General features: G+C 54.5%; 106 protein-coding genes, 1 other RNA gene, 1 pseudogene and 1 riboswitch (1 of these 109 running past the window's edge). Of the genes and pseudogenes, 43 read left to right on the top strand and 65 right to left on the bottom strand.

Going from position 1 to position 115,343, the window contains the following annotated elements; all coding sequences use genetic code 11:
- Positions 1-458, bottom strand: the 5' portion of a protein-coding gene (gene nadE, locus WC370_00540) for an NAD(+) synthase (protein ID MFA5307957.1). Its footprint begins 271 nt before the window's first position; 458 of the gene's 729 nt are visible here — the first part of the coding sequence; it begins with the start codon at positions 456-458; the stop codon falls past the left edge of the window.
- Between the two features lie 66 nt (positions 459-524).
- Here nadE and WC370_00535 point away from each other — a divergent pair, with 66 nt between their 5' ends.
- The gene (locus WC370_00535) at positions 525-2,054 is read left to right on the top strand and encodes an amidohydrolase (protein ID MFA5307956.1); all 1,530 of its coding nucleotides are present in this window, start codon (positions 525-527) and stop codon (positions 2,052-2,054) included.
- Between the two features lie 70 nt (positions 2,055-2,124).
- Here the strand turns inward: WC370_00535 and acpS are convergent, their stop codons facing one another.
- Both acpS and surE read right to left on the bottom strand, forming a co-directional pair.
- The gene (gene acpS / locus WC370_00530) at positions 2,125-2,490 is read right to left on the bottom strand and encodes a holo-ACP synthase (GenBank protein MFA5307955.1); all 366 of its coding nucleotides are present in this window, start codon (positions 2,488-2,490) and stop codon (positions 2,125-2,127) included.
- Complete coding sequence (surE, locus tag WC370_00525) at positions 2,491-3,267, bottom strand: 5'/3'-nucleotidase SurE (protein MFA5307954.1); 777 nt, start codon at positions 3,265-3,267, stop codon at positions 2,491-2,493. It abuts the gene before it with no gap.
- 144 nt (positions 3,268-3,411) lie between these two features.
- Between surE and WC370_00520 the strand changes: the two genes are divergently transcribed.
- From WC370_00520 to WC370_00490, 7 genes are all read left to right on the top strand, one after another.
- A complete protein-coding gene (locus tag WC370_00520; protein MFA5307953.1) occupies positions 3,412-4,224 on the top strand; it encodes an electron transfer flavoprotein subunit beta/FixA family protein in 813 nt (270 codons plus the stop codon).
- A gap of 161 nt (positions 4,225-4,385) precedes the next feature.
- On the top strand, positions 4,386-5,726 hold the full coding sequence (locus WC370_00515) for an electron transfer flavoprotein subunit alpha (protein ID MFA5307952.1): 1,341 nt from the start codon (positions 4,386-4,388) through the stop codon (positions 5,724-5,726).
- Between the two features lie 12 nt (positions 5,727-5,738).
- On the top strand, positions 5,739-7,697 hold the full coding sequence (locus WC370_00510; protein ID MFA5307951.1) for a (Fe-S)-binding protein: 1,959 nt from the start codon (positions 5,739-5,741) through the stop codon (positions 7,695-7,697).
- Positions 7,698-8,085: 388 nt separating this feature from the next.
- Positions 8,086-8,976: a hydrogenase small subunit gene (locus tag WC370_00505; GenBank protein ID MFA5307950.1), complete on the top strand. Its 891-nt coding sequence runs from the start codon at positions 8,086-8,088 to the stop codon at positions 8,974-8,976.
- Positions 8,976-10,535 (top strand): nickel-dependent hydrogenase large subunit, encoded by a 1,560-nt coding sequence (locus WC370_00500; GenBank protein ID MFA5307949.1) that lies wholly within the window; start codon positions 8,976-8,978, stop codon positions 10,533-10,535. Before WC370_00505 ends, WC370_00500 begins: the two co-directional genes overlap by 1 nt.
- Positions 10,536-10,549: 14 nt before the next feature.
- Positions 10,550-11,338 (top strand): methylenetetrahydrofolate reductase C-terminal domain-containing protein, encoded by a 789-nt coding sequence (locus WC370_00495; GenBank protein ID MFA5307948.1) that lies wholly within the window; start codon positions 10,550-10,552, stop codon positions 11,336-11,338.
- Positions 11,338-12,219 (top strand): methylenetetrahydrofolate reductase, encoded by an 882-nt coding sequence (locus WC370_00490; GenBank protein MFA5307947.1) that lies wholly within the window; start codon positions 11,338-11,340, stop codon positions 12,217-12,219. The genes WC370_00495 and WC370_00490 overlap by 1 nt, the downstream gene beginning before the upstream one ends.
- Before the next feature lie 53 nt (positions 12,220-12,272).
- On the opposite strand, the gene WC370_00485 is transcribed toward WC370_00490, so the two are convergent.
- The 4 genes from WC370_00485 to WC370_00470 are packed head-to-tail and all read right to left on the bottom strand — an operon-like array spanning position 12,273 to position 14,400.
- Entirely contained in the window at positions 12,273-12,671 is a 399-nt protein-coding gene (locus tag WC370_00485; protein MFA5307946.1) for a hypothetical protein, read from the bottom strand.
- Positions 12,672-12,676: 5 nt separating this feature from the next.
- Entirely contained in the window at positions 12,677-13,204 is a 528-nt protein-coding gene (locus WC370_00480) for a flavodoxin domain-containing protein (protein MFA5307945.1), read from the bottom strand.
- 57 nt (positions 13,205-13,261) lie between these two features.
- Positions 13,262-13,471 carry a hypothetical protein gene (locus tag WC370_00475; GenBank protein MFA5307944.1) on the bottom strand — a complete coding sequence of 70 codons (210 nt, stop codon included), beginning with the start codon at positions 13,469-13,471 and terminating at the stop codon, positions 13,262-13,264.
- A 32-nt stretch (positions 13,472-13,503) separates the two neighbouring features.
- A complete protein-coding gene (locus tag WC370_00470; protein ID MFA5307943.1) occupies positions 13,504-14,400 on the bottom strand; it encodes a hypothetical protein in 897 nt (298 codons plus the stop codon).
- A 126-nt stretch (positions 14,401-14,526) separates the two neighbouring features.
- On the opposite strand from WC370_00470, the gene queA reads away from it, so the two are divergent.
- Together queA and WC370_00460 are read left to right on the top strand one after the other, a co-directional pair.
- Positions 14,527-15,552 carry a tRNA preQ1(34) S-adenosylmethionine ribosyltransferase-isomerase QueA gene (gene queA / locus WC370_00465; GenBank protein MFA5307942.1) on the top strand — a complete coding sequence of 342 codons (1,026 nt, stop codon included), beginning with the start codon at positions 14,527-14,529 and terminating at the stop codon, positions 15,550-15,552.
- Between the two features lie 52 nt (positions 15,553-15,604).
- Positions 15,605-16,753, top strand: a complete 1,149-nt coding sequence (locus WC370_00460) for a DUF362 domain-containing protein (GenBank protein MFA5307941.1) — start codon at positions 15,605-15,607, stop codon at positions 16,751-16,753.
- On the opposite strand, the gene WC370_00455 is transcribed toward WC370_00460, so the two are convergent.
- The 17 genes from WC370_00455 to WC370_00375 all read right to left on the bottom strand — a co-directional run bounded on the left by WC370_00455 (position 16,739) and on the right by WC370_00375 (position 36,968).
- Positions 16,739-18,649 (bottom strand): aldehyde ferredoxin oxidoreductase N-terminal domain-containing protein, encoded by a 1,911-nt coding sequence (locus WC370_00455; GenBank protein MFA5307940.1) that lies wholly within the window; start codon positions 18,647-18,649, stop codon positions 16,739-16,741. The two genes, WC370_00460 and WC370_00455, sit on opposite strands and share 15 nt — an antisense overlap.
- Positions 18,650-18,735: 86 nt before the next feature.
- Positions 18,736-19,095, bottom strand: a complete 360-nt coding sequence (locus WC370_00450) for a cupin domain-containing protein (GenBank protein MFA5307939.1) — start codon at positions 19,093-19,095, stop codon at positions 18,736-18,738.
- A 191-nt stretch (positions 19,096-19,286) separates the two neighbouring features.
- Positions 19,287-20,570: a serine hydrolase domain-containing protein gene (locus tag WC370_00445; GenBank protein ID MFA5307938.1), complete on the bottom strand. Its 1,284-nt coding sequence runs from the start codon at positions 20,568-20,570 to the stop codon at positions 19,287-19,289.
- Between the two features lie 31 nt (positions 20,571-20,601).
- Complete coding sequence (gene nuoF, locus WC370_00440; protein ID MFA5307937.1) at positions 20,602-22,488, bottom strand: NADH-quinone oxidoreductase subunit NuoF; 1,887 nt, start codon at positions 22,486-22,488, stop codon at positions 20,602-20,604.
- On the bottom strand, positions 22,466-22,924 hold the full coding sequence (gene nuoE / locus WC370_00435; protein ID MFA5307936.1) for an NADH-quinone oxidoreductase subunit NuoE: 459 nt from the start codon (positions 22,922-22,924) through the stop codon (positions 22,466-22,468). Before nuoE ends, nuoF begins: the two co-directional genes overlap by 23 nt.
- Positions 22,925-22,940: 16 nt before the next feature.
- Positions 22,941-23,618 carry a DUF3786 domain-containing protein gene (locus tag WC370_00430; protein ID MFA5307935.1) on the bottom strand — a complete coding sequence of 226 codons (678 nt, stop codon included), beginning with the start codon at positions 23,616-23,618 and terminating at the stop codon, positions 22,941-22,943.
- A gap of 28 nt (positions 23,619-23,646) precedes the next feature.
- Positions 23,647-24,525, bottom strand: a complete 879-nt coding sequence (locus WC370_00425) for a dihydropteroate synthase (GenBank protein MFA5307934.1) — start codon at positions 24,523-24,525, stop codon at positions 23,647-23,649.
- A gap of 12 nt (positions 24,526-24,537) precedes the next feature.
- On the bottom strand, positions 24,538-25,884 hold the full coding sequence (acsC, locus tag WC370_00420; protein ID MFA5307933.1) for an acetyl-CoA decarbonylase/synthase complex subunit gamma: 1,347 nt from the start codon (positions 25,882-25,884) through the stop codon (positions 24,538-24,540).
- Positions 25,885-25,987: 103 nt separating this feature from the next.
- Positions 25,988-28,195 carry an acetyl-CoA decarbonylase/synthase complex subunit alpha/beta gene (acsB, locus tag WC370_00415; GenBank protein ID MFA5307932.1) on the bottom strand — a complete coding sequence of 736 codons (2,208 nt, stop codon included), beginning with the start codon at positions 28,193-28,195 and terminating at the stop codon, positions 25,988-25,990.
- Between the two features lie 33 nt (positions 28,196-28,228).
- Positions 28,229-30,196, bottom strand: a complete 1,968-nt coding sequence (cooS, locus tag WC370_00410) for an anaerobic carbon-monoxide dehydrogenase catalytic subunit (GenBank protein ID MFA5307931.1) — start codon at positions 30,194-30,196, stop codon at positions 28,229-28,231.
- Between the two features lie 13 nt (positions 30,197-30,209).
- On the bottom strand, positions 30,210-31,157 hold the full coding sequence (locus WC370_00405) for an acetyl-CoA decarbonylase/synthase complex subunit delta (protein ID MFA5307930.1): 948 nt from the start codon (positions 31,155-31,157) through the stop codon (positions 30,210-30,212).
- 41 nt (positions 31,158-31,198) lie between these two features.
- Complete coding sequence (locus WC370_00400) at positions 31,199-31,417, bottom strand: hypothetical protein (GenBank protein MFA5307929.1); 219 nt, start codon at positions 31,415-31,417, stop codon at positions 31,199-31,201.
- Between the two features lie 46 nt (positions 31,418-31,463).
- Positions 31,464-32,351, bottom strand: coding sequence for a tetrahydrofolate dehydrogenase/cyclohydrolase catalytic domain-containing protein (locus WC370_00395; GenBank protein MFA5307928.1), 888 nt, complete (start codon positions 32,349-32,351; stop codon positions 31,464-31,466).
- 35 nt (positions 32,352-32,386) lie between these two features.
- A complete protein-coding gene (locus WC370_00390) occupies positions 32,387-33,346 on the bottom strand; it encodes a hypothetical protein (protein ID MFA5307927.1) in 960 nt (319 codons plus the stop codon).
- Positions 33,347-33,413: 67 nt separating this feature from the next.
- On the bottom strand, positions 33,414-34,187 hold the full coding sequence (locus WC370_00385) for an AAA family ATPase (GenBank protein ID MFA5307926.1): 774 nt from the start codon (positions 34,185-34,187) through the stop codon (positions 33,414-33,416).
- Positions 34,188-34,324: 137 nt separating this feature from the next.
- Entirely contained in the window at positions 34,325-36,100 is a 1,776-nt protein-coding gene (locus WC370_00380; GenBank protein MFA5307925.1) for a formate--tetrahydrofolate ligase, read from the bottom strand.
- A gap of 76 nt (positions 36,101-36,176) precedes the next feature.
- The gene (locus WC370_00375) at positions 36,177-36,968 is read right to left on the bottom strand and encodes a carbon monoxide dehydrogenase accessory protein CooC (protein ID MFA5307924.1); all 792 of its coding nucleotides are present in this window, start codon (positions 36,966-36,968) and stop codon (positions 36,177-36,179) included.
- Positions 36,969-37,575: 607 nt separating this feature from the next.
- Between WC370_00375 and WC370_00370 the strand changes: the two genes are divergently transcribed.
- From WC370_00370 to WC370_00355, 4 genes are all read left to right on the top strand, one after another.
- Entirely contained in the window at positions 37,576-38,274 is a 699-nt protein-coding gene (locus WC370_00370; GenBank protein ID MFA5307923.1) for a DUF1847 domain-containing protein, read from the top strand.
- Between the two features lie 88 nt (positions 38,275-38,362).
- A complete protein-coding gene (locus WC370_00365) occupies positions 38,363-38,668 on the top strand; it encodes an MTH1187 family thiamine-binding protein (protein ID MFA5307922.1) in 306 nt (101 codons plus the stop codon).
- Positions 38,669-38,857: 189 nt separating this feature from the next.
- Positions 38,858-39,655 carry a sulfite exporter TauE/SafE family protein gene (locus WC370_00360; protein MFA5307921.1) on the top strand — a complete coding sequence of 266 codons (798 nt, stop codon included), beginning with the start codon at positions 38,858-38,860 and terminating at the stop codon, positions 39,653-39,655.
- Positions 39,656-39,681: 26 nt separating this feature from the next.
- Positions 39,682-40,521 (top strand): MBL fold metallo-hydrolase, encoded by an 840-nt coding sequence (locus tag WC370_00355; protein ID MFA5307920.1) that lies wholly within the window; start codon positions 39,682-39,684, stop codon positions 40,519-40,521.
- A gap of 357 nt (positions 40,522-40,878) precedes the next feature.
- Here WC370_00355 and WC370_00350 read toward each other — a convergent pair whose 3' ends face one another.
- Positions 40,879-42,273 carry an MFS transporter gene (locus WC370_00350; protein MFA5307919.1) on the bottom strand — a complete coding sequence of 465 codons (1,395 nt, stop codon included), beginning with the start codon at positions 42,271-42,273 and terminating at the stop codon, positions 40,879-40,881.
- Between the two features lie 516 nt (positions 42,274-42,789).
- Positions 42,790-42,901: riboswitch (TPP riboswitch) on the top strand.
- 62 nt (positions 42,902-42,963) lie between these two features.
- Here WC370_00350 and thiC point away from each other — a divergent pair.
- Positions 42,964-44,259, top strand: coding sequence for a phosphomethylpyrimidine synthase ThiC (gene thiC / locus WC370_00345; protein MFA5307918.1), 1,296 nt, complete (start codon positions 42,964-42,966; stop codon positions 44,257-44,259).
- A 159-nt stretch (positions 44,260-44,418) separates the two neighbouring features.
- On the opposite strand, the gene WC370_00340 is transcribed toward thiC, so the two are convergent.
- The 3 genes from WC370_00340 to WC370_00330 form a co-directional block, all read right to left on the bottom strand.
- The gene (locus WC370_00340) at positions 44,419-45,309 is read right to left on the bottom strand and encodes a formate transporter FocA (protein ID MFA5307917.1); all 891 of its coding nucleotides are present in this window, start codon (positions 45,307-45,309) and stop codon (positions 44,419-44,421) included.
- A 183-nt stretch (positions 45,310-45,492) separates the two neighbouring features.
- Complete coding sequence (locus WC370_00335; GenBank protein ID MFA5307916.1) at positions 45,493-45,816, bottom strand: hypothetical protein; 324 nt, start codon at positions 45,814-45,816, stop codon at positions 45,493-45,495.
- The gene (locus WC370_00330; GenBank protein ID MFA5307915.1) at positions 45,806-46,105 is read right to left on the bottom strand and encodes a hypothetical protein; all 300 of its coding nucleotides are present in this window, start codon (positions 46,103-46,105) and stop codon (positions 45,806-45,808) included. The genes WC370_00335 and WC370_00330 overlap by 11 nt, the downstream gene beginning before the upstream one ends.
- 200 nt (positions 46,106-46,305) lie before the next feature.
- On the opposite strand from WC370_00330, the gene glmM reads away from it, so the two are divergent.
- The 4 genes from glmM to glmS all read left to right on the top strand — a co-directional run bounded on the left by glmM (position 46,306) and on the right by glmS (position 52,012).
- Positions 46,306-47,607: a phosphoglucosamine mutase gene (gene glmM / locus WC370_00325; protein ID MFA5307914.1), complete on the top strand. Its 1,302-nt coding sequence runs from the start codon at positions 46,306-46,308 to the stop codon at positions 47,605-47,607.
- Entirely contained in the window at positions 47,604-48,806 is a 1,203-nt protein-coding gene (gene glmU / locus WC370_00320) for a bifunctional sugar-1-phosphate nucleotidylyltransferase/acetyltransferase (protein ID MFA5307913.1), read from the top strand. Before glmM ends, glmU (WC370_00320) begins: the two co-directional genes overlap by 4 nt.
- Positions 48,807-48,816: 10 nt before the next feature.
- Entirely contained in the window at positions 48,817-49,992 is a 1,176-nt protein-coding gene (glmU, locus tag WC370_00315) for a bifunctional sugar-1-phosphate nucleotidylyltransferase/acetyltransferase (GenBank protein ID MFA5307912.1), read from the top strand.
- Between the two features lie 238 nt (positions 49,993-50,230).
- Complete coding sequence (gene glmS / locus WC370_00310; protein ID MFA5307911.1) at positions 50,231-52,012, top strand: glutamine--fructose-6-phosphate transaminase (isomerizing); 1,782 nt, start codon at positions 50,231-50,233, stop codon at positions 52,010-52,012.
- Positions 52,013-52,015: 3 nt separating this feature from the next.
- Here glmS and WC370_00305 read toward each other — a convergent pair whose 3' ends face one another.
- The 7 genes from WC370_00305 to WC370_00275 form a co-directional block, all read right to left on the bottom strand.
- On the bottom strand, positions 52,016-53,596 hold the full coding sequence (locus WC370_00305; protein MFA5307910.1) for a DUF58 domain-containing protein: 1,581 nt from the start codon (positions 53,594-53,596) through the stop codon (positions 52,016-52,018).
- A complete protein-coding gene (locus tag WC370_00300; GenBank protein ID MFA5307909.1) occupies positions 53,589-54,542 on the bottom strand; it encodes a MoxR family ATPase in 954 nt (317 codons plus the stop codon). The genes WC370_00305 and WC370_00300 overlap by 8 nt, the downstream gene beginning before the upstream one ends.
- Positions 54,543-54,561: 19 nt before the next feature.
- Positions 54,562-55,449 (bottom strand): DUF4350 domain-containing protein, encoded by an 888-nt coding sequence (locus WC370_00295; protein MFA5307908.1) that lies wholly within the window; start codon positions 55,447-55,449, stop codon positions 54,562-54,564.
- Complete coding sequence (locus WC370_00290; protein MFA5307907.1) at positions 55,436-57,073, bottom strand: DUF4129 domain-containing protein; 1,638 nt, start codon at positions 57,071-57,073, stop codon at positions 55,436-55,438. Before WC370_00290 ends, WC370_00295 begins: the two co-directional genes overlap by 14 nt.
- Positions 57,074-57,097: 24 nt before the next feature.
- A complete protein-coding gene (locus WC370_00285; protein ID MFA5307906.1) occupies positions 57,098-57,349 on the bottom strand; it encodes a hypothetical protein in 252 nt (83 codons plus the stop codon).
- Complete coding sequence (locus WC370_00280; GenBank protein ID MFA5307905.1) at positions 57,346-58,083, bottom strand: hypothetical protein; 738 nt, start codon at positions 58,081-58,083, stop codon at positions 57,346-57,348. The genes WC370_00285 and WC370_00280 overlap by 4 nt, the downstream gene beginning before the upstream one ends.
- 340 nt (positions 58,084-58,423) lie before the next feature.
- Positions 58,424-60,334, bottom strand: coding sequence for a helix-turn-helix domain-containing protein (locus tag WC370_00275; GenBank protein MFA5307904.1), 1,911 nt, complete (start codon positions 60,332-60,334; stop codon positions 58,424-58,426).
- Positions 60,335-60,656: 322 nt separating this feature from the next.
- Between WC370_00275 and smpB the strand changes: the two genes are divergently transcribed.
- Both smpB and ssrA read left to right on the top strand, forming a co-directional pair.
- Positions 60,657-61,106 carry an SsrA-binding protein SmpB gene (gene smpB / locus WC370_00270; GenBank protein MFA5307903.1) on the top strand — a complete coding sequence of 150 codons (450 nt, stop codon included), beginning with the start codon at positions 60,657-60,659 and terminating at the stop codon, positions 61,104-61,106.
- 25 nt (positions 61,107-61,131) lie between these two features.
- Positions 61,132-61,481: a transfer-messenger RNA gene (gene ssrA, locus WC370_00265) on the top strand.
- Between the two features lie 297 nt (positions 61,482-61,778).
- Here ssrA and WC370_00260 read toward each other — a convergent pair.
- The 4 genes from WC370_00260 to WC370_00245 form a co-directional block, all read right to left on the bottom strand.
- Positions 61,779-62,318, bottom strand: coding sequence for a hypothetical protein (locus WC370_00260; GenBank protein MFA5307902.1), 540 nt, complete (start codon positions 62,316-62,318; stop codon positions 61,779-61,781).
- Between the two features lie 33 nt (positions 62,319-62,351).
- The gene (locus WC370_00255) at positions 62,352-62,549 is read right to left on the bottom strand and encodes a helix-turn-helix transcriptional regulator (GenBank protein ID MFA5307901.1); all 198 of its coding nucleotides are present in this window, start codon (positions 62,547-62,549) and stop codon (positions 62,352-62,354) included.
- The gene (locus WC370_00250) at positions 62,546-63,166 is read right to left on the bottom strand and encodes a hypothetical protein (GenBank protein MFA5307900.1); all 621 of its coding nucleotides are present in this window, start codon (positions 63,164-63,166) and stop codon (positions 62,546-62,548) included. The genes WC370_00255 and WC370_00250 overlap by 4 nt, the downstream gene beginning before the upstream one ends.
- Positions 63,167-63,612: 446 nt before the next feature.
- A complete protein-coding gene (locus tag WC370_00245) occupies positions 63,613-64,086 on the bottom strand; it encodes a hypothetical protein (GenBank protein ID MFA5307899.1) in 474 nt (157 codons plus the stop codon).
- A gap of 191 nt (positions 64,087-64,277) precedes the next feature.
- On the opposite strand from WC370_00245, the gene WC370_00240 reads away from it, so the two are divergent.
- Genes WC370_00240 through WC370_00230 form a run of 3 tightly spaced genes read left to right on the top strand, consistent with a single transcriptional unit; the run spans position 64,278 to position 67,508 of the window.
- Positions 64,278-67,070, top strand: coding sequence for a cbb3-type cytochrome c oxidase subunit I (locus tag WC370_00240; GenBank protein ID MFA5307898.1), 2,793 nt, complete (start codon positions 64,278-64,280; stop codon positions 67,068-67,070).
- A gap of 1 nt (position 67,071) precedes the next feature.
- Positions 67,072-67,260, top strand: a complete 189-nt coding sequence (locus WC370_00235; protein MFA5307897.1) for a cbb3-type cytochrome oxidase assembly protein — start codon at positions 67,072-67,074, stop codon at positions 67,258-67,260.
- 35 nt (positions 67,261-67,295) lie between these two features.
- On the top strand, positions 67,296-67,508 hold the full coding sequence (locus tag WC370_00230) for a hypothetical protein (protein ID MFA5307896.1): 213 nt from the start codon (positions 67,296-67,298) through the stop codon (positions 67,506-67,508).
- Here WC370_00230 and ccsB read toward each other — a convergent pair whose 3' ends face one another.
- From ccsB to WC370_00190, 8 genes and pseudogenes are all read right to left on the bottom strand, one after another.
- Positions 67,509-68,303 carry a c-type cytochrome biogenesis protein CcsB gene (ccsB, locus tag WC370_00225; GenBank protein ID MFA5307895.1) on the bottom strand — a complete coding sequence of 265 codons (795 nt, stop codon included), beginning with the start codon at positions 68,301-68,303 and terminating at the stop codon, positions 67,509-67,511.
- Positions 68,304-68,329: 26 nt separating this feature from the next.
- Positions 68,330-69,718 carry a cytochrome c biogenesis protein ResB gene (locus tag WC370_00220; GenBank protein ID MFA5307894.1) on the bottom strand — a complete coding sequence of 463 codons (1,389 nt, stop codon included), beginning with the start codon at positions 69,716-69,718 and terminating at the stop codon, positions 68,330-68,332.
- Positions 69,719-70,065: 347 nt separating this feature from the next.
- On the bottom strand, positions 70,066-70,395 hold the full coding sequence (locus WC370_00215; protein MFA5307893.1) for a NifB/NifX family molybdenum-iron cluster-binding protein: 330 nt from the start codon (positions 70,393-70,395) through the stop codon (positions 70,066-70,068).
- A gap of 102 nt (positions 70,396-70,497) precedes the next feature.
- Positions 70,498-70,785: pseudogene (locus WC370_00210) on the bottom strand (DUF134 domain-containing protein).
- Between the two features lie 279 nt (positions 70,786-71,064).
- Positions 71,065-71,868 (bottom strand): sulfite exporter TauE/SafE family protein, encoded by an 804-nt coding sequence (locus WC370_00205; protein MFA5307892.1) that lies wholly within the window; start codon positions 71,866-71,868, stop codon positions 71,065-71,067.
- 55 nt (positions 71,869-71,923) lie between these two features.
- Positions 71,924-72,511, bottom strand: a complete 588-nt coding sequence (locus tag WC370_00200) for an FmdE family protein (protein MFA5307891.1) — start codon at positions 72,509-72,511, stop codon at positions 71,924-71,926.
- A gap of 15 nt (positions 72,512-72,526) precedes the next feature.
- On the bottom strand, positions 72,527-72,763 hold the full coding sequence (locus WC370_00195; GenBank protein ID MFA5307890.1) for a hypothetical protein: 237 nt from the start codon (positions 72,761-72,763) through the stop codon (positions 72,527-72,529).
- Positions 72,764-72,920: 157 nt separating this feature from the next.
- On the bottom strand, positions 72,921-73,355 hold the full coding sequence (locus WC370_00190; protein MFA5307889.1) for a metalloregulator ArsR/SmtB family transcription factor: 435 nt from the start codon (positions 73,353-73,355) through the stop codon (positions 72,921-72,923).
- A 156-nt stretch (positions 73,356-73,511) separates the two neighbouring features.
- On the opposite strand from WC370_00190, the gene WC370_00185 reads away from it, so the two are divergent.
- Positions 73,512-73,859, top strand: a complete 348-nt coding sequence (locus tag WC370_00185) for a DsrE family protein (GenBank protein MFA5307888.1) — start codon at positions 73,512-73,514, stop codon at positions 73,857-73,859.
- A gap of 53 nt (positions 73,860-73,912) precedes the next feature.
- Here the strand turns inward: WC370_00185 and WC370_00180 are convergent, their stop codons facing one another.
- The 6 genes from WC370_00180 to WC370_00155 form a co-directional block, all read right to left on the bottom strand.
- On the bottom strand, positions 73,913-76,339 hold the full coding sequence (locus WC370_00180) for a plasma-membrane proton-efflux P-type ATPase (GenBank protein MFA5307887.1): 2,427 nt from the start codon (positions 76,337-76,339) through the stop codon (positions 73,913-73,915).
- 29 nt (positions 76,340-76,368) lie between these two features.
- On the bottom strand, positions 76,369-77,778 hold the full coding sequence (locus WC370_00175) for an ATP-binding protein (GenBank protein MFA5307886.1): 1,410 nt from the start codon (positions 77,776-77,778) through the stop codon (positions 76,369-76,371).
- Positions 77,771-78,466, bottom strand: coding sequence for a response regulator transcription factor (locus WC370_00170; protein ID MFA5307885.1), 696 nt, complete (start codon positions 78,464-78,466; stop codon positions 77,771-77,773). The genes WC370_00175 and WC370_00170 overlap by 8 nt, the downstream gene beginning before the upstream one ends.
- Before the next feature lie 121 nt (positions 78,467-78,587).
- Entirely contained in the window at positions 78,588-79,166 is a 579-nt protein-coding gene (locus tag WC370_00165) for a hypothetical protein (protein ID MFA5307884.1), read from the bottom strand.
- 318 nt (positions 79,167-79,484) lie between these two features.
- Complete coding sequence (locus WC370_00160) at positions 79,485-80,069, bottom strand: VTT domain-containing protein (GenBank protein ID MFA5307883.1); 585 nt, start codon at positions 80,067-80,069, stop codon at positions 79,485-79,487.
- Between the two features lie 125 nt (positions 80,070-80,194).
- Positions 80,195-82,876: an HAD-IC family P-type ATPase gene (locus WC370_00155; protein MFA5307882.1), complete on the bottom strand. Its 2,682-nt coding sequence runs from the start codon at positions 82,874-82,876 to the stop codon at positions 80,195-80,197.
- A 412-nt stretch (positions 82,877-83,288) separates the two neighbouring features.
- Here WC370_00155 and WC370_00150 point away from each other — a divergent pair, with 412 nt between their 5' ends.
- The 3 genes from WC370_00150 (at position 83,289) to WC370_00140 (ending at position 85,313) form a co-directional block, all read left to right on the top strand.
- Positions 83,289-83,648, top strand: a complete 360-nt coding sequence (locus tag WC370_00150; GenBank protein MFA5307881.1) for a metalloregulator ArsR/SmtB family transcription factor — start codon at positions 83,289-83,291, stop codon at positions 83,646-83,648.
- Between the two features lie 120 nt (positions 83,649-83,768).
- Positions 83,769-84,080 (top strand): hypothetical protein, encoded by a 312-nt coding sequence (locus WC370_00145; protein MFA5307880.1) that lies wholly within the window; start codon positions 83,769-83,771, stop codon positions 84,078-84,080.
- 93 nt (positions 84,081-84,173) lie between these two features.
- Positions 84,174-85,313 carry an ABC transporter ATP-binding protein gene (locus WC370_00140; protein ID MFA5307879.1) on the top strand — a complete coding sequence of 380 codons (1,140 nt, stop codon included), beginning with the start codon at positions 84,174-84,176 and terminating at the stop codon, positions 85,311-85,313.
- A 63-nt stretch (positions 85,314-85,376) separates the two neighbouring features.
- On the opposite strand, the gene WC370_00135 is transcribed toward WC370_00140, so the two are convergent.
- Positions 85,377-85,778, bottom strand: coding sequence for a hypothetical protein (locus WC370_00135; protein ID MFA5307878.1), 402 nt, complete (start codon positions 85,776-85,778; stop codon positions 85,377-85,379).
- 704 nt (positions 85,779-86,482) lie between these two features.
- Here WC370_00135 and WC370_00130 point away from each other — a divergent pair.
- From WC370_00130 to WC370_00120, 3 genes are all read left to right on the top strand, one after another.
- The gene (locus WC370_00130) at positions 86,483-86,836 is read left to right on the top strand and encodes a hypothetical protein (GenBank protein ID MFA5307877.1); all 354 of its coding nucleotides are present in this window, start codon (positions 86,483-86,485) and stop codon (positions 86,834-86,836) included.
- Between the two features lie 143 nt (positions 86,837-86,979).
- Positions 86,980-88,200, top strand: a complete 1,221-nt coding sequence (locus tag WC370_00125; protein ID MFA5307876.1) for a DNA polymerase III subunit beta — start codon at positions 86,980-86,982, stop codon at positions 88,198-88,200.
- 317 nt (positions 88,201-88,517) lie between these two features.
- Positions 88,518-88,841, top strand: a complete 324-nt coding sequence (locus WC370_00120; protein MFA5307875.1) for a hypothetical protein — start codon at positions 88,518-88,520, stop codon at positions 88,839-88,841.
- Between the two features lie 139 nt (positions 88,842-88,980).
- Here WC370_00120 and WC370_00115 read toward each other — a convergent pair whose 3' ends face one another.
- The 10 genes from WC370_00115 to WC370_00070 all read right to left on the bottom strand — a co-directional run bounded on the left by WC370_00115 (position 88,981) and on the right by WC370_00070 (position 100,203).
- Positions 88,981-90,681: a hypothetical protein gene (locus WC370_00115; protein ID MFA5307874.1), complete on the bottom strand. Its 1,701-nt coding sequence runs from the start codon at positions 90,679-90,681 to the stop codon at positions 88,981-88,983.
- Positions 90,682-91,257 carry an HNH endonuclease signature motif containing protein gene (locus WC370_00110; GenBank protein MFA5307873.1) on the bottom strand — a complete coding sequence of 192 codons (576 nt, stop codon included), beginning with the start codon at positions 91,255-91,257 and terminating at the stop codon, positions 90,682-90,684.
- A 117-nt stretch (positions 91,258-91,374) separates the two neighbouring features.
- Complete coding sequence (locus WC370_00105) at positions 91,375-91,782, bottom strand: very short patch repair endonuclease (protein ID MFA5307872.1); 408 nt, start codon at positions 91,780-91,782, stop codon at positions 91,375-91,377.
- Positions 91,783-91,816: 34 nt separating this feature from the next.
- Positions 91,817-94,936 (bottom strand): ATP-dependent DNA helicase, encoded by a 3,120-nt coding sequence (locus tag WC370_00100; protein ID MFA5307871.1) that lies wholly within the window; start codon positions 94,934-94,936, stop codon positions 91,817-91,819.
- 44 nt (positions 94,937-94,980) lie between these two features.
- On the bottom strand, positions 94,981-96,945 hold the full coding sequence (locus tag WC370_00095) for an ATP-binding protein (protein ID MFA5307870.1): 1,965 nt from the start codon (positions 96,943-96,945) through the stop codon (positions 94,981-94,983).
- A gap of 17 nt (positions 96,946-96,962) precedes the next feature.
- Positions 96,963-97,985: a DNA cytosine methyltransferase gene (locus tag WC370_00090; protein MFA5307869.1), complete on the bottom strand. Its 1,023-nt coding sequence runs from the start codon at positions 97,983-97,985 to the stop codon at positions 96,963-96,965.
- Between the two features lie 69 nt (positions 97,986-98,054).
- Positions 98,055-98,288 (bottom strand): helix-turn-helix transcriptional regulator, encoded by a 234-nt coding sequence (locus WC370_00085; GenBank protein ID MFA5307868.1) that lies wholly within the window; start codon positions 98,286-98,288, stop codon positions 98,055-98,057.
- Positions 98,289-98,465: 177 nt separating this feature from the next.
- Positions 98,466-98,810: an endoribonuclease MazF gene (mazF, locus tag WC370_00080; GenBank protein MFA5307867.1), complete on the bottom strand. Its 345-nt coding sequence runs from the start codon at positions 98,808-98,810 to the stop codon at positions 98,466-98,468.
- Positions 98,804-99,046: an AbrB/MazE/SpoVT family DNA-binding domain-containing protein gene (locus WC370_00075; GenBank protein ID MFA5307866.1), complete on the bottom strand. Its 243-nt coding sequence runs from the start codon at positions 99,044-99,046 to the stop codon at positions 98,804-98,806. The genes mazF and WC370_00075 overlap by 7 nt, the downstream gene beginning before the upstream one ends.
- A 722-nt stretch (positions 99,047-99,768) precedes the next feature.
- Complete coding sequence (locus tag WC370_00070) at positions 99,769-100,203, bottom strand: hypothetical protein (protein MFA5307865.1); 435 nt, start codon at positions 100,201-100,203, stop codon at positions 99,769-99,771.
- A 484-nt stretch (positions 100,204-100,687) separates the two neighbouring features.
- On the opposite strand from WC370_00070, the gene WC370_00065 reads away from it, so the two are divergent.
- From WC370_00065 to WC370_00010, 12 genes are all read left to right on the top strand, one after another.
- On the top strand, positions 100,688-102,277 hold the full coding sequence (locus tag WC370_00065) for a recombinase family protein (protein ID MFA5307864.1): 1,590 nt from the start codon (positions 100,688-100,690) through the stop codon (positions 102,275-102,277).
- A 453-nt stretch (positions 102,278-102,730) separates the two neighbouring features.
- Complete coding sequence (locus WC370_00060) at positions 102,731-103,198, top strand: hypothetical protein (GenBank protein MFA5307863.1); 468 nt, start codon at positions 102,731-102,733, stop codon at positions 103,196-103,198.
- Between the two features lie 27 nt (positions 103,199-103,225).
- A complete protein-coding gene (gene modA / locus WC370_00055) occupies positions 103,226-104,038 on the top strand; it encodes a molybdate ABC transporter substrate-binding protein (GenBank protein ID MFA5307862.1) in 813 nt (270 codons plus the stop codon).
- Between the two features lie 28 nt (positions 104,039-104,066).
- Entirely contained in the window at positions 104,067-104,756 is a 690-nt protein-coding gene (modB, locus tag WC370_00050) for a molybdate ABC transporter permease subunit (protein ID MFA5307861.1), read from the top strand.
- Between the two features lie 41 nt (positions 104,757-104,797).
- Positions 104,798-105,877: an ABC transporter ATP-binding protein gene (locus WC370_00045; GenBank protein MFA5307860.1), complete on the top strand. Its 1,080-nt coding sequence runs from the start codon at positions 104,798-104,800 to the stop codon at positions 105,875-105,877.
- 42 nt (positions 105,878-105,919) lie between these two features.
- On the top strand, positions 105,920-106,384 hold the full coding sequence (gene tsaA, locus WC370_00040; protein ID MFA5307859.1) for a tRNA (N6-threonylcarbamoyladenosine(37)-N6)-methyltransferase TrmO: 465 nt from the start codon (positions 105,920-105,922) through the stop codon (positions 106,382-106,384).
- Positions 106,385-106,531: 147 nt separating this feature from the next.
- Positions 106,532-107,641 carry a histone deacetylase gene (locus WC370_00035; protein ID MFA5307858.1) on the top strand — a complete coding sequence of 370 codons (1,110 nt, stop codon included), beginning with the start codon at positions 106,532-106,534 and terminating at the stop codon, positions 107,639-107,641.
- 144 nt (positions 107,642-107,785) lie between these two features.
- Positions 107,786-109,702, top strand: coding sequence for a GNAT family N-acetyltransferase (locus WC370_00030; protein MFA5307857.1), 1,917 nt, complete (start codon positions 107,786-107,788; stop codon positions 109,700-109,702).
- Positions 109,686-111,809, top strand: a complete 2,124-nt coding sequence (locus WC370_00025; protein ID MFA5307856.1) for an acetate--CoA ligase family protein — start codon at positions 109,686-109,688, stop codon at positions 111,807-111,809. The genes WC370_00030 and WC370_00025 overlap by 17 nt, the downstream gene beginning before the upstream one ends.
- The gene (locus WC370_00020; GenBank protein ID MFA5307855.1) at positions 111,809-112,843 is read left to right on the top strand and encodes a DRTGG domain-containing protein; all 1,035 of its coding nucleotides are present in this window, start codon (positions 111,809-111,811) and stop codon (positions 112,841-112,843) included. Before WC370_00025 ends, WC370_00020 begins: the two co-directional genes overlap by 1 nt.
- Before the next feature lie 154 nt (positions 112,844-112,997).
- Positions 112,998-113,393 (top strand): hypothetical protein, encoded by a 396-nt coding sequence (locus WC370_00015; protein ID MFA5307854.1) that lies wholly within the window; start codon positions 112,998-113,000, stop codon positions 113,391-113,393.
- Positions 113,393-113,980, top strand: a complete 588-nt coding sequence (locus WC370_00010) for a phosphatase PAP2 family protein (protein ID MFA5307853.1) — start codon at positions 113,393-113,395, stop codon at positions 113,978-113,980. Before WC370_00015 ends, WC370_00010 begins: the two co-directional genes overlap by 1 nt.
- Positions 113,981-113,990: 10 nt before the next feature.
- On the opposite strand, the gene WC370_00005 is transcribed toward WC370_00010, so the two are convergent.
- The gene (locus WC370_00005; protein ID MFA5307852.1) at positions 113,991-114,740 is read right to left on the bottom strand and encodes a class I SAM-dependent methyltransferase; all 750 of its coding nucleotides are present in this window, start codon (positions 114,738-114,740) and stop codon (positions 113,991-113,993) included.
- Positions 114,741-115,343 lie beyond the last annotated feature (603 nt).

Genomic DNA, 115,343 nt, shown 5'->3' with positions numbered 1-115,343 from the left:
CCGCTATCGCCGTGCTTGGTGAAATAGCCTACCGTCAGCTCGCTGCGGTTGCCGGAGCCTACCACCAGGTATTGCCGCCGGTTGGCGGTAAAGTACAGGGCGGTCATCCGCAGCCTGGCTTTAAGGTTAGCCTGTGCCAGCCGGGTAAGTGACGGGTCGGACGTAAAATCAGGCAATATTTTCAAATAAGCGTCGAATATACCGTCCAGGGCAACCGTCTCGGTGGGAACGGCAAACTTTTGCGCCGCCAGCCCGGCGTGTTTTTCGTCCTCGTCCAGGCTGTGGCAGGGCATGATTACCCCCAGGCTGTTTTTCGGGAAAGCCCGGACGCATAGCGCCGCCACCACCGCGGAATCGATGCCGCCGCTCAGCCCGAAAACCACCCCCTTGCCGCCGGCGGCGTCAACCCTGGCTTTAATCCAGTCCGCCAGCTTCCCCGCCAGTTCTGCTTTATCCATCTTCTTTGTCGCCCGTGTTTACAGGTAGTATACTGGTAATTAGCCGGCACCGTCAAAGAGTCTGTTATGCCTACCGACCTTATTCTGAAAAACGCCAACGTTATCACGATGGACCCCGCCCGACCCCGCGCGGAGCTGGCGGCGGTCTCCGGCGACGCTATTTTCTTTACCGGCGGCAATGATGAAGCGGCGCGGCTGACCGGCCGCGGCACCAGGGTTATCGACTGCGGCGGCCGGACGCTTGTCCCCGGCTTTAACGATGCCCACCTTCACCTCTTTTCCCTGGCGCGAAAGCTCTTGAGCATCGACCTTTCTCCGGCGGCGGTGCGTTCAGTAGAAGATATTAAAGAAACGGTACGCCGTAAAGCGGAAAAGACACCCCCCGGCGCCTGGATTAGCGGCACGGACTATAACGAGTTTTACCTGGAAGGCCGGCGCTGCCCCACCCGCGCCGACCTGGACGAGGTCGCCCCGGACCACCCGGTAGTGTTGAGTCACCGCTCCCTCCATGCCTGCGTGCTTAACTCCAAAGCTTTAGAGCTGGCGGGCATTGGCCGGGACACGCCGGAGCCGGAAGGCGGGCGCATCGAGCGTGACCTGGCCACCGGCGAGCCCAACGGCGCGCTTATCGATATGCTGGGCTACGTCCGCTCCAAAATTGTCTCCCCCATCACCCCCCGGGAAATGGACCGGGCGGTAGGGGAGGCCGATAAAGTATTCCTTTCTTACGGCATCACCTCTTTTACCGAGGCCACCGTCAGTAATGATACCGGCCGCTGGGAGACGGTCTGCGGCTTTGTCCTCGACCGCAAACTGCGCAGTCGCGTCACCATGATGGCCGGCGCGCCGTACCGTGAGGAGTTCCGGGAGAGGGGACTCAAGACCGGTTCCGGGGATAGCCTGATGCAGCTGGGGGCGGTGAAAATCATGCCGGAAGTCACGCCGGAGCCGGCGGAGCTGAACGAGCTGGTGCTGGATTGCCACCGCCGGGGGTGGCAGATAGCCGTCCACGCTATCGCGGAAAGCACGGTAGAGGCCGCTGTTGCCGCGCTGGAAAATGCCGCTAAATACTCTCCGGCTTCAGGGCAGCGGCACCGTATCGAACACTGCGCTGAATGTCCCCCCGCTCTTTTGGAGCGGATGAAAAAATTAGGGGCGGTTATCGTTACCCAGCCGCCGTTTATCTACTACAGCGGCGAGCGCTACCTGGCCACGGTGCCGGAATCCCAGCTTCCCTGGCTTTACCGCCTTAAAACACCGCTGGAAAAGGGTGTGATGGTGGCCGGCAGCTCGGACGCGCCGGTGGTGCCGAATAACCCCCTCACCGGTATTTACGCCGCGGTAACCCGCCGGGCGGAGTCCGGCCAGGCTTTGCTGCCGGAGGAAAAAATCACGCCGGAGCAGTCCCTGGCGCTTTACACGGTCAACGCCGCCTACGCCTCTTTCGAGGAGAATATCAAAGGCTCGCTGGCGCCGGGCAAACTGGCGGATATGATTATCTTAAGCGCCGACCCCACCCGCGTCCCCCCGGAAGAGATAAAAGACATTAAAGTGGAAATGACCATCATCGGCGGGGAAGTGGTGTGGGAAAAATGAAAGCCGTTAAGCTTCATTTTGGGGCATTGACGTCCCCCTTCAGCAAAGGGGGATAAGAGGGGGTTTTTGTTCAGCAAGAACCAATCGCCGTGGCGATGGCGTTATCTTTTGAGTGTGACAGGCTCACGTCTATCTCTTTTATCCCCAGTTTTTCCGCCGCCTGTTGCGCCCGGCCGTTGAGTCTGATGAGCGGTTTGCCGGTGGGGTGGTAAAGCGTTTCTATTTCCCGCCAGGCCACGCCGCGGTTGCCGGTGCCCAGCACTTTCATCACCGCTTCTTTGCTGGCGAAACTGGCCGCCAGCGAGTGGGCGTGGTGCCCGTAAATCTCAAGCTCGTCCCGGGTGTAAACGCGGTTGAGGAAACGCTCCCCGTAGCGCTCGATGGCCCGCCGGATGCGCTCGATTTCTATGATGTCCGTGCCGATGTGGTGCTGCATCTATTCTTTCCCCAGTTCGTGGGCGAGCTCGCTGCGTAGCTTTTTCAGCAGGCGCAGCGGCGGTTTGTCCAGCAGGTTGGTGTAGAGCGCGGTAATGGAGATGTCCCCCTTCTCGATGGCGTGGATGTCCGTCCCCTCGATGGCGGAGGCCATCAGCCTTTCCCGCACCAGCCGGTACTGCTTCACATCACCCCGGTTGTCCTCGGCCACGGAGTTGATGTGGCTGGCGCGGGCCAGGCGCGTTATTGCCACCCCCCGCACCTCCTCCAGGGGCCGGTCCGGCACGTTCAGGTTGAGGAATATTTTGGCCGGACTGGCGGCGACCATCTTCTGCGCCAGCATGGCGGCTACTTTTGCGCCCGCTTTCAGCCCGGTTCTGCTTCCCAGCGGCGCGGATACCGCCAGGGCGGGCAGGCCGCGGAAATAGCCCTGCATGGCGGCGCCCACCGTCCCGGAGATATAGACATCCTCCCCCAGGTTCACGTTGGGATTGATGCCGGAAACCACGATGTCCACCTCGTCCGCAATCAGCTTGCCTAAAGCGAGGATAACGCAGTCGGACGGTGATCCGTCGATGGCGTAGGCTTTTACCCCGTCCTCCGGGGCGCATACCTCATGGACGTGCAGCGCGTGGAACAGCGTCACCGCCGTGCCGATGGCGCTTCTTTCGCCGTCCGGGGCCGCTACCGTTACCCGGGCAATCTTTTTCAGCTCCCGTACCAGCGCCCAGATGCTTTCCGCCTGGATGCCGTCATCATTGGTGACGAGTATGTTCACACTTAATAGTGTATCACGGCATTAAACGGTTCGGCAAAGTACAAACTGCATAAAAACCATCTGCCGGGCAGCCGGATTTGCTCAACGCCGCGATATATGCTATTATTTTTTTGTATCTAATTAACCCATCATATAGTTAATTTCATGCTGATAGTCACCTGCGTCAAACAAGTACCTGATACCACTCAGGTTAAAGTAGACCCCGTAACTGGCACCCTCATCAGAGAAGGCGTGCCTTTTATCATGAACCCCTATGATACCCACGCCCTGGAGGAGAGCCTGCGTCTCAAGGACAAGTACGGCTTCCGCGTGGCGGTCATTTCCATGGGCCCGCCCAGCGCCGAGGTAACGCTGCGCAAGACGATAGCCCAGGGCGCCGATGAAGCCATTTTACTCTCCGACCGTGTTTTCGGCGGGGCGGATACGCTGGCCACCAGCATGGTCCTGACCGGCGCCATCAAGAAACTGGCGGAAAAAGAAGAGCTGGCCATCATCATGTGCGGCCGCCAGACCATTGACGGCGATACCGCCCAGGTAGGCCCCGGCATCGCCACCCGCCTCGGCTGCTCCCAGTTAACACTGGTCGACCGCGTGGAAGAGGTGGACTTAAAGTCGAAGATAATCAAGGTGCGGCGCAAGCTGGAAGGCCGCCATGAAATCGTTACCTCCCCCCTCCCCGTCATGATTGCCGTGCTGCGGGAAATCAACACCCCCCGCTATCCCAACGTCCCCATGCGCCTGATGGCCGCGGACGCCCCGGTGGTGCTCTGGGACAACAAGGCCATGAAAATGGACGAGACCACCATCGGCCTCAAGGGTTCGGCCACCCAGGTGCGCAAGATATTCTCGCCGGAAAGAGTCAAAGGCGAGATTCTCGGCCAAGAGACGGATAAGCCGGAAGACACCGCTAAATTATTGATCAGCCGGATGATAGAAAAGGACTTGCTGTCCCTGTAAACCGGGGAATTATGATGTCATTCTGAGGGAACATAGTGACCGAAGAATCCCGGGGAGGGGTGGAAACCCCAAACCGCCCTGATATTCTTCGCTTTCGCTCAGAATGACAAAATAACGAAATTAAACAAGGTCGCTAAAAAACCGGGAATACTGAATAAAAAATGCCAGAAGAACCGAAGAAAATAAAACGCCCCCGCGGCAAAGCCCGGCTCATCCCCGGCAAGTGCATCGCCTGCGGCGCCCGCTGCCAGGCGGAATGCCCATTTGACGCCGTTACCATGAACGATAAGGGCGAGCCGGTTATCGACGTTGTAAAGTGCACCGGCTGCCAGCGCTGCGTTAAGATTTGCCCCGCCCAGGCGCTGGAAATCATCTATACCCCGGAAGAGCAGAAAATCCTGGACGAGCTGGCCAAGCAAAAAGCCGCCGCGCCCGCCCCGGAACCGGAAATTGTTCCCGTCGACCCCCGCCTGGAGAAACTCAAGGAATACAAGGGGGTCTGGGTCTTTACCGAGCATACCGAGGGCAAGCCCGCCGAGGTCTCCTGGGAGCTTTTAGGGGTGGGGGCGGAGCTGGCTAAAGCCCGGCACGCCGAGCTTTGTTCCGTCGTCCTCGGGGATAAGGTGGAGAACCTCTGTACGGAGGCCTTTGCCTACGGCGCGGCCAGGGCCTACCTGGTGGACGACCCCGTTCTCCACTATTACCGGACGGAATCATATTATAAAACGCTTTGCTATTTGATTGAAAAGTACAAGCCGGAAATCGTGCTGGTGGGCGCTACCGGGCTGGGCCGGGACCTGGCCGGGGCGGTAGCCACCAGGCTGCATACCGGCCTTACCGCCGACTGCACCGGGCTTTCCATCGACGATAAGGGATTTTTATTGCAGACGCGTCCCGCTTTCGGCGGCAATATCATGGCCACCATTTTAACGGAGTTCACCCGGCCGCAGATGTCCACGGTGCGGCCTCACGTTATGCCCATGCCGGCTAAAGACGCCTCCCGCCGCGGCGCTATCGTCCGGGAGACCACGCCGGTCAAGGAAGCGGACATCGCCGCCAAGGTGCTGGAAATCATCAGCGATGAAAATCTGGACAGCGTGGACGTGGCCGCCGCGGAAATTATCGTTTCCGGCGGGCGCGGCATGTGCAACGCGGATAATTATAAAATTCTCCAGGCGCTGGCGGACGAACTGCACGGCGTGGTAGCCTGTTCCCGCGCCGCCGTGGAAGCTGGCTGGATGCCCCTGGAAAGACAGGTAGGGCAGACCGGCAAGACCGTCCGGCCCAAGATTTACATCGCCTGCGGCATCAGCGGCGCCATCCAGCACCTGGTGGGCATGCAGGACTCGGACACCATTATCGCCATCAACCGGGATAAAAACGCCCCTATCTTCGAGGTTGCCACTTTCGGCATCGTCGGCGACCTTTTCCAGGTGATACCGGCTATCACCGCTTATGTCCGGGAGGCCCGGCAGCGTAAAGCCGCCGGAAAAACAGCTTAAGAGGGATAAATAATGTCCGGAACCGTAATAGCGTTTATTATCGTTTTCGTCCTGGCGGTGGCTTTCTTCGTTTATAGCTGCTACCGGCGCTTCGGGCTGGTCCTGAAAGGCCGGCCGGACAACCGCTTCAACGCTATCCCGCGGCGTTTCTGGAACATGCTCTATTACGCCTTCGGCCAGCGGCGCGTGGTGAAAAAGCCTTTCGGCATCAACCACTTCGTGCTGTTCTGGGCTTTCATGATTCTTTTGGTCTCCAATACGGAGTTTTTGCTTAACGGACTGTTTCCCAGCCTGAGCTTCTCCAACCTGCCGGACGGCGCCTATTTCACCCTGGCTTTAATCTTCGATATCATGTCCCTGCTGGCGCTGCTGGCGGTAGTCCTGGCCGTTATCCGCCGCCTCTTTTTCCCGCCCCCTTACGTGGAGGCGCGCAGCCGGGACGCCTTTATTATCCTTGGCCTGGTGGCGGGGCTGATGATTGCCTTCTTCGGCCTGAACGCCTGTGAAATCGCCGGCGGCGTGGACCGCGCCGGTGCCTATATGCCCGTCGCCAACCTGGTCGCCGGCTGGCTGCCGGCGGGGGCCGCCGGCCTGGACACGGCGGCAAATGTCTTGTGGTGGATTCATGCCGTTATCCTGCTTTCCTTCCTCAACTACCTGCCTTACAGCAAGCACATGCACGTGCTTACCTCCATCCCCAACTGCTTCTTCAAGAGCCTGGACAAAATCAATACCCAGGGTCGTGAGGAGTTCAAGAAGGGCAATACCTTCGGGGTGGGGCAGGTCGCGCAATTCCCCTGGAAAGGGCTGTTCGACTCCTATTCCTGCACCGAGTGTGGCCGCTGTTCGGACAACTGCCCGGCCACCTTTACCGGCAAGTCCCTCCAGCCGCGGCTGGTGATACATGATATCAAGATGAACCTGCTGGAGACCGGCAAGAAAGACGCTAAAGAGCTGCCGCTCATCGGGGGAGAAGGGGAGGGGAGCGTTTCCGAGGATGTTATCTGGCAGTGCACCACCTGCGGCGCCTGCATGGAGGTCTGCCCGGTCTTTATCGAGCACGTGCCGCGGATAGTGGACATGCGGCGTAACCTGGTGGAAATGAAGTCCAAGTTCCCGGACGAGCTGCTCACCCTTTTCGAGAACATGGAGCAGCGCAGCAACCCCTGGGGCATCGCGCCGGCGGAGCGCACCAAGTGGGCGGCGGATATTACCGTGCCGTCTTACGAGGCCGGCAAGACGGACTACCTGTTTTACGTGGGCTGCGCCGGGGCGTTCGACGCCCGCAACCGCAAGACGACGCTCTCCCTGGCGAAAATATTCGATAAGTCCGGTATTTCCTGGGGCACCCTTGGCCGCGACGAAATGTGCTGCGGCGATAGCGTGCGCCGCCTCGGCAACGAGTATGTTTTCGATACGATGGCCCAGGCCAACGTTAAAATGTTCAAGGAAAAAGGCGTTAAAAAAATTATCACCCAGTGCCCGCACTGTTTCAGCACGCTGAAGAACGACTATAAGCAATATGGCGTGGAGCTGGAAGTCGTTCACCACACCGAGCTGATTAACCAGCTTATCCATGACGGTAAAATCAAGCTGAACCCGGCGGCGGAGCTGGGCAATGTCGTCTATCATGACTCCTGCTACCTGGGCCGGTATAACGGTATCTTTGACGCCCCCCGCGAGGTTATCAGCGCGGCCACCGGTCAGGCGCCGGCGGAAATGGCACGCAACCGGGACAAGGGCTTTTGCTGCGGCGCCGGCGGCGGCCGCATGTGGATGGAAGAAAAAGAAGGCTCGCTGATCAACGTGGCGCGGGTGGAAGAAGCTTTAAAGCAAAACCCGGATACCGTCTGCGTGGCCTGCCCCTACTGCATGACCATGTTCGATGACGGCCTGAAAGACAAAGAAGCCTCGGAAAAGGTGCAGGTGCTGGACCTGGCGGAAATCGTCGCCAAAGCGCTGGGGGATTAACCTGATTCCTCCCTTTCTTAAAGGGGGATTGAGGGGGTTTTTAGTCAACAGTTTCCCCGGTATGCTTCTTGCGCCGTGTCTCGGGTTTCCCTCTTCCAATTCCCGTCACTTGACCATCCCGACGCAAATCGGTATCCAGTGAGATTAATATACTGGATTTCCAGGTAAAACCACCTGGATTCCGGCGGTTCCCTTTATTCCCTACCTCCCTCCCCTAACTGTAAACTGTTAACTAATAAAATATCCGTTTAGAATTTAGTGCTTAGGATTTAGAGTTTATTTTTTAGGTATTTCCCCTGATTCCCTTATCCCCTCTTTTTCTAGTATAATTAAATATTACATCCTACCCCCCTGAATTTACTCAGCAACGAGAAAGGAGTTGGACTTGATGGTTAAAGAACTGCCGGTAATTTACCTGCAAACGGCCGCCTGCAGCGGCTGCGCCGTCACCATGCTCAATTCGGCTAGCCCCACGATCAAGAATGTGCTTATCGACCAGATAGTGCCGGGCGTGCACATCAACCTCAAGTTCCATCCGGTCGTCATGGCGGCGGCCGGGGAACTGGCTATCGGCGTCATGGAGGACACCGCCAAAAAGCAGAAGGGCGAATATGTCCTGGTGGTGGACGGCGCGGTGCCCACCGCGGACGGCGGCGTTTACGGGGCTGTCGGCGAAAGGGACGGCAAACCGGTCACCATGCAGCAAAGAGTCATCGAGCTGTCCCGGGACGCGCTGGCGGTTATCGCCATGGGCACCTGTGCTTCCTTCGGCGGCATTCCGGCGGCGCCTCCCAATCCCACCGGCTGCGTTTCGGTGCAAAAGGCCCTCGAGTCCGCCGGCATCAAGAAACCCCTCATCAATATTCCCGGCTGCCCGCCCCACCCGGACTGGTTCGTGGGGACGGTGGCCGGCATTATCCTGAACGGCCTCCCCAAACCGGAAGAGCTGGACGACTTCCTCCGCCCCAGGGCGTTCTACGGCAAGCTCATCCATGAAAACTGCCCCCGCCGCGCCTATTTCGATGAAGGCAAGTTCGCCAAGAAATTCGGCGATGACGGCTGCCTCTACGAGCTCGGCTGCAAGGGGCCCATCACCCACGCGGACTGCCCGCTGCGCAAATGGAACGGCGGCACCAACTGGGTTATCGGCGCCGGGGCGCCGTGCAACGGCTGTACCCAGCCGGAGTTCCCCAACGAGACGGCCCCGTTCTATGAGAAACTGGTGGACGTTGACCTGCCCGTGGTCGGCGCTTACTGGGCTAACAAGGAGGTGAAATAATGGGTAAAATCGTTATTGACCCCGTCACCAGGATTGAGGGACACCTCAAGATTGAGTGCGTTATTGAAAACGGCGCGGTCAAGGATGCCCGGGCTACCGGCAATCTTTTCCGCGGCCTGGAACTTATTTTAAGAGGACGGGACCCGCGCGACGCCCAGGTAATCGCCCAGCGCATTTGCGGCGTCTGCCCGCAGTCGCACGGCATCGCCGCCACCCTGAACCTGGACAGCGCCTTCGGCATCGCGGACAAGATACCGGACAACGGCCGCATCATCCGCAACCTGATTCACGGCGCGCACGTTATCCAGGACCATATCCTCCACTTTTACCATTTAGCCGCACTCGACTACGTGAACGTGGCGGATGTGGCTGCTTACTCCGGCAATGATTCCCAGCTAAACTCCGTCAAGGACTTTATCCAGCGCGGCGCTTTGGAGCCGTTTATGCCCCGCTATGAGGGCGATTACCGCCTCCCCCCGGAGGCCAACCAGCAGTGCGTCGCCCACTACGTGAAGGCGCTGGAGATGCGGCGCATCGGCCACGAGGCCGTCAGCATTTTCTCCGGCAAGGTCCCGCACAGCGTGGGCGTGGTGCCCGGCGGTGTTACCAGCGTCCCCACGGTGGATAATATCATGGCTTATATCTGGAAGATTAAAATCCTCCAGGACTTTGTGAATAATGTTTATATCCCGGATGTGCTGGCCGTGGCCAAAGCTTACGGCGACTACGCCGGTATCGGCGTCGGCTGCAAGAACCTGCTTTCCTACGGCATGTATGACCTGGACGGCAAGAGCCCGGACTACGCCACCCGCGAGCGACTCTTCAAGCAGGGCACCATCGGCGCGGATTTGCGGCCCGGCGCCCTGGATACCTCTAAAATCACCGAGCAGGTCAAGCACTCCTGGTACGAGGACGCCACCTCCGGCCTGCACCCCTCCAGCGGGGACACCAGGCCGCAGGCCGGCAAAAGCGGCGCTTACTCCTGGTCCAAAGCCCCCCGCTATGACGGCAAGGTCTATGAGGTGGGGCCGCTGGCCAGGGTGGCCGTTACCTACGCCAAAGGCGACCCCAGGATGAAGGAAATGGTGGACGGCGCTTTGAAAGCGCTTAACGCCACCCCGGCGGCGCTTTTCTCCGTGCTCGGCCGGCACCTGGCGCGGGCGCTTTCCGCCAAGTATATTGTTGATAACCTGGAAGGCTGGGCGCTTTCGCTCAAGCCCGGCCAGCCCGCTTATGTTGAATACGAGCTCCCGGAAGAAGCGTCCGGCATGGGCATTATCGAAGGCTCGCGCGGCGCCCTGGGACACTGGATTGAGATTAAGAACAAGAAAATCGCCAACTACCAGGCGGTCGTTCCCACCACCTGGAACGTCTCCCCGATGGACGATAAAGGTCAGCACGGGCCTATCGAGCAGGCGCTCATCGGCGCTAAAGTCAAGGACGAGAAGAACCCCTTTGAAGTGGTGCGGATTATCCGCTCGTTCGACCCCTGTATCGCCTGCGCCGTCCATTGTGTTACCCCTAAAGGTCGAGACCTCGGTCAGTACCGGGTAGTGTAGGTAAAGGAGGAGCGATGTTATATTCCGAACAAAAGCATTTTGATGAAATAATAGCCTACCTGGAAAAGGATAAGAATGTCTTTATCATGGGCTGTGAAGGCTGCGCCCAGTCGTCCGGCAGCGGCGGCCCCGAGCAGGTAGCCGAGATGAAGCAGAAGCTGACGGAAGCCGGCAAGAACGTTACCGGCACCAGGAACTGTGATTTTCTCTGCAGCAAGGCGCTGGTAAAGTCCGAGCTGCGGGGCAGGGTGGAACAGCTTAAAGCCGCGGACGCGGTGCTGGTGCTGACCTGCGGCGTCGGCATACAGGCGGTGGCGGCTTCTATCAACAAGCCGGTGTACCCCGGCTGCAATACCGTCAACCTGGGCGGCTCCCGCGGCGAGTGGGAAGGCACCGAGCGCTGTTTTGAATGCGGCCAGTGCCTCCTCTACCATACCGGCGGCATTTGCCCCCTCACCGCCTGCACCAAGAGCCTGGTCAGCGGCGCCTGTGGCGGGGCCAACAAAGGCAAGTGTGAAATCTCCAAAGACCGCGATTGCGGCTGGGAACTGATTTATAACCGACTCAAGGAGCGGGGTTTACTGTCACGTCTCGATGATATGATGAAACCCCTCGACCATAAGAAAATCATGCCCCGCCCGGAGATGATGTCCCTGGCGCGCTATGGATTGGAAAATCCCGGCAAGGTAACCGATAAGCCTGCGCCTCCTCCCGCCCCTGCGCCCGCCGCCACTCCTAAAGCCGGGGCGGCACCCGCCGGAGCTCCCAAGCCGGCAGCCAATCCTCCCAAGGAGGTGAAATAATGAGCCTTCAATCTAAACTGGAATCAGGTCAGTTCGCCATATCCTGCGAGTTCGGCCCGCTCAAGGGCACCGATACTCATGAAATAAAAGAGAACATCGAGGTCTTGAAAGGCAAGGTGGACGCCGCCAACGTTACCGACCAGCAGAGCTCGGTGATGCGCCTTTCCGGCCTGGTCACCGCCGCGCTGTGCGTGCAGGGCGGCCTGGAGCCTATCTTCCAGGTGACCTGCCGCGACCGCAACCGCATCGCCCTGCAGTCCGACCTGCTCGGGGCGTGGGTGATGGGCATCAAGAACGTCCTGGCGCTTACCGGCGACCTCCCCGCTCTGGGCGACCACCCGCAGGCCAAGGGCGTCTTCGATCTGGATTCCGTGACGCTACTCCAGGCTATCACCAGCCTCAATGAGGGGTTCGACCTTTCCATGAACGAGCTTAAGGGCAAGCCGGATTTCTTCCCCGGCGCTGTAGTGAAAGTGGAGTCCAACACCGAGGCCTCGGAAGAGCTGCAAATAGCCAAGATGCGGAAGAAAATAGCCGCCGGCGCCAGGTTCTTCCAGACCCAGGCCGTGTACGACCCCGTATCGTTCGGGAAGTTCATGAAGCGGGTGGAAAAATTCAAGACGCCGGTGATGGTGGGCATTATCCCGCTGAAAAACGCCGGTTTCGCCAGGTTTATGAACGCCAACGTGGCCGGCATCCGCGTCCCGGACGACCTTATCCAGCAGATGGCCGCCGCGGCTAAAGAAGACCGGGAAAAGGTTGGTCTCCAGATGGCCGCCGACCTTATCAAGAAGATGAAGCCGATGTGCCAGGGCGTGCACATCATGGCGATAGGCTGGGAAAAGAAAGTGCCGGAAATCATGGCCATGGCCGGGCTCTAGATTCACTCTTTAAAGCTGTTTAAATCCCCGACCCCTCAAAAGGCCGGGGATTTTTATTCCTTCCGTATGTCCTTGCCGTAAATATTGAACCCGGCGGCCACCAGTATCACTCCCGCTATAATGATGATACCCGGGATGACCTTATTGATATGCGTAAACAGCATCAGCATAATGCCGAGCAGTATCAGTACCCACCCCGCCCCCATTGCCACCATCCATTTGTCCCAGATTTTAAAGGGTTCGGACGGCATTACCCGGGCTTCCTTGAGAATTTCCCGCGCCCTCTTGGCGTCGCGTTTTCTTACCTGTAGATTGATTAGTCCGGCGTAAATCGGGTCTTCGGTTTCTTCTGCCACCAGGGACTCGATATCAGCCGCTTCCAGTATCGATTTGGAAAGGTACGCCTCTTCCTCGGTCTGAAACATGATTACGGTGACCAGCTTGTCCGCCAATTAGTTTACTCCTGTATCTGGCCGCTGCTCTTTATCGCCGCCGCTACCTTTTTGGCCCACTGGTTTATCATATCCCAGTCGCGGAAGTCTCCCGTTCCCCCGCCTACCCGCTTGACTATCCATCTTTCCATGCCGCTCATTTTAGCGGGGTCGAGGTGGCCGTGGAAAACGGCGATATCCCGCGGCTTGATGCGGTCGAGAAGCGGCTTGACGCCGCGCGGCACGATAATGCCTTTCAGCAGCTCCGCGGGGTCGCCTTTGCCGGAGGGGCCGGAGGAAAAGACCCAGACCGGCTTGCCCGCCAGCGCCGTTTCGTACTTCTTCACGAAGTTGGTGGCCTCTTTGCGCCACATGCCCATGTACATGGCGCTGCCGATGATAATAGCCTGGTAGTCCGCCGGATTCTTGATACCCTTGACCGGCAGGATATCGGCCGGCAGACCGTCCAGCTTCAATATCTCCCCGATTTTCTCCGCGATTTCTTTGGTCGAACCGTACTTGGAAGCATACGCTATCAGCACACTGTTGCCCATAAATCGTTCCCTCCCTTGGAAAAATTTTACCGGCCAACGGCCCGTGTTACCGGTTTATCAGCCTCCGGGCGGGCAGGATTCTGACTTGACCAAATCTGTTCTTTTAATATTCTTGCCGTGGCACTCCGGGCAAACGCGACTCTTCTCCTCGGCGGGGCCTTTAGGGGCGGGGAGCGTAAATTCGTTACCGCATTCCTCGCACTTGTACACCCAGTCCGGCGGGCCGAGGGAGCAGGCGGCGCATTTCTTTTCATTGAGTTCTGCCATTATCTGATAGGTCCCCCGATATTAGTTATACATTAATGCTCATTGCCAAACGGGTGAATATCGCACATGATAATCGGCCGGTCCAGCTTTACCACCCCGCCCGGCCAGTGCGGCAGGAAAGGCGGCGTCAGGATGGCGGTGGACTTAGTAAAAGTGTGCTTTTCCAGCTCCTTGCCCAGGCAAATCTCGAACTCCGCCCCCAGGTCGCCCATGTCATAGGGGTCGGTGCCCAGGAACATCATTATCTGGGTGGTGGGGTGGGCGTGGGGTTTTTCCGGCTCCGGGCAGATGCGGTAAGGGCCGCGCTTCATGCTCTCGTACAGCATCACGAAGTCGAACCCCGCCGCTTCCTTCGTCCGCACGAAGGCGAGGTGCCCGCCGCCGTCATCGCGGTTGGTGGGGCCGTAATGCCAGGCGCCCTTGCGCACAAAAGCCAGCGGCATCACGTACTTGCGCGTGGCTGACCTGAATCCGGCGATGGGCCCGGGGGCTTTCCCCTTGAGCGCGGGGGTCTCTTTATAAGCGGGCGCCAGGGATATCTCGTAATAGAAGAACGGCTTGTTCAGGATATTGACCGTGGCCGGGAAATGCGGCGTGCCCCTGGGAATCGCCACCGCCGTGGTGGTGGTAATCATGTGCGTCTCCAGGTCGTCCCCCAGGCAGAACTCCACCTCCGCCCCCAGGTCGCCGATGTCGTTCATGTCCGACCCCGCGAAGAGCAGCACCTGGTCGAAGTCGTGCACGTGGGGTGTATAAGGCGCTTTGCCCATCCGCCCGGCCAGCCAGTAGCTCCCGTATTTGATATGCACATCGAACCCGAGCCATTTTTTATCCAGCACCGCTCCCCGGCGGTAACCGTTTTCATCGTAGTCCCGGAACGGCACGGCTTTGGCGTGGTTAGCGTATTTCATGGCGGCGGCTTTAGGCATCTTCCCTCCTCAATAATTATAGGATACTTTTGCAGGCATTGTAACTGAAAGGCCTGAAAATTGCCAGTATCTTCTCACTAAGCGGAACAATTGCCTTTCTCAAGGCTAAAGGGTATAGTGAAAAGTATGAAAACCTCTGATTTTGACTACGTTTTGCCGCCGGAGCTTATCGCCCAGACCCCCATCGAGCCCCGGGACGGCTCCAGGCTGCTGGTGCTGGATAGAAAGAGCGGCGCTATCTCCCACCGCCGCTTTTATGAGATTACGGATTACCTGCATGACGGCGATGTCATGGTGTTCAATAACAGTCGCGTCCTCCCCGCCCGGCTCAAGGGGAAAAGGGCGGGCAGCGGGGGCGCCGTGGAAATCCTGCTGCTGCGGCGGCTGGGGGAAAATAGCTGGGAGGGTCTGGTCAAGCCCGCCAAGCGGCTGGCGGCAGGGGCGCGCATCGAGATTGCGTCCGGCGCGGATATTATCACCGCGGAAATAACCGGCATCGGCGCGGAAGGCATCCGGCAGGTACGCTTTTCCGATGAAACACGTTTGATGACCGCCGGCGAGATGCCGCTGCCGCCCTATATCCACGAGCCCCTGAAAAACCCGGAAAGGTACCAGACGGTCTATGCCAAAGTGGTGGGCAGCGCCGCCGCCCCCACCGCCGGACTCCACTTTACGCCGGAGCTGCTGGACAGGATACAGTCGGCGGGCGTGCGCTGTCTCTTTACCACCCTGCACGTGGGGCTGGACACCTTCCGCCCGGTCACCGAGGAAGACCCGCAAAAGCACGCCATCTACCGGGAATACGGCGTTTTAAGCGAGTCGGTTGCCGCCGAACTTACCGCGGCCAAAAAGGAGGGGCGGCGCATTATCTGTGTGGGCACCACCTCCGTGAGGCTGACGGAGCAGGCCGCTTTAAGCAGCCCGCCCGGGGAAATCCGGCCGTTTGCAGACTGGGTCGGCCTTTTTATCCTGCCGGGGCACCGTTTCCGCGTGGTCGATGCGCTGGTGACTAATTTCCATTTACCGAAGTCCAGTCTACTGATGCTGGTCACCGCTTTCGCGGGCCGGGAAAATATCACCAAAGCCTACGCGGAGGCAATCAAAGAGCGCTACCGCTTCTACAGCTTCGGGGACGCCATGCTGATTATCTGATTGGCACTTGGATTGTTCAAGAGAATATCCCGGCTGTTGGAGGGTGAAAAACATGAACGGAAAATCTAGGGTAGCCCTGGTTGCCTGTGATACTTACGACGAGGAAAAAGTGTACCGGGCGGTGGCAAGGGGTGTCGGGCTTATCGGGGGGATAGAGCAGTTTGTCACAGCCGGGGAGAAAATCGTCCTCAAGCCGAACGTGCTTATCGGCTCAGCCCCGGAAAAATGCGTTTGCACCCACCCCGCCGTTTTCAAAGCGGCGGCTAAAATATTCCTGGAAAGCGGGGCGGTCCTTTCCTGCGGGGATTCGCCGGGCTTTGGCGGCACCGCCGCGGGCATGAGAACGGCCGGCTTAAAGCAGGTCGCCGACGAGCTTAACATAACTGTCGCCGATTTTTCCAAAGGTACCTCTGTCTCCCACCGGGAAGGCCGGCTGGTCAAGCGCTTTACTATCGCGGACGCCGTGCTGGCGGCGGACGGCCTGGTCAGCCTGTCCAAGCTGAAAACGCATGGGCTGATGCGCATGACCGGGGCCATAAAAAACCAGTTCGGCTGTATCCCGGGGCTGATAAAAGGCCAGCACCATGCCCGCATGGCCGACCCCTTTGAGTTCGCCGCCATGCTGGCGGACCTCAATACGCTGCTCAAGCCGCGCCTTTACATCATGGATGCCGTCATGGCCATGGAGGGCAACGGCCCGCGCAACGGCAGCCCGCGGAAAATCGGCGCGATACTGGTCTCTAAAGACCCGGTGGCGCTGGATGCCGTCGCCTGTAAAATCATTAACCTCGACCCCGCTTTCGTGCCCACCCTCGCCTCCGGTGAAAAAACCGGGCTCGGCACTTACCATGAGGAAAATATCGAGGTGGCAGGGGAGAAGGCGGCGGACTTTATCTGCCCGGACTTCGACGTGGTGCGTAAGCCGGTGGAGCACGCCGTCAGCGGGCGTTTCCGCATATTCTTCAAGAACCGTATGAGCCCGCGGCCGCTGATTGATAAAGATAAATGCACCGAATGCGGCACCTGTATCCGGCACTGCCCGGTCACCCCTAAAGCGGTGGACTGGGTGGGCGGGGATGAAAAGCGCCCGCCGGTGCATAACTATGACCGCTGTATCCGCTGTTTCTGCTGCCAGGAGCTGTGCCCGGAAGGCGCCATCCTGATTAAGGAGTCCTGGCTGGGCCGGCTATTGAACCGCTAACGCCTTAGCCATATCCCCCAGCCCCAGCGCCGCCAGCGTCTCCGCCCTGGGCAGCCCCGTCTCTTCGTCCCAGCCGCGCAGGGTGTAGTACTCCTTGAGCATGGCGGTAAACTTGTCCCGGTCGAGCTTGTTGCCCACCATGTCCACGGCGCTGTCGCCGGGGCCGGGCACCATGATGCCGGCGCCGGGCATGCCCCGCTGCGGTTCGGTGAAAATGAAGTCCATGGGGTAATCGGCGGCGGGGGTCTGTCGTCCCTCGCGCAGCAGGATGAGCCGCTGTAGATTGTAAACGCGCTCGGCGTAGATGTCCAGCTCTTCGCCGGGGATGCCGGTCACCGCGGTGCAGATTTTAGCCTCGATATCGGGGTCGCCCATGTGGTCGGGGGTATTGAAGGAATAGGAAATCGGGTAGCCCCAGTCGCACAGACCGAGCATTTCTTTGAGGTAAGTACGGTGCTGGATTATTTTGGCCGCCAGGGCTTTGCCTTCGTAGCTGGAAAAATCGCCGGCGGTATCGCTGCCCCAGAACTCCCTGGCTATGCGGTGCACCAGCGGCCCGGTCACTCCGGTTACGCCCGGCTGCTGCTGTTCGATGCTCCAGGCGATGTGGACGAAGGCGATATCGTGGTAGTTGACGTGGTGTACCCGGGGCTCCGGGGGATAAAGCAGCGCCATGATGGGGAAGGTCCGCGGCGAAAAGGCGTAGTTCGCTCCGATGGGTGCCAGGGTAGGAGGGAAAAGCGCCCTGGCTTTGGGCGATATCTTTTCTCCCGCCCGCACCAGCCCCTCCGCCAGTATGTCCCCGAACCCCTCCCGGTAGGCGATGGCGCGCATCAGCTTCTCCAGGAACTCGGCGGTGCCTATTCGGGAAAGCGGCAGGCCGGTCTCCGCCTCGGTAAGGGCGCCGGTACGGTAGCCTGCGTACAGCCATTCTATGATGTTGGTCATTTCCCAGGAATCGAAGCCGTAGTCGTTGGCCATTACCGGGGCGTTGAAAAAGGTCTCGATAGGCTCGTCCTCCTGGCCGTAGACCCAGGGTAAATAGTATTCCACGGACTGGCACTTGCGGTGCCCGATGAGCTTCTTGCCGTAGCGGTAGACCCCGGCCACGCATTCCAGCCCGCACAGGTAGCAGTTGCCCTTGCCGATTACCTCCAGCAGTTCGGCGTACTTGGTGTGTTCGATGCGCGGCGGAATGGAGAGCCGCACGCGTTTGCTGATTTTGATGGTGTAGCGGTTGAGCTCGTGGAGCTTTTCGAGGTCGGCCACCTCTACCTTGCCGCTGCCGCGGATGGCGATGGCCTTGAGGTTTTTCGACCCCATTACCGCCCCGAAGCCGGCGGAGACGGTGCAGTCGTGGCTGGCTAAAGCCACCGCCGTTCTCACCAGGTGCTCGCCCGCCGCCCCGATGGCGATAAAGCGCGTCTTGGCGCCGTGGATTTGCTCCAGAAGCTCGCCGGTGCGGTAGCCGTTTTGCCCCCACAGCCCGGCGGCGTCCCTGAGCTCCGCCCTGCCGTCCTCGATAAAGATATAGGTCGGGCGGGACGCCTTCCCCTCCACCACCAGCCCGTCATACCCCGCCTTTTTCAGCTCCGCCCCCACGAAGCCGGTCAGGTTGCCGTAGCAGAACCCTTCCGGTATGGTGGCCGGGGACTTGCCCACCACGGAGGTCAAGGTGGCGCCCTGGGCGCTGCTCCCCACGATGGGCCCCGTCGTAAAGATGAGGCAGTTCTCCGGGTCGAAAGCCCCGGTTTCCGGTTTTACTTTCTCCCAGTACAGCCCCACCCCGATACCCCTCCCCCCGAGGTATTTATCCGCGTAGGGCCTGGTATCGATTTCACTTATGGTACCGGTGCTGAGGTTTACCTGGAGTATCTTGCCCATCCAGCCGTTCATAGATGCGTCTCCTGCTTTTAGTCACAGTTTATCAGGAGACGGCGTGTGATGTAAAATGGCGCGGGGAGTGAGCTGTAACCGGCTATTCAGTCCTGCGCCGGCATGCCGGGCATCTTGCCGTTCACCAGCGGCACCACGCAGATAATGCGCAGCATTTCTTTCCCCGCATTCATGAAGCTGTGCTGCTCGCCGGGGAGGACGGTAACGGCGTCGCCTTCCCGGAGCGGGGTATCTTTGCCGTCGCTTTTCACCGCCCCTTTTCCCCCCAGCACGTAGACCTCATGCTCCCAGGGGTGGGCGTGATAAGGCGTGGCGCTGCCTGGCTCTATCTCGAATACCCTCATGACGAAGGTAGGCGCTTTTTCCGCCGGGCCGGATACCACGCGCATCGTCACCCCCGGCGCCGCCGTCATGCCGGTTACGTTGCGGTAGTTCTGTATTTTCATAAATCACTCCTGAAAAAATGATTACAGCCAATTATCAGTGAGAATAGGGGTGATGTCAAGAGTATCGGAAAATCAAACCATACCGATGGAAATCGGTATCCGGGCAGAACGGCCTGTAAAAAATATCAGCGGTATTTATTCGCTGAATCCCGGCCTTGCTTGTTGCTTGTCCCTTGCTACTTGTTGCTTAGCTACACCAGCGCCTGGTACACCAGCCGCTCGAACTCTTCCTGGTAGTCGTTGCCCGGCATGGCCAGCGCGCCGATTACCTGGGTAAAGCAGATGCCCAGCAGCTTTTCCTTGGGGTCGGCGAAAAAGAGTGTCCCCGCCGCCCCGTCCCACCCGTAAGTCCCCACCGACCTCATTACCGGCCGCGGCGCGCCCCCAACATAAACCCCCACCCCCATCCCGAAGCCGAACCCCCGCCCCCGCATGGGTAAAAATATGTCCCCGGTGTGGCTGGCGGTCATGATTTCCACGGACTTGCGCCCCAGGATTCTCACACCGTCCAGTTCCCCGCCGTTGAGCAGCATCTGGCAGAAGCGCGCGTAGTCGCCCGCGGTAGAGAGGACGCCCCCCATATCTCCCCCCGCCCCGAAGTTCACCGCCGGTCCCCTGGCTTTCTCGCTGGCGGCGGCTTTATCGTAAGGCGCGATGCCCCATCGCCCGTTCTTTTGCTTCGGCCGGTAGCAGTCGGCAAACCTGTCCCGGTTATGCTCCGCCAGGTAGAAAGAGGTGTCTTTCATGCCCAGCGGCTGGAAAATGCGTTCCCGGTAAAACTCTTCCAGCGTCTGCCCGGTGATTATCTCGATGACCGCGCCGATGACCGGATATCCCACGTGGTACACGAAGTCCGTGCCCGGCTGAAAGTTCAGCGGCAGCCTGGCGTGGTTTTCCACCCGGTGCCGGTAGCTCTGGGTGGGGGGATTATCCAGGTTGGCCGTCAGGTCCCAGCCCGTTTCCGGGATGATGTCCTTATAGCGTACCGCGTACCAGTAGGGGGAGCGCTCCGGCGTGGCTAGCCCCGTGGTGTTCCGCAGACAGTCGCGCAGCGTTATCTCGCGTTGGGCGGGCACAGTGGGAAACATTACCGGCGGCCAGCCTCTTCCCGTCTCCCCGTAAGCCGCCGCCACCAGCGGGTCTTTAAAGGCGGGGATGTACCGGGAAACCGGGTCGTCCAGGGTCAGCCGCCCTTCTTCATAAAGAATCATCGCCGCCGCGCCGGTTATGGCTTTGCTGTTGGAATAAAGGCGGAAGATGGTGTCCCTTGTCGCCGGGATTTTGCTCTCGCAGTCCTGGTAGCCCTGCGCCGCGAAGTGGACGATTTTGCCCTCCCGCGCCACCAGCGTGACGATATGGGGCAGGAGCTGGAGGTCGATATATTTCCGCATGGCCGGCTTGAGGCGCGCCAGCCTTTCTTTAGAAAATCCGGCGGATTCCGGGTCGACTTCCGGCAGAGGCGTTTTATTGTTCATACCGCCAGCCCTTTTCGCGCTCGCCATTTGCTTACTTGCCTTCCGGCGCGGCCTTGGGCTTCTCCTTGACCGGTATCGGCTTGTCCGGCACGTCCACCTTTTCCCCGGACACCTTGACGATGGCCTTGAACTTGGCCGGGCAGGCGTCCAGGCAGGTGCCGCACTTGACGCACTTATCCTGGTCGATGACATGCACCATCCGCTTGCCGCCGGCTATAGCCTCGGTGGGGCATTCGCGGGCGCAGATGCCGCAGCCCTGGCACTTGTCCGGCAGGATGTAGAAAGATATCAATTTGGTGCAGGCGCCGGCCGGGCACCTTTTCTCTTCTATGTGAGCTTTATATTCGTCACGGAAATACTTCATGGTGGTGAGTACGGGATTGGGCGCGGTCTGCCCCAGCGCGCACAGCGAGCCGGCTTTGATGTCGTTCCCGAGCTTTTCCAGCAGGGCCAGGTCCTCCGGCACGCCCTCGCCGCGGCAGATTCTTTCCAGGATATCCAGCATCTGCTTGGTGCCCACGCGGCAGGGGACGCATTTGCCGCAGGACTCCGCCTGGGTGAAGGAGAGGAAATAGCGCGCCACGTCCACCATGCAGGTCTCCTCGTCCATGACCACCATGCCGCCGGAGCCCATCATGGAGCCGGCCGCGGTGAGCGACTCGTAGTCGACGGATTTGTCCAGGTAACTTTCCGGCAGGCAGCCGCCGGAAGGCCCGCCGGTCTGTACGGCTTTAAATTTCTTGTCGCCGGGAATGCCGCCGCCTATTTCGTAAATGATGGTGCGCAGCGGCGTGCCCATCGGCACCTCTATCAGCCCGCTGTTGGCGATTTTACCGGTCAGGGCGAAGACGCAGGTGCCCTTGCTTTTTTCCGTCCCGATGCTGTTGTACCAGTCCGCCCCTTTGGCGATGATGACCGGCACCGTGGCCAGCGACTTTACATTGTTGATGGTGGTGGGTTTGCCCCAGAGCCCGGACGTAGCCGGGAAGGGAGGGCGGGGGCGGGGCATGCCGCGTTTGCCCTCGATGGACGCCATCAGCGCGGTCTCTTCCCCGCACACGAAGGCGCCGGCGCCCTCTTTGACGTGTATTTTAAGTTTGAATTTAGTGCCGAAGATATTTTCGCCGAGGAACCCCTTTTCCTCCGCCTGCCGGATGGCCAGGCGCACGCGCTTTACCGCCAGCGGGTACTCCGCCCGGATGTAAATGTACCCTTCCGTGGCGCCGATGGCGTGAGCGGCGATAGCCATGCCTTCCAGGACGGTATGGGGGTCGCCTTCCATCGTGCTGCGGTCCATGAACGCGCCGGGGTCGCCTTCATCGGCGTTGCATATCATATACTTCTGTTCGGCGTTGACGTCGTGGCAGAACTGCCATTTCTGGCCGGTGGGAAAACCGGCGCCGCCGCGCCCGCGCAGGCCGGAGCGCTTTATCTCGTCGATAACCTGCTCCGGGGTCAGGTGCAGCAGCACCCTTTTCAGCGCTTCGTAGCCGCCGGTGGCTATGTAGTCCTCGATTCTTTCCGGGTTGATGCCGCCGCAATTGCGCAGAATGATGCGCTGCTGCATGCTGTAAAACTTGATGTCTTTATGGTAGGGGATAGCCGCGCCGGTCACCGGGTCTTTATAGAAAAGGCGCTCCACCGGCTTGCCGTCGCGCAGGTGAGAGGTGACGATTTCCGGCACATCCGCCGGCGTAACGCGGGCGTAAAAAATTCCTTCCGGCTCAACGATGACCACCGGCCCCTGCTCGCAGAACCCGTGGCAGCCGGTGAAATCCACTGCTACGCCCTCCAGCCCCGCTTCGGCTATCGCCCGGGACAGGGCTTCGGTAATTTCCAGTGATTTTCCTGATACGCAGCCGGTCCCCTGGCACACCAGTATGGTTTGCCGGGTATTAGCTGGTTTTGCTTCTGTCACCTAAAACCTCCACGACTTTTTTGGGGGTCATCTTGCCGTAAGTCTCTTTGTCTATGGTCATCGTGGGCGACAGGGCGCAGGCTCCGATGCAGGCCACTGTCTCCAGGGTGTATTCCATGTCGTCCGTGGTTTCCCCGGCCTTGATGCCCAGCTGTTTTTCCACTTCCGCCAGCACCTTGCCGGCGCCGCGCACGTGGCAGGCGGTGCCGCGGCAGATGCGTATTATCTTTTTGCCTAGGGGCGTTAGTTTGAACTGGGAGTAGAAGGTGCTGACGCCGTAAACGGCATTCAGGGACATATTCAGGTATCTGGCTATTTCCCGCATCGCCGCCGCCGGCAGATAGCGGAAATGCTCCTGTGTCTCCTGTAAAATCGGTATCAGCTCCTGCCTTTCGCGGTGGTGGCGGGAGAAAATTTCCTGTAGTTTTTCCCGCACATCTGTCTCGGTAAGGTTATCTTTTACCAGGGGCGTCACCTCCGGTCTTTATCAGCCTGACGAGTTTCCAGGCCAGTATTTCACACAGTATCGTGATGTCTTCCGTGGGCAGGTATTCCGGGATGGTGCTGTCGAACATGATATTCCCGTTGGGCGGGAACTCTTTATCCCCCCGCCAGATGACGACGGTCACCGGCACCAGGGGAAAAGCGTCTATGGCCACGGCCATATCGCCGTAGTCGGTCTTGTGCCCCCCCAGCGTGGCCGACGCTTCCAGCAGCAATCGCGGGTCGTCTTTAAAGCTGTTGATAATCGGCTCTATCGCCCGCTTGAAGAACGTGGGATAGTAGTTGATGCCTTCCGCCAGCTCTTTGTAGGTGATGTTCCGGCCGGACAGGGGCGTGCCGGAGGCGCGGTTGAAATAGTGGAGTATCAAAATCTTGTCGCGCAGCGGCACCGGCTCGTTATTGATGATGGAAGAGACCTCGCCGCCGGGTAAGCTTATCCGGTAAAAGCGGTTCAGGTAGTCGATGATGACGGACTTTTCCGCCGGCAGGTAGCGGGCGCCGCTCTTGCGGCACTGCCCCTCGATGTCGGCGATGGCGGCCAGCTTTTCCCTGGCTAGTTTGAAAGCCAGTTCATGGGCAAACTCGCGCGCTGGCTGTGTTGGCAGCGGGGGATTCTTCTCTATCATGGACAGTGATATTGTATAGCATTTGGCTCTAGACTTCCAGCCAGGAGTGGGAATAGAGTGATGCTCCCGTGAGCACCCTCACCGTCCGCGCGTAATATTGCATCTCTTTGGGCAGGGAGGGGATATCCGGCTTGTCCCCGTCCATCATCTGGTGGATAAGCGCCACGATATCCGGCCGCTGCCCGCGCGCTATGGCCGCCAGGTCTTTATCGAACGCGTCCACGATGGCGGAGTACAGCCCGTAGCGCATCAGCATCACCAGGTAGGTGCGGTTGAGCCAGCCGCGCAGCTCGGCGGGGGCGCCGTTGGAGATATTGGAAAGCCCCACCGTGGACTTGCACCCCGGCGCTATTTCCGCCAGCATGGTCATGAACTCCACGCAGGCCTTGACCTGGTTGATTTCCACCGAGACCGGGCTGGCGATGGGGTCGATCCATATCTTTTCATTGGGGATGCCCGCCTCGTTGGCTTTATAGACGAAGTTGACGGTATGCATCGCCCGCTCGTTAACGTCCCGCGGCATGCCCTCGTTGCTCCAGAGCAGCCCTATCAGGTCGGCGTCATGCTCTTTGGCCATGGCCAGCCCGCGGTCGATACGGCTGGTCTGCAGGGATACCGAGTTTATCAGCACCCGGCCTTTACGGGCTTTCAGCCCGGCCTGCATGGCGTCCAGGTTGGTGGTGTCCAGGGAAAGCATTTTATCCGTGACGGACTGTACGGTGTCCACCACCCAGGCCATCAGCGCGTCGCCGCCTTTACGGGCGGGGCCTATATTAAGGTCGATGATATCGATGCCGGCCTCGGTCTCCGCTTTAGCCATTTCCTGTAGCGGCGCGGCGTTTCTCTCCGCCAGGGCCGGCCCCAGGGTCTGGGAAATAACGTTTAAATTCTCCCCGATGAGAATCATCTCGCCTCCTCTTTACGGTTTCCAGGTCTTGAGGAACGGCGTAAGGTTGGCCGCGTCCCTGGGACCTACCAGGATTTTCCAGCCGGGCATTTCTTCTTCCAGCCCGCCGCTCTCGGCGGCTACGTAGCCGGGGATGATCAGGCTGCGGTGCTTTATCCTGTCCGTGATGCCGCTTTTCAGGATGGACGGGCCGATGATGTCCGCGGAAAACTTTCCCGCCGCCCAGGAGGTCATGACGGAAAGCCCCTCGGTATCTTTAACGTAAAGCCAGCTGGGTATTTTGCTGTTCTCGATTTCCCCGGAGACGATGAAGTAGGTGAGGGAGAAGTTGGAGGTCACCATCAGCGGGGAGTTCTCGTTGGGGTTGTTGATTTCATAGATGCCCTGCTTGGTGGCCAGCGGCCGCTGCGGGTCCGTGTAAATGTTCAGGCGCGCCACCAGCAGCGGGAAAAGGCTTTCGCCCCGGAAATCGGACAGGACGATGATGCCCGCGTACTTGGCCACAAACATCACGGCGATGGCCGCCTCTTTCATCGGGTCGCCGGTCATTTCACACGGGAAAACGATGGTGGGGAAGCCCAGCGGGCGGAACTTTTTATTGAGGGCGGCGCTGCGGATGATTACCTGGTCTTCCAGCGCCTTCTGCGTGCTCCGCGCTCCGGAGTCCAGCACGATGTTCTTGATACCGGCGGCGGTCAGCTTGCCGGTAAGCGCCGCCAGGTCATCCAGGCTGTCCGCTCTGGCGACTACGGCGCAGCCGGTCTCCTTGGCCAGGGCGGCCACGGCGTCCGCGTTATCCCTGGTGGCGGCGTAAAGCAGCGGCTTGCGGTCGGCGCAGGCTTTGGCCGCGGCGGCCAGAGCTTCCACTTTATCGCTCATTAAAATAATATTGATATCGCCGGCGGCTTTGACTTTACCCGCCAGGGCGGCGAATTTGGCGGCGTCCCCGCTCTCGCACTTCAGGGCGGCCAGGTTGGCGCGCAGGGTCAGTCCCACCCTTTCATACACCAGTTCTTTTATCTTTTTCAGCCGGGCGTCCACCTCGGCGTCCGGCATGGCGTCCGTAATCAGTATGGCGATGCCGGGCGGGTTCTCGAATCTTTTTTCATGGCGGAACATGACCGTTTCCCCGCCGATTTTCAGCGCGCTTTCCCCCGCCCCGATGGTGACGGGTAAAATGGGGGGGGCCGCGGCCTCCGTCAGCTTGCTCTTGGCTTCCTCGGAGACATGCGGGCACTTGCTCAGCTCGGCCTTGCCGGCGGCCAGGCTCATGGCGAAGGCCAGGCAGGTAGGCACGCCGCAGTCGCCGCAGTTGGTCTTGGGCAGCAGTTTGAATATCTCTATTCCGGTTAAGGCCATCTTATAAACTCCTCTCGGATTTTAAATGACAAGTCTCAAGTGTCAAGTAGTAAATCTTACCGGATTATCACTTAGCCTTTCCTTGTCACTTGCCCCTTGCTACTTATCCTAAAATAGGGTCCATGGTCAGAGCGGGGTGCCCCTTTTCCTGGAGGAAGGGGAGTATCGTCTCCTCGGTGACGCCCACCGTTTCATCGGCCACCTTGTCCAGGAGGTCGGGTATGCCCAGTTCCTGGGCCCGCGCCTTGAACCGCTCCCCGATTTCCTCCTTGAGTCCCCTGGGCATCCACACCATGCGCAGGATGCCGCCTTCAGCGGCGGCGAATTTCCTTTGGGTGGTATTGTATTTGCCGTGCCCCACGAACCCCGGCGTGCTCAAACCGCCGCCGATGGTCCCCGCCAGCGTGGTGAACTTCATGCCGCAGGGCGTTTCCCCGGTATAGTCCCGGTTGACCGTCATGATGCCGTTGCACAGGGGCAGCACGGCGGCGATGGCCTCGCAGCAGCCGCAGGTGGTCGGCGGGTCCTGGACGATGCTGTAGAAATTATAGTGGTCTATCTTGCCGCGGGAGGCTTTCACCAGGAAGTCGTTGACCCCCTGCCACTGCCCCAGTTTGGCGTCGATGCATTCGCTCTTGAGCACCGGCTGGTTGGGGCCGGTGGGGTTGATTTCAAAAGCCGCCTTGCAGTCCATCCAGTTATAGGAGCCGCAAAGCCCCGTTCTCTCCGGGCTGATGACGCACACGTGGCTCGGCGCGAAGGACTGGCACAGCGTGCAGGAGTAGTAGGTGTCCACGCTTTCGTCGGTCATGCCCTCGATGCGCTCGTCCCTGGTCTTGTACACCGCCCGGGCTTTTTCCATGATTTTATTGACGTCCGCTTCATTGCTGTAAATTTTTACCTGTAATTTATCGAATATGCGTCCGAAGTCCTGGTGCAGCTTGGCGTGCAGAATAATGCCGATGTCCTTCAGCTTGAAGCCCTTTTCCACCGCCTGCTTGGAGATGCGCAGCCAGGCTATGTCCCGCTGCCCTATATGCATTATGCCCTGGGCGTAGTTGATGAGGTGGTGAATCTGGCGCTCCAGTATCGGCTCGTAGTCGTCCTGCATCTGCCGCCCCGCCACCTCCACGTTGATGGCGATGGGCGCTCGTGAGCCCTCTTTCATGTCAACCAGTTCCGGCCCGATTACTTCCACCCGGCCGTCCTCCACCTCCTCCATGCGTTTGGTGGTGACCCACTCTACCATGTGGGTGCGCCCGCCGCCGGCTTCCAGGTAAATATCGTCGCCGCGTACTCTCTCGCCCTCGAAGGCCGGCCCGAAGGCCACCGGTATGGGTATCTCGGTCACGTTGACCTTAAGGCCTCTGACCTCGATGGCGCGGTTCACGATTTCATCGTGCGGTACGTTGCCGACCACGTGCTCGTAGGTGCAGACGCCGGTGGGGAGGATTTCCGGTATGGGCGTATCGGCTATCACCGGGAAGCCCCAGTTGATGGCGCCGGCGCCGTTGGCGTACCACTCGTCGGTGACGTCGCCCATGGTCATGGCGAAGGCGAAAACGCGGTCTTTGTTGTAAATCAATATCTTTCTATAATCGCCCGGGTCGATGCCGCCGAAGGATATGGCCGCCCGGGTGGCGAAGCCGATGGGGAATACCGTGGCGCTGGTGTCCGGCCCGAAGGAGACCAGCCGCGTCCCCCACCCTATCTGCACCCCCGCTTTAACCAGCTGCCGGGAGAAGCTTTCCCCGTTGTGCTGTCCGGCCATGAATACATACAGGTTCTTCTTTTGCAGCTCTTCCGCTATATTTTTGGCAATTTCCGGGGTTGGGGCGGCGCCCAGTATCGCCGCGAAGCCGGGGGCGGTGCCGTCCACGAACTCCACCCCCCTTTTCCTCATAATAACATCATCGGCGGCGCCCAGCCAGATATTGCCGTCCGTCACGTCCTCGCCGCGCAGGTAATAATCGGGCGTTTCCAGGTATCTGATAGCCTCTAGCAGCTCTTCCGCCCAGAAGGTAATCATGCCGGCATCCAGGGTGGGGCCCAAATAGGGGAGGTGGTGCGTCTCCCTGACCGGCGGCGGCAGCAGGGCTTTGCATTTCTTCAAAACGGCTTCCATATCGCCCAGTTTAGCCACTTTCATGCCGGAGATGCCGTAGATGATGGGCAGGTAGTAAGCGGTGTTGGGAAAGCCCACCGGCTCGTTGGCGCCCCACTTGTCCATGGCGTCCTGCCACTTTTTCTCCGCTTTGGTCACGATGGCATGCGCGCCTCTGATGGCCGCCGATGCTATAATCTTGGACATGCTGCAATCCCCCCTTCTTACCGCTACGCCGTTTTAACCTTCCAGTTCACGCCGCATCGCCATATCGTAAAGCACCCTCTCCCGCGCCTTGTCGATGCCCAGCGCCTTGCGCTTCTTGTCGATATGCGCAATCATCAGCTGGGCGGCCCTGACGGGGTCGGGCTGGAAGTCCCACTTGCCGCCGTACATTTCTTCCATGTCCTTGAAGAGGTGGTTGGTAAACTCCTTGCTTCCCATAGTGGGGAAGGTTGTCCCGAAAACGGTATATACGCCGGAAGCCACGAAGTACTGCCCGATGGCGATGGCTTTTTCGCTCATCCATTCCGGGGCGGCGCCCGCCGCGGGCAGGTCGCTGATGTCATCGCCCAGGCCGCCGTCTTTCACTACCGCCGTCGCCGCGATGAGGATGCGGCTGTTGTCCACACATGAGCCCAGGTGCAGCACCGGCGGGATGCCTACCGTCTCGCAGACCTCCGCCAGGCCGGGGCCGCAGAACTTGGCCGCGGACTCCGGCACCATCAGCCCGGCTTTGGCGGCCGCCATGGCGGCGCAGCCGGTGGAGAGCACCAGCACGTCGTTTTTCAGCAGCTCTTTAATCATGGTAACGTGGGCGCTGTCATGGGTGGTGCGGGCGTTATTGCAGCCTACCACCCCGGCCAGGCCGCGGATGCGCCCGTTGATAATATTGTCGTTAAGGGGACGGTAGGAAGCGCGGAAAAGCCCTCCGAGCAGGTAGTTGATGGTCTCGTGGGAGAACCCGGCAATCAGCGATTGTTTGATGTGCGGTATTCTCACGTTGTCCCGGCGGTTGGGGAAATTATCGATAGCCGCTTTGATGATAGCCCGGGCTGAATCCTTCGGGTGGAGCTCGTCGAAGGGCATGTATTCCGCCCCGGTAATTTTGGCGCGGTTGTCCGTATTGATTAACCTGGTGTGGAAACACCGGGATACTTCCAGCAGCCCCTGCATGATGCACTGCACGTCCACCACCATGGCGTCCACGGCGCCGGTGATAATGGCCAGCTCCTGCTGGAGGTAGTTCCCCGCGATGGGCACGCCGTGCCGCATCAGTATCTCGTTGGCGGTGCAGCACATGCCCGCCAGGTTGATGCCCGCGGCGCCTTTGGACCTGGCATAGGCCACCATCTCCGGATTCTCGCTTTCCACCGCCAGCATCTCGGCCAGGGCGGGCTCGTGCCCGTGGATGATAACGTTGACCATGTCCTCTTTGAGCACGCCCAGGTTAATCTCGCTCAGGGTGGGTGTGGGGGTGCCGAACATCACGTCCTGTATTTCCGTGGCTATCATGCTGCCGCCCCACCCGTCCGCCAGCGCGGCGCGGACGCCCTGGAGCATCAGGTTGCGGTAGTCCTGGTCCACGCCGGTGTGGGTGCGGTGCATCAGCTCTACCACCTCGCGGTCTATGCCGCGCGGCACTACCCCGAGCTTGCGCCAGATTTCCTGGCGTTTCAGCGGGGCGTTTTTAATAAAATAGAGCTCGCCTTCCTGCCTGCCGAACTCGGCCTCACAGATTTTGGCGATGTCCAGCGCTATTTCCATATTGCTGCGTTCGCCTATCGGTACGCCCATGTCCAGGGCCAGCTTCAGCAGCTTTTGCTCGTCTTTGATTTCAAAATCTTTGGTCTTGCCTTCCGCCATCAGCTTGAAGGCTTCCACCACCCTCCGGCCGTGGTCGCTGTGGGAGGCGGAGCCGGCGGCTATCATGCGGCAGAAGTTGCGGGCGCTAATGGTCTCCGCGGTGGCGCCGCAAACCCCCACCCTGGCCGCCTTCTCTTTGGGCGTTTCCTCTTTACCCTTGGGCGGCGGCACGCGGCAGGGCCCCATGGCGCAGTTCTTGCAGCACGAGCCGTCCGCGCCGATAGGGCAGGCCTTCAATTTATCAGCCCGGTCGAAGACCGTGCTGATATTCTCCTCGCTGGCTTTGGCCAGCATTTCCAGCGTCGCCGGGTCTATGCTTTTTGCCTGTTTTTCATCGGGCATGGAGGTACCCCCCTTATTTTGTGGTAAGGTCTGCGACCATTTCTTTGACCAGCTTGATGGCGGCCGGGTGTCTCATAATCAGCACGTCCGCCCCGGCCATGAGCAGCATGGTGGCGGTCATCGCCTCCAGCAGGATGCCCCGCCTGGCGGCGTCCCCCATCTTGGGGTCGTCTTTTTCTGAAATCTTGGCTTCCTTGTTCTTCCAGGTCTCCTTGGCCAGGTTGCAGATGATGGGGAATTGCAGTTTGGTGTCCTGCTGCGTCAGCGCCGCCATGCGCGTTCTTTCCATGACGGAGTAGCAGTATTCGATGCCGTAGCCGATGCTGCTGCAGGACGTGTCCATGAGCATCATGTTGTCCGGTACGCCCAGGTTGCCCAGCAGGATATTGAGCTGTTTGGCCAGGTTGATATCGATGGGGGTTGAGGCGGCCACCACGTGTTTGTAGCCGATGGCGGCGGCGCCTATTTTCTTGTGGTCGGCTTCTTCCACCGGGCCCAGGATGAGGCTTTTATCCTGGCAGATTTCCGCGGCCGCGCGCAGCACTTCCGTGTCTTTATCATGGTTGGCGGTGCCCCAGACAATCAGCGGCACGTCTATGGCGTCCGCTACTTTTTTAACGGTTTGGGCGGCTTCCGCCGCCGGGCGGTCCTGGCCGTTGGGGTCGGTGCTGGCCAGCTGCAGGCATATCATTTCCGCCCCGTAGTCTTTAATGCACTTCTGCGCCCAGGCTACGGGGTCGTTAATTACATCGGCGAAGGGTTCCAGGGCGGCTTCCGGCCATTCTTCCGGGGGCAGGTCATATACTTCCATGGCGATGCGGGGCAAATGGGGCATCTGGCCTTCATAGAGGTAGAAAGGGTAGGCCGTTTCCCCGCCCACGGTTAGGGCTTTATCGCCTTTTCCCAGCTTGATTTCCTTGATTTTCCCGCTGTAGGCCGTCTTAGGAATTTCTATCGCCATTGTAGCTCCTTATCGGGCCTGCTTGCCGGATTCCGGTACGGTCAGGCCGGATTTTTCCTCTTCTCACTCCCGAACCAATCGTCACTATACCAGTAACGCTCGCCGTTTTTCAAGTACTTCAGCTTTTCATCGCGATTTTCCAGTTTTTGGCGCCACCGGCCGGCGGCTTCGGCCTCCGGTTCACCCGGCTCGTAAGTCTCCGCGAGGACCTCTACTTCGCCGCGGCCGGGCGCCTCTTTTTTAACTGTCTTGTATTCCATTTTTCCTCCCTATTATCGCCGGGAAATATTTAAGGAGTAATGTAGCCTATTTCAGGCCTGCCGCCATTTTAGCGGCCTTGACCGTGTTCATCATCAGCATGGTGATGGTCATGGGGCCCACGCCGCCCGGGACGGGAGTGATGGCTTTGGCTTTGGGGCTGACCGTCTCGAAGTCCACGTCGCCGACGAGGATTCTCTTGCCCTCGGCAGTCTTACCGATTTCGTTCACGCCCACGTCGATAACGACCACGCCGTCCTTGACCATGTCACCGGTGACCGTCTTGGGTTTGCCGGCGGCGGCGATGATGATATCCGCGTGTTTGGTGTAGAAAGCCAGGTCTTTGGTCTTGGTGTGGCACAGGGTGACGGTGGCGTTGGCGCCCGGCGCTTTCTGGAGCAGGATGTTGAGGATGGGCTTGCCGACCAGGTTGCTGCGGCCGATGACCACTACGTCCGCGCCCTCGATCTGGGTGTTGGAGCGGATGAGCAGCTGCTGGATGCCCCGCGGCGTGCAGGGAATGAAGTCCGCTTCGCCACTCATCAGCTTGCCCTGGTTGACCGGGTGGAGACCGTCCACGTCTTTATTGGGATCGATGGCGTAGACCACCTGCTCCTCGTTGAGGTGCTTGGGGAGAGGCAGCTGGCACAGGATGCCATTGATTTTGGGATTCTTGTTTAGTTTTTCCACCAGCGCGATAAGGTCTTTCTGGCTGGTGTTTTCCGGCAGGTCGTACCGCTCGGAATAGATACCCAGCTCTTTGGCGGTCTTTTCTTTCTGACCGACATATACCTGGGAGGCCGGGTCGGAACCCACGAGTATAGTAACCAGGCCGGGCACTACATTGTGCTTGGCCTTGAGGTCGGCGACTTCTTTCGCCAGTTCCTCGCGGATTTGCTTGGCTACTTCAGCGCCTTTGATTAATGTGGCTGTCATTTTTTAGTTTTCCCCCTTTTGTCTAGTTTTTGTTGTTATTCCAGGAAACCCGGGTCGGAAAAGGTGTCTTGAGCATTGGCCGCCTCATCCGGCAGGTCGATGGCAAAGGGAATGTTCTGGTCGAACATTTCTATATCCATGTTGATGTACATGGTCAGCTCGTCGTAAGCGTCGGTGTCATCGCCCGTCTGTTCCGGCGTAAAGGCAAACAGGATGTTAAACACCACTTTTTCCAGCTGTACGGACTCTTTGCTGATATAGCAGGTATAGGAAAAACTCCGGATGGTGTCGGCGAAGTCCATCATGTTGGACATGTCTACTATCTCGGAATCCGTGTTTTGTTCCGTGAACCATTCCTCCAGGGCTTCGATACTCGGCTTGATGGCTACCACGTAGCAATCTATTCCGTTTATACTTGCGTCTCCGACGTATTCGATATCGGATGGCGAATCCAGCAGCCCCATCTGCTGGTCGACAGGGTTCAGCTTGAACGATGTTTCAATCTCATCGGTGACCGGCGCCCGCACCCATTGCTCCGGCTCTCCCGTTATTTCCATCCTGGCGTACACCCAGTCATCCAGCATATAAACGTCCATCACCGTTTCCATGTTATAATTCTCTGCTTCTCCCGGTATCTCGGTCTTCATGTTCACGGCAAGACTCATTTGTAACTGTTCGGATGGGAGGTCGATCGCACCGCTGTACTGGTAATTCATGGTCACTTTGCCTTGTTCTGTACCGCCGGTGGCTTCCACGTCCATGTCCATGACCAGGCTGTATTTATAGCTGGTCAGGGTTTCCTGTTTTTCCACGGCGTCCACCAGGATTTGCTGTATTTGCTGGCCCATGTCCGCCGGGGTGGTGGTAGGGGCCGCTATCGTTGTCTCGTTCGTCGTGTCGGTGGTACAGCCGAAAGCGGGGAGCATCAGCAGTACCTGCACCAGCAGCAAAGGCAGAAAAAGTGCTTTTTTACCCGGCTTCATCCCTGTTTTCATCACCTGTCCCTTTATTTTTTTATCCCCGGTTGTCCCAGCTCCAGGCATCTGCATTTTAACCATTATATTACGGTGTCGCGGTGGTATTTAGCAATAGCCTGTCCATTAATATTTTTACGGCCGTTACCGCCGGGGATGTGTCCGGCAGCTGGAATAGCGGTTTTTGCTCCAGGTCGTACTTCTTCACCTCTTCGTCAACCGGTATGATGGCGGCCGGCGCCATTTGCAGCCGGTCCATCTCCTGTTTGAGCAGCGGGTCTATCCCGCCGGGGACCAGGTTGATGATGATGGACTGTCGTTTGACTACGAGTTTTAGCTCTTTTATCAGGTCGCGGATGCGGGCCAAAGCACGCAGGCCTTTTACCGAGTGGTCGGTCACCAGCAGCATCTCGTCGATGTTCTGGGTGGTGCGGCGGCTCAGGTGCTCCATGCCCGCCTCGTTATCTAAAACTACGTAGGCATAGTTCTTCGCCCAGTCGTCGATGAGCTTGCGGATAACCACGTTGGGGTAGCAGTAGCATTCCGGCCCTTCCCCCCGCCCCATGGTGATGAGGTCCAGGTTCCTGCCTTCGGCTATCGCCCCGTTGAGCTGGTATTCCAGGTAGCCTTCCTTGGTCATCCCCGCCGGGATATTCAGCTTGGCTCCCTGGAACTCGTTGAGTATCCGGCCTACCGTTTGCCGCACTTCCAGTCCCAGCCCTTCCGCCAGGTTGGAGTTGGGGTCGGCGTCCACCGCCAGGACAGTGCCCAGGTTATTTTGCAAAAGGTAGCGGACCACCAGGCTCGTCACCGATGTCTTGCCCGTACCGCCCTTGCCGGCTACCGCGATGTTGATGGTCAATATTTATTCCTCACTAATATCATTGCGAGATTTTTATACTTTCCCCCGTCCGGGAGAATTTTTGGGGTGGCCCTCCTCCCCGCTGCCGGGGAGGAGGGATAAAGAGTGAGTACCTCGCAATAATATGGTTTCCGTTACTAGCTTACGTCGTGCAGGCCGTGGATTTTACCGGTCTTCACGTCCACGTCCACCTTCTTGAAAGCCGGGTCCGAGCCGGTGGCGGGCATCAGGCTGATATCGCCGGCCATCGGGCAGAGGAACTTGGCGCCGGAGTAGATTAGGACGTCGCGGATGGGCAGCGTCCAGCCCTTGGGCACGCCTTTGAGGTTCGGGTCGTGGGAAAGGGAAAGATGGGTCTTCACCATCATCGTCCCGTAATCATTATATTTCGGGTCGGCCTCGAACGCCTTGGCTTTATCCGCGGCGGTAGCGGACCAGGACACGCCGTCGGCGCCGTAAACTACCTTGGCTATCTGCGCCACGCGGTCGCGCAGCTTCATCTCGTTGGGATAGAGGAAGTGGAAGTTGTTCTTCTCTTTGCAGGCGTCTTTCACGGCGTTGGCCAGCTCCTGGGCGCCGGCGCCGCCGTTGGCGTAATGGGTGGATACGGCGCAGCGGGCTCCGGCGGCTTCCGCCGCTTTGCGGATAATGGCTATTTCTTCCTTGGTGTCCGTCGGGAAGCTGTTGATGCAGACCACCGGGTTGATGCCGGAGGCGCGGATGATATTGATGTGGTGGATTAAGTTATTGCAGCCCTTCTCTACCAGTTCCGGGGCGGATTTCTTGTAGGCATCGGGCAGAGGCACGCCGGGGGTGACTTTAGGCCCGCCGCCGTGCATTTTCAGGGAGCGTACGGTGGCCACCAGCACGGATACGTTGGGCTTGAGGCCGCTGTAGCGGCACTTGACGTTCCAGAATTTCTCGAAGCCGATGTCGGAGGCGAAGCCGCTTTCCGTCACGTGGTAGTCGAACATCTTGAGGCCGATGCGGTCGGCGATGATGGAAGACTGGCCGATGGCGATGTTGGCGAAAGGCCCGGCGTGTACGAAGCAGGGCTGGTATTCCGCGGTGGAGCACAGGGTGGGGTTGATGGTGTTCTTCATCCAGGCGGTCATGGCGCCGGCCACCATCAGGTCTTCGGTGGTGATGGGCTTGCCCTTCTTATCGTAAGCGACGGTGATTTCACCGAGCCGCTTGCGCAGGTCGGCCAAATCGGTAACGATGGACAGGATGGCCATGAGCTCGGAGCTGACGGCGATGCCGAACTTGCTCTGCATCATGTAGCCGTCGGTCTTCTGCGTGCCCATGCCGATGATGATGTTGCGCAGGGCCTGGGCGCAGTAGTCCATGATCCAGCCCATTTCCACGCGTAGCGGGTCGATGTCCAGGCGGCGCATGTGGGAAAGCCGCGCCAGCTGCTCGTCATCGTAGTTGCGCTCGTGCTGCATCCTGGCGGTCAGGGCCACCATCGCCAGGTTGTGCGCGTTCATGATATCGTTGATGTCCCCGGTCAGGCCGAGTGAGAACTCGGTATGGGGAATCAGCAGGGCGTTGCCGCCGCCGGCCGCGGTGCCTTTGACGTTCATGGTAGGGCCGCCGGAGGGCTGCCGGATGGCGCCGCCCACGTTCTCTTTCTGGTAGCCGAGGCCTTCGATAAGCCCCATGGTGGTGGTGGTCTTGCCCTCGCCCAGCGGGGTGGGGGTGACGGCGGTTACTTCAATGTATTTGCCGTCCGGTCTGTCCTTTAGCCGTTCCATTACTTTCAGGAAGTCCACTTTGCCGACCTTCCCGTAAGCCAGGATTTCATCTTTCTTAAGTCCCAGTTTTTCCTGCCACTCGGCAGGGGTGGGCATCTTTTCGCAGGCGGCTTCGGCTATTTGCCAGTCCGCCATTTTGGATACATCGTAAGCCACTAATTAATCCTCCTTGACTTTATTTTCCAGTGCTTTACGTGCCGTTAGTATCGTAAGCCCTGATGCTTCAGGGCAGCTAACGCTTTTTAGCGGCCGTCTCACGGCCGGCGGCTGCCAGTTTATCATAAATGCTCTTGACCTCCCGCGCCGTTTGCGGGCTGGCGGTAAAGAGCGAGACATTCGCATGGTCGGCCTCGCTGATGGCCGGATTGTAATTGATGAACCCCAGTACCGGGATGTCCGGCAGGTTGTCCCGGATAAACTCCTCGTCCGCCTTGCTCCTTATCTTGTTGCCCACGGCGGCGATGTTTTCCAGGCCGAGGTCCTGCGCCAGCTTTTTGATGGTGGCCGCCGTCTCCAGGCTGCGCCGCCCCGGTTCCACCACGATGATGAGCTTGTCCACCGCTTTTACCGTGCCGCGGGACAGGTGCTCGATGCCCGCTTCCATGTCCAGGATAACCACCTCGTCCCGGTGCAGCAGCAGGTGGCTGACCAGCGCCTGTAACAAAGCGCCCTCGGAGCAGTAGCAGCCGGTGCCGCCCCGCTTTATCCGCCCCATGGACATCAGCTTGATGCCGTCCATTTTCACGGAGTACTTTTCCGGCAGGTCGTCCACTCTGGGATTAAGTTTGAAAAAGGAGCCGGAAGTGCCGGGGCGTACCCCCACGCGCTCTTCGATAAGGTCGTTGAGTTCGGAGATGGGGGTGATGGTCTCGGGGTGGGGGAAACCCAGCGTGGCCGCCAGGTTGGCATCGGGGTCGGCGTCAATGGCGATGACGGAATACCCGGAGGAGGCGAATGTCTGCGCCAGAAAAGCGGCCAGCAGGGTCTTGCCTACGCCGCCTTTGCCGCTAACCGCTATCTTCATGACACTTCACTCGAATTGTACCTATCTCTCAGGCTCTCGGGAGAAGGGCGTAAAGGACGAGGACAGCCCAGACCGCCTAAGAGTATAGTGTACAGGTATGCCGTACAAAAAGTCAAAGTAAGGTAGCACTTACGGCATAGGACTTATGGCACAATTATTGATGTTCAACGCACTTTTGACGAATTTTCCGTGATAGACTTTTATCAGGAAAAGGCGGGGTGGTTTTCGCCGCGAAACATCGCCGGTGCTCGGGTGCGCCTCCTTTTGATAGTGTTGCCTATTTTAGTATTTTAGCCCACTTGACAATAAAAGGACAATAAGGGAAAGTACTAAGATTTCAAGGGAAAGTACTATGTCCTTAGGGCTAAACGGAGGCTTACGTTGCATCGGGTGAACACGTTCAGGATTTACAGGATGACCGATATTCTATTGTTAAGGTACGGATTTTAATACGCGTATTTTAAGGTACCTTGATTATAGTTGAAGCGCTGCCGGCGGGAATCAGGTGATATGCTAATTGTGCATCAGCCTTTCTGCTTATTTGTGTTTGTCTTTTGGATGATGAGAAACTAGAATATAGATTAGTATCGGTAAAGGAGCTTTCTTTATGGCCAGGAATACTTACCCTGAGTGCGCCCGTTGTCTCACCAAGGTATGTGAAAACCCGGGAGGCAAAGCCGGTGAAGCGCCTTCCCTGGAGAAAGCGCCGGCGTTTTGTCCCATGAAGCTGCTGCCGGACGTGTATGCCGCGGCGCTTTCGGAGTACGATAAGCCGGAGGTGAAGGAGTTCGCCCGGCTGGCGGGCTTGCAGGAGTTCCAGTGCTACGAGCATACGCCGGACGGTCTGCGCACCCGGCTGCCGCGTATTGAGGAGACGATACAGTTCGCCCGGAAATGCGGCTATAAAAGGCTGGGCCTGGCTCACTGCGCCGGACTGGCCCATGAAGCCGGCCTGCTGACGCAGGTGTTGGCCAACAACGGCTTTGAGGTGGTTTCCGTGCAGTGCAAGACCGGGGCGGTGCCCAAGGAAAGAATCGGGCTGAAGCCGGAGGAGAAAATCGCCGGGCCGGAAGCCTGGGAGACCATGTGCAATCCCATCGTCCAGGCCATGATTATCAATAAATCCAGAGTGGACCTGGCTATTATGCTGGGGTTGTGTGTAGGTCACGATTCACTCTTTATAAAATATTGCGATGTGCCGCTGACGGTGCTGGCGGTCAAGGACCGGGTGCTGGCGCACAATCCGCTGGCAGCGCTCTATACCTCCGGCTCTTATTACCGCCGACTCAACAACAAAATTGAGTGATGATGTCTGATACGTATAAAAACAGGGACGCCGCGGCGCATTACGATTCCGCCCGCGCCGCCAAATAAAAATCCGGAGGTGGATGCTAATGGCGATGCTGGATATCAGCGTGGTGCCGGTAGGGACGGGCAGCCCATCGGTAAGCGCGTACGTGGCCGGGGCGGTAAAAATACTAAAAAAAGAGCCGGGCATCAAGTATGAACTGACCGCCATGAGCACCATCATTGAGGGTGATTTGCCCGTGCTGCTGGCATTGGCGCGGAAAATGCACAATTCCGCCTTTGACGCCGGCGCGCCAAGGGTGGTGACCACCATCCGCATCGATGAACGGCGGGATAAACCCCTGACCATCGAGGGCAAGATTAAAGCGGTCAAAGACAAGCTGGTGGGTTGAAAAACCCTCTCGATCCCCTTCTGATTCACAGCGTTCATACGGAATATGTGACTTTACAAAGGGGAGATGATTGATCAACCAAAAGTATTGTCCCTCTTTGGTAAAGAGGGAGTAAGGGAGTTTTTAGAACCCCTTTCTTTTACATAACGCACTAAAGACTAACTGGAGGCAAATCAAATTATCTGGGTATTGCTGGCGGCTATCGGCCTGTTCATCGGCGCTTTCGGCACCCTCATCGGCGTGGCCGGCGGCTTTCTCTTGATTCCCATTCTCCTCTTTATGTACCCCGATTATTCCCCGACGGTTATTACCAGCATCACCCTGACCGTGGCTTTTTTTAACGCCGTGTCCGGCTCGATTGCCTACTATCGCCTCAAACGCATCGACTTCAAGTCCGGGCTGCTTTTCGCTTTGACGGCGGTGCCGGGGGCGATATTGGGCGCTTACCTGGTCAATTACCTGAGCCGGAGCGTTTTCCAGTACATCTTCGGGGGCATTTTACTGGCGATATCCGTTTTCCTGATGCTGCGCCCCACCCGGAAAGCCGGCGGCGGTTTCCTGCGCCGGTGGCCTACATCACGGCAAATTACCGACCGGCAGAATACGGTGCACCGCTACACCTATAATTTGCCCCTCGGAATGACGATTGCCTTCTTCGTCGGCGTGATATCGGGGCTGTTGGGCATCGGTGGGGGTATCGTCCACGTGCCGGCGCTGACACAGATTCTTAATTTCCCCGCCCATATCGCCACGGCTACCTCGCATTTCATGGTAGCCATCACCACCTTTTCCGCTATCGATACCCACCTCATCGCCCGCACTTTTACGGGTGATTTCGGCGTGGCGGCGGTGCTTTCGGGCGGGGCGGTGGTGGGGGCGCAGTTCGGCGCCCGTCTGTCCCAGAAGGTATCCGGCGTGCTTATCGTCCGGCTGCTGGCGGGGGGGCTGGCTATCGTGGCTTTAAGGCTTCTCATATCGCCGCTCTAGTGGTATCATGGGCAAAGGGGGAAAATATGGAGATTAAAATCACTACGCTGGCGGAAAATACCGCCGAGATGGGCTTTCTGGCGGAGTGGGGCCTGAGCATGTTCGTGGAGGCGGACGGCGCTAAAGTGCTGTTCGATACCGGCATGGGCATCGCCGCCGTGCATAATGCCCATCTTTTGGGACTTGACCTGGGCACGGCCGATAAAATCGTTTTGAGCCACGGCCATTACGACCATACCGGCGGGCTGCGGGAAGTGCTGATGCTGATGAAAAAAGAGGTGGAGGTTATTGCCCACCCGGATATCTGGGCGTCCAAATACGGTGGCCGGCGCAAAGGGGCGGAACGCTATAGCGGCCTGCCCTTCCGGCGCGAGCTGCTGGAAAACCTGGGGGCGCGCTTTAACCTTACGGATAAGCCGGTGCATATCACCGACCGCTTTATGACTACCGGCGAAGTCCCAATGCTGACCGACTACGAACAAATAGACAGCGGCCTCTTTGATAAAGAGACCGGCGAGATGCTCCCGGACGAGCTTAAGGACGACCTCGCCCTGGTTATCGACGCCGATTTCGGCCTGGTGGTGATCCTGGGCTGTGCCCACCACGGCATCGTCAACACCTTAAAACAGGCACAGAAAATCACCGGCAAGGAGCTGATTTACGCCGCCATCGGCGGGACGCACCTGCTCAACGCCGACCTGGAGCGTTGGGCGATGACCGCCGCCGACCTTAAGGAGATGGGGGTGCAGTACCTGGGCGTCTCCCACTGCACCGGCTTCGAGGCTTCGGCCTACCTGGCCCAGGAGTTCGGCGACCGGTTTTTCCTGAACAACTCCGGTTCCCGCTGGACGCTGCCCTTCGCCTGACGCCGGCCTGTTAACCGACTATCGCCATATCCCCGCTCCCCCTGAGTGAGCGACTTTGTCGCCATCCCGCACCGATTCGTACCTCACCCGGTGTCCCGCATGACCATAGGGAATCGGGACATGACGCAGGAATCGGGACCTGTCGAAGGGTGAAAACGATAGGCGCTCCGCCTTGATTGAATCAGGGTGTGAATAACACCTTTTTTATCTCCGCTCACCCTGAGCCTGTCGAAGGGTGAGAATAATCCAGGTACTGCGCCCTACCTTAATTGCAGGGGAAAAACAAATTTATCTCCATCTCGTAATCTATCGTCTCTCACCCTGCCGGCGGTGAGAGGGAAAAGGGTAAGCCCCCCTTTACAGCGTCCGCTTCATCGGCTCCTGCGGCGGGCACGGCGCCGCCGACCGCGGCATGGCGAAGATGAAAGGCGCGGCAACCACCAGCACCGCCGCCAGCGCGAAAAATACCACCCGGAAACCCTGCCCAATGTGCGTGAAGTTCTCCAGCACCAGGGAGGTGACCGCGATGCTCACCGCCGACCCGCTCTGGCGGAACATCCCCCTCACCCCCGTAATCGTCGCCACCCGGTGCGGCATCAGCTCGATGCAGGCGTTATTCGCCGCCGGGGCTATAATGCCCATCCCCACCCCGGAAACGAACATGATTACCCCCAGCAGCCACACCCCGTTCAGGTGTATCCCCCAGAAACTGGCGCTGGCAAACTCCAGCCCGAGCAGGATATTCGTTAAAAACATGATGCCGGTGCCGAACAGCATCGGCTTGCGGTAGCCCCACTTCGGCAGCATCATGCTGGTTACCAGTGAGGCCAGCATCGTCCCCACCGAGCGGGGCGTCAGGATAAGGCCGCTGGCCAGCGTGGACACTTCGTACACGGCAATGGCGTAAAGGGGGATGAAAGACATTACGCCCAGCACCGCCATGCCGTAGAGGAAATTGAAGTAGTTGGCGGCCTGGAACGGCTTGTCCTTGAGCACCTGCAAATCTATGATGGGCTCCTTTATTTTGCCTTCGTGCCGGATGAACAGGTAGAGCAGCAATCCGCCCAGCGCCAGCAGTACCCCGAAGACCGTCCAGGTGGTGCTGTCGGGGCTGGAGCCTATTTCGCTCAGGGCGATGAGGAAGGCGGAGAGCATGCCGGTGAAAAGCCCGGCGCCGGTCAGGTCCAGCTTGCCCCCGGTCGTTTTTCCCGGTTTGATGATAATCAGCGCGAAGATGAAGACCAGCACCCCCAGCGGCAGGTTGAGCCAGAACACCGAGCGCCACCCGTAGGCTTCCACCAGCCAGCCGCCGATGTTGGGCCCGATAATCATGCCGATGGGAAAGATGCTGCTGAAAAACCCGATGGCCTGCTGCCGGGAGTGGGGAAACTGGTCGCTGACGATGGCCGTGGCCAGGGGTAAAAAGCTGCCGGCGCCGATGGCCTGGACGAAGCGGGCGGCGATAAGCAGCTCGATGTTCGGGGCCAGCGCGGAAAACAGCGAGCCGATGGTGAATACGGCGATGGATACCAGGAAGGTCCGCTTTCCCCCGAAGATGTCCCCCGCCTTGCCGGCCAGCGGCATCACGGCGGTGCTGGCCAGCTGGTTGACGGTCAGCACCCAGGCCGCCAGTATCAGCGGCGCGTTAAAATAAGCGGTTATCTCCGGAAAAGCCACGGATACGGAGGTGCCGCTGATGGACACGATGAGCAGGGACAGACTGCTCACAATGAAGATAACATAGCGGGTCATCTGGATTAGTCTAGCACAGAAGCTATGTTAGGGAAAAATAAGGAAATTGTTATGGTTTTGTGAGGTGGGAGGATTAATTCTCCTCCCGGTTAACCATCCCGATGAAAGCTTGCTCCGTATGAGCGACTTTGTCGCCATCCCGTATGAAGAAATGAATCGGGGCTGCGATACGGGGTCGGGAACCAGGTACATTGTCTTGCTTTAGTTATTAGAAATAATAGCCACGAGCCCAAAACACGCCGTCCCCTCAAACAGCGGCCATCCAGACCCCCGTTTATTCCTTTCCCCCTGTGGGAGGGTTCAGGCGATTGGCATCAAACATTTAGGGGTATTGACGTCTCCCTTTGAAAAAGGGAGATAAGAGAGGGATTTTAGTACCCTCCGCCTCAAAAACCTCCCCCTCTCTGCCAGCGGAGAGGGGGACTAGAGGGGGAGAGGTAAGCCAAAAGGGATAGAGGTAACTAAAAATGATGCGCTATTTGCTTTCAAGTTCCCTCTTTACTATAATTAAATCACGGTATCCGCTAGGGGTGCTCAAGGCTGAGATGTTCCCCCGGTAAAGTCGGGGGGAAGACCCTTGGAACCTGACCTCGTTAATACGAGCGTAGGGAAGCGGTCGTTAGCAAGAGACCAGGGGTCCGTACTTTAGCGTATGACCGCTGGTTTTATTATTTTATGGGGGTGGCTGCGATGACACAGTTGGAAATAGCGCGCCGGGGCGATATCTCACCTCAAATGGAAAAGGTCGCGGCAATTGAAGAACTGGACGTTGAGTTAATCAGGCAGGGACTGGCCCAGGGGACTATCGTTATCCCCGCCAACCCCGGCCATGCCGGTCTGGTGCCGGGCGGCGTGGGCAAGGGGCTTGCCACCAAGGTCAACGCCAACATCGGCACCTCATCGGACTTCGGTGATGAGCGCACGGAGCTGGCCAAGCTGAAGGCGGCTATAGATGCCGGGGCGGACGCGGTCATGGACTTGAGCACCGGCGGGGACATCCCTTCCATCCGCCGCGCCGTCGTCGCCGCCAGTGCAAAGCCCATCGGCACGGTGCCGGTCTACCAGGCGGGCATCGGGGCTATTGAAAGGTGCGGCGCCATTGTCAAGATGACCGCCGACGATATTTTTGAAGCTATCGAGGACAACGCCCGTGACGGCGTGGACTTTGTTACCGTGCACTGCGGCGTCACCCGGGGCGCCATCGCCCGACTCAAACAGCAGGGACGGGTGACGGACGTGGTCTCCCGCGGCGGCGCTTTCATGGTGGGGTGGATGCTGCATAACGACTGCGAGAACCCGCTTTATGAGCAGTACGACCGCCTGCTGGATATCGCCCGGGAACACGATGTTACCCTTTCCCTCGGCGACGGTATGCGGCCCGGCAGCCTGGCGGACGCCACGGACAGGACCCAGATTGAAGAGCTTTTAACCCTCGGCGAGCTGGTGCAAAGGGCCTGGGACGCCGGGGTGCAGGTGATGGTGGAGGGCCCGGGGCACATTCCGCTCGACCAGATAGAAACCAACGTCAAGCTGCAAAAGGCCATCTGCAAGGGCGCGCCTTTCTACGTGCTGGGGCCGCTGGTCACGGATATCGCCGCCGGGTACGACCATATTACCGGCGCCATCGGCGGGGCCATCGCCGCCATGGCCGGGGCGGACTTTCTCTGCTACGTGACGCCCTCGGAGCACCTGGCTATCCCGGATATCGATGATGTCCGGGAGGGGGTTATGGCTTCCCGCATCGCCGCCCACGCCGCGGATATCGTTAAGGGGATAAAAGGGGCGGCGGAAAGGGACCGGCAGATGTCCCTGGCCCGCAAACGTCTTGACTGGCCGGAGCAGGCCAGGCTCGCCCTTGACCCCGAGAAAGTGGCGCGGGTGCATCAGCAGCGTTCCACCACCGGGTCGGCCTGCAGCATGTGCGGCCAGTACTGTGCCATGGAGCTGGTAGGCAAGTACCTGGGTGTTAATGCCGCCAAATGCTAAACGGGTTCCTCCCGCGGTATGCCCCAACCGCCTCAATCCCGCTTGTTAGCTAATCATTCTCTCCCTTTGAAAAAGGGAGAGCTGGAGAGGGATTTCCCCCAAACAAAAATCCCCCCGCCGCAGGACAGGGGGATTTAAAGTTCACTGCTTTTCTGTATCTTAGGCCGTCTTGGCGGTCTTGCCGCGCAGGTAGATTACCCAGTAGACGAGAGCGACGAAGAACACGCCGCCGATGATGTTGCCGATGGTCACCGGTATCAGGTTCTTCACGAAGAAGTTGCCCCAGGTGAGGCGGTCGTAGCTGGAGGCGCTCACTCCGGCGGTCGTCCAGAAAGAGTCCGCCGCCCCGGCTTTAATCAGGATGGAATAGGGTATGAAATACATGTTCGCCACACAGTGCTCGAACCCGGCCGCCACGAAGCCGGCGATGGGGAAGATGATGGCGGAGATGCGTCCCAGCACGGTGCGGGCGCTGTAGGTCAGCCATACCGCCATGCAGACCATGGCGTTACAAAGGATGCCCAGGATAAGCGCCTGCGCGAATCCCATGTTGACCTTGCCCAGGCCGATGTTCAGCGCGGTTACGCCCACCGCTCCTTTGTCCATGTTGTAGTGCATTCCCCAGAAAACGAAAAGCGCGGTAGCCACTGCCCCGCACAGGTTGCCCAGGTACACGATGCCCCAGTTGCGCAGCACGCGCCAGGTGGAAAGTTTGCGGCTGGCCCAGGCCATCACAATCAGGTTGTTGCCGGTAAACAGCTCGGCGCCCCCCACGATTACCAGAATCAGGCCGAGACTGAAGGCGACGCCCCCGATAACCCGGCTGACGCCCCAGGGCATGGCAACGCCGCCGCTGGTCTGGGAGATGGTGAAGAAGATACAGCCGAGGGCGATGAAGGCGCCGGCCAGAACGGCCAGGGCGAAGGTGCTGAGGAAATCCAGATTGGCTTTTTTAATACCGATTGATTGCGCTTTGGCAGCCATTTCCGCCGGTAGCAGCTCGTCGAAGGTAGTGGTTGGTCCGTTGTTATTATCTACTGGTTCTACCATGGATACCCCCTTATAACCAGGATTAATTATATTACTTTTAAAGATAAGCGACAATATACCATAAGGTCTAGCACTATATGCGGAAAGCATGGGAAAGTCTGTAGGTAGAATTAATTATTTGGAAAGCGGGTGGGGATATTGGGGGTGGAGCGATGAAATCCCGACTGCGTGAGAGAAAAATCTCTATCCGGGGTGTGGTACTATCGCCACGACGGTGATTATGGGCACGCGTCGGCCGCTCTTGTCTGTCTCGTCGGGCCCGTAATGCCAGAAGACCCGGTAAGCGCCGGGGGTATTTTGCTGGACGTAAGCCTCGAATATTTCCAGCCCGTAACGCCTGGTCAGCGATTCGTATTTGTGGGTTTGCACCGACTTTGCCCTCGGGTTTGTTTCCAGGTAGCCCGGTGTTTTCCTGACCTGTTTGAGGACGTCTTTGAGGTCGGGAGTGTTCTCCATCCTATCGAGTTGCCCGTTGGCGGTCGGTGTAAAACGTAGCTCACGGCGCATTTTTCACGTATTTCCCGAATGTACCGCGTCCGGTTGTTTGCCCGCTCTTTGATTCGGCCATGCCCCGGTCTATCGCGGCTAAAGCTTCCTTGTCCTGGAACAGCCATAGCTCTGAGGCGGGTATGGTCACCTGCGGGTCCAGCACGATTTGCCCGGCGCTGTTGGCATATATGTGATAGGTTACGTCTTCCCGGACCAGGGCCTTGGGCAGTACCACGCGCTTTTTGGCATCCGGCTTTACGCTTTTGGCTATGCCGGTGAAATCCATGTCTTGAATTATCCCTGTCATAATCAGCTTTCCGCCTGTCTCTCTTTTTCTCGATGGAATATACCATATGGTGGGATACAATGTCAAGTGGGATAATCCCACCTGAGCTATTTACCCGGCGGCGTTCACCACTCTTTTTCATATAACGCTGCCTCATAATTGCGCCAATAAGGGTTATCTTTTATTGACATTTATACCCGTAGTAGTAGAATTAAGGTATTATGAAGCTTTTCGGCTCATCCGGCATACGTACCCTTTATGATAGGAACCTGCTGGATACGGCGTTCCGGGTAGGGCTGGCGGTAGGGAAAATCCACCAGAACGTCATCGTCGGCCGGGACACCCGCACTTCTGGGGATGCCATGAAACACGCCGTGATGGCCGGATTGCTGGCCGCCGGCGCGCAATGCAGTGACGCCGGCATTACCCCTACCCCCACCCTCGCCTTCGCCACCCGCGGCTTCAACGCCGGCGTGATGATTACCGCCTCCCACAACCCCCCGGAATACAATGGCCTCAAGCTCTTGAACCCGGACGGCTCGTCTTTTGATACCCCGCAGCAGGCGGAGATAGAAAATATTATGGCGGCGGAGTCTTTTACGCTGGCGGGATGGGAAGAGGTAAAGCCGGGGGAAGCGTACGCCGGCGCCGTTGAAAATCATATCGAGGCTATACTGGCGGACTTCCCGTCCGCGTTGCATATCAAAGTGGTAGTGGACGCCGGCTGCGGCGCCGCGGCCGGGGTAACGCCCCGCCTGCTGGAACGCCTTGGCTGTGAGGTCGTGGCGCTGAACTGCTATAACAGCGGCTTTTTCCCCCGGGGCATCGAGCCGAATGAGGAAAACCTGCCAGAGCTTTGCCTGAAAGTCAAGGAGAACGGGGCGGCGGTGGGTATCGCCCATGACGGCGACGCCGACCGCATGATGGCGGTGGATGAGCGCGGCAGGTTTATCTCCGGGGACAAGCTTTTGGCGATATTGATTAAAGCGGCCGGCGCTAAAGACGTGGTCACCACGCTGGACGCTTCCATGGCTGTGGATGAAATGGGCGTGAAGATACGCCGGACGAAGATAGGTGATACCTGGGTTTCCGAGGAACTAAGGAAGGGCGGCGACTTCGGCGGGGAAACGGCGGGCGCCTGGATTTTCCCCTCCATATCCCTCTGCCCGGACGGCATCTACGCGGCAGCGCAAATCGCCGCGCTGGCCGCCAAATCCAGCCTGGCGGAGATGGCGGACGCCGTGCCGGCCTATCCGCTTTTACGGGGCAGCCTGGGCAGTAAAGGCGTGTCCCTGCCCCGTCTTGAAGCCGAACTAATGAAGCTGCAGCCGCTCAGGACGAGTAAAATCGATGGCCTGAAGCTGGATTTTGCGGACGGCTGGCTGCTGGTGCGCCCTTCCGGCACCGAGCCCAGGATGCGCCTCACCGCGGAGGCGAAAACGGAAGCCGCGGTAAAACAGCTTTATGATAAGGCCGTGCAGGCGGTCAATAATTCAGTAGAAAACGGAGTAAAAGCAATTTGAAAGCCGTAATTTTAGCGGCGGGGGAGGGCCACCGCATGCGCCCGCTTACCGCCAACAGGCCCAAGGTAATGCTGCCGGTAGCCGGCCGGCCCATCCTGGAGCATTTGCTCGTGGAAGTGAAAGAGGCCGGCGTCCGGGAGTTTATCTTTGTGGTCGGCTATTGTGATAAGCAGGTGCGCGGCTATTTCGGGGACGGGGAGAAGTGGGGGGTGTCTATCGCCTATTCCGAGCAGCGCAAGCAGCTCGGCACCGCGGACGCCATAAGGGCGGCGGGGGGTATGATTAAGGAAAACTTCCTGGTCATTAACGGCGATGTCATCATCAGCCGGGCGGATATCAAGCGCCTGATGCGAAGCGCCCGCAGCGCCATGGCCGTGACGGAGGTCCAAGACCCGCGCGGCCTGGGTATCGTGGAGCTGGCCGGCGATAAGGTGGTGAGCATCCACGAGAAGTCCAAGAATCCCCCCACCCTGATGGCCAATACCGGTTTATACCTCTTCACGCCGGAGATATTCGACGCCATCGCCAGAACGGAGAAGTCCCCCCGCGGCGAGTATGAGATAACCGACTCTCTCCAGATAATTATCGACCAAAAAGACGGCCTCCGTTTCGTTGAAATAAAGTCGTGGCTGGACTTGAGCTATCCCTGGGATTTATTAAGGGCTAACGAGGTCATGATGGCCGGGCTGGCCTCCGCCAATCTCGGCGAGGTGGAGCCTAACGTGACGCTCAAGGGCGCGGTGGCTATCGGGGAGAAGACCGTGGTGCGGTCCGGCGCTTATATCATCGGGCCGGTCATTATCGGGGCGGGGTGTGATATCGGCCCCAACTGCTTTATCCGCCCCTCCACCACCATCGGCGATGGCTGCCACGTGGGGGCGGCGGTGGAGGTCAAGAACTCCATTATTATGAACAACAGCAAGGTGCCGCATTTGAACTATGTGGGTGACAGCGTCATCGGCGAGGGGTGCAACCTGGGCGCCGGGACTAAAATAGCCAATCTGCGCCTGGACAAGCAGAATATCCACGTTAACGGCCTGGATACGCGGCGGCGCAAGCTGGGGGCCATTATCGGGGACAACGTGGAAACCGGCATCAACGCCTCCATCAACGTGGGCAGCATTATCGGCAGCAATACCTTCATCGGGCCGGGAGCGGTGGCCAGCGGCGCTATTTTGCCGGACTCGAAGATACTTTAAGGGGTGGGCTATGAAACAGGCAGTGATTCTGGCGGCGGGCGAGGGACAGCGGCTTCGACCTTTTACCGTGACCCGGCCCAAGACGATGATTTCCATCGCCGACCGGCCTATTTTGCACTTTATCATCGAGTCGCTGGCGCGCAACGGCATCCGCGATATCGTTTTCGTGGTGGGCTATCACAAGGAGCAGGTCTACGATTACGTTGGCTCCGGGGAGAAGTTCGGCGTCAAGGTGTCTTTCGTCACCCAGGAAACGCAATTAGGCACCGCCCACGCTTTATCCCAGGTCAAGGACATGGTGGGGGACGAGTTTCTCGTGCTTCCCGGCGATAACCTGATTGAAGCGCCCACCATCGCGGACTTTCTGGATATTGAGCCGGAAGCTGTCCTGGTCAAAAGGGTGAAAGACCCCGCCAGCTATGGCGTGGTGGACATTGAGGGCGGGGAGGTAAAGGGCATCGTGGAGAAGCCCAAAGAAGCGGGCGGTAACCTGGTCAACACCGGCATCTACGCCTTCACCAGGGACGTCTTTAAGTACACCGAGTCCGTCCTGGACATACCGGACGCGCTGAACAACATGATTGCGGATGGCTGCTCCATCAAGGCGCTGGAGACCGCGGGCACCTGGCTGGATGTGATTTATCCGTGGGACATTATCACTTTGAACAATGCCATTCTCCAGAACATCGAGCCCGGCGTGGGCGGCACGGTAGAGGACGGCGTTGTCTTGAAGGGGAAGGTGGTTATCGGCCATGATACCGTGGTCAGGTCCGGCTCCGTTATCTACGGCCCGGCGGTCATCGGCAGCGGCTGTGAAATCGGCCCGCAGGCCTGCATCATGCCGTCCGCCAGCATCGGCGATAACGTGGTCATTTCCTCTTTTTCCCAGGTCAAGAACAGCGTCATCGGTAATGACGTAAACCTGGGGCCGGGCTGCTTTATTTCCGACTCCATTATAGACAAGGGCTGCGTGATTAAGGGGCGGTTTACCGCGTTCGGCGGCAAGAGCGATGTCAGGGTCAATGACGTCGTCCCGTCCATCAGCGTCGGCGTCATTATGGGCGAGGGCTGTAAGGTGGAAGGCAACGTCACCGCGCAGGCGGGCGCCATCGTCGGCAACGGCTGCCAGGTACAGCTTTCCCGCACCCTCAGCGGCCGCTACCCGGATAAAAGCTTGATTTATTAGGGGGGTGAAAATCTCCCTTAATCCCTCTTTTTCAAAGAGGGACAATTGATAAACGGAGGACTATCGTCTCCCTTTGAAAAAGGGAGATGGAGAGGGATTTTAGAATACCTTCCTCCCTCCTTAGGAGAGAGGGACAAAATAAAGGAACAACACATATACTATCGTCTCCTTTTGAAAAAGTCGAAGATTCCGTATGAGGAACGAATCGGAAGGAAATAGAGAGGGATTTTAGCAAACAATGTGCGGCATCGTCGGTTACATCGGAGATAAACAGGCCCAGCCCGTGCTTCTCAACTGCCTGGCCAAGCTGGAGTACCGCGGCTATGACTCCTGCGGCATCGCTATCGCCAACGGGAGCATCGCGGTCTATAAGGACGCCGTGCGCGTTAAAGTCCTCGCCAAGAACCTGACTCCGCACGAGGGGACTGCCGGCGTCGGGCACACCCGCTGGGCTACTCACGGCGAGCCGTCCAAGCTCAACGCCCACCCGCATTGTGACTGCACCGGCCGCATCGCCGTGGTTCATAACGGCACCATCAATAATTTCCTCAAGCTGCGGGAGCAGCTAACCGCCGAGGGCCATACCATCGTTTCGGAAACGGATACGGAAGTAATACCGCACCTGATAGAAAAGTATTACCAGGGCGACTTCGAGCAGGCCGTGGAAATGGCGCTGAAGGACATCGAGGGCGCCTATACCATGATTGCCGTGATGGCCGGCGAGCCCCGCCTTATCGCCGCCCGTAAGGACAGCCCGCTGATTATCGGCGTCGGCGACCGCGAGAACCTGCTGGCTTCCGATGTGCCGGCGCTGCTGGACTACACCAGCCGGGTGATTTACCTGGAAGACGGCGATGTCGCCGTTATTACCGCCGCTGATATCGGCATCAAGCGGTACGGCGTCCCCATCACCCCGGAAGTGCACAAGATAACCTGGAGCATGGAAGACGCGCAAAAGGGCGGCTACGAGCACTTTATGCTCAAGGAAATCCACGAGCAGCCCAGGGTCATCCGGGACACCCTGGCGGAATATATCGCCGCCGCCGAACCGGCCGCCGACCTTATCGGGAGTCAGGGCGGCCCGGAAGAGCTGCTCATCATGGCCTGCGGCACTTCTTATCACGCCGGCCTGGTGGGCAAATATATCATTGAAAACCTGGTCGATATCCCGGTCAGGGTGGAAATCGCCGACGAGTTTTCCTACGCCGGCCACGCTTCGGCCATGAACCGGGCGATTGTTATCACTCAATCCGGTGAGACCAGCGATGTCCTCAAGGCGGTCAAGAAGCTCAAGGAAAAGGGCAGCTACACCATCGCTATCACCAACGTGGTCGGCAGCACCATCAGCCGCGCCGTGGACAAGACCATCTACACCCGGGCCGGGCCGGAGATAAGCGTGGCCGCCAGCAAGACCTACATCGCCCAGCTTATCGCTCTATACTGGCTGGCGCTGCCTTACTCCCGGGTGGATATCGGCCGGCTGGATTCGCTCGTTATGGAGCTGCGGCAGCTGCCGGTCAAGGTGCAGCAGGTGCTGGACAACGAATCGAAAATCGCGGTGGTGGCTAAAAAGCTGGCCGTTTATGAGAACGTTTTTTACATAGGCAAGGGCGTCAACTACCCGGTGGCACTGGAAGGGGCGCTCAAGCTGAAGGAAATTTCCTATATCCACGCGGAAGGCTACGCCGCCGGGGAGCTGAAACACGGCCCCTTCGCGCTGCTTGGCGAAAAGACGCCGGTGGTGGCGCTGGCGGCGGAAGACAATACCTATGAGGCGATTGTCACCAGCATCAAGGAAATCAAGGCCCGGCGCTCCCCGGTACTGGCCGTCGTCAGCGAGGAAGACGAGGTGATGCCCGGTCTGGCGGACATGATCATTACCCGCCCCCCCATAGAGTCGCTCTTTTCCCCGGTAATCAACTCGGTGGTCTTGCAGTTACTGGCATACTTCGTGGCCAAAGAGCGCGGCTGCCCCATCGACTTCCCCCGTAATCTGGCTAAAAGCGTTACCGTGGAATAGCTGTCAGGCGCTGGCCACCGGCACCACGCTGTAGTTTTTCCCCGCCAGCTTTTCCGTGTTCACCAGTATGGCCTCGGCGTCATGGTTGAACTGTGATACCACGAATATCATCGCCGGGGCGGGCGTATCCCGCGTGACCGCCGCCAGGGCGCGGGTGGCCGGGTGCTGTTTGGCCGCCTCTTCCGTGGTGCGGTGCTCGTAGTCGAGCAGTTCCAGCAAACGCCGGGCGGGCGCCGTTTTCACCTGGCGCAGCTGCCGCATGGTGCGCCGTATTTTAGCAACGTCCGCCGGCTCCAGCCGCCTTTCGCTCCCCGCCGCTATGCTGATTTCCCCGGTCAGCGCCAGGGCCTGCGTCACTGCCGCCGCCGGCTGTAAAACGCGGGTGCTGCTGACCACCTCCCGTTGGTTATAGGCGGTCAGGGCGGTGGGTATTTCCTCCCGGGCCAGCGTCAGAGCCGTGGTTATCAGGTAAAAAGCCAGCATGTCCGCCGCTTCTTCATCCGTTACCGCCAGGTTCACCGCGATAATGGCCCCCTGTCCCCCCGCCCCTTTATACTCCCGCACGATAAGCTGGCTCAGCTTTAAAGTGTGCTTCCAGTCGATGTCCCTCAAGGGGTCGCCGGGCCGGTAGTCGCGGCTTTCCCTGTATTCCGCGCTGCGCATGGCGTTCGCCTTGTTTTTCGTTTCCGCCGCCGCGGCGGAGCCGGTATGGGTCTGGTCCAGGTACCGCTGTGCCAGCCAGGCGGCGTATTCCCCGCGGGGGATAACGTGCAGGTTCACCGGCTCCAGCAGTTCACTGACGTAAAACAGCCCGCGCGGGTCCAGCGCCTTTACCTTTAGTTGAGGGTGGGCCTGCCCCGCCAGCGGCGGCTTGAGGCTTAAGACAAATCTGTTGACGCCCTGGTTCAGGACTGCCTGTCCGGGCTTAATTTCCGCCCAGGGTACGGCGGGACTCAATAAAACGCGCAGCGGTAAAGACGACCGGCTATTCAGTTCAAAGGGCACGTCCCCGGCCGTCCCGGCCACCAGCCTTTTGGCTATGGCGGCGGTGGTAAAGGCGGGGTGGGGTATTTTGACCAGTACTCCGGCCAGCGTCGCCAGCAAATAGAGCAGGAAAGCCGCATCCGCCATCATTAATATCATTCTGCCTGATACCAGCGCTACCAGCAGCATTACCGGCACCGCCGCCAGCAGTGAATAGAAAATGTGCGTGGGCCGCCGCGTTGGGGCGGCGGCTACAGTAATTTCATTGTGCCGGGCGTTTTCCCGCAGGTGGTAGTCCAGCAGGTAAAAAGCGGGCAGGCTAAGCGCCAGCGCTATCGCCCCGCCCGTGACGGACGTAAAATTATTCAGTTTTTCCAGGGGTATGGCCAGCAGCACGGGGACTAAAAATATCAGCGCCGTATCCAGGACGATGTGGTGGCGCGGCGGCCGCCGCGTTATCATAAAGACTATCGCTGCCAGCGCCAGGGCCGCGCACAGTACCGGGTAATAGACGCCTTCCGCCGGGAAAACGGCCGCCGCCGCCAGCAATAGCAGCGCCGGGTAAATTTGACATAATAGCAGCGGTAAATTTTTAGGCATGTTCCGGTTTCGGCACGGGCACCTGGGCCGCCGCCTCCGTGATAATCGACTCCGTGTTAATGCTTTCCATTTCCGCCTCGTAGTTGACCTGCAAACGGTGGAGCAGCGCGGGCAGAAGCAGGGCTTTAACGTCATCCGGGATAACGTAGTCCCTGGCCTGGAAAAAGGCGCGGGCGCGGGCGCCGTTGTACAGCGCGATGCTGGCGCGGGTGCTGGGCGGGTGCATCAGGTCCTGGTGTTGCCGCAGCTTGTCGACGATGTCCACGATGTAGCGGCGGACGCTGTCGGCGACAAATACCTTTTTAACGCTTTCCTGGAGCCGTAGAATATCCGACGCCGTGGCAATGGCTTTGACCCGCGACTCGCTGATGGCGTCGATGTCTTTCAGAATACGGTCTTCTTCTTCCGGGCTGGAAATGCCGCTCCAGACGCGGAACATGAAACGGTCGGTCTGTACCTCGCTCATCGGCGAGGTGCCGGGACCGCCGGCGGGTATCTGGCTGGCGATGACGATGAACGGCTGCTCCAGCTGCCGCGTTTCCCCTTCGATGGTGACCTGCTGTTCCTGCATCGCTTCCAGCAGGGCGGACTGGGTGCGCGGCGTGGTGCGGTTGAGTTCGTCCGCCAGCACCACGTTGGCGAAGATGGGGCCGGGCATGAATTTGGACGTGCCGTCCGCGCGGTAGAGGTTGAATCCCAATATGTCCGCCGGCAGCATGTCCGGCGTGCCCTGGACGCGTTTGAAACTGCCCCCGATAGCCCCGGCGAAGGTGCGCGCCACCGTGGTCTTGGCCGTGCCCCGCAGCCCCTCGATGAGCACGTGGCCTCGGCTGAGCAAGGCTATCAGCAGCAGTTCCTTGGCCTCGTCCTTGCCGATGACCACCCGGGACACCTCGGCGATGATGTCCTTCATTAGCGTTTGTCCTTTGTCCGTCGTTAGCGTCATGGCCGTCTCCTTGCTGATTTTACGTTTTCTTTTTATGCCACACCGGTATCAATACCAGCGCCAGGGACGCGGCTGCCAGCAGGGTGGTCCCCGCCGGATTGCTGATGAGCCCGCGCGCCTGTGCTAGCGTTCTTTTCGTTTTCGCCAGGTCGGATGCCGGCAGGTGGGAAAGGTCGAAATAGACGCTGCCCCCCGCCCCGCTGCTGAAGATGTTTTGTACCAGGGCGGCGTTGTCGCCGGTCTTTTGCATGCTGTTGATAAAGATTGACGGGTCGGCGATGAGTATCACCTGCCCCTTGCCCCGGCTCTGCTGCGCTATTACCGCCAGGGGTCCCTGCGGCTCACCGGCGTCATAAGAGCCGCTGCCGTTAAGGTCGAGGAAGCTGAAAGAGGAAGACCTGGCGATAATCTGGTCGCCGTCCGCCCCCTCGATGCCGGTGGCGTGGTTCAGCACCAGCGTGGTGACGTTATCGGTCAGCGGGTTGGTCTCCAGCCGCGTAATGCTGGGGAATTGTCCGCTCCGGTAGTTCACCATCGGGTCGATTAGTTTCTCTCCGGCAAAGCGCGCCGCCAGTCCCAGGTACGCCAGCACCTGGTTGCCATGGCCGTAGTCGTCGGCCAGTATCAGCCGGCCCCCGTTGGCGGCAAAGACGTCCAGCCGCTCCAGTTCCTCCGTGGTGTATTCCGCGTAAGGGATGGCTATCAGGGTGGCGCCGGTGGGGTCCGGGGGCAGGTCGGCCAGCCGGGTAAGCGTTTGCAGCGGGTACTCCCCCGCCATATCGCTGATGCCGTTCCAGGCCAGGGTCTCGTCCCGGAAATCGTCGTTGGCCGGCATCAGCCAGGCCGCCAGCACCAGGCCGGTCAGCAATACCGCTGATAGGACTATCAGGAACTTACGCATGCCCATCGTTAAGCTCCTTCTTGAGTGTGGCCGCCATCTTTTCGGCGGCGGCGGCCGTATCCCGGGTAACCGCATCATCGGCATAAAGCGCCGTTTCCGCCAGGCCGGTCAAATCTTTAAAATGCCCCGCCGCCGCCGGGGCCAGGTTTATCATACCCGGATACTCCCGCAGGGTGGTGCCGGGCGCCGGCATAACCCCCGTGTTCTTCACCACCTTGGCTAGGGCATCGGCGTAAGCCGCGGCAATTCTGCTTCTATTCCCGCTGAGCTTTACCGGGGGACGGGGAGGGGGCGTCAGGGTGGCGGTATCGGCGCTTGCCGCGGGGAGGAAGGGTTTTTCTCCCCGGGTCTCATAGACCGCCGCGCGCTTCCTGTTTCTCAGGATGAACACCGCCGCCAGGGCGATAGCCGCCGTCAGTCCGGCAATCAGCAGGGGGTTCAGGACAAACATCTGCCGTTTGATGGTAATTGTTTCGTACCAGGGCTCCGCCGGCTCCACGGACAGCACGATGTCCTGGACGCCGCTCCAGGAATACCCGAGTGACAGGTCCGCCGCAGCGGTAAAAGAGCCGTCGGCGCTCACGTCCACGGGAATTGCTTTTTTCCCGATAGTTATGGTGACATTAATGTCCGGCAGGGGGCCGCTGCCGCTTTGGATTTTGCCGCTTAGCTGCATGGTTTTGGGCAGGACGGCCAGCCCGGGCGACTGTATTTCCGCGGATAACGGCAGCCTTGTTACGTTGATTATCTGCCGGGTGGTAGCATCGGCGTAGGGCCGTTGCTCCGGTACGGTAATCGTCAGCATGTGCCGCCCGTCGCTAATCTGCTCCGGTAAGGCCATCTCCAGGCTGAACTGCGGCAGCACGAACTCCTCCGTCAGCAGGTTGCCGTCCAGGAATACCCTGATAATGCGCCCGATGCCGCTGCCGGTGGACGTTATCCCGCCGTTTATCGTGAACGGCTGCCCCGGGTAAACGGCGGCGGGGGCGGTAAAATCTATTGAGGTCGCGTAGAAAAAGCGGGTGATAATTTCGTTTTCCGGTTCCGCCATAAGCCTGTTCAGCTGCTCCTGGAGCTCCCCGTTCATCTGGCTGACGCTTTCCAGCCCGGCGTTAAGCTGGTCGTAGGCCTGTTTTATCATGCCGTCCCCGGCCTCGGCCAAAATGTTGAAATACTCGCCCAGGGACTGGCTGACCGTTTCCAGTTCTGTCAGCAGGTAATCGTTGCTGTCCAGCGTTGACCTGGCTTCGGCTAGTAGTAAAGACACTTCGTCAGGATTCCCGGCGGCAGCGGCCGCCTGCGCGCCGTGGAGGAGCGACTCCGCATTATTGCAGTTGCTCGTTATTTCCGCGCTCAGGGACCGGTAGCGGTCGGTGATGATTTGCAGTTCGGGCGGCAAAACGGACTGTTTTAGCTCGCCCAGGACTTCCTGAGCGTCCCGGTAGTCTCTGGTGGAGATAACGTCCATGATACCGCCTAGAGAATACAGCAGATCGGCGGCGTCCGTGGCGCCGGACGCGCTAGCGGGATTTTCATGGGGGAGCAGGCGGGGCTGCGCGCTTACCGGCCGGCCGGGGATAATCAGCGCCAGCGCCAGTAAAAGCAGGACGGTTGCCGCCAGTTTTTTCATCGCCAATAGGTTTTCCGGGGACTTTTATGTCAGGATTTTCACCACTTGTATGCATAAAACGGCGGCAAAACCCCCGCAGAGCAGCAGGCTGACGTAGGACAGTCCGCGGCGGGCTTTGCTGTTGATGTGGACGTAAAGCTCGGTAATGACCAGGGCTTCGATGATGAATATGGTAAAGTATATATCCAGGGCGCTTTGCCCCGCCGCCGCCAGCGCCACCGTGGTCAGCAGCAGCGCCAGCGCCACCGTCAGGATGTAGCGGTTGAATATCTTCACCGCCCCACCTCCAGCTCCACCCGGTAGGTGCCGTTGACTCTTTCCTCGTGGCTGATGGTCATCGGCTTGTCCCAGGCTTCCGCTGCTACGGATGCTACCACCACTCCCATCGGCTCGCCCAGGCAGCGGTGCGACCATGTATTGCCGTTTTCCAGGCGCGGATGGCTGATTTCTATATTGATATGGCCGTTCTGGCAGTCTACCCGCGCGCCGTCGGCGATGCCCAGCCTCCCCGTCAGCAAGGTGGTAAGCGCCGTTTCCAGTTCTGCGGCGGTGGCCCCCGGCCTGGGCTCCAGCATGATGGCCGCCGTGCTGCCGATGGTGGTGATAAGCAGGCCGATGTCCTCCGGGTTGTTCCCGTACCGGGCGATCAGCCTTTGCGGCAGGGCGCGCGTTATTTCCGGGCGGGAGCCGTTGCTGTGGAGGGGTATGAAAGCCCGCGGGTATTTGGTGGCCAGTGACGACGGTAGATAGATGGCTTTGGAGGTTATGCCCAGCTCCTCGATAAGGCTGGAAATGTTGTCTATGCCCGTTTCCAGGATCAGGGAGCAGACCTCCGGGGGCAGTTTGGGGATGGCCTTGCCCAGCGCGATGAGGATAAAGGCCAGGATAAGCATGCAGATGCCGGTAGCCGTGAACCAGGCGGTGTGGAATAGGAAGTATGCCGCGGCCGTAACCGGGACCCCGGCCGTTAAAAGACTGTAACCCGCCCAGGTATAAGCGTTTTTATTCACCCCGTTGGTTCCAAGCCGCCGGATATTTGCCGAATGGCTATATTTTAGTCCACCGTATGCCAAATGTCAAGTTTTTCGTACCTGTTTTCCCTCAGGTGTTAGGTGACAGGCTGTGTTACCTGCTGTGGCTTGTTGCCCGGCTTCTGGCTGTAATCGTCATGCTAAATCGTGGGGAAAGGCATATCTGGCGGGAAAACGGCTTTTGTATGCGATGCCGGAAACAGCGGGACTGTAGCCGAAGCCGCGGCTAATGGTTACGGGGTTGCCCGGGGGGCGCATAAAAAAGTTGCCCGGACAAAGTCTGCCCGGGCAACCTCTTACTGGTGGCTGGCTTTAGTTATTAAGTTTTGCGGCGGGATATCATCATCCAGATTACTCCGCCGATGATGATTACCGCGGCCACTATTATCACGATTACCCACCAGGCAATACCGCCGCCTCCCGTCGCCGGGGTGGTCGTCGGCGGCGCGGTAGTGGGTGGTGTGGTCGTCGGCGGCGTAGTGGTCGGTGGCGTGGTCGTCGGCGGCGTGGTCGTCGGTGGCGTGGTCGTCGGCAGGGCATTGACCGTCAGCGTGCCCGCCACTCCGTTGATGTCTATGGCGTAGCTGCCGGCGGTTGTCTCCGTCAGTGAGAAGGAAACGTTCTGGCTGGCGTGTCCGGCCAGAGTAATGGTCCTGCTCTCCTCGACCATGCCGTTTACCTTGAGGACGACATTGACCGAGCCGGAGAGGTCGCCGCTGTTGGTGATGGTTGCCGTGATGATGGCTTCCGTGCCGGCGTTAACCGTGGCCGGCGTGACGGACAGGCCGCTGGCCGTGAAGGAGGCCGGCGCGGTATGGGCTATTACTGCGAACGCGCTAAAGTGGCTGACCTGCCCGCTTATCTGGTGCGTGGTCTGGTCCACTGTGATATTATCCAGCGTTACCCAGGTGCCGGTGGCCGTATTATAAAAAGCGATGACGAGGTTGGCGGGGTCCACCCCGGCCGGTATGTCCTCGGAGCTGTAGGTGAAGCTTATGGTTATCGGCGGGGTGAAGGTGGCGCCTTCCGGCCCGAAGCTATAAGCCAGACCGATGATATTCGCTTGCGCCGGCGGTGCCGGTGGTGATGCTATCGGCGTTATCGTTATTTCTGTCAGTGGCGCGCCGCTGCTCGTAAGCCCTACGGTGCCTTGCGGAATGGTTACTGACACCCGGTTATCCGCGGAGAAGGCTATTACTGTTTGAGTAAACGTGCCGTTGGCGGAGATTTTACCCGTCAGGCTGGTGGTGCCCGGCGTGACTGTTCCGCCGCCGCCGCCTCCGCCCGCGTACAGTGTGAAAACGCCGCTGGTCTTGGTAAAAGTAGTGCCGCCGCTGGGGCTTTGCGTGGAGGTGGTAAGCACGGTGTCTATCTGATAGTTGCCGGCCGGCCATGACGCCGGTGACGCCCATACTATAGTATAGGTGATGGAGGTCGGCCCGGTGCCGCCCTGGTAACCGTAGCCGCCGCTCGTGCCCGGTACGAAGTAGTAGCCCTGCCCCTCCCACATGGCGTAGCCGGTGCCGCTGGCGGTATAGCCCCAGTGTGCGTCGGCGGACGCCGCCACTGATGCCGACCCGCTGGTAATGCCTTGGGTCGGATTATGCGTTGCCGCGGCGGTAGTGTCCAGCGGCAAATCAGCCAGCGTGGCGCGGTGCCCGGTTGGGTCGGCCACGTTATAAATGATGACATCTACGTTGAGCAGGGGTAGGTGCTCCAGGTCTTCCACCGTTACGGTTACGGTGAAAGTGTAAGCGCTGCCGAGTGTCCCCGACCCCGGGTTCGAATAGACTATCGTTAAAGCCTGGGTGGGTGAGGCGAACCATAGCGACAGCGCCACTATCGCTACCAGCAAGACCGGGAGCGCCAGGCGGTACATGCCCCGGAAAGGCACGGAGAATTTGGGCAGGGCTAAGGGCTTTTTGGCCGCCGCCTGCACCCGCCTGGCCTGGGCGGTGCGCACCTGCTCCTGCGCCTGCCGGTCCTTAAGGATTTCCGCGATATCCGGCGGCACGATGCCGCCGAGGGCCAGGAGCTCGTCCTGGTCGTAGTTCAGGACCTCGGCGAGCTTCCGTATGACTTTCTCCCGGGGCGGTGGTAAAGCGCCGTTTTCTATTTTGCTGAGATAGGTAAAGTTAACGCCTACCTGTTCCGCCAGCTCGCGGAGCGTCATCCCTGACTTTTTCCTGAGGTCTCTGAGCTTGAGTCCGAACCTTTGTTTGTCGGTCATGACAACATCTCCCATTCCGGTTATTCAGGGTTAAAGTAATGATATTATAAAGAATGTTGAGTAAAAAGTCAAGGACAAAAAGCCAAAAACATGACAATAAGACACTATATTAATAGTGAATGGCTATGTTGAGTGGCATAAAATGTAGTAAATAACGTAATAAAGTCCATAATTCGGGGGTTTGGCCGGCGGGAATATTTTGTTGAGTTTTTCGTTTTAAGGGGCCGGCGGCCCTAAAATATAAAGTGCGGGTTTTTCCGGTGGCGGATATGGTGATAGCTATATTGGGTTGGCTTTACGGGTGTGGTAAAATCTATATAGCATGGATATCAAGATAGTCGCTACCAACCGTAAGGTCTACCACAACTATTACGTCGCGGAGACGTTTGAGGCGGGCATCGCCCTGACCGGCTCGGAAATAAAGTCGGTACGGGAGGGGCGGGTCAGCCTGGGAGACGCTTACGTCAAGCCGGAAAAAGGTGAGCTGTGGCTGGTCAACGCGAACATCGCCCGCTATGAATGCTCCAGCTACATGGGCCACGACCCTGCGCGGTCGCGCAAGCTGCTGCTGCACCGCAAAGAGATTTTGAACCTTACCGGCAAGGTCAAGGAAAAAGGGCTGGCGCTGGTGGCCACCAAAGTCTATCTCAAGGGCGGCAAGGCTAAAGTGGAGATTGCGCTGGGCCGCGGCAAAAAGCTCTATGACAAGCGTGAGGTTATCAGCCGCCGCGAGACGGATAGAGAACTGGCCAGAACGCTGAAAAGCCGCTAGAATATATAGTAGAGGCTATTTTTATGGGGACGCGTGGTTTCGACAGGGGAGGTGCGTTACAGGATTGCAGGCCGAGGTGCCGCTCCCTCATTAAACTGGTGGCAAAAAACAACTGCAGAACCAGTAATGGTTGCAGCCTAACAAACTAGGTTGCCATCCAGCCTGACCCCACCCCGACGGGTCAGGACTGGGTGCCGAAAAGTGGGGGTGCCGCCGCCTTCATGCCGATAGAGGCAGCGAAAGATTAATCGGCTGGCCGGATTCAACTCGGTCGGTTGAGGTGACCCCGGCGAGATTAAATAGCCGACTAAGCTTGTAGTAAGTCCTGGACAGCTTCTTCTGGACGGGGAGTTCGACTCTCCCCCGTCTCCACCAAACCATACAATTCTTCCCTCGGGCATTATCGTCATGGGGATAGATTCGTGGGTTGCCAGATTTGAAATGTTATTCGAAAAGACTTCGATATACTTTACAACTTGAGTGTTCCTCACCCCACTTTTTTGAAGCCAATCCCCCAGGGTATTACCCTGCCACAACACTCTTTCACGCCCTCAAGTTGACTCGCTTTTCTTCAGAGGTCACAAAATACTTTCTTATGTAATGAAGGCAAAAAGCGGCTACATAGCGCCAATGCCTAGCGAATTAATCTCAACTATGGGGATATTAGGCCTATTATTGTACCTGCTCAATTTTTATCTCTTTGATATAGAAGGTGCCCTCCCCGCTATGCAGGGTCAGCATAAAGGAGTCTTCGCCTTCACATGTTTCAAAGGTTTCTTCAAAGGTTACCCACTCATCATATGATTTCTGAGTTTCCGAAGTGGGGGGATTGCCGTTTTCACCTTTGAACGTAAAATACCTTAATGAGGTTTTCGGCTTTTTCCAGAATGAATAGTTTATAACCGGGTCGGCATCGATGTTTTTCAATGTAAAAGACAGCTTATATTTATTCCCGGGTTTTATCGCGGCTTCGCCTCGAAGCGAATAGGTATCCGTAACATCGATTTTCAAATAGTAATCATCATCGTTTTCATAGATTCTCTCTACGGTAAAACCGTTGGCATCACCCCCGACTTTCATAACTATGGACAGGTCGTTTTGCTTGATTAAACCGTTGATTTCGTCCGATTCGGTATATTTTTCACAGCCAGAAACAAGCAGTAGTGATAATACAAGGAACATAATAAGAAATATGAGTTTTGATGTTTTCACTTTCCCCTCCCATGGCCATACTTGTCTGTAAAACTAGTCATCATCCAGGATAAAAATGTCTTCGATACCGGCTCCAAGCGCCCGGGCGATATTGCGAGCCAGCTTAAGCGAGGGGTTGTACTTGCCTTTCTCAAGGAAAATGATGGTCTCGCGGCGCACCCCCACGATTTCCGCCAGCTTTTCCTGGGTCAGGCCGAGGCGGGCGCGGTATTCTTTCATTCGCGTTTTCATGCCGGCTCACCACCCCTAAAACTCGCCCCCAGTCCCTTGATAAAGATTGCCAGACTTCCCAGCAGGCTGGCGGCCAGTACCGCCGGGGCCACCAGCAGCCCCAGTATGAAGAAAAAAGCGTCCTCGAAGCCGAACCAGGTGCTGACCATATTGTGCAGGACGATGACCAGCGCGATGGTGCTCAGGGACAGCCCGGCGGTTACCATGCATATCTTGAGCCAGCGTGCTGCCCGTTCTCCCAGATTGGGACGAACACGGTCATAGTAGTGGTAGCCGACCACATAGACAATGCCTACAATCACCAGTTGCCCGCTGATGATTAATGCCATTGGCGTATCCTTAAAGACATTAAACCTCATCATCAGTATCAGCACGATACTGGCGATGAAGAAAAAACCGCCGGTAAGCCGCATCGCGTTGTTTAGGTTATCCTTTACGCGCTCGTCGATGACAGGCAGCCGCCGGTATCTGACGAGTGACCATAATTCGCGATGTCCCAGTAGCAGGAAGCCGAGCACCAGCGCGCCTACCACGTACACATTCTCCCGAGAAAGCAGCATCATCAGTCCCAGCAGGCTGATAACGGCATAAGCTATTAGTATTAATCTTGTCTTCATCACTTACCTCCGCCCTATGTTATAAATATATAACGTTAGATATATATAACATATCACCGTTACAAAGACCTGTCAAGATGTCTCATAGAAATGATGATCAGGTGATAATAATCAAGGGGAAAAGGACTGCATCAGGTTATTTGCAGGTTCTTCATTTGTCCCTTTTTACTTATTTGTGACCTTGGAAGCCAAAAAGTATGAGCTTCTCTCCAGATTCGCCGGGTGATATTGATACCAACAAACCTGGCGAGAGTTGTTTTCGCGTCAGCTTGATATCGGCCAATATCAGTTATTGGATGGCTTATGGCTATTTTGTTCCTCTCCAGTCCAGTGTTCAGCCTATTTCGGGATAATGGTTAAACAGGCAGTTTCTATCTATAATGAATTACTTGTAGATCAGATTTGGAAATTGTATTTATATGCTGGCTGAAAATCAGGGCCGTGTCTCACGTATTGACCGCGTGAATTATCCCGGAGACGATGTGTGTCACCACAGACGCCATCAACAGTACCCATAAAACGGCATGAAAATTGTAAAAACGTTTGAAGAAACCGCCGTCCATCGGGGTTTTGGCGGTAAAAAGGTTATACAGGCTAAGAAAACTCCGGCACGAGGTAAACACCGCCAGCACGAGTATAAAATTCGCAATTGAAGAGTAAAACGCCACCCGGTGGGAAAGGGCATAAGGTTCGCCGGGGGACGGCAAGCCGATATGCGGGATAGTAACCAAAAGGTGCAATACCAACAGCAGAAAGAAAGCCACCCAGTAATATGAGTGCAACTTGAAATATACTTTATATACCCTGGTCTTAAACGAGTCTTTACCCTGGAGCAGGTGGAAAAATCCGGCGATATTCCGGCAGGTGGTAATAACGGCGATGCCGGACAACAGAATCCCCACACCTAGCGATACAATCAACCAGTGAAGGTAAATATCCTGGGGAGTTCCGTGAAAGATAATGATTCGGCCTCCTCCTGACGCGAGTGAAAATGTTATATTATTTTTATATGTTCTCCGGGTTTTAGCCGCTAAAAAAGATTGACAACTAAATATGGGAAGTTTTATTATTATACAACCCTGTTAGCTCTCGTGACAATGAAGGAGCCGATTTGTCTCAAGTACCTGGTGTCCAACCTTCTCCCGCTTTAATTGTAGACCATAGCCCGGGTGACCGGGCCGCCAGGCTATGGTTCCTTATTTCCGTTTTATGGTTCCCGTTCTTTGCTACTTTCGGCTTTATCATGGCCATCAAGTTTTTCCTGCCGGATTTCATCGGAGATGTATCCTGGCTCACTTTCGGCGTCATCCGCCCGGCCCACGTTAACGGCGTATTGTTCGGGTTTGTTTCCTCGGGGCTTCTCGGCGCCATGTTTTATATCGTGCCCCGGCTCTGCGCCGTACCCCTTTTCCGGCCCCGCCTGGCGATGCTGGCCGCCGTGCTCTGGAACGGCGCTATCCTGGGGGGCATCATCTGGATTCTCCTCGGCGGCAGCCAAGGCCGTGAATATGCCGAGTTACCCTGGGCTATAGATGTAGCTGTTATAGCTACGCTTCTGCTGATGGGATATATCGTCTTCGGGACGATATTAAGACGCAAGGAAAAGAAGCTTTACGTATCTCTCTGGTATTACATGGGTACCATGCTCTGGTTCCCGATAGTGTATTTCATCGGGAATGTAATGTGGCATCCGTCAACCGGAGCCCTCAACGGCATCCAGGACGCCATTTTCAACTGGTATTACGGCCACAACGTACTGGGCCTCTGGTTCACGACATTGGGCATTCCCGCCTGGTATTACTTTGTTCCAAAACTGATAAACCGGCCGCTGTACAGCCACCTGCTCTCATTGATAGCGTTTTTCACGATAGCGTTTTTCTATACCGGGGTCGGCAGTCATCACCTGCTTCAAGCGCCCCTCCCGGAATGGCTCAAGACCGTCGCCGTTATCATGAGTATTCTGATGATAGTACCGGTCATAACCTTCGCCACCAATATCTTCCTCACCTTGCGTGGTTCCTGGCACAAACTTATCACCAATTTTCCCTTGATGTTTATAATGGCGGGTTTGGTGATGTATGTCCTGGCATCCATCCAGGGCAGCTTTCAGGCGCTCCGGGACGCCAATATGTTTACCCATTTTTCGCAATGGCCGGTTGGGCATGCGCATTTGGCTTTGCTAGGCGGCTTCGGTTTCCTGGCGGCGGGAGCGGCATACTACATCGTCCCACGCCTTCTTAAATTCAAAGTATTCAGCAACAGTATCACCAGGCTTAGCTTCTGGGTACTCTTTGTCGGATTCTTTTTCTTCTTCTTGGCTATGACTATCGCCGGGCTGGTAGCAAATTCCGATTGGTGGGTGCATATCAACGTAGTAGAAACACTCGTGGCGCTTAAAATCCCCTTCATCTTCAGGGCGATGGCGGGCGGAGTGGTGGTCCTGGGGGCATTCATCTTTGCTTATAATATCCTCATGACTTTTATCCGCTCCAGGCAACCCCACCAGGAAGAAGAACACGAGCCGGCTGAAGCCATGACCGCCCTGAAACATTCTGAATTTATGCGCCGCAGCCAGGAGAAAATCAACGTACCGATTATCACCATTGGCGGTATGGTTGTCTTCATCATCATGACGTTTATGGTAGTGGCGATGCCGTATATGTTTACTACCGAAGCGCCTTCAGACCGGGCGCATGTCCTTACCGCACAAGAACAGCAAGGTGAAGACCTGTATAGAGCCAACGGCTGTTTTTACTGCCATAACCAGTTCGTCCGTCCGCAGGACTGGGCGATGGGTGTAACATCAGTAAACGGTGATTTTTATTATTCCATCCCGAATTTCATGGGCACGGAACGCACCGGCCCGAGCCTGGGACAGATAGGCGGGAAACGCCCCACCGAGTGGCACATCATGCACCATGAAGACCCGCGCAGCGTTTCTCCCAGTTCCATCATGCCGCCTTTCGGGTTTCTCTCCGAAGACGACCTCACAGCACTGGCCGATTATTTACAGAACCTTGGTTCCGAAAACCTGGTTACCAACAGTTTTCAACCCCCTATCCCCACCGAATACCAGGATAAGACTAACCCCTATCTTCCGATGATGGCGCAGGTAAACACGTTCTATAACGCCGATAACCAGACCTTTAGCGGCAGTGACGCCCTGGCCACGCAGTGGGGTGACCTCTTTGACGAGGGGAAGCAGCTCTTTATAGAAAAATGCCTTTCCTGCCATGGAGGCTCGGGCAACGGCCAGGGGCCTTATGCCCGCCAGGTTGTCACACGCCCGGCTAATCTCCATGAAAGGCTTATCAACTACCCGGAACCGCAGAATACCTTCCAGTTCTGGCGGATGAGCGCGGGCGTGCCCGGTACGGCCATGCCGCCCTGGGGATTATCTTTAAGCGAGGACACCATCTGGAAAATTGCCACATATGAGTTGAGCTTTAAAGAAGGCGCATTACGCTCTATCAGCGGCGATATTTCCGATGCCGAAGGCGATAACTATAACAATACCGTCCTAAGTGCCCCGCCGATATCCGGGACGAAGGAACAATACGATATGGGCCATCAGCTTTACCTGCTCTATTGCACCCAGTGCCACGGCAACGATGGACACGGCGACGGCCCCGCGTCCAGCAAGACAGCGGACGGCTACATTGCGCCGGAACCGGCCAATTTTGAAGAAAGCGGCAATGACTTTACCAACTACGGGCGGTGGGTGTGGAAGGTACGCGAGGGCGTGGAAACTACCAACATGCCGCCCTGGCGCTACGCCTTGAGCAATGATGAAATCTACCGGTTGGTATTCTATATCCAGGGATTCTCCACGGCGGATAACTATATTGCCAAGTGGGGGCCGCTCTATACGGATAGCTTCGGCAGGAATCTGAAGGGGCAATAATATGAATGAGGCAACCGTAGCCCAAACAATAATGACCCTTTTCATACTGGCAATCTTTATCGGATTCCTGGTATGGAGTATCAGGTCCAAGCAGTTCCATGATGTTGAAGACGCCAAATACCGGATGCTTGAAGACGAAAAGACCGGGACAGAAAATAAGGCGGATACCTGCGGGGAGAAACAGCCGTGAATACGTTTTGGCTCGTTATAGTCGTTGCAGTTAGCGTGGTAATCATAACCTGGCTGATTCTGCGTAGCGGCAGCAGCTATTCCGTTCATGATACAGAAGCGCACTCCGTCAATTATGCGGATGAAATTAAAGAAGGGCACGGCGGGATGACGCTTTTTCTCTGGTTGAGCTTCCTAGCCATAATTATCTGGACGATCATCTACCTGGTACAGCACGCCAGCGAATTTTCAGTTATCTTCAACCACTAATTAGCGGTAGCTGTGAAGCCCCTGAAAAATATAGTTACCGAAAAAAGTGAAGAGCACGGCACAAAATCCCACAATCAACAATATAGCCACCTTTTTACCTTTCCATCCTCTCATGACCCTGGCGTGCAGGTAGCCGGCGTATATCAGCCAGGTTACCAGGCTGGCGGTTTCTTTAGGGTCCCAGCTCCAGTAGCTCCCCCAGGATATTTCCGCCCACACAGCGCCCAAGATGATGGTAAGGGTCAATAAAGGAAAACCTATAACAACTGTCTGGTAGCTAAGGCGGTCGATTACTTCCGCCTCCGGTAAACGGGAATGCTGTTTACGTTCCCTGACGAGATAAACTATTGCCATCCCAAAGCCTATGCCGAATGCCCCGTAAGCAATGACCGCCGCCGTAACGTGTAAGCTCAACAGAGCACTTTGCTGTAAGGCCGGGACCAGGGAATTTACCCTTGAAGAAAGCGTGGCGGCAAAAATAAGCAAAGCCAGCGCCAGCACGGTGGTTATGCCGGCCACCAGCGCCACCTTGTTACGCCGCCAGAATATCAACCCGATGACCATGACACCCCAGGCAAACGCCAGGGAAAACTCGTACATATTGGAAAATGGCCCGCGGCCCGCCGCAATAGCGCGGAAAATAATAGAGAAGGTTAACAGGCAAAAACCCGCCAACGTCAGGGCAAGCGCGGGCCGCTGATAGCGTTTTATAATAATCGCCATAAACCATGCCGCCATTGCCGCGGCTTCCGCGGCTAATGCCCCGATAAATAGACCCTGCGCCCAGTTAGCCATAAGCCTTTTCCTCTCTTCGCGGTTGATTAATCAGTCCGGGGCAGCAATAAAGCTATTTCTTTGGTGATACGCTCTAATTCCGCGGTTGTATCAAACCCGCGCCTGCCAGATGAACTAAAGTAAAGCGAACTTCCATCATTTTCCGGTTTTACCGTTATCAGCAGGCGACGGTAAGGCAGGTATAGCGTCATCATTATCCCTAGCAGGAACAGTCCTAAAGCCAACCAGACCAGCCACATACCGGGGTCGTATTTTATGATGAATCCAGAATATGAAGCCGTCCGGACATACGTAAACTCAAGTCCTTGTATCTCCTGCGTCTCCCCGGCGGCCAGGATATCCCAGCCCAGCGGCACGTTCGCACCGTCTTCATAAAGCTCAATGCCAAGCTCGCCTTCCTGTAAAATCAGGTCAGACATATTTATGGCCGGGGCGACCAGGTAAGCCGTCAATCCCGTACCGGGCAGGTCCAGCTTGCCGAGCGGGCGTTGATAAGGTTCGGCATTCATGGTGCCGATGAGAGAAACGGTAGTTTCAACCACCGTTTCACCTTGAGCGTTGGTAACCCGCATTACAGCGGCCGGTCCGTAAAATGCCTGGTAAAAACGCAGTCCGGCGTAAGATAGGGGATGATTCACCATGACGGCCGCGGTCTTTACCGGCTGCCCGTCGCCATAAAGCGTGACATTGCTGCGGTACTCTTCAGGTGTTCCATCCGGCCAGTAATCAATAGTAAAAGAAGCCAGTTCCATAGTTAAGCCGCTATTATGGCCTACCGTACGCGCGGTACCTTCCGCCAGGATAAATGAATCTTCCTGGAAACCGAGAAAACTGCTGAATAAAAACCCGATAACGAGTAAAATAAGACTTAAATGGCTGATAACCGTACCCAACCGGGAAAAGGCATACCTGTCCGCACTAATAAAATCCAGATCCCCATGCGTTGACGTCCTGACACGGTATTTATGCTGTAACAGGTAATTTGAGACAGATAAAACAGAATTTTGGGCAGGTGATTTGGCGGATAAAACAAATGGCGATTTTTCCAGGTTATCCGCGGATACAGCGCCACCGGGACGGAAAACCGTTTTAAAACTGGCCAGGCGTCTGATAGTGCAGCACAAAATATTCAGGACTAACAAAGCTCCGGCGGTAAGAAAAAGCGGGGACCGGAAGACGTTCAAAAACCCGAATGACTCCAGCGTTTCCGTCCAAACCCCGTACTCCGGCCGGGCCACATTTTCTAACCAGGCCACGTATTCCACCGAATTGTAGCTGATTACCGGAGGCGCCTGTAATACAAATATACTGATGATACCAAGGACGATAATGATAAATATCAATACCAGTGCCAGGCGGATGGAAGTGAAAAATCGCCAGATATGTGCCAATGGTTGCAGGCTCTTTGATTTCATCGAGTGCCTTCCTCGGCTTATGCCGGCATGCTTATTTGCAATGGCTCATTATAGACGCCACGTACAAACAAAGTAAAATATCTAGTAATTGAAATTAGTGAGAATCTACAATGGAATATAGGACGGCCGGCTAAGGGGAAAATCATCGGGTATGGACTGATGTTTTTAACACGGGTATAGTCCCGGAATAAGGCCGCTAAGTTCCCGTCACCACTGCACGAACATCAGGATGTCTGATTCTCTTGCACCATGGCCAGATTACCGAAAAAGAGTCTCTAAGTATCTTACCGCAGTAACGTAGTCCGGACTATCACTGATTATTCACTTGAGTGTTTGTTTTTCCATGCTTATACTTTAGTACGATCGCAAATCGTGTCACCATGCTCGCAAACATTAACCCCATTCTCAAGAGTATGGTTAACATGAGCTACTACTGCCTTTTCGGGATCTGGTTCGGTTACCCCGAGCACTACCTCGATGTTGCTTTGTTGGAAGGCCATGCGCGGCCCCATTCCCATACCACCGGCTAATACCACGCTGACGCCGCGTTTTGCCAATTCACCAGGCAGGGTACCGCAGCTATGCGGCGTTACTGCTAGTGTTTCTTTCCTTGCTACCCGTCCTTCTTGATCGACGTCCAGCAGCATGAACTCGTTAGCTTGGCCAAAATGTGACATTAATCGGTTGCCACTCACCGGCATTGCATATTTCATTATTCCTCCTCCTTTATTTTTACAAGTTACATTCTGTTCCTCATGACAACAGATGGTAACTGGCGTAACCTGGAAGTTACCACCCTCGATCCTTATTGCCTTACCGTTAAGTAATGCATCAGCAACTTTTTGACGGGCTGATGCCAACACTCGCTGGAAAGTGGGACGGGAAATATTCATTTTTTCAGCTCCCTGCTCTTGCTCCAGTCCTTCCAGTTCTTTAAGACGCAGGGCTTCGGCCTCTTCTACAGATATGCATACTTCATCAAGGTCTCTTAACGGTATTCCCGCCGGTTTAAAATAATTAACATCAGGCAGAAACTCAACACGACGGCATTTTTGCGGTCTGGACATAATTGTCTCCTGAATAATGAGCATATGCTCATTATGATGATAACAAGGATATTTAGTATTGTCAATATATATGATCAGTGGTTCTTTTGCTTGTGGTGGATGATCGGTTAGTGTGACCATTATCCCCGGTTTCGCAAAAAAGATCGCCGAAGGGGGTGCGACCCACTACACACAAATAACCCTTTCTCCAAACTTAATATTCATCGTGCATGACAAATACTCGTTTGGAAAAGGAGATAAGGTAAAAACAACCAAATAACGATGGAACCAATATTATGCTTACTTAACAAATATATTTACCACCATCCAGATGGCAAGAGCGATGAGAACTATCGCCAGGACAAACCGGAGTTTTTTAATGCCAATTTTCAAGGAAAACATTGGCCCAAGTGTAGCTCCGACAAAGGCTGCTGCCGCCAGAGGCAATGCTACCCAGACATTGAAAGCTGACCCGCCCGCCAGATGGCCGATAAAACCTGGTAAAGCCGCAATCCCCACATAAGTGGAAGAAACACCGATAGCGACGCGGGTAGGGACGCCGAAGAGCAATATCAATAATGGCAGGACGAAGAGGCCTCCTCCCACCCCTATCATACCGGCGATAAAACCTGTTATGGCAGTAGCAGGAATGAGCAGCCCCATGGAAATCCGGTATCGGTACTCTCCGCAGCTTCTATCCCAGCATAGCCATTCCGGCATGAAATCGGGACTTTTACCTTCAGTCGCAGGCCGGAGCATGAAGACGGCGGCGATGATGAGTACTGCTGCGAAGATGATCTTCAATACCAGAGCGCTTACAAATTGAGCTACGTATCCTCCGACAAATGCACCTAGGATAGCAAGAGGAACGATGGCAAACAGCAGCTTCCAGTCCACCGTTTTCTTCCGGCCGAAGACCAGAGTTGCTGCCAGACTGGCCAGCATAATCATGAACAGGCTGGTGGTCGATGCCTCATGAAATTCCATTCCGGCTACCAGTAATACTGGCACGTAGGTGGAACCCCCGCCTTGCCCTACCATGGAAAATGGTATCGCCATAATCAATACGGCAATACAGGCAACGATAATAGCTATTACTGACATATCTTTCTCGTTTCACGGAGGCGGGTTCAAGCCCGCCTCCGTTCGATATCGTGGGTTAGTATCCGGAGTCAGGGATGCAATGAGGCTGTCCGTTTACCATTCTCACGTAACGTTCAAAAACATACTCGCCGCATTTGACGCACTTAACCTTGTTGAATGACCCCTTTACGCGTTTGAATTGATAGTTGGGCAATTTTTCAATCTTGAAGACCTTATCGTCCGGCTGGGCATCCGTCCAGGCAATAGCTTTTTCCGTAACATCGGCTGGGATTTGAGAGGGCTCTATACCCTTAATACGGTAAGCGAAGAATTCAAGCTTACCAAATTCATCAAGGAAGTCAGCCTTCAACGCCAAACGGACTGCGCCTTTCTCCGGGTGATAAAAGACCGCCGCCAGCTTGCCCCAAAAAGTCTTTTCTATTAAGGATTTGCCGTAGGTGGCTCCCGTGGCTATCTGCATACCGTCCATGAGACATGTTTGCGGATGTCCTACTCCAAGTTCCGGGATGATAAAAAATCCGTGGTCTTGCTCGTGTTCTACCCCAAGCTCCTGCATGGCACGCATCGCCATGCGGTAACCCAGCGGCATAAATGGACAATGATGTCCGTGAAACTCCCAGGCCCATTGTGGTACATTACTCATATTTTGTTCCTCCCATCAGAATACACTATTGTTTTTAGTTTGATTGCTTACAAGTTCTTTAAGGTAATTCATCACCTCAATGGCATCCGCCTCTTTTTCAATGTCTTTGATATTTATTTCTTTCTTGTTTAAAATGACACGCCAGTTTTTATACCGGAAGGAGCCAACTGGTATAGAAGGGGCATATGCGATCGTGGGAATGGCTTTAGCGATAATGCCCATTTCCTCGCTGATATCTTTCTTTAGCTTCACGACGGCACGCGTCGGTCCTCCGCCTGATCACTCTCAACCACCCTTGCCAACGATAAACGTTAGCTTATAATTCTCAAAAGGGGATTTATTTATGGGTGCCATTCTTACGTATCCTCCTTTACCTGATGACTGGAACTAATACAATAAAGCTGGAGAGTTATATGATTGCTTTAGTTCCGGATGTTTTGTTAACACAAACGGGGCCTACCCGCTCTGCCTTACGCAGGCGCTCCTGGTCGGCAGCCATCATCTTGTTCCCTTCAAAAGATCTGGCGGTCGTTTCTATAATAGATTTCAAATTTACTTCCATTCCGTCCCAATCGATGGAATAAAGCGACCATAAGCCGTCTTTATTTAGTTTGAGGAAACCGACATCATACAAAGCACTTAATATACGGGAAGCCTTTGATTGCGATATATCCAGTGCTTGCATAACCTCGCAAACACAGCAAGGTCTTTCAAGAAGAAGATTAAGTACTCTAAGCCTCGACTCATCAGATAGAACCTTAAATACTTTAACCAAATTTCTCATATCTATCTTTTCCGTCTCTTGATAATATGCATATTCATGCATATATGCATATAGTAACATGGGAAATCCTGTTTGTCAAAGATATCTTTGTCTAGGCATGGTTGTCGTTGCGATGGTGATAAAAACACTATTTTGACATAATATTAAGAGTGTGATATGAATACATTAAGAGGTAAAGATATTAGTCTATAATTACAAAATATGAAAGGAAGAAAAATGAATAACAAATATAAAGTAGTGTTTCATATTGACTATACAGCAAGGATTGATTTAGGCTTGGAGAATATCGTTAACTTACTTGCCGACCTTGGAGAGTCAAAAGTGGAAGTAGAATTAGTAGCTAATTATGAAGCTATCACTTTATTATCAAAAGCCTCTAATAAGTACGAAACCCAAATTGCGGGGCTTGCTGCAAAGGGCGTAATTTTCGCTGCTTGCGCCAATGCCATGCGTGCTCATAACTTGACCAAAAACGATATGTTAGAAGTAGCCGTAGTCGTTCCTTCAGCTGTAGGAGAACTAATCAAAAAACAAGCTCAGGGCTGGGCTTATATCCGGCCTTAGTGTTTGGGCGAATTAGGTTTTATTAGCCACATAAACTGCCGTTTCTCTTAAGATCACAGTCCATACTTTTTGAAAGCCTCGTATTTGGGGAAATCAATAGCAAGAGTAAACAGGGCTGAAAATCCCAGGGCAAAAAGAACCTGGTAGGGCGTCAGCGGGGTAATGATTCCACCATATATTCCAAGTATTGTAAATACAGCTATCGCCCCAATTGTCGCCAGAGCCAATTCTCTGCCTGGACGTGACGACCAGAAATATCGTCTCTCTCTTACGATATACACCCTGAACTGGCTGGTAAATATCAGCGTAAGCACCATGAAAGTACGTAACTGTTCCAACTGTAAGTGGAAGTAATGTGTGCCGATGAAAAGTGCTATAGCTCCCTCTAAGACAAGTAAAGCGCCGACTACAAGTGATGCAAATGTAATATTCTTCACATTCCATTTGTTAGGGTTAGCGGTATACTTTACGTTATCGGTGGCGAGAGCCATGGTTACGAAGTCATTAGCGAATATTAGTAAAGTCATACCCAGTAAAGAAACGACTATATCATGAAACCAGAAAAAGCCGATTGTGAGCAGCCCAATAACCTGAATTACCTTGGTAACCTTGTTTATGACCCACGTCAGCATTCTCTGGTAGATGTGCCGGCTTGTCTTTATAGCATCTATTATCACCGCCAGGCCTGGTTCGGTTAAGACCATACTGGCCGATGCCTTGGCTACATCAGTTGAACTGCTTACAGCAATGCCCATCTCCGCCTGTTTCAGAGCCGGGGCGTCATTGACCCCGTCGCCGGTCATGCCCACCATGTGCCCTCTGGATTGAAGAAGTTTGACTATTTTGTATTTGTCTTCCGGGTATATTTCAGCAAACCCATCGGATTCATCGATGATCTTAGCCTGCTCTGTTTCGCTTAAATTCCTGAAGTCGTCCATCCGTATTATTTTATCCCCAACTCCTGCCTGGAGAGCTATTTCCCTGGCGATGGCGATGTTATCCCCGGTGAGCATTAGCGGCTTTACTCCAAGCTCTCTGGCGCTCTTTATCATACTTTTGGAGTCAGGCCGGGGAGTATCAGCCAGTGATAGTAATCCAACTAGCTCAAGACTATCGAAATCATCAACGGCTGATCTGGCGACAGCCAGAGCGCGATATCCTTTCCGTGACAGTTCTTCCACTTTCTGATTCGCATTCTTTTTAGACGCTTCGTCAAGTGTTCTGCAAAGCGATAATACTGTCTGAGGTGCGCCTTTAATAACTTTAAATTGTTTTCCATCGGCAGCGACTACAGCCTCTGATCTTTTAGTAGCAGGCTCAAACGGCGTGAATGAAACACATTCGTAAGAGTGTTGCTTGATATCAATAGCTCGGGAGCGTTCCAGCAGCGCCATATCTATAGTATCTTTACTCTGTTCCTGGCAGGAGAGGCCGGCCATCATAATGACCTCATTTTGGGTATGGTTACCATATGGTATTACCTCGCCTATCGAGAGTTTGTTCTGAGTTATAGTTCCGGTCTTGTCCAGGCATAAAATGTCTATCGAAGCGGTGTCTTCAATCGAATCAAGCCTGGTAACCAGTACACCTTTCTTTGCCAATTCCATCGCGCCTACTGACTGGACAATAGTCATCACCGCCGGTAAAGCCACAGGTACTGCCCCCATGAGGAATATGACAGCAAAAGTCAATATCGACAGGATGCCTGCTCCAATTATCGCTGCATAGACGCCAACGAGAATCAATGCCCCGATACCCAGGAACATCATGTACCTGACGATGGCCAGCATTATCTGCTCCTGGTGGGATTTTGGCTTGGCAGTCTTAACCAGTTCTGCGGTCTTGCCAAAGTACGTATTTGCGCCTGTGTTTACCACGATGCACTTTGCTTCTCCTCGCTTTATGATAGAGCCCGAGTAAATGATCGATGATTCCTGTACATCTACGGGTAGAGACTCTCCGGTCAGGATCGACTGGTCGATAGAAAGGTCTCCACTAATCAGCTTGGCATCAGCCGGGACAATATCACCCAATCCTACGGAGATAATATCACCGGGCACGATTTCCCTGGCTTCTTTAGTTAGCCACTTGCCGTCCCGTAATACTCTCGCATTAATAGCCAGGCGTTTCTTCAAAGCTTCCAAGGCTCGTTGAGAGCCGCGCGACTGTATCTGACCGATGACGGTATTTATTGTAAGCAGTGCAAATATTATGCCAGCTTCCAGATAGTGCTTCAGGACAACCGAAAGCACAATGGCCAGTTCTAGAAGCCATGGCATCGGACCCCAGTAACGCGAGAGGAAAGCCAATATAGGGTTACTTTTCTTTTCAGCGACTTCATTAAAACCAAATACCTGGAGCCGCCGCTGAACCTCAGACTCGGGTAATCCATCGGTCGAAGATTGCAGGAGCTTGAGAGTCTCTGCAACTGAAGGCTCTTTGTACTCCGTGGTATTTCTTATGGTTAGAGAGTTATCCATGTGCTCCACCGAAATGTAGACGAGAGAGGTTATGTAGGAAGAGATATATTGAAAGTGCTGCCTTTTCCTATTTTACTCTCAACCCAGACATTGCCGCCGTGGGCCTGCACCATCTGCTTGACTATAGCTAAACCAAGACCGGAACCGCCTTCGCTTTTTGCCCGTGATTTTTCAACCCGGTAGAAGCGCTCGAAAATATGGGGTAAATGCTCCTCCGCAATTCCCTCCCCCGTGTCAGCTACAGATAGTATCAAGCTGGGTTTATTGACTTGATGGGCTGCATCACTGTTAACCTGCTGTATGGAGATTTTAATACTGCCGGAAGATGTATGACGAATAGCATTAGTTATCAGGTTTCCTAATACTTGCTCTATCCTGGCCGGGTCGATATTGACGTTAGAAAGATTTCCCGGTAAGTTTGTGTTTATCTTAATCCCCTTTTCCTGTGCTTTCACCGCAAACTGGTTTGCCTTACGCTGCGCCAGGTCGGCCAAATCAGTAGGCGCTAAAACCAGCTTCAGTTGCCCGGATTCCGCCAGGGAAAGGTCGCGTAAGTCACTGGTTAAGCGCGTTAACAGGGATGTTTGCTCTTTAATCGTATCCAAGTGTTCTTTGTCAGGTTGGAATACACCATCCTGAATGCCGGTAACGGTTCCTTCGATGACAGTTAAAGGAGTACGCAGGTCATGCGCAATATCAGCCACAATGCGTTTGCGCTCCTGCTCGGCTTTGTCCAGGTTAACCGCCATAGCGTTAAAAGACTCACCAAGATTACCTAATTCGTCCTTTGATCTGATATCTACTCTGTGTTTAAGATTCCCTCTCGCTATCTGGCGTACTCCGTTTACCAGCGCTTTAATCGGTCGTGTTATCTGGCGCGTCAATATGAGCCCTACTATTAGTGCAATCGCCGCGACTATCAGTCCTGTGGTTAACAATGAGTTGTTAAAGCGGTCGATAAAATCCTGTTCCAGCGTAGCAACCGAAGTTGGAGTGGAGGAAGTGCCACCTTTTCCTCCACCCATGAACCCTTTACCATTCCCCACCTGACTTGTGATTAGGTATAGTTCACCAACATCTTGCCCGGATGCGGTGATGGTCGTACCGTTACTCAATCCAACGCTGCCGGCTGTCTTCCCAACCCACTGGTTTATTGAATCGCCGACGATTATTCCAGTAGCATCAGCTACAACCAGCCGGTCGTTGGGGGAACGGAGGAAATCGGGGAGCAATGACTGAATCCCATCCCAGTTTCCTTCTTTAGAGTAAAGTTGACTTAGAGCGGCGCTCGTACTTTGAATATTCTTCTGGTTACCCTGCGCAACATACTGGTTAAACTCGCGGGTAGTATTGAGATTGATAAGATATGCCATTAGTCCAACGGAAATAGCTACTATCAGCAACAGGGCGCCAGCCAGTTTCCAGCTTAAGCTACGCATCCGAATTCTCCTCCAGCTTGTAGCCGGCTCCGTGAACCGTGATTATGTATTTCGGATGGTTAGGGTCTATCTCAATTTTTTTACGCAGGTTTTTAATATGGCTATCTATTGTTCGCTCATAACCCTCGTATGCCTCGCCCTGAATTTTGTCGAGCAGCTGCATCCGGGTATAGACTCTACCCGGGCTTTCCGCCAGAACCTGGAGAAGGTCGAATTCGGTTGATGTCAGCTCGATAATAGTATCGCCGCGGCGTACCATACGCCGCTCGATATCTATGATTAAATCACCTGTATTGATAACATGCGTAAGGGCGGGTCTGTTTTCATATCGCCTTAACACCGCCCTTACCCGCGAGACAATCTCCTTTGGGTCGAAAGGCTTAGTAACGTAATCGTCGGCGCCTAATTCGAGCCCGACGATTTTATCCGTGGTATCGTCTCGTGCCGTAAGCATGATGATGGGTACATCCGATTCTTTACGTATTGTGCGGCAAACATCCCAGCCGCTGATTTCGGGGAGCATCAGGTCCAGCACTACAAGATCTGGATGTTCTTTTCGTGTTAGTTCAAGTGCCACCTTGCCATCGTAGGCAGTAACAACCTTATAGCCATCCCTCTCTAGGTAGGCCTTTACAATTTCAACGATTTTCTTTTCGTCATCGACTACCAGAATTCTATTAGATGGCAACGCTCAACTCCCCGACAGGTATATTCGCTTTCATATTACTATTCAGCCAGATATATGGCAAATGAGGCAGGTAGAAACTTCCTCCACCTGCCTCTTTGTTCTATAAGTTAGATTTGTGTATTTACCGGGAATTATTACCCCATTTATGCATGTTTCCCGGTCCTGTTCCCAGTCCCGGCTCGCCGTAGCTATTACCACGATTGGCCTGCTCCTGTTTTGTCATCTGGCAGTTACCAGCGCCCTGTCCACCCCCATTGCCACCAGCCCATTCAGGTTTTCCAACGGTAGTGCGGTTGATAGCACGGACTACATTCTGCTCCATATTTTGCAGCATGAAAGTAGCTCTTTCCTGGGTTAAAGTGCCGGTGGTCACTCTTTCTTGGATCCGGGCTTGCCGTTCGGCCATGACGGCGTCAATCAGTTGTTCCTCGGTTATACCTTGTGCGGCTGCGATCTGGACAAGGCTTAGGCCTTCCTGTCGCTGGGCCTGTATTTCCTCCGCTGTTAATCCCAGAAGGGAGGTAACATTGTCGGAACAGATGCCCTGACCACCCAATCCATATCCCTGCCCATAGCTATTGCTTACACCTTTGTCGTTAGTGCTGTTCGGGCCAGCTGCCATGGCAACTCCTGTGGTTGCCAGTGTGAGTACTGCGACCAAAGAGGCCGCGATGACCAGTATTCTTGCTTTCCTACCCATATCGATTCTCCTTTCTTTTTTCAGGTTCTTTTTGAACCTTTCATTTTAATAATAGAGCCTCGATGTGGAGCAAGTATGGAGAAAAGATGGCGTTTTTATGTAATTTCCGCATTCTAGAAGTGATGGCTAAAAGAGTACCTTAAAATGAGACTTTTTCCTTTTGTTTCTTCAGCATTTCCCCCGGGAGGGGAAGATAATCTAGCGCTTATGCAGGTAATAGTCAAGAAGGGAAAAAGCTCTCGGTTCTTTTCTTGGGAAGTCACGAAATGAGTATTTGTTACCTCAGAAATTACATCGGGGACTAAAGTATACCCTGGTTTAGTTCAACCAACGTAAGATAGATTCCATCCCCCAAGCCCCGGCAAAAGCCACGAACGTATGCTTGATAATGCGCCCGATTCCTCCGTAGAGAAAGAACTTCCAGATAGGGAACCGGAGAGCGCCGGCCGCCGCCCCAGCAACATCGAAAAAGGGATTGGGAATGATCGCCAGAACAAGAATTGTGACGGCACCCCACCGCTTCATCCAGCCTTCTATCCGTTGATACATACGCTTGTTTTCGACTACCGCACGCCCACCGTAACCTAAAAGGTAGCCTGTAGTTTCCCCCAGAGTTCCTCCGACACCGGAAACCAAGCCGACCAGAAGAGGGTTCAGAGTTCCCCCAAGAGTAAACACCAGCGCCAAACCGGGCACCGGCACGATAATAGTGGCTGCCCCCAACACCGAGAGGACAAAGATTCCCAGATAACCATAACTACCTAATCCCGCTATCTCATGTCGAAAAACAGCCACAAGCACGATAATAAGCAGGGAAAACAGCAGGGCCAGCATCTGGATCCAGTGGTTTTTGAACCAGGACCTTTTCCGGGCGCCCCAGGTTCTCTTGTCTGGTTCTACCATCGATTGACTGTTAGTGGGTGAGGTAGCGCTATTATCACTCATCTTTCGCAACCACATTGCGTCGAGCTAAAGACACGGTTATTACCTAAGTCCGCAGCGTCTTTTCGCTCATACCTTTTTGTCAATTACCATTTACCCCAGGAGAAAAGGCGGGGGAAAAAGTGCTTGCGGGTTTCTTCCAGCAGGAACAAGGCCAGCCCGGCGCCGATAATGATGCCCCAGTCCATTAACCGTATCGGCGCGGTATGAAAAGCTGTCTGTAAAAACGGCGTGTAAACGATGGCTACCTGTAGTAAAGCGACGAAAGCAATTGAAAGCACCAGTATTTTGTTCTTGAAGAAACCTATCTTGAAAACGGAGTGTTCATCGGAGCGGGCGCTGAAGGCGATAAACCAGACAAAGGTGTTTAAGGCACAAAAGGTCATGGTCTCCGCGGCTTCCAGTCTCATGCGGGGTTCGGCCCAGCGGAATAACAGGAAGGAGCCGATACCGATGAGGACAGCTATGAACAGCGTCCGGAGCAGCAGACCGGGATATATCAAGCCGGTACCGGGGCGCCGAGGTGGTTTTTTAAGTTCGTCGCCGACCTTGGGCTCGAAGCCGAGCGGGATATCGCCGGCGGTATCCGTGGCCAGGTTCACCCACAGAATTTGTACTGCCATCAGCGGTGACTGCCCCAGGAACAGGACGCTTAATATCAATACCATTAACTCGCCGATATTGGTGCTCAGCATGTAGAAAATGACGTTTCGCAAGCGGTTGAATATCGCCCGCCCTTCATCCACCGCCGCCACCACGGACGCGAAATTATCATCCGCCAGAACCATATTGCTGGCTTCCTTGGCCACGTCCGTGCCGGTGATGCCCATCGCGATACCGATATCGGCGGCCTTGAGCGCCGGGGCGTCATTCACGCCGTCTCCCGTCATGGCGACGACATGCCCGCGGCTCTTAAAGGCATTGACGATTCTCAATTTGTGCAGCGGCTCGATGCGTGCAAAAACGGAAATATTTTCTACTTCTTCATGCAGTTCTTCATCCGTCATCCGTGAAAGCTCCGCCCCGGTCACCGCCTTGCCCGGCGGCAGCTCCAGCTGCCGGGCGATAGACTCCGCCGTAACTTTATTATCGCCGGTTATCATCACTACCTTGATGCCGGCTTCCTTGCAGTGTTTGACGGCGGTTTTGGCTTCTTCCCGCGGCGGGTCTTCCATCCCCACCAACCCCGCGAAAATAAGGCCGCGCTGCAGAAAATCATCCGGCAATTCCCCGGTGCCCGGCGGCAGATCGAGGTATGCCAGCGCAATCACGCGCAATGCTTCCTGTGCCATGCGGTTGGCCGCCGCGGTAATCCCCTGTAAGTCATCCGGCTGGATAGGGACGGTCTTATCTCCTTCCTGCCGGAACTTGCTGAATTGCAGGACTTTTTCCGCCGCCCCTTTCATGCAGGCGATAGCCTTACCGTTATGGTTATGCAGCGTAACATGGTATTGCTTTTCACTCTCGAAAGGGATTTCATCTATTCTCGGATATTCTTTTTCCAGTGCTTCCTTGGCGATACCGGCCTTTTCCGCTGCGACCACCAGTGCGCCGTCGGTAGGGTCGCCAATGATGCCCGGCTGCCCATTATGGGACATTAATCTGGCATCGTTGCAGAGAGCGCCGATTTTTAAGAGAAGATTGACTTTTTCTTTCTCCTCAACCGATAACGGCTGGTTATCTTTCATGAACTGGCCTTTGGGGTTATATCCTTCGCCGGTAACCTGGATGAAGCTATTACCGTCGAAGAGTTGTCGTACCGTCATCTGGTTCATGGTCAGGGTACCCGTTTTATCTGAACAAATGACGGTGGCGGAGCCTAAAGTCTCTACTGCCAGCAGCTTCCTCACGATGGCGTTGCGTTTGGCCATCGCCCGCATCCCGATGGACAGCACGACGGTCAATACCGCCGGCAGCCCTTCCGGAATAGCGGATACGGCGGCGGCTATCGTCACCAGGAAGATTTCTGTCCAGTTCATCCCTTTTATCAAGCCGGCGACCAGAAGCAGCGCCGTCGCGCCAAGGAAAAGGATCATCAGGTAGCGGCTCAACTGGCCGACGTTTTTCTGCAGGGGAGTGGGTTCCGGTTTGACTTCCTGCAAGCCGCGGGCGATCTGTCCCATCTCTGTGGACATGCCGGTTTTGACCACCAGCGCGGTGGCCCGGCCGCCGGTTATCGCCGTCCCCAGGAAAGTCATGTTGAGCTGGTCGGCAATCACGGCTTCACCGGCGATGGTCCGGGTGTTCTTCTCCACCGGCATGGATTCTCCGGTCAGGGCGGACTCGTTGGCTTTCAGATTGGCGGCTTCTATCAGCCTGGCGTCGGCAGGCACTTTATCACCGGCCTCCAAGTGTATGATATCGCCGGGCACCAGTTCTCTGGCCGGCTTGATGGCAAGCTTATTATCCCGCCTTACCTTCGCTTTAGGAGAAGCCAGCTCCAGCAGCGCGTTCATGGACTTTTCCGCCTGCGTTTCCTGGAAAAACCCTATCGCCGCGTTCAGAATCAGTATGCCTAATATTACGAATGCATCCGTAGAATGCCCGATGACGAAAGACACTATGGCCGCAACGGCTAAAACGTAAATGAGCGGGCTTTTGAACTGGTTTAAGAATATGAGTAGCCTGGAGATATTTTTCTTGGTCTCCAGTTCATTGGCGCCGTACTCAAGACGCCGTTTCCCCACCTCATCTTCCGTCAAACCGGTAGACTGAACCGCCAGTTGCCGTAATGACTCATCAATACTCAAATTGTGCCAATTTTCCATGTATGTTATGCCCCTCCGGGAACAAGCGGTAAGAAATAAAAACGGCGAAACCACACGGCATATTACGCCGTAATGGTCTCGCCACTAGTCTAAGTATCTAGCGGACAGCCGGGAGGCTAGCTCCGTGCTGACGACTGCCCGAACCCGATATACGGCTGGCTACTCCCCACTCCGGTAATTCTATCATCTGCGTATCCGGCGGTCAAAAGCGGGTCATCGTTTATATTTCGATAGAGCAGACTTCTTTGTAGTCGACTAAATGAGTTTTTGTGACTCAATAAGAGTCCCATTTAGAACCTAGAGTTATTGTTTACTTGATTGTGAAATCTTTACTTTGGAACTACGAATTAGTTCCAGTCAGTTCGTAGTTAATTGACAGCCCATCTCATTCATCGTTATTATGTTTAATGGAATGCAAGAAAAAACACTGCTGGACGTTACTAAAATAAAGGAACAAGCGGAGTTATTCGCCGCGCTGGCGGATCCTACCCGGCTAAAACTGCTCCAGGTCCTTTGCCGCCAGAATCCCCCCGGCTGCCGCTGTGTCAATAACCTTTCACAGTTGCTTGGCATAACTCAACCGGCCGTTTCCCAGCATCTCCGGGTATTAAAGTCGGTCGGATTGGTCATCGGAGAGAAACGCGGTTTCCGCATGCACTATCTGATTGATCCTGAAGGGCTGAAACGCTGCCAGGGAGTTCTTTCCACCACACTCGAATTCGATAAAATTTGCGAAGAAGACTCCTGCCGGCAAAACTGTCATCTGCCATAAGCCGCTGCCTGGCCCACTATCTTTCCTTTTTAACTCGCCCCCCTTGTTGACAGGATAATTCCCATATATTAAACTAAGTCTATAAGTTGTTACTTATAGACTTATAATGAGGAGGTATTTATGCACAGGGAAGAAAACTGCGGTTGTAGTGAACACGGTAGCCATCATGGAGAGCAGCACGAGGGCAGGCAGGAAAGTCATGGGGAAGATTGTGGGTGCGGCGGACACAGTCATCATAGTATGTATGGAGAAGGGCACCACCACGGTGGTTGTGGATGCGGTTGCCACCAGCATCACGGAGGAATGGGATTCCACCGGCGTTTTATCCCCCGCGAAGAAATCATCGCCAGGTTAGAAGAATATCTGAAGCAGCTTCAAGCAGAGGCCAAAGGAGTAGAGGAGCGTTTGGCTGAGCTTAAAAAAGAAGTGTAAATTCAACCCTCTTGAACCTCGACCGTTAATGAAACTAAAAGCCAGCGGATAATATGAATTAACCCGCTGGCTTTGATTTAAAGGAGCCGTCTATTGAAAAATCAGGGTTTTGCTCTTGAAGTAAAGGACCTAACTAAAGTTTTTGGACAACTTGTGGCGGTTGATCATGCCAGTTTTCAAGTTAATCAGGGAGAGTTCTTCGGTTTCCTGGGTCCCAACGGCGCCGGCAAAACCACTACAATACGTATGCTCACGGGAATCATCAAGAAAAACAGCGGCGAAGCGGTTGTGATGGGATACCCGGCTGGCAGCATCCGCGCCAAACAGTTATCCGGTGTTATGCCTGAGCTTGCAAATGCCTATATGGACCTGACCGCCTGGGGCAACCTCATGCTTGTGAGTGAACTCTATCGTATGCCGGCTAATCAGGCTAAAGAGCGAGCCTCGTCCCTCTTGCAGCAACTCGGGCTCTACGAAAGAAAAGACTCTCTGGTAAGCACTTACTCCATGGGCATGAGAAAACGCCTCGTTCTCTGTTTGGCGCTTCTTCCCGACCCTCAGATTCTCTTCCTTGACGAGCCGACAAGCGGTCTCGACGTACAGAGCGTCCGCTTCATACACGCAATGCTTAAGGATTTGAAGCAGGAGGGGAAAACTATCTTGTTCACGACGCACAATATGGATGAAGCGGCCGAGATGTGCGAACGTGTGGCGATAATCAATCATGGGAAAATAGTAGCCCTGGATAGCCCGGATAAGCTGAGCATTACTGCCGGGCGTGTCTATCTTGTTGATGTGAGCTTTGATAGACCAATAAATACTGAAGATCTGACAAAGTTGCCCGGGGTAAACCGTCTAGAGACCACGCAGGAGATAGAAGCGGCTGAAAGACTGCGCGCACAGCAGGCCATCGCGGGAACTGGCAGACCTGGAGGGATGGGAGGTGGACCGAGTAGAACACAGGGACAGATGCCTGGTATAAAGCAACCGGGACCTGGCGGAGGACCGCAACAAGCGATTGGAGCGGGGAAGATACCAGGTGCAGAGATAGTCGGGGAGAAAAAGTCTGACAGCCGTTTCCGGCTGTATACGGATAATACAACCCTTCTAGTCGGCTCACTGGTTGATTTCAGCCGGGCGAATTCTCTTCAAATGAACATCCTTAACATACGTCCGCCTTCACTTGAAGATGCATTTGTCAGATTGACCGAGGAGAAAAGCCATGCAAAGTAGTTTCGGCATTTTGGACCAGATAATACGCTCTTTTGCCATCGTTAAAAAGGATATGAAAATCTACTACTCCAAGGGGCAGGTTATCCTTATGGGTGTGCTGTGGCCAGGCTTCATGTTTCTTTCATTCGCTTTCGGGCGGCAGATGCCGGTCGAAACGCTAATGCCAGGACTCATTGCGGTTTCGGTTTTCTTCACCTGCTCGGCTATATCGCCAATAGTCTTTCCCATAGAAAGCCAGGCGAGGACTCTGGAAAGACTTGTGTCGTGTCCAGTGTCTGTCTGGACTATCCTTCTGGGAGATATGTTGGCCTCCGCACTGACCGGATTGATTATCTCCCTGATACCGATTTTACTCTCTATGGTGGTCGGCGTTACGTTTATCCATCCCTGGGTTATGCTAGCGGGAGTTCTCCTCAGTTCCTTGTGCTTTTCAGCCATGGCGCTTATTTTTTCCTTTCCCGCCACCAGTTCACCTGCTCCTATTCAAATGTTGAGTACCTTAATTAAGTTCCCTTTAATGTTCATTAGCGGAATATTCATCCCATTGAGTCAACTGCCGTCTGCGGCGAAGGCTCTTTCCTTGATCTCTCCACTTACCTACTTCACCGACCTGGCCCGCTATGCAATGGGAGGAATAAGTTACTATCCGCCGTTCGTTAATTTACTGGTAATTATCGCTTTTACGGTGGTGTTCTGGACTGTCGCCGTAAATCTCCACAACAGAACCTTGCCAATGAGAGTATGAAAGACTATCTCATAGCTTTCAATTTTTAAGTTCATAAGGCCTTTTATAAGACACTCAAAGCCTCCCGTTTCAGGGAGGCTTTTCTTTTTGTTTTCTCATTTCCTTCCCCGTCCCCCAGAGGGTGATAAACTAGCTTTTTCTTCTCGTTTAACCTTATGACTTTTTGTTAAATAATGAAGCTAGAAATGTATTTTGTAGCACCTTAAAAACTGAATATCAGCAGAGCCTTGACCTGAACGCTTGCCTCATTGAAAGGGGGTTAAGCGTGGTTACAACAGCATGTCCTCAAGATGATAATCCTTTATCCTATGACAGGTTAGACGGCGAGTGGCTTGTATGGTATCAAGTCGCCCACCGCTTTGAGCGTAAAGTACCGTCACCGGATAGACCGGACATAAGACACAGCATTATTCTGGAGCTAGCTATGGCAAGACACAGAGACGGCCAGCCTATTCCGATACTGCGGGCCTACCGCATCGCCAGCTTGACCATAGCACTTTACTGGCGCAAGGAGAAGCGCAAGCCGACTATCTTAAGCCTTGACTACCAGGTAAATATCGGTGACGGCGATACTGCCGAGCTAATGAACACCATCGCCGATGATAAAGCTATGGACATATCGGCTTGGATTGACGCTAAAACGTGGTTGCTAGGTTGCCCGATACGGCTAGTCCAGATAGCCAACAAAAAGCTAGCGGGGCAGTCTCTTACTAATAGGGAACATCAATACCTGTGGTACTACAGACAAAAAGAACAAAAAAGCATGATAGCGTCCTAAGATTTCACCCTCTCAAAACAGTATATATAGTGGAAGCACTGTTAATGCCAGCGAGTTGCGGGTTAGCGGTCGCTTACTACTAGACGAAGCCGGTAGCCTTGCCCACTGCCGGATAGTCAATAGGGGGTGTTCAAATAGAACAATTGAATATTGAGGGCAAGCGTTCAGGTGAGGGCTTTGTATCACACAAGGCGATACTGGTAAACGCCTTAAGTCGGGCATTAGCCGAAAGGGTAATGCTCAATGACTTTACTATCGGGCGTAAAGGTTTCCTTACCTATCTTAAGTCTCTCGGCGGGTCAAATATCGTAAAGGTAGTACCTGCCGGCGGTAATGCCAGCGGGGTGCGGGTTACTGATAAACGGCTTAAGGTGGTCTGTGGGACAAACACCAGTTTCCTTGACGACATGGCATGGATAGGCGATAAAACACCCTTGAGCCTCTGCGAAGTCAGGGTAAGCCCATCCAACACCGTCAGTCCTAACCTCGGAGCACTGGAACTATCGGAAGCACTATCTAGAGTAGTGCCGTTTACTTCCCAAGAGGATACCAGACCAGTCTTACAATGTGTCCTTTTCAGGGTAGCAGACGGTAAACTCACAATAGTGAGCGCCGATGGTTTCCGGTTATCCGTGGTTAAGCTGGACTTTGATGGCGAGGATGGGCAAGTCCTGATAAACAGGGATGAGCTAAGGGGTGTTATCAGTGCCTTACGGCGTGCCTATCGGGTTAGAGTGAGCTTTGAAAAGAACGGGGAAAGCCTTGACGGCATGAGCCTGGTACTGGATACCGAGCTAATCCGCTATAAATGGCGGAGCGTTGACGGCAACTTTCCCGAATACGAGAAGCTCCTACCCGCCGAGTTCAACACCTTTGTTAGCTTTGACGCTAACGAGGCAATCAAGGCGGTAAGCTCACTCAAGGTATTATCGGATAGTAAAGCCTACCCGATAGACCTCACCATCGGTAACGGCAAGCTCATCATGTCCAGTCCTGATGATAAAGGACAAGCGGACATTCCTGCCGATACTCTGGGCGATGGCAAGATACGCCTTGATGGCGGTTATCTGGCTGACGCCTTGAGGGCTTGTGGCGGGATGGTGGACTTAAAGCTGGTGGACGGCAAATCGCCCATGCTCTTTACCTCTCCCGATTATGAGCTGGTGGTTATGCCTATGCTAACCAATGAGAGCCAGAAGCCGACAGGTGAGGAAACGACTGCCGAGCCGGAAGCCGAGCAAGCCGAGGCAGAACATGCCGAGGTTGAGGAAGCCGAAAAAGCCGATGCCGTAGCCGAAGCCGAGGAAATCACCAAAGCCAAGCCGAAGCGGAAGCACAAGGCGAAAGAACCAGTCGCCGTGTAATTATAAGCCCAAACTGAACGCTTGAACTCACAAAACAGCCACGTAAAAAGCGGGGGTGATTCCCCGCTTTTTACTATTTAGAGGAGATTTTCTCTCCCAGCGTGGGAAGAAAGTCTCCTTTTTTGTTGGCTAAAAGGGTTGGTGAGTGCCGATGCCCGATGGCAGAGGCAGACCTGGGACAGAGACGTAAGTCCTCGATGGCAGGGAATATCGGCGGTTGCGTACTTATTCGGAAGTCCAATAGGGCAGTTGCATAGTACGAACAACAACCAAAGAGAGTAGGTACTCCAAAAACTAATAAGAAAGAAGGTGTAACTATGCCCGTAAAATGGAACCCACTCAAGGTCAACGAATCTATAGATACGGTCGAAACATATATCAACCTGGCGGTTGAGCCGCTGGAACTGGCAAGACTTGCTGCCCGGGAAGCCTTGAATATACCGAACCTTCCCCAGTATGTCACTCAGCACATATACCGGATTATTGGTGACATAGACCAGGCGATCGGCGGCAGCCAATGGAACCAGACCGGCCGGCTAAAGGCAGGTATACAGTCCGTCCGTAATGATTTACCCAAAGAAGCTATAGAAGAAGAGAAAAAGAAACTGGAGAGCGGAAGTCAACTAAGTATGGTGGACTAATAACGTTAATATCTGTAATTTAAAGATTAACAGGCTAGGGATAATTTACTAGCCTGTTTTTATTCTCTATAATCTTATCTATATTTTATGGGAAGTTGCGCACTCTATTTAGATATTGGTATTTGGTATTAAGCAATTACTATTTCGATGATTCAAGTACAATGCGATATCCACCTAATTGAAACTCTTGACCTAACAGCGCAAATTCTTTATGAGTTGAGGATTCCATCCGGAGAGACGTGTGTATCCAACCAAGAGGATCAGAAGTGTAAAGGACCTTGTTTTTAGATCCATCATTAATTAACCTAATAATTTGCGGCCACATTCCCCATGCAGCTCGATCATCCGGCTGCTCATCTCCTGAAAAATGAGCGAAGTTTCTACCTATCACAAAAAGTAAAATATGAGTAATTGCGATATTGTTTAAGTCGAAGCCTAGTAATTTCCCTATCGCTCTATGGTCTTTATCTGCCAGCCAATTGCTAACAGAACTAATCCAAGCATTCGCTGTTTTCATTAAGTTCTTTTTCCCTGATTCTCGCTTTTGCATTGATGAAGCGAAAAAGTCTTGCCACTTGAGTTGAAATAAACAGAGGGTGCCGGTTTTTTTATCAAGAATAATTGCATCTATGTCAGTTATGACTTTATCTTCAACCTTTATTTTTACCGGTTTTTCTATCATGAAAAACCGTTCACTAGGAAAGAACTGATAAAGCTCAATACGGAATGTTTCCTCCCTGAGATTTACGTACTTATACCAATCGTTCGGATATAGGTTCCTCAATTCCTCTAATAAAAAAAGGTAGGGACTATCTGACAAGATTCCTGAAATTGAGTTTATTACTGACTCTTCACTAATTTGAATTAAAGGAGGAGAGTAGTTCCGGGGTGTTAGTACGTGTATTGATTTGTTATTTGGCGTTAGGGTAAATAAAGACAAAATATGCGATGCTTCTTGTGAGGAAACTTCCAGAGCTGCTGCCATGTCTTCACAAAGATCGTTAATATGACAATAAATTGTCAATAAATTACGCAGTTCCAAGTCAGGGTGTTTGAGCAATAATGACTGGCAGAAGTCGATATGCTTCCAAGCAAAACCTACTAGATTTACTATAGCTGCTTTGTATAAACCAAAAGACTTTCCGGCAAATGTTGCTTCATTAGGGAAACTGTCGTGTCCTAGACAGTGAGTACGCGACCACAAAAGGCCGAAACGTTGGTAATATGCATCAATTTCAGGTGCAGTTTGATAGTGTATATAATGCTGCCAGCGAGGCTGAACTAGTGCCGACATTTTCTTCATAATTTTGCTTCTCATTTTAAGCACTTTAGACCAAGAATCAGTACCCAAATCGGCAGCTAGTTCATTTAAGTAATCAAACTCATATCGTTCCAACTTTTCGATTCCCGCGTTGGTCGCGCGTATTACAAAATGAATTTCGTTATCTTTTGGATTGGATAGCTCGCCCAGACCGAATCGGTCATACTCAAGCAATATTTCGCAAATACCGAGTTTTCCACATTGTATTATCATTGAATCAGCCCACTGCTGCGATTCAGGTGTTGATGGTGTTAAAGGTACACCCTTTTCCATGCAGTCCTTACTCATGAAAAGTGATAAAGATTTGGTCCATCCGAACTGGTAATATTGATTGTAAAAGACATCTCCTCGGACGTCTGGTTGCCCTTCTTTTTTTGAGAGAGTATACAAGAGATATGCATCATTTGCCCTAGCGAGTTCAAGAATCGCCCAGCGTTTATCCTGTCGAAAATCCGCTAGAATGTGTTGTTCCTGGTCTGTGAGAAGGTTCTTAAGTATCGTACGAGGATTATCATGCATTTACAAGTCGCCTAACTTTTTCATATGATTTGCCTTTACAAACGCTTTATGAATTTGCTGATAAAGTTCTAATGATTTGTCCGATTCCATATGTACATTCTTGTATAGACTCTCCGCTATTATACGGATGGCATCCTGTTCCTCCATTGATAAGTTTGGATACCGCTCGGTCTTTATATGTAAAAGAATTTTACCTTTTCTTTCCGATATCTTCTCTTGTTGACCTTTCATCTGACAAATCTTTTCAAGCTGCTCTTCCCACGTGAAATAGGTGTTGTTGGGTTTCTTGTATCTTTTATTACATGATTTGCATGTGGGAATAATATTACCAGGATGATGCAAACCAAATTCTGTTCGATTAAACATGATAACATGTTCCATCTGAGGATTTAGGCATTCTTCACCGCAATATGCGCACCTATTTTTAAAGACTTCAGTTTTTATTCGGGTCCAATCATCCTTTGCTTTTCCATTACTAGTATTAAATGATCTACCTAAATAATATTCTCCTACTCTAGTTAGAAAAGCCCTAATCGCTGTGTTGGCCGCGTCAAATGATGTATTATATATTGCCATTTTACTATCCTGACCTCGCGTCTCTAATCAGTGTTTTATTCTATTTCAAGTGATAAGTTTATCTTCGATTGATATGATAGTTCTGCGCCCTTCTCTATCCTATGACAAAATTACTCATTATGTTCTTGTAACACTCGACTTAATTATATTGATACAAGCTTCCAAGTCATTTTTTATCTGATGTTGCCATACTCGAATAACCTTCCAACCGCCTCTACGCAATTTTTTAAAATTACGTTGATCTCTTAGCCGAGTTTTGAGAATCTTTTCTTGCCAAAAAGAAGAAAGGTCATTCTTCCAACTTGAAAATCGATATCCGTGCCAAAAATCCCCATCGATAAATACCGCCACTTTTTGCCGAGAAAATACTATATCCGGCTTACCAGGTAAATCGGTAACATGCTTGCGGAAACGATACCCTTGACGATATAGCTCGGAGCGAATCTGTTTTTCTATACCGGTATCTTTACCCTTTACCCGAGACATGCAATATTTACGTTGTTGGGGAGAAAGATTATCCGGCATTGATTCCTCTTAGATATTCATTAGTTTAGATGTATCATTGGCCAGCCCGAGGCCTCAGTCTATCCCTTAATCCGCAAATATCCGTATAATCACAGGTCACGCACCTTCTTGGATTAGTAGAAGGCCCCCTATGGAATTGTCTTGCTCGCAGTTGTCTGGCTGTATTTATTACGAGGTCTCTTGCATCATTCAAGGCTTCATCCGTTAACTCTACTCTCAGCTCCCGACGGTCAGGTTCTGTTTCATCAAGATAACGTACTAAACCTTGCTCAGGCTGATATTCCAACTCATGCCGAGCGGCGATGCCGTACAAACCTACTTGCAAACGCATCTCTTGAGTATCTAACGCATTTGCCGCGTCGCTTTCAGCATCACCGGATTTAAAATCAAGTAGCGTCACTCGTGGAGGGTCGTCCAATCTAATTACGTCAATAGCTCCTGAGACCAAGACTTGTTCTTCTGGGATCAAAGTTTCAAATTCTCGCTCAGGTTCGAAATGCAATCGAGCTAGTTCTCCAGCGTATATACGGATATAATCGGCAATAATGGAAAATGCCTTATTCCTCATATTATCGGCAGGTTCCCCTGTTGTATATCGAAGATAGAATAGCCCTTGACGCTCCAATTCCTCAAGTCTGGCGCGTATATGCGTTGGGTTTTCTGCAATCCGCGCCCAACCTGTGGGATCTGAGTGGATCGCTCTCATTAAATTATGAACACCTCGCCCATAGCCGAAGGCTTGGTCAATGGTTGGAGTAAACCCCAATAGTTTCCTGAGATAATAATCATGTGGACAAGCCCAGTAATAGCGCATATCGGAAAATGAAGTAGCTAAGGGTAAATCCCTCGATGACTCGGAAGCCCGCAGTTCAATATTAGATAATACTTCCCGAGAATCGGAAGACACAACAACCCCAACGCCTGAAGCGATTTGGCTAATTTGTCGGAAAAATCTAGATCTTTGATCACCCGAGCAAGTTATGGCGAGATATCTCTCAGCCCTCGTTATGGCTACATACATCAATCTGCGTTCAGCGTCGTAATTATCATTATCAGCCATAGCGGATGGGTCTATTCGCCTTAATATATCCCCATCATAAGGCAAAAGACTGGGCTGTTTGGCTCTTTGACTTGGAAACCTATGAGCGTTGACGTCAGCAAGAAACACGGACGACCATTGTAATCCTTTAGCGGAGTGTATGGTCGTAATAGTAACAGCATTGGGAGCGATCAATAACGGGGACCGGTCCGCTCGAGCATTCTGAGCACCCCACTGAACTAATGCGATAATTTGATATTTGAACTCGTTCGGTTGCGTCCATCCCGGTGTCTCGATACTCTTAACCAGCGAACTCAGTTGACCCAGATGAAACATCGCGGCTTCAGTACGCCCGGATCCATTATCCCATAATCCTACATCCGCTTCCCCCAATATCCAGTGATAAAGCCGCTGGGGGAAAATTCTCCTTAGTTGGCCTGGCGTGTTCAACCATTGGCGAAGTTGGGGATTTCTGACCTCCTGAAGCTCCTCATCCGTTGCCGGGAATTGACCTTGAAGTTTGTCCCTGATCAGTCCGCCTATTCGGATCATCCTCTCTGATAAATCTTCTTGTATCGGTAAACCTGCATCACTTAAATTTTGACACGCCGCGGGTATCACTTCTTCCGGAATCGGATTACACCCGAGTACATTCCTGATACGATTTGGAAACGCTCTTAAATCATGAGGGGAACCATAAAACTCATTAATATCGGCGATAAGAGCGAGGATGGAAACGAAAAGAATAACTTCAGGTTGTGAAAAAAGATCCGGACCCGCCCTGACTACCACCGGGATGTTTCTTTGTTCTAAAATCTGCATGTATACGCGAGAATCCGTAGCAGATCTCACAAGCAACGCAATATCGCTGTACGTAAGACCTCGTTCTCCTTCTCGAGTATCATGAACCGCCCCTGTTGCGGATCGGGGTTGAACCATCGACTCTATTTTATCTGCAATCCAGTTTGCTTCCGCATTTCGAGAAGAAAAATCAAGAACACCTACGTGACTATCATCAAGATCATTGCGTCTTTCGTTTCCATGTGACATCGGAGGATTTGTCATGCGACCGACTCGCCCGATTGTGTCGGACCAAGCATTAGCCAAATTAATGATACGATCGGTCGATCTAAAATTGGCCTGCAGCTCAATTACCTGACCATCCGGCGCCTCTTCGAGTTGGTCGTACAAATTCCCCATTAATTCCACCCTGCCGCCACGCCACGCATAAATTGCCTGCCGATGATCTCCAACCGCCGTTAATTTGCCGTCGTTTCCCACGAGGAAGCGGATTATACTGTTTTGAACCGGATTGATATCTTGGACTTCATCAACGACAATATATTTCCATTTTTCATGTGCTAACCGCTGCAATTCCTCACGTCCGCGGAGAAGTCTTAATAATTCCGTTTGAGAGGTGCTAAAATCCAAGAAGCGCCGGCAACGGAGATAAGCATAAAAGCGTGCAGCGCTTACTGCAAAAGCTTGCGCAATTGCACTATTTCCCACTTGAGTGACAAGTTCCGCCTCTCTGCACCATGCACGCTCATCCCCAAGCCGAGACGGTGGTAATTCAGACATAAGATGTACATCAAGTTCATCATATTCATTCAGAAGATCATATCCATGAAGAAAAATATCGGTGGTCTCATATTGGCCAACACCTAAGGCGTCTTGGAGAGATTGTAGCCCTAATATGTTGTGAAAACTTCTGATTACAAGAGCTAAACGTGCCGCTTCGTCTATGATGTCCAGATTATGGTAGTCATCGGGGTCAAGATCACGTAGTGCTTTTAAACAAAACCCGTGAATGGTTCCTATATACATACCGCCGATTGTTGTGTCATCTCCGGGTGGAGTTACTAATTGTATATAATAACGAATGCGAAACTTGAGTTCTTCTGCAGCCGCTTCCGTAAATGTAAAGGCTACAATTTCCTCTTTGGGGATGCCTTCAACCGCCACCCACCACGCGACCCGCCTGGCCATGACATCTGTTTTGCCGGAACCCGCACCGGCAATGACAAGGAGACATCTGCTTTTAGATCTAACCGCATCCTTCTGTTGATCAGTCAGATCTTTAAGTAAAATATCTTGATGTGATTCAGTAACCATCAAGAAAACCTCAATTACCAACTTATAACAGATATTAGATGAGATTAGTGCTTCTGAATACTGTCGAGCCTTTCATCCTGCGGAGCTCGTTGTCCCAGAATATCAAGAAACTCGCTCCACCTTTTTTCAGCCGCATCCAATAAGGATTCCCAATCGTATGCATAAATATCAGTTTTCACCAATTCAGATAATTCTCTTCTTACACCTGCATCATCATCAAGATAATCAGCTACAATCAATCCGGTTATTTTCTTAATACCCAGAGCTGTTTGCGGCTCGATTTTCTCTCTGATTAAATGAATATAACGTCGACATCGCGATAAATGATCCCAATCGGCTCTCAATCCGGGACGCATGAACTCAACGATGAGTAAATGCTCCCCGCTTCTCAGTGCTAAGTCTATTCTTTTCCGCTGACCATCGTCTTCTTCATCTTTAAGACCCGCTTCTTGAGCCGCTTCTTCCATGAATCGCCGAACTGATATTTCTTTTTTAAACGTCTCCCATTTCGAATCGAGTAAATAAGGCTTTTCTGCAATAAAGTCCCTTACGCTATTTTCCAACTCCCTTTTATTTATTAATCTTCTTAATCCATTTATTGCTTCAAGTTTGGTTCTTACCGCCTCTGCGACATTAAGAGCTATTAACACATCAGCTTCGGCAAGGGTACTGAGCAGCCATTCTGTATCAACTACTTCACGCTCTGCTATTTCATCGATCAGCGCCCTCAATCTTCCCTGTTCCCAGGCGGTGAGCACGGATGCTCCAAGCTCCTGAAATTGTTCTTCCGAAAGAGCTGGGATGGAGGCCAAATGAGTGATTGCTTTATTCACTGTGCGTTTTTCGTGTGGCGGCAGTTTGTCCAATCTTGAGGAAAAAGTAAGGACCTTTTCCTCAATTCGTCTCCTTCTTTCTTCTCCACGCCTGTCTCTCCAGATACCGAGAAGTTGCCTTACTCGTTGTTGTCCCCAATTCTCCAAAGGTAGTGTCTGCTCATGTTCCCAATTGATTCTTTGTCTTTCAGTGGCAATAATATCTTCTGGTAGATCGTCAATATAATCCGCTTCCACTTTACCGGACATATATTCCTGTCCGTGTTGACCCGATAATCCACCTGACAGATTAAAAAAGAAAGGTTTCTGAGCCAATTTGCCGCGGGAAAATATCGCAATACCTGTAAGCTCTTCCTCATCAATTGGCTCACGGTAAAAATTTATTTTCCATTTTATTTCTCGATTTGCCGATAGTTTTTCCACGCCCCATCCATCGATAATGTTTAAATTTTCCGGTTTTTGCTCAGGCTTATAATCCCTTGGGAATATATATTCTATTTTTTCAATTTGTTCACCATTTGGTAATGGATCATCGTTTACAAGTATAGAAAAATCTTCAACCCGCTGCATTAACAAAAACCTTCGCGCCATACTGACTTTGAAGCTGTCTATTGACAATCTTCGTTTTAATTTCAAACCGGTCAATCTAATTGTGGTGCCATGATTTTCCGCCGCACGCTTTTCATCTTTAGGTTCAAATGAGTCAACATCTATATCCCCACCTTCAGCCACATATTCATGCGTACGTAATTGATTAATATCGAGATGGAATTTGGTTCTTTCTCCTGTTTCTTTGCTTATCGTGTCGATACTGATTATATCAGCTATGCCAAAACCGGCAAACTTGCCAATCCCCTTCCTTCCTAATACAGGTCTTTGTTTTTCGCCGGATTTTTGCCCGTCACCTGTTTCTCTCCGGTACCATCCTACCTTAAGGTAACGCTGTTCACATTCATTAAAAGTCATTCCGTTTCCATTATCGGATACTATTATCTCGGAATCCGCATTCAATTCCGTGGGTAAGGATATCCTTACTGCTTCAGCCTCTGCATCCCACGAATTCGAAACCATCTCTGCAATCGCAGCAACAGGACTCTGGTACATTTGTATTCCTAGATGGTCTATTATTCTTCCATGGAAAGATATATGTAATTTCATCGTCTCGCCTGTAGTCACAATACACCCCCACTATTCTAATTACGACGGCGTAAGACTCTACCGACACTTCTTGCATGCGCTGCTGATAGAGGTGGAGGTAAAGCATTTCCAATCATAAGCGCAATAGTGCTTTTACTTTTCGTTCCCCGGAATTTATAATTTTTAGGTAATCCCTGAAAAAGGGCAGCCTCGCGCATAGTAACGGCGCGATCTGCTTCTGGATGAAGGAATCGCCCTTTTGAAGGATTAAAACATCCGCCGGTAATAGTCGGTGCTTGTTTATCCCATGCCATACGGCCGTATATATCTTTGAAACCGTTACACCGCTGATGACAAGGCAGTTGGTCTTCCGCCGGCAGGTCGGTCCTACTTCCTCCATTATGCGGAATACGATGTATTTTGTTCATTACAGCTGGTGTTCTATGTTCAACAATATCATGTAAAGGGTCGCCACTTTCCCCGGGAGAAGGTAGATTCCCGATGGCATCTCGGACGGTCTTTCTTTTTTTACTTGCCCGGCCAAAAGGTATGGCTGTTCCCAGACCAGCTAAATATATTAAGCGCTCGCGCCGTTGCGGGACGCCAAAATCCGCAGCGTCAAGAATACGATAATCCCCGACATAACCCAGGCGTTCCATTGTTTGGCGGAATTCAGTAAATCTTTCGTCCCGGGCTAGTTCCGGTACATTTTCCATCATCACAGCTTTGGGCCGTAAATACCTAACAAAACGTTCAAATTCATGAATCAAGTCATTTCTAGGGTCATTAATATTCCTTGTACCATTGAGTGTACGGAGCGACGTGAAGCCCTGGCAAGGTGGGCATCCAGAAATAAGATCCAACTGACCCCTACGGATTTTTAGTCTTCTTTTTACCGCAGTTACTGTTACGTTCCTGATATCTTTTCCCCATACCTTGACATCTCTATGATTTGCTTTATATGTTGCAACCGCCGTCGGGTCATTTTCGATAGCTCCGATAACCTTGAATCCTGCTTTTTTTAAACCGACAGTCAGCCCGCCACAACCGCAAAATATATCTATCGCTGTAAAATTCATATCAATTGCTCACACGATGTTCAAATGGTTCAAATTTTCCCTTGGATTTGATAAAAATACCTATCATTTTTATAATCGTTCTTCGAACAATTCATTGTCCTTTAAAGAAGTCTCTTTGAATCTTTCATTAATTAACCTATTTACAGTCTGTTTAATCTTTTCTCTAGTGATTTCATTTCCGGGTTTGTTCCCTGCTTCTACATCAGAGTATGTCTTTGGATCTAAATTAGCTGCCCGAGAAAAAGCCGCTTTTGATAGATTCAATCTGAGTCGGATATTTTTTAATCTGCTATCTTTTTGCATTAGGAGTCGGCTCCGCAACTTACTTAGGTGATTCTGCGTTAAAATTAGCAGGAATTCCATGGAATGTCAAGGAATTGGATGGGATTCAATACCCAATCAAGCAGGCTTAAGATTCTCAGTCATTCTCTAAAGTTGCGTATCATGTCACAATTCTTTTTGTGACACGCAACCGGCTTCCTATATCGATAAAAGAGCACCCAGCTTCTGAATTATCTCCGAGATAACTTCATCCGGTAAAGTGCATATCAGTTCCGTATTGCGAACACGCCAGTCCAAGCTCTTAACCTGGTCGGATAAAACCGCGCCGGACACCGGTAAACCATCAGGAAGAACCACTTCGAAGGGGTAGCCCTTGATATGGCTGGTAACAGGGCACAAGATGGCCAGCCCGGTCTTACCATTATAGTTTCTCGGTGAGAGCACGACGGCAGGACGGCGCCCGGCTTGTTCGTGACCTGCCTGCGGGTTCAGGCTGATGCGCACTGCATCCCCGCATTGAGGAATATAATCCCTGTTTACCATGCTTCATTCCCTGCAGCAGGTCCGGTATCAACTTCACTGTGCAAATTGTCTTTGGTGATCTTTGCTAAGAGCTGTTTAAGCGTTGGTTTTGGTTGTGATAACGGAGCAACCACCAGTTTGCCGTCTGCTAGCGACACTTCGACAGGAGTTTCTTTTTGAAACCCAACCTCGCTGGCAAAAGACTTGGGAATACGCAAGGCAAGGCTGTTACCCCATTTCTGAACACGTGTTTTCATAGCAAACCTCCAATATGTATCTACAAAGAAGATACTCCTATTGCATCTGTCTGTCAAGCCTGTGAAAAAGAGGGCAATAGATGTATTACCACTTTAGGGAATAAGATACGGGGCGATTGATTTACTATTGCCTCAGTAAGCCTGGACGGGGTTACCCCTCGCCCCCTTTTAGCAGAGGCTAATAGAGGCACCGCGTATTTGCTGGGCGCGTATCTGCTGGCACGTATTTGCCGGCTTTCCACAAGTAACAAATACAAGTGTAGTCTGCTTAGGTTAAAGAGCGGAGGGGTGACCGGGGGTAGCGTAATTTAGCTACGAATTTGAGGCCCTGAAGCTGGTTAAAAACCAACCATTTAGCTTCAAGTGGTTTTATCACTAGCAGACCAGTTTATATGTAAGAGCCAGACCAGTTGAGGGCCACCTTAGCTTCAGTGGTCTCATTCGAGAAAAAACGGTCAACCATTCAGCGGCTTGGCAGAAACGCGGTATTCTTCGTGGTATTAAGGCTCTCATAGAGCTGGAATAGTGCGCAGGGTCACCCCTGCCCGGGTGTATATTCCTCCGGTTAATTTCTGCACGCATAGCTAAAATGAGCAGAAAACTGCATGGGTAGCTGCCATAGCCGGAATATGCAGCTTCGTCTGGCCGACCGCATAGCTGGAGAGCAGTAAGGATACAGTATCCGCACGGGTAACCGCATTACAGCGTTGCTGGGTTACCCACTAACGGCTATTCACTGGTTTTTGTCGCTCTTCTTTGAGGTCGGCCAATTTCAGACCGGCACGGGCCAGCCCACGTTTTATTTCCAGCAAGGCATCCTGCCGGGCCCATTTCCGGTCTTTGTCCGTAATGGCAATTCCTTCCTGCTCCTGCTCCCAACGTTTTAGCTTACGCTCGACAAGGAGCTCAACAAACTGCTGGAGCAGTCCCGACTCTTCGCGCAGCCAGTTTGCTACTATCTTCCAGGAAATCTGGCCTGGTTTACCACCCTTGCCACTAGAGGGATAGATGCGGCGTACCAGCCGGTAAAGCCAGACAGCATATTCCCAGGTTTCCCGGTCATTCCCCTCTATCGCAACCAGTACCGGCCCCTCTTCACTTTCGGTAATCCTGACCAGGTTGAAACCGGCTATCTCCAGCGCCGGCAAACTGAGCATGATGGAACCCTTGCCAACATCCCGGTAGAGGAACGGACCTCGCTCATAGCACGTAAAGTGCTGAAGTATCTCACGGGATAACCTGCTTGTAAGCCTGGGCTGACCGGTTCGCTCTGTCCCCCAGAAACCCCAGAGGCTTACCCCGATTTCCTCGAGGCGATATAGCCTGGACGCTTCCCTTGGTGTCATCAACTCCGGTGTCTCGCACATAATCTTCTAATTTAACAATTAAATATGGATTCTCGCCGGAATTAGCCCGCTTACAACCTCTTTGAAACTCAGGTTACCATATGGACTGAGTAAGAGCAAATGAGCACGATTGAAACGCAAAAGCTGGCAACTATCCTGGCTGACATGCTGCTCTCTGCCTTGACCTGGGAACAGGTTCACGAACAGCCGTCATCGAATGGAGATGGAAGTGCGTTAGGTGGTATACTTTCCAGTGTATACACTGACGTAGAGAAGTGCCGAGGAGGTGAGCGCAATGACGGCCCCAAAGACGGGTAGAAAGATGAGTCGTACGACGACCTTCGAAGACCTAAAAGGTCTGAGAGCTGAAGTTTATGTCCGAGATAGTACCCTTGACCAGCGAGATGGTTTTGGCCCTGATATACAGCATAAAAATGCCGAGCGTTTTGCTCAGATGTACGGCTTATTGCTTGGAGATCGATGGTATACCGAGTTTGTCAGCGGCAGAAGTGTGGAAAAACGCGCTCAATTCCAGCAGATCATTGAGGATGCCCGATTGGACAGGTTCGACGTGCTACTGGTTGACCATACTTCACGTTTTGGCCGCAATCAGGCGGAATGTATCAGGTACAAAGAAGAACTAAAGCTTTTAGGTAAAACTGTAGTCTTCGTAAGCCAGGGGATTATCTCAGGCAGTGACCGCGATTTTCTTTCTGAACGGATCAATGAGACCATGGATGAAGGCTATAGCCGCAATCTATCTCGATATATAACAGAAGGACTGGTACGCAAAGCGGAAAGCGGGTTACATGTTGGTCCGTCCCCATTGGGTTTTAAGAGCGAGTTAAAAGCAGGTACACGTGAGCATAAAGTGCCGGATCCTGCCACAATACCGATCTTGTTCATGGCATTGAAAGAATATGCTACCGGAGATTATTCCTATAGAGAGGTGGCAAATCATCTAAATGCCGTTGGTTACAGAACACAAAACGGCAGATTCTTTACCGGATACAATCTCCGGGATATTCTTAGTAATCGGTTTTACGAAGGCAAAGTAGTCTATCACCAAGGGCTTCCTGATGAGGAGGTTTTTAATGGTAAACATGAAGTGCCCGATGAAGTCCGGCAGTTATGGCTGCGCTGCCAGGTAATCAAGCACGAGAGAACCAATCGGCCTGTTGGGCATCCGAGAAATGAAACTCATGATTACCCTTTCTCGCATGTTTTGAAATGTAATCAGTGCGGCAATTCTTACCATGGCGAGGCTGTGTATTACAAGGATCATACAAAATTACGTTTAATTCATGAGCGGCATTCACAGGGGAAACAGTGCAAGATAATGCCGAAGTCCCGGTCTGTCGAATCCCTGAGCCAAGAATTTGCTGAAAGAGTGTTAGCCTATGTTAAGCTGGATGAAGGGTGGAAAACGAGGACTATGGCGGTTCTCACGAGTGATGGCGGTGTTACCCACGATAAGGCCAATCAGGAGCAAGCCGAAAAGTTAAACAAAGTTCTGGAAAACTTACGAAAACAGCATCTGTGGGGTGATATCTCCGATGTTGATTATAGACACGAAAGGGGTGAACTGGCGCGCCAGATTCATGATCTTAGTCGTGATACTACCCCTGTCCAAATGCCTAACATGGAGAGAGCGGCTAAATTATTAAATGAGATGCCCGTGCTTTGGCAGCATCCGGGAGTAACCAACAAGCAACGAGAATCTTTGGTACATGAAGTTTTTAACAAAATAAGCATAAACGGGGAGGCGTTGGTTGCCGTTGAACCAAAGCCAGAGTACGCTCCCTTATTTGCGGATATGTTAACGCACCAGCCAGTTGGTTATCATGACTTGGACTCTCCCCCGTCTCCACCAGAAATTATTTAGCCCCCGCCGGCCAATGACGGGGGCTTTCTCTTTTTTAACCGGGCTTAATCACCGGATGTTAAAGTAACGCGCATTATAATTAGTAAAGCCCCGCCCCGTCTAAGCCCCCCCCCATCCGTAATATTGACGTGAATATACCCGGTATGCTAATATAGGCAGGTTTCTCTGGAGCTGTTTCACCTAAATCCTTATGTTGAAGGTCATGGTGCGCAGCCGGTATCCCCGCTCGTAACGGGGGTCGACGGCATTACTGGAAACGGTAGTGCTTCCCCATGGAAAAGGAGATGGCATGTTTTCAGCTTGTTTTTAATAGCGCGCCTCGCCGGAGGCTGCGCTTTTTTATTTCTCTTTTTCCCGGAGCTCTCGGTGAATTGCCGCTTTTTTACGTAAGGTCGTTGTCGCTGGACATAAAATATTTCCATGAAACAAGTATCATATCGGGGTTGGTAAAACATGGGAAAAAACAGGGGACCGGACTTCCGGCGTAAGCAGCCCTCGTCCCGCAAGGGCATCGAGGTCAGAGGCACTATCTGGCTGGAGAAAGACGGCAGATTGTACCTGGATATTAAAAGGGCCACGCTGCTCGGTCTTATTGACCGGCTCGGCTCTCTGGCCGCCGCCGCCAGGTCGATGGGATTGAGCTACAATACGGCCTGGCTCTGGGTCATGGCCATGAACCGTCTCTCGCCGCGCCCCCTGGTGAAAAAGGGGAGCGGCGGCTCCAGCGGCGGCTATTCGGTGCTGACGGCGCAGGGTAGCCGGGTTATCGCGGAGTATAGCCGGCTCAACAGCAGCCTTGAAGAGACCATTGACCGGCTCGGCGGCTTCAAGCAGGGCCGGAAACGCGGCGCTCCCCGAAACGCCGTTCTCGATAAGCTGGGCGTAATCGATGATATGGAAATAGCCGCCGATTTCGGCTAAAAAAAATAAATGGAGGTAAACTGAAAAATGAACTTTTTCCGGAAAAACAGTATTGTAAGTATAAGCCTGGCGGTTTTGCTGCTGGCGCTGCTCGTCTTTGCCGGCTGCAGCGATTCTTCGGCGACTACCACCCCGCCTGCTCAGGTGGAGCTTAGCGTTTTAGCTGCCGCCAGCATGACGGATGCCCTCCAGGCGGTAAATGACCTGTATATGAGTGAATTCCCCAATGTCACCGTCGTGGCCAACTTTGCCTCGTCCGGCACGCTGCAAAAGCAGATTGAGCAGGGCGCCCCCGCGGACGTTTTCATCTCCGCGGCCGCCAAGCAAATGGACGCCCTCCAGGGCGAATCGCTGATTCTCGATGCCACCCGCCGCGACCTCCTCAACAACAGGGTGGTGCTGGTGGTCCCCGTGAACAGCACCCTCGTCCTTAACGACTTTACCGACCTGCTGAACAGCGATGTTTTACAGATTGCCATCGGTGACCCCGATTCCGTTCCGGCCGGTACTTACGGCAAGCAGGCCCTTGACCAGCTCGGCATTTACGCGCAGGTGCAGTCCAAGCTGATTCTTTGCAGTGACGTGCGCCAGGTGCTAAGCTATGTGGAGGCCGGTAACGTGGATGCCGGTATTGTCTATTCCACGGACGCCGCCATCACGGACCAGGTAAAAATAATGGCTGACGCCCCGGCGGAAGTCAACAGCAAGATAGTCTACCCGGTGGCTGTTATCAAGTCCAGCCAGCATGTCGCCGCCGCGGAGGCTTACATCGCCTTCCTTTTCACTGATGAGGTCGCGGCTATCTTTGAACAATATGGGTTCAGCGTGGTGGTACAATAAGACCGGCTGAATACTTTAGGGAAACGGCATGACGGATTCTTATCTTTCGCCATTATGGATATCGTGCAAGACTGTCCTGACGACCACGGTGATTACGTTTTTCATCGGCATCGCCGTGGCTCGCTGGATGGCGCGGTATTCCGGCCGCTGTAAAAGCCTTATCGATGGCTTGTTCATCCTGCCGCTGGTGCTGCCGCCCACGGTGGTAGGCTTCGGCCTGCTCATCCTTTTTGGCCGGAACGGCCCGCTCGGGCATGTGCTGACCTGGCTGGGGACCACCATCGTGTTTTCCTGGCCGGCCACGGTCATAGCGGCGGTCATCATGACCTTCCCGCTGATGTATATGTCCGCCCGGGCCGGCTTTGAGCAGGTTGATACCAACGTGGAAAATGCCGCCCGGACGCTGGGTGCCAGTGAGTGGCGCATTTTCTGGACGGTCACCATGCCCATGGCCTGGCCGTCCGTCGTCGCCGCCACCATTCTCACCTTCGCCCGCGCTCTCGGCGAGTTCGGCGCCACCCTGATGCTGGCCGGTAATATTCCCGGCAAGACGGCCACCATCCCGGTAGCCATTTACTTTAACATCCAGGGCGGCCATAACGACCGCGCCCTGGTGCTGGTGGCTATCGTGCTGGTAATCTCCTTTGTCTCGCTGGCGGCGCTGGCCTACTGGAAGCGCAAGACGTCCCGCACCACCGGCATCGTGTTGACGGAATAATCGGTTGTCCGGTTGCGGATATATTCTGCTGGAGATAGCTTTTGCTTGAAGTAAACGTTAAAAAAACTCTGCCCGGCTTCGACCTGGACGTGGGTTTCTCCATTGAACAGGAGATTCTCGCTATCCTGGGGCCGTCCGGTTCCGGCAAGACCATGACCTTGCAGTGCATCGCCGGTCTGCTGAAACCGGATAAAGGGCTTATCAAGCTCAATGGTAAAGTCCTGCTTGATTCTGACCGGCGTATCAACCTGGTCCCCCAGAAACGGCGGGTGGGCTTTGTCTTTCAGAACTACGCCCTTTTTCCCCACCTCACCGTCAGGGACAATATCGGCTACGGCATCCGCCACCTCCCCAAACCGGATATTCACCAAAGGGTGATGCAATTGCTGGACACGATGCATCTCAAGGAGCTGGGCGCGCGCTTTCCCCGCCAGCTTTCCGCCGGTCAGCAGCAGCGCGTCGCCCTGGCGCGGGCCATCGCCCCGGAGCCGGAGGTCTTGCTCCTGGACGAGCCTTTTTCCGCCCTGGATGCCCAGGTGAAAGAGCGCCTGGAGCTGGAGCTGATGAACCTGCAAAACTATTACCGCGGCCATATCCTCTTCGTCACCCACAACCTGGAAGAAGGCTATAAGCTGGCCTCTAAAATCGCCGTTTACGAGTCCGGTCGCATCATTCAGTGCGACTTTAAGAACAGGGTGATTAAGCTGCCGGCCAACCGCACCGTGGCCAGGCTGACCGGGGTCAGGAACATTATGAAGGGCACCGTGAAAACGGTGGAGGGTTCTGCCGTGCAGGTGGCCGTGCCGGAACTGGGCGGCAGCCTTAAAGTGAAACTGGATGAGGCCCTTAGCCTCGACGTCGGCCAGGCGGTGACCATCGGCATCCGGCCGGAGTACATCCATATCGTCGATAATCCCGGCGATAATACCTTTTCCTGCCGGGCGGATAGAATCGTGGAAGGGGTATCTCTCATCAACTGTTTCTTCCATACCAATAATAGTAGTATTGACCGCCACTGGCTGGAGGTCTCGCTGCACAAGCTGCACGCGCCCATTATCCAGTCCGGCCGTGATTGCTATGTGTATTTGCCGCCGGAGCACATCACCATCATTACCAGTTGATTTGCCTGTTTTCGGCGGAATATCGGGCTAAAGGTGGAAGCTATGTCGGATACGGTTGTTTTTCATACCATCGGCGTGATACATACGCCCTATATAAAAAAAGAGGATACTCCCATTCAGGGGTGCTTCTCGCCGGACGGCCGCGGCTGCGTGGAGGTCTTTCCGGAATATGCCGGCGGCCTTCAGGATATCGCCGGCTTTTCCCACCTGATATTGCTCTACCATTTCCACCGGGCGGAAGGCTTTCAGCTTTTGACCAAGCCCTTCCTGGATAAGGAAAAGAAGGGCATTTTCGCCATCCGTTATTTTAACCGCCCCAACCCCATCGGTCTTTCGGTGGTCAGATTGCTGGCTGTCCGGGATAATCTCCTGGATATCGCGGAGGTGGATATGCTGGACGGCACCCCGCTGCTGGATATCAAGCCGTATGTCCCGGAGTTCGATATCAAGGAGAACGTGCGGGACGGCTGGTATCCCGCTGCTAGCGAGCGGTCTGATTATATATAGTATCTTCCTGTTCTGCCGTTGCCCGGGCGACCCCGCCCGTTTTAAAGCTGTCTTGCCCTGGAATACATTTTTAATCTGCCGCCGTTTGTATTATAATAACGCAGGTTAAGTAACACATTCCCCCTCCGTTTGAAAGGAAATACCGTTTTGACCGCCGCCATACTTTACCGGGATGAGCTCACGGAATATGATTTTGGTACCGGGCACCCTTTCCGCAGTGATAGATACGTCAACTTCATGCGGTTTCTCCAGCAGCAGTTGCCCGCCGGCGAGCATTACCGCGTCATCGCCGCCGAGCCGGCCTTGGTGGACGACCTCCTGAAAATCTGTGACGAGGACTATATATCCTTTAATAAGGAATACTATCACGCCGCCGCCGCCGGCTGGACCGCCTACTTTGAGGATTTCAGCCACTACCAGTCGCCGGATAACAAGCCCCTGGGTGCCCCGGGCAACCTGGAAGAGGGCGCCCGGCTGATTGTCGGCCAGGCCAAGGCCGCCGCTGACCTCGTTCAAAGCGGGCAGTATAAAAAGGCCGTGTCTGTCGGCGGGGGCATGCATCACGCCAAACAGCGCTATGGTGAGGGCTTCTGTATCTATAACGATGTTGCTTTTGCCGCTTTATACCTTATTGACCGCTATCGCTTGGAGCGCGTGCTGGTGCTGGATACGGACGCCCACGCCGGCAACGGCACCGCGGAATACGTGCGGAAAAACCCTAAAATTCTGTTCATAAATGTCCATCAGGACCCCCACACCATTTACCCCGGCACCGGGTTCGCCGCGGAAATAGGGGAAGAGGGCGGGCTGGGCAAGACGGTGAACATTCCCCTCCCCCCCAACGCCGGCGATGACTCCTACCGCCTGGCCTTTGACCGGGTTATCCTCCCCCTTACCCGCGAATATCAGCCGCAAATCATTATCCGCAACGGCGGATCGGACCCTCATTTCGATGACGGCCTGACCAATCTGAACATGACTATCGCCGGCTTTAAAATGATGGGCGAAAAGGTGCGGGAAATGGCGGAAGTCTGTGACGGCAAACAGCTCGACCTTATTGCCTCCGGCTATAACAAGCAGGTCCTGCCCTATGCCTGGCTGGCCCTGCTCGGCGGCGCTATCCCTCTCCCGGTTAATGTGCCGGAGCCGGTGCCCGTGCCGCCGGCGCTCCAGCATGACCGCGCTCTCCCGGAAACGGAAAAGGTGCTGGAGAATGTCCGCCGCTATCACGCTGACTACTGGCGCTGCTTTAAATAGCTTTGGCCGCCCCGCCCCCCTTTAGTGGTCGGGCGCGCGTCTCTAAGTTGGTAATTGCTTTTTTCGTATTCAAAAGCGTCCGGCGTTTTTACAGACCGCTCGCCAATGGTGTATAATAGACTAGTCGTTTGTAAAGGGCAGATTGTGGCAAACCTCGATCCCCTGGAACATATCAAGAAAGAGTACCCCCAGAAATTCGCCAACGAGGAATTCATTTTTGGTCATATCCATCGTGGTGATAGGATTTTTATTTCTTCCGCCTGCGCTGAGCCGCAGTACCTCGTTTCCGCTTTAATCCGTTACGTGGAGTCCTATCCCAAGGCCTTCTTTGATACGGAGGTCATCCATATCTGGACGCTGGGTCTGGCGCCCTATACGGAGGAGCGGTTCAAGTACAATTTCCGCCACAACTCTTTCTTCATCGGCAACAGCACCCGGGAAGCGGTCAACCAGGGTATGGCGGACTACACCCCGGTCTTTCTTTCGGAAGTCCCCCATCTCTTCCAGCAAAAGAAAATCCCCATTGACACCGCGCTGATTCAGACGTCCCCCCCGGATATTCACGGCTATATGAGCCTCGGCGTCAGCGTGGATATCGTTAAAGCCGCCGTGGAGCAGGCTTCGCTGATTATCGCCCAGGTCAACTCCGCTATGCCCCGCACCCACGGTGACAGCTTTATTCACGCCAGTAAGGTGGATTTCCTGGTGCCCTATGATGAGCCTATCCTGGAGTACCATTATGCGGAAGATATCCACCCGGAGGTTACCCAGGAGATAGGCAACTATGTCTCCCGGCTGGTGCAGGACGGGGACACTATCCAGGTGGGCTACGGCACCCTGCCGGACGCCGTCCTCATCAACCTGGCCGGCAAAAAGCACCTCGGCGTCCATACCGAGCTGCTCAGCGACGGCCTGGTGGAGCTTATGAAGATGGGCGTTATCGATAACTCCCGGAAAACGGTGGACAAGAACAAGACCGTCACCGCCTTCTGCATGGGCAGCCGTGATACCTACGACTATGTTAACGATAACACCTCTATCCAGTTCCGTGCGGTGGACTATACCAATAATCTTTTCACCATCGCCGGGCAGGACTCTTTTACCGCCATCAACAGCGCCCTGGAAATTGATTTGACCGGCCAGGCCACTGCGGAATCTTTGGGCAAGGTTTTTTACAGCGGCATGGGCGGCCAGGCCAACTTCATGCGCGGCGCGGTGCTGGCCAAGCGCGGCAAGGCTATTCTTTGCCTCCCCTCCACCACCAGCAAGGGCAATATCTCCCGCATCGTGCCCTTCCTTAAAGAGGGGGCGGGGGTGACCCTGAACCGCGGCGATGTGCATTACGTGGTTACGGAGTACGGCATCGCCTACCTGCACGGCAAAAATATCCGCGAGCGGGCGATGGAGCTTATTTCCATCGCTCACCCCAGGTTCCGCAGAGACCTCATCCAGAAGGCTAAAGAGCAGAACCTTATTTATAAAGACCAGGCTTATATCGCCGGCAAGGTAGGGGAGTACCCCAGGGAACTGGAGACCTACCGCACCACCCGCGCCGGACTGGAAATTTCACTGCGGCCGGTAAAAATCAGCGATGAGCCTCTGCTCAAGGACCTGTTCTATTCCCTCTCGGATAACAGCCTGTACCGCCGCTTCATGTCCCACCGCAAGGACATGCCCCACGAGCGTTTGCAGGAGTTCGTGGTTATTGACTACCACCGTGAAGTATCTATCGTCGCCACCATCAATGAGGATGGAAAAGAGACCATCGTCGGCCTGGGGCAGTACCTGATGCTGCCGGATGCCCATGTGGCGGAAATCGCTTTCGTGGTGAACGATGCCTACCAGAACAAGGGCATCGGCAACGAGCTGCTTTCCTATCTTACCTACCTGGCCAAGAAGCAGGGCCTGCTCGGCTTTACCGCGGAAGTGCTGATGGAAAACAGCCCCATGCTCCATCTCTTTGAAAAGATGGGTTTCTTCATCGATAAACGACTTGAGGGAGAGACCTACGAGCTTAAAATGGCTTTTAGTGAGGCTAAAAGTAATGTACAACAAACCTGATATAAAATTTCTGTTTGAGCCAAGGAGTATTGCCATTATCGGCGCTTCGCGTGACAGCAGCCGTATCGGCTATAAAATCCTTCAGAACGTCATTCTCTCCGGCTTTAAGGGCGGGATATATCCCGTCAACCCGGAAAACGGATTGATTCTGGGTAAACAGGCCTATGCCAGCGTGGATGACATCCCCGGCGTGGTGGATATCGCCTGTATCGTCATCCGCGCCAAGGATGTTTTCAACTGCGTAAAAAGCTGCGCCGCCAAGGAAGTCAAATTCTGCGTCATCATCGCCTCCGGTTTCTCGGAGGTGGGCAACAGCGCTGAGGAAAAGCAAATCGTGGCCTACGCCCGGGAGCACGGCATGCGCATCCTGGGCCCCAACGTTTTCGGCATCTATTCCTCGGTTTCTTCCCTGAACGCCACCTTCGGGCCGTCCAACGTCAAGCCGGGCAATGTCAGCGTCATCACCCAGAGCGGCGCCGTGGGCATCGGCATGATGGGCAAGACCGTCACCCAGAACATCGGGCTGTCCACCATCGTCTCGGTGGGCAACAAGTCGGACCTGGACGAGTGCGATATCCTGGAGTACCTGGTGGAGCAGGAGCAGACCAAGATTATCCTGATGTACATCGAGGGCGTCAACAACGGCGAGCAGCTGGTGAAAATCCTCAAGCGGACCACCCGGCTGAAACCGGTCGTCGTTATCAAGTCCGGCCGTTCCCGCCGCGGCGCTCTGGCCGCTGCCTCCCATACCAGCTCGCTGGCCGGTGAAGACCGCACTTTCGATGATATTATCCGCCAGTGCGGCGTCATGCGCTCGGAAAGCATTTATGATGCCTTGCACTGGTGCCAGTACCTTTCCGTGGAGCCGGTGCCCCGCGGGGAAAATACCGTTATCATCACCAACGGCGGCGGCATGGGTGTCCTGGCCGCTGACGCCTGTGAAAAGTATAACGTCAATCTTTACGACGATTTGAAAGACCTGGACAAGACCTTCTCCCCCGTCCTCCCTTCCTTCGGCTCCTCCAAGAACCCCGTCGACCTTTCCGGCCAGGCCTCCGCCGAATATTACGATAAGGCCCTGACCGCCGCCCTGGATAACAAGGAAATTCACGCGGTCATCTGCCTTGCCTGTGAGACTGCCGTGTTTGACCCGGACGGCTTTTTCGAGGTTATCCGTAAGCAGATGCCGCAGTACCTGAAAAAGAAACCCCTCATCGTGTCGCTTTTCGGCGGCGCCCAGATAGAAAACTGCCTTAACGGGCTGAAGAAGCTGAACATCGCCGCTTTTGAGGATGTCTATGAGGCGGTCTCCCTGCTCGGCGCGGTCTATGCCAACTATCACACCCGGCGGCAGCCGGTGGAAGAGCTGCCGCATCTGGATATAGACTCCGCCAGGCTCAACGCCCTTATCGGCCGCGTCCGGGCGGATAACCGCACCTTCCTCCTCGCCCATGAGGCGCAGGCTTTTATGAAAATCGCCGGTATTCCCGTCCCTGAAAGCCGCGTCGCCCGGGACATTAATGAGGCGGTGAACTTCGCCGCGGAAATCGGCTATCCCGTCGCCATGAAAATCGTTTCCAAGGACATCATCCATAAGAGTGATGCCGGCGGCATCGCCCTTGACCTGCAAAACCGCGATGAGGTCATCACCGCTTATGAAGCCATCATCCACAACGTGCGCGCCCACAAGCATGACGCCGTTATCGAGGGCGTGGAAATCGTGGAAATGATTTTGTCGGAGACGGAGACTATCGTGGCCGCCCGGCGTGACCACGCTTTCGGCCCGATGGTGATGTTCGGCCTGGGCGGCATTTACGTGGAGGTCATGAAGGACGTCACTTTCCGCGCCTTCCCCCTTGGCCGCAACGAGGCTTTGAAGATGATTAGCCAGGTGCGTTCCTACCCGTTGCTGCTGGGCGTGCGCGGTGAAAAGAGGAAAGATATAGACGCCGTGGCGGATGCCATCATCAAGACCGGCACCATTCTCCAGGAGTGCCAGGATATTACGGATATTGAAATCAATCCTTTGGGGGTCTTCAGCCAGGGTGAAGGCGTGAAGGCCGTTGATATCAGAATTTTACTTTCGAAACCGCAGGAGGCATCATAATGAACAATATCATTATAGGCTCCGTCAGTGAGAATTCGGGCAAGACCAGTTTCATCATCGGCCTGGCTAAAGCCGCGGGCAAGAAATTCGGTTACCTGAAGCCCTTTGGCGATAAGCTGATTTACCGCAAAAAGCGACTCTGGGACTACGATGCCGCTTTGATTACCAATATCTTTGGCTTGCAGCAAAGCTCCGATGAAATGACCATCGGCTTTGAGCACGCCAAGCTGCGCTATATGTACGATGAAGCCGGCACCAAGGCCAAGCTGCTGGACATGGTGCGCAACCTGGATAGCGCCAACGAGCTGCTGATTATCGAAGGCGGCAAGGAGCTTTCCTACGGCGCTTCCGTCCGGCTGGACACGCTTTCACTGGTGAAGTACACCGGCGGCAAGCTGGTGCTGGTGGTCAGCGGTGATGAAGGCCGCATTATCGACGATATTACTTTCATCAAGACCTACGTTGATATGGCGGGCATTGATTGCAGCGTCATCATCAATAAAATCAAAAACCTTGATGATTACAAGGCCAGCTACCTGCCGGACATTAAGAGCATGGGCGTGAATGTCCTGGGCGTTATCCCCGATGAGGCGGAGCTTACTTACCCCACTATGGCTTACCTGGCGGAAAAGCTTCAGGCGCGCACTATCGCCGGGGAAAGCGGTCTCAAGAACCGCATTAAGCACATCTTCATCGGCTCCAAGTCTGCGGATACCGCCGTGCGCGACCCCCGCTTCAACCAGCAGGACAAGCTGATTATCGCCTCCGGTGACCGCTCGGACTATATCGCCTCCGCTTTGGTCGTCCCCGCCTCCGGCATTATCCTGACCAATAACATCCTGCCGCCGCCTTATCTCCTCACCAAGCTTTCGGATGCCAGTATCCCGGTCCTGCTGGTGCCTTATGACACCTATGAGACCGCCAAGCAGATAGATGAAGCGGTGCCGCTCTTGACCAGGGACGATGCGGATAACATCCGTTTGCTCCAGACCCTCGTCGAGCAGAACGTGGATATCAAGAGTCTTTTAAGCTAGGATTTTTCCCCTCCCCCCTCCGGTAATAGACGCCCCGGTGACTGAATCGGGGCGTTTTCTTTTCCCTTGATAATTAAGGAATTGTTATTTATGCACAAAAGGTTCAGGCACGCCCTTTGAAAAATGTCGCCGGTTATGCCACAATATTCCCGGTATGTACACGCTGCTCGGGTTGAAATATAGTCTCATGGTGTTCACCGCCATCGTGGGTGTCGTTCAGGCCGCCGCCGCTTATAACAACCTGCGCGGCTTGCTGTTCTTCCGGAACAAGATATGCGCCTATGTCTTCGCCGCTCTGGCGGTCGCCGCCCCCCTGGGCGTCCTGTTTTGCTGGAATTACCTGTTTGAAATAAACGTGGTCGCTGGCAGCGAGCAGGCCGGGTTGTTCTTTTTTTCCACCGTCGGGGCCGTCATCTTTACGGTTATCGTCTCTTCGCTGGTTAACCTCAAATTACATTCGCCGGATGCCGTTAAGCTTAATGGGCTGGACGCTCTGCGCGAGAGTAATTTCCTCCGCCTGCTGTGGGAAAGGATTGCCGGTAAACACTGATGTCTGATACCTCCGTCTTCCAGTGGATTAACGGCCTTTCCGGGCATGTCCCTTTCTTTGACGAGTTTTTCAAGGGCTTCGCCAACGATTACTTCGCGCTGGTCGTCGGCATGTTGCTGATGATATGGCTCTGGTTCGCCTCCCGCGACCCCGCCGTACGCGACCGTAATCAGCGTACCGTCATCCTCACCATGATTAGCATCGGCATGGCCGCCACCGCCATGGTGCTGATTAACAATAACATGGAACCCCGCCTCCGCCCCTTTGACGTGCTCCCGCCGGACCAGGTAAACGTGGTGTTCTACCGCCCGCTGGACTCGTCTTTCCCGGCCAATTATGCCGCCATCATGTTCTCCATGGCCTTTCCGGTCCTGTTCCGCAACTGGCGCTACGGCCTCTGGCTGCTCGCCTTCGCCGTGGTCGGCGGTTTCGGCCGGATATACATGGGCGTCCATTATCCCCTGGACGTGCTGGCCGGGGCCGGCTGCGGTCTCCTGGGCTGCGGTGTGGCCTACTTTCTCTACTGGGTGTTCGGCTGGTTCATCACTCTGCTGTTGAAGGTATTCCGCTTTTTAGCGCTGGCCTGATTACCTCCTTTTATTTTCGCCCCACCGCCACCAGCCGCCGCGCCGTCTCATCGTAGGGATGCCCCTCTGCGTCGCCGTAGATGTCCGCTTTCCCGAACCCCCCGCCCATAAATAATGCCGCCATTTCCGACCCCGCGTACAGCCGGTGCTCCACCGTGTTCTCGATGCGTTCACTGCCCCGCAGCATTATCCACCGTGCCTGCATCCAGCTCCAGTTCTGGCTTACGGTCATCTCGTTGAGCACTATCATGCCCCCGTACTCGTTCCACATGTGCTTCTGGAATATCTTGGCCAGCGTTTCCTTGCCCTGGGTGTCCAGCAGGAAAACGCCCCTCGGCTTTAGGGAATCGCAAACGTTTTTCACCACGGCGCGGTCGTCGTTCGGGTCGCGGAAATAGCCGAAGGTGGTAAACAGGTTGATGACGGCGTCGAAGGTATTCGGCCGCCGGAAGTCCCGCATGTCGCTCTGGACGAACTCCACGTCCAGCTTTTCCTGTGCCGCCTTTTCCCGCGCTTGCTCCAGGTAGCGTTCCATGCGGTCGACTCCGGTTACTTTGAACCCCCGCCGCGCCAGCTCCAGGGAATGCCGCCCCACCCCGCACCCCAGGTCTAGAATACGCGCTCCCGGCGCTGTTTGCAGCAGCCCCAGCACCCAATCGACTTCCTGCGCCGCGTGCTCGATGCGCGGCTGGGCGAACAGCCAGGGCTGCCAGGTCTCCCAGAAGGTATCGTTTTCAAACCATTGTTTTTCCGTATTCATTTCCATCTCCCGCCGTTATTTAATCTTATCGTCATCCGTTAATAGCGCTGTTCTTACATATTTGCCTCCATAAAACACGAAAGCCCGGGATTTTACTCCCGGGCCCGGTATGCTTTATTGACTTGGAAACTGGAATTACGGCGTCATGACCGCCACAGCACACCGGGCCGCCGTAAGGACGGCAGCGCTAATGATGACGCTAATAATGGCGGTGTGCTTGTTTATACTTGCCATAATCTTAAAAACAATAGCCCATTATATTACCCTTTGTCAGAACGTGTCAATACCCTTCTAACTATTATTTAGGAAAATTCAGCTCTTTTTCCCCTCCCCCAAAACCATCCCGCCGCCTTCCCCCCGTCATTCCCGCTCATCCTGAGCCTGTCGAAGGAGAAAGCGGGAATCCAGCACCCCATCCTCTCAACTACTAACTACAAATTACAAACTACCACTCAATCCTCTCCCTCTCTGTCAACGGAGAGGGACGATAGGTACAGACCGGGTACAATGGTAACAAAATAGACCGGGCACATGGGTTACAGATAAGGTATTGGTGGAGGTGCGCCGATGCCTTGGAAAGAGACCTGTGCCATGGATGAGAAA

The organism is Dehalococcoidales bacterium (genome assembly GCA_041652735.1).
GTDB lineage: Bacteria > Chloroflexota > Dehalococcoidia > Dehalococcoidales > RBG-16-60-22 > RBG-13-51-18.
The sequence above is the reverse complement of the archived record's forward strand: the minus strand, read 5'-3'. Positions and strand labels throughout refer to the sequence as shown.

Bases quoted from the DNA above. Each gene is read 5' to 3' on its own strand.
- WC370_00025 (MFA5307856.1), top strand. From the start codon at position 109,686: ATGTACAACAAACCTGATATAAAATTTCTGTTTGAGCCAAGGAGTATT.
- WC370_00085 (MFA5307868.1), bottom strand. From the start codon at position 98,288: ATGCAAAAAGATAGCAGATTAAAAAATATCCGACTCAGATTGAATCTA.
- WC370_00395 (MFA5307928.1), bottom strand. From the start codon at position 32,351: ATGACAGCCACATTAATCAAAGGCGCTGAAGTAGCCAAGCAAATCCGC.
- WC370_00290 (MFA5307907.1), bottom strand. From the start codon at position 57,073: ATGAAAAAACTGGCGGCAACCGTCCTGCTTTTACTGGCGCTGGCGCTG.
- thiC (MFA5307918.1), top strand. From the start codon at position 42,964: ATGACACAGTTGGAAATAGCGCGCCGGGGCGATATCTCACCTCAAATG.
- WC370_00005 (MFA5307852.1), bottom strand. From the start codon at position 114,740: ATGAATACGGAAAAACAATGGTTTGAAAACGATACCTTCTGGGAGACC.
- ccsB (MFA5307895.1), bottom strand. From the start codon at position 68,303: ATGGCTAACTGGGCGCAGGGTCTATTTATCGGGGCATTAGCCGCGGAA.
- WC370_00205 (MFA5307892.1), bottom strand. From the start codon at position 71,868: ATGTCAGTAATAGCTATTATCGTTGCCTGTATTGCCGTATTGATTATG.
- WC370_00510 (MFA5307951.1), top strand. From the start codon at position 5,739: ATGTCCGGAACCGTAATAGCGTTTATTATCGTTTTCGTCCTGGCGGTG.
- WC370_00220 (MFA5307894.1), bottom strand. From the start codon at position 69,718: ATGAAATCAAAGAGCCTGCAACCATTGGCACATATCTGGCGATTTTTC.
- WC370_00355 (MFA5307920.1), top strand. From the start codon at position 39,682: ATGGAGATTAAAATCACTACGCTGGCGGAAAATACCGCCGAGATGGGC.
- WC370_00340 (MFA5307917.1), bottom strand. From the start codon at position 45,309: ATGGTAGAACCAGTAGATAATAACAACGGACCAACCACTACCTTCGAC.
- queA (MFA5307942.1), top strand. From the start codon at position 14,527: ATGAAAACCTCTGATTTTGACTACGTTTTGCCGCCGGAGCTTATCGCC.
- WC370_00505 (MFA5307950.1), top strand. From the start codon at position 8,086: ATGGTTAAAGAACTGCCGGTAATTTACCTGCAAACGGCCGCCTGCAGC.
- WC370_00365 (MFA5307922.1), top strand. From the start codon at position 38,363: ATGGCGATGCTGGATATCAGCGTGGTGCCGGTAGGGACGGGCAGCCCA.
- WC370_00150 (MFA5307881.1), top strand. From the start codon at position 83,289: ATGCAAGAAAAAACACTGCTGGACGTTACTAAAATAAAGGAACAAGCG.
- WC370_00330 (MFA5307915.1), bottom strand. From the start codon at position 46,105: ATGACAGGGATAATTCAAGACATGGATTTCACCGGCATAGCCAAAAGC.
- WC370_00500 (MFA5307949.1), top strand. From the start codon at position 8,976: ATGGGTAAAATCGTTATTGACCCCGTCACCAGGATTGAGGGACACCTC.
- WC370_00015 (MFA5307854.1), top strand. From the start codon at position 112,998: ATGTACACGCTGCTCGGGTTGAAATATAGTCTCATGGTGTTCACCGCC.
- WC370_00185 (MFA5307888.1), top strand. From the start codon at position 73,512: ATGAATAACAAATATAAAGTAGTGTTTCATATTGACTATACAGCAAGG.
- WC370_00200 (MFA5307891.1), bottom strand. From the start codon at position 72,511: ATGAGTAATGTACCACAATGGGCCTGGGAGTTTCACGGACATCATTGT.
- acsB (MFA5307932.1), bottom strand. From the start codon at position 28,195: ATGTCCAAGATTATAGCATCGGCGGCCATCAGAGGCGCGCATGCCATC.
- WC370_00145 (MFA5307880.1), top strand. From the start codon at position 83,769: ATGCACAGGGAAGAAAACTGCGGTTGTAGTGAACACGGTAGCCATCAT.
- cooS (MFA5307931.1), bottom strand. From the start codon at position 30,196: ATGCCCGATGAAAAACAGGCAAAAAGCATAGACCCGGCGACGCTGGAA.
- mazF (MFA5307867.1), bottom strand. From the start codon at position 98,810: ATGGTAAACAGGGATTATATTCCTCAATGCGGGGATGCAGTGCGCATC.
- WC370_00490 (MFA5307947.1), top strand. From the start codon at position 11,338: ATGAGCCTTCAATCTAAACTGGAATCAGGTCAGTTCGCCATATCCTGC.
- glmS (MFA5307911.1), top strand. From the start codon at position 50,231: ATGTGCGGCATCGTCGGTTACATCGGAGATAAACAGGCCCAGCCCGTG.
- smpB (MFA5307903.1), top strand. From the start codon at position 60,657: ATGGATATCAAGATAGTCGCTACCAACCGTAAGGTCTACCACAACTAT.
- WC370_00065 (MFA5307864.1), top strand. From the start codon at position 100,688: ATGACGGCCCCAAAGACGGGTAGAAAGATGAGTCGTACGACGACCTTC.
- WC370_00350 (MFA5307919.1), bottom strand. From the start codon at position 42,273: ATGACCCGCTATGTTATCTTCATTGTGAGCAGTCTGTCCCTGCTCATC.
- WC370_00470 (MFA5307943.1), bottom strand. From the start codon at position 14,400: ATGCCTAAAGCCGCCGCCATGAAATACGCTAACCACGCCAAAGCCGTG.
- WC370_00455 (MFA5307940.1), bottom strand. From the start codon at position 18,649: ATGAACGGCTGGATGGGCAAGATACTCCAGGTAAACCTCAGCACCGGT.
- WC370_00535 (MFA5307956.1), top strand. From the start codon at position 525: ATGCCTACCGACCTTATTCTGAAAAACGCCAACGTTATCACGATGGAC.
- WC370_00425 (MFA5307934.1), bottom strand. From the start codon at position 24,525: ATGATTCTCATCGGGGAGAATTTAAACGTTATTTCCCAGACCCTGGGG.
- WC370_00300 (MFA5307909.1), bottom strand. From the start codon at position 54,542: ATGACGCTAACGACGGACAAAGGACAAACGCTAATGAAGGACATCATC.
- WC370_00010 (MFA5307853.1), top strand. From the start codon at position 113,393: ATGTCTGATACCTCCGTCTTCCAGTGGATTAACGGCCTTTCCGGGCAT.
- WC370_00175 (MFA5307886.1), bottom strand. From the start codon at position 77,778: ATGCGTAGCTTAAGCTGGAAACTGGCTGGCGCCCTGTTGCTGATAGTA.
- WC370_00235 (MFA5307897.1), top strand. From the start codon at position 67,072: ATGAATGAGGCAACCGTAGCCCAAACAATAATGACCCTTTTCATACTG.
- WC370_00165 (MFA5307884.1), bottom strand. From the start codon at position 79,166: ATGGGTAGGAAAGCAAGAATACTGGTCATCGCGGCCTCTTTGGTCGCA.
- tsaA (MFA5307859.1), top strand. From the start codon at position 105,920: ATGTCGGATACGGTTGTTTTTCATACCATCGGCGTGATACATACGCCC.
- WC370_00520 (MFA5307953.1), top strand. From the start codon at position 3,412: ATGCTGATAGTCACCTGCGTCAAACAAGTACCTGATACCACTCAGGTT.
- WC370_00495 (MFA5307948.1), top strand. From the start codon at position 10,550: ATGTTATATTCCGAACAAAAGCATTTTGATGAAATAATAGCCTACCTG.
- WC370_00130 (MFA5307877.1), top strand. From the start codon at position 86,483: ATGGCAAGACACAGAGACGGCCAGCCTATTCCGATACTGCGGGCCTAC.
- WC370_00060 (MFA5307863.1), top strand. From the start codon at position 102,731: ATGGGAAAAAACAGGGGACCGGACTTCCGGCGTAAGCAGCCCTCGTCC.
- WC370_00070 (MFA5307865.1), bottom strand. From the start codon at position 100,203: ATGCTCAGTTTGCCGGCGCTGGAGATAGCCGGTTTCAACCTGGTCAGG.
- glmM (MFA5307914.1), top strand. From the start codon at position 46,306: ATGAAGCTTTTCGGCTCATCCGGCATACGTACCCTTTATGATAGGAAC.
- WC370_00390 (MFA5307927.1), bottom strand. From the start codon at position 33,346: ATGAAAACAGGGATGAAGCCGGGTAAAAAAGCACTTTTTCTGCCTTTG.
- WC370_00460 (MFA5307941.1), top strand. From the start codon at position 15,605: ATGAACGGAAAATCTAGGGTAGCCCTGGTTGCCTGTGATACTTACGAC.
- WC370_00115 (MFA5307874.1), bottom strand. From the start codon at position 90,681: ATGCATGATAATCCTCGTACGATACTTAAGAACCTTCTCACAGACCAG.
- modA (MFA5307862.1), top strand. From the start codon at position 103,226: ATGAACTTTTTCCGGAAAAACAGTATTGTAAGTATAAGCCTGGCGGTT.
- WC370_00155 (MFA5307882.1), bottom strand. From the start codon at position 82,876: ATGGAAAATTGGCACAATTTGAGTATTGATGAGTCATTACGGCAACTG.
- WC370_00020 (MFA5307855.1), top strand. From the start codon at position 111,809: ATGAACAATATCATTATAGGCTCCGTCAGTGAGAATTCGGGCAAGACC.
- WC370_00105 (MFA5307872.1), bottom strand. From the start codon at position 91,782: ATGCCGGATAATCTTTCTCCCCAACAACGTAAATATTGCATGTCTCGG.
- WC370_00370 (MFA5307923.1), top strand. From the start codon at position 37,576: ATGGCCAGGAATACTTACCCTGAGTGCGCCCGTTGTCTCACCAAGGTA.
- WC370_00430 (MFA5307935.1), bottom strand. From the start codon at position 23,618: ATGATAGAGAAGAATCCCCCGCTGCCAACACAGCCAGCGCGCGAGTTT.
- WC370_00405 (MFA5307930.1), bottom strand. From the start codon at position 31,157: ATGGCGATAGAAATTCCTAAGACGGCCTACAGCGGGAAAATCAAGGAA.
- WC370_00450 (MFA5307939.1), bottom strand. From the start codon at position 19,095: ATGAAAATACAGAACTACCGCAACGTAACCGGCATGACGGCGGCGCCG.
- WC370_00445 (MFA5307938.1), bottom strand. From the start codon at position 20,570: ATGAACAATAAAACGCCTCTGCCGGAAGTCGACCCGGAATCCGCCGGA.
- WC370_00475 (MFA5307944.1), bottom strand. From the start codon at position 13,471: ATGGCAGAACTCAATGAAAAGAAATGCGCCGCCTGCTCCCTCGGCCCG.
- WC370_00400 (MFA5307929.1), bottom strand. From the start codon at position 31,417: ATGGAATACAAGACAGTTAAAAAAGAGGCGCCCGGCCGCGGCGAAGTA.
- glmU (MFA5307912.1), top strand. From the start codon at position 48,817: ATGAAACAGGCAGTGATTCTGGCGGCGGGCGAGGGACAGCGGCTTCGA.
- WC370_00110 (MFA5307873.1), bottom strand. From the start codon at position 91,257: ATGGCAATATATAATACATCATTTGACGCGGCCAACACAGCGATTAGG.
- WC370_00160 (MFA5307883.1), bottom strand. From the start codon at position 80,069: ATGGTAGAACCAGACAAGAGAACCTGGGGCGCCCGGAAAAGGTCCTGG.
- acpS (MFA5307955.1), bottom strand. From the start codon at position 2,490: ATGCAGCACCACATCGGCACGGACATCATAGAAATCGAGCGCATCCGG.
- WC370_00515 (MFA5307952.1), top strand. From the start codon at position 4,386: ATGCCAGAAGAACCGAAGAAAATAAAACGCCCCCGCGGCAAAGCCCGG.
- WC370_00215 (MFA5307893.1), bottom strand. From the start codon at position 70,395: ATGTCACATTTTGGCCAAGCTAACGAGTTCATGCTGCTGGACGTCGAT.
- WC370_00255 (MFA5307901.1), bottom strand. From the start codon at position 62,549: ATGAAAACGCGAATGAAAGAATACCGCGCCCGCCTCGGCCTGACCCAG.
- WC370_00335 (MFA5307916.1), bottom strand. From the start codon at position 45,816: ATGCGCCGTGAGCTACGTTTTACACCGACCGCCAACGGGCAACTCGAT.
- WC370_00100 (MFA5307871.1), bottom strand. From the start codon at position 94,936: ATGGTTACTGAATCACATCAAGATATTTTACTTAAAGATCTGACTGAT.
- WC370_00075 (MFA5307866.1), bottom strand. From the start codon at position 99,046: ATGAAAACACGTGTTCAGAAATGGGGTAACAGCCTTGCCTTGCGTATT.
- WC370_00090 (MFA5307869.1), bottom strand. From the start codon at position 97,985: ATGAATTTTACAGCGATAGATATATTTTGCGGTTGTGGCGGGCTGACT.
- WC370_00250 (MFA5307900.1), bottom strand. From the start codon at position 63,166: ATGAAGACAAGATTAATACTAATAGCTTATGCCGTTATCAGCCTGCTG.
- WC370_00480 (MFA5307945.1), bottom strand. From the start codon at position 13,204: ATGGGCAACAGTGTGCTGATAGCGTATGCTTCCAAGTACGGTTCGACC.
- modB (MFA5307861.1), top strand. From the start codon at position 104,067: ATGACGGATTCTTATCTTTCGCCATTATGGATATCGTGCAAGACTGTC.
- WC370_00295 (MFA5307908.1), bottom strand. From the start codon at position 55,449: ATGGGCATGCGTAAGTTCCTGATAGTCCTATCAGCGGTATTGCTGACC.
- acsC (MFA5307933.1), bottom strand. From the start codon at position 25,884: ATGGCCTTAACCGGAATAGAGATATTCAAACTGCTGCCCAAGACCAAC.
- WC370_00190 (MFA5307889.1), bottom strand. From the start codon at position 73,355: ATGTTACTATATGCATATATGCATGAATATGCATATTATCAAGAGACG.
- WC370_00120 (MFA5307875.1), top strand. From the start codon at position 88,518: ATGCCCGTAAAATGGAACCCACTCAAGGTCAACGAATCTATAGATACG.
- WC370_00305 (MFA5307910.1), bottom strand. From the start codon at position 53,596: ATGCCTAAAAATTTACCGCTGCTATTATGTCAAATTTACCCGGCGCTG.
- WC370_00275 (MFA5307904.1), bottom strand. From the start codon at position 60,334: ATGACCGACAAACAAAGGTTCGGACTCAAGCTCAGAGACCTCAGGAAA.
- WC370_00375 (MFA5307924.1), bottom strand. From the start codon at position 36,968: ATGAAGATAGCGGTTAGCGGCAAAGGCGGCGTAGGCAAGACCCTGCTG.
- WC370_00180 (MFA5307887.1), bottom strand. From the start codon at position 76,339: ATGGATAACTCTCTAACCATAAGAAATACCACGGAGTACAAAGAGCCT.